105 protein-coding genes and 1 pseudogene (2 of these 106 only partly in view) are annotated in these 115,343 nt (G+C 44.5%); 48 read left to right on the top strand and 58 right to left on the bottom strand.

From position 1 onward, the window contains the following. Together fusA and tuf are read left to right on the top strand one after the other, a co-directional pair. Positions 1-1,098, top strand: the 3' portion of a protein-coding gene (gene fusA, locus CW735_RS17730) for an elongation factor G (RefSeq protein WP_100973044.1). The gene continues 1,005 nt to the left of window position 1, outside the view; only the last 1,098 of its 2,103 coding nucleotides appear in the window; its start codon lies off the left edge, out of view; the stop codon is at positions 1,096-1,098. 63 nt (positions 1,099-1,161) lie between these two features. Then, on the top strand, positions 1,162-2,346 hold the full coding sequence (gene tuf / locus CW735_RS17725; RefSeq protein ID WP_083595409.1) for an elongation factor Tu: 1,185 nt from the start codon (positions 1,162-1,164) through the stop codon (positions 2,344-2,346). 779 nt (positions 2,347-3,125) lie between these two features. Here tuf and CW735_RS17715 read toward each other — a convergent pair. Next, positions 3,126-4,058 carry a TraB/GumN family protein gene (locus CW735_RS17715; RefSeq protein ID WP_100973043.1) on the bottom strand — a complete coding sequence of 311 codons (933 nt, stop codon included), beginning with the start codon at positions 4,056-4,058 and terminating at the stop codon, positions 3,126-3,128. A 252-nt stretch (positions 4,059-4,310) separates the two neighbouring features. On the opposite strand from CW735_RS17715, the gene CW735_RS17710 reads away from it, so the two are divergent. Then, entirely contained in the window at positions 4,311-5,303 is a 993-nt protein-coding gene (locus CW735_RS17710; RefSeq protein ID WP_100973042.1) for an alpha/beta hydrolase fold domain-containing protein, read from the top strand. A 74-nt stretch (positions 5,304-5,377) separates the two neighbouring features. On the opposite strand, the gene CW735_RS17705 is transcribed toward CW735_RS17710, so the two are convergent. After that, positions 5,378-5,896 carry a hypothetical protein gene (locus CW735_RS17705; protein ID WP_071980807.1) on the bottom strand — a complete coding sequence of 173 codons (519 nt, stop codon included), beginning with the start codon at positions 5,894-5,896 and terminating at the stop codon, positions 5,378-5,380. A 307-nt stretch (positions 5,897-6,203) separates the two neighbouring features. Between CW735_RS17705 and CW735_RS17700 the strand changes: the two genes are divergently transcribed. From CW735_RS17700 to CW735_RS17690, 3 genes and pseudogenes are all read left to right on the top strand, one after another. Continuing rightward, positions 6,204-7,871, top strand: coding sequence for a carbon starvation CstA family protein (locus CW735_RS17700; RefSeq protein ID WP_100973041.1), 1,668 nt, complete (start codon positions 6,204-6,206; stop codon positions 7,869-7,871). Positions 7,872-8,137: 266 nt separating this feature from the next. Beyond that, positions 8,138-9,368: pseudogene (locus CW735_RS17695) on the top strand (SO_0444 family Cu/Zn efflux transporter). A 112-nt stretch (positions 9,369-9,480) separates the two neighbouring features. Further along, positions 9,481-10,563, top strand: coding sequence for a CNNM domain-containing protein (locus tag CW735_RS17690; RefSeq protein WP_071980805.1), 1,083 nt, complete (start codon positions 9,481-9,483; stop codon positions 10,561-10,563). 16 nt (positions 10,564-10,579) lie between these two features. Here CW735_RS17690 and CW735_RS17685 read toward each other — a convergent pair whose 3' ends face one another. The 5 genes from CW735_RS17685 to CW735_RS19655 form a co-directional block, all read right to left on the bottom strand. After that, positions 10,580-11,260: a Fe2+-dependent dioxygenase gene (locus tag CW735_RS17685; RefSeq protein WP_100973040.1), complete on the bottom strand. Its 681-nt coding sequence runs from the start codon at positions 11,258-11,260 to the stop codon at positions 10,580-10,582. Positions 11,261-11,283: 23 nt separating this feature from the next. Continuing rightward, the gene (locus CW735_RS17680) at positions 11,284-13,272 is read right to left on the bottom strand and encodes a TonB-dependent receptor (protein ID WP_232368319.1); all 1,989 of its coding nucleotides are present in this window, start codon (positions 13,270-13,272) and stop codon (positions 11,284-11,286) included. A 7-nt stretch (positions 13,273-13,279) separates the two neighbouring features. Beyond that, positions 13,280-14,041, bottom strand: a complete 762-nt coding sequence (locus CW735_RS17675) for an IS5 family transposase (protein ID WP_100970740.1) — start codon at positions 14,039-14,041, stop codon at positions 13,280-13,282. 124 nt (positions 14,042-14,165) lie between these two features. After that, positions 14,166-14,927, bottom strand: a complete 762-nt coding sequence (locus tag CW735_RS17670; protein WP_100970740.1) for an IS5 family transposase — start codon at positions 14,925-14,927, stop codon at positions 14,166-14,168. Between the two features lie 69 nt (positions 14,928-14,996). Then, positions 14,997-15,389, bottom strand: a complete 393-nt coding sequence (locus tag CW735_RS19655) for a TonB-dependent receptor plug domain-containing protein (RefSeq protein ID WP_157812722.1) — start codon at positions 15,387-15,389, stop codon at positions 14,997-14,999. Between the two features lie 364 nt (positions 15,390-15,753). Between CW735_RS19655 and CW735_RS17665 the strand changes: the two genes are divergently transcribed. Genes CW735_RS17665 through trmB form a run of 3 tightly spaced genes read left to right on the top strand, consistent with a single transcriptional unit; the run spans position 15,754 to position 18,174 of the window. Continuing rightward, positions 15,754-16,686, top strand: coding sequence for an ABC transporter ATP-binding protein (locus tag CW735_RS17665; protein WP_100973039.1), 933 nt, complete (start codon positions 15,754-15,756; stop codon positions 16,684-16,686). Between the two features lie 4 nt (positions 16,687-16,690). Next, entirely contained in the window at positions 16,691-17,506 is an 816-nt protein-coding gene (locus CW735_RS17660) for an ABC transporter permease (protein ID WP_198033575.1), read from the top strand. After that, positions 17,506-18,174 (top strand): tRNA (guanine(46)-N(7))-methyltransferase TrmB, encoded by a 669-nt coding sequence (gene trmB, locus CW735_RS17655; protein ID WP_071980801.1) that lies wholly within the window; start codon positions 17,506-17,508, stop codon positions 18,172-18,174. The genes CW735_RS17660 and trmB overlap by 1 nt, the downstream gene beginning before the upstream one ends. A 48-nt stretch (positions 18,175-18,222) precedes the next feature. Here the strand turns inward: trmB and CW735_RS17650 are convergent, their stop codons facing one another. Further along, positions 18,223-18,951 carry an EAL domain-containing protein gene (locus CW735_RS17650; protein ID WP_100973038.1) on the bottom strand — a complete coding sequence of 243 codons (729 nt, stop codon included), beginning with the start codon at positions 18,949-18,951 and terminating at the stop codon, positions 18,223-18,225. A 450-nt stretch (positions 18,952-19,401) separates the two neighbouring features. Here CW735_RS17650 and panP point away from each other — a divergent pair, with 450 nt between their 5' ends. Further along, positions 19,402-21,039, top strand: a complete 1,638-nt coding sequence (panP, locus tag CW735_RS17645; protein ID WP_071980799.1) for a pyridoxal-dependent aspartate 1-decarboxylase PanP — start codon at positions 19,402-19,404, stop codon at positions 21,037-21,039. 81 nt (positions 21,040-21,120) lie between these two features. Here the strand turns inward: panP and panC are convergent, their stop codons facing one another. The 7 genes from panC to sfsA all read right to left on the bottom strand — a co-directional run bounded on the left by panC (position 21,121) and on the right by sfsA (position 27,271). Next, positions 21,121-21,969 (bottom strand): pantoate--beta-alanine ligase, encoded by an 849-nt coding sequence (gene panC, locus CW735_RS17640; RefSeq protein ID WP_071980798.1) that lies wholly within the window; start codon positions 21,967-21,969, stop codon positions 21,121-21,123. A 62-nt stretch (positions 21,970-22,031) separates the two neighbouring features. Beyond that, on the bottom strand, positions 22,032-22,826 hold the full coding sequence (gene panB, locus CW735_RS17635) for a 3-methyl-2-oxobutanoate hydroxymethyltransferase (protein WP_100973037.1): 795 nt from the start codon (positions 22,824-22,826) through the stop codon (positions 22,032-22,034). Between the two features lie 50 nt (positions 22,827-22,876). Further along, the gene (folK, locus tag CW735_RS17630) at positions 22,877-23,374 is read right to left on the bottom strand and encodes a 2-amino-4-hydroxy-6-hydroxymethyldihydropteridine diphosphokinase (RefSeq protein ID WP_071980796.1); all 498 of its coding nucleotides are present in this window, start codon (positions 23,372-23,374) and stop codon (positions 22,877-22,879) included. Beyond that, positions 23,367-24,686 (bottom strand): polynucleotide adenylyltransferase PcnB, encoded by a 1,320-nt coding sequence (gene pcnB / locus CW735_RS17625; RefSeq protein WP_071980795.1) that lies wholly within the window; start codon positions 24,684-24,686, stop codon positions 23,367-23,369. Before pcnB ends, folK begins: the two co-directional genes overlap by 8 nt. A 101-nt stretch (positions 24,687-24,787) precedes the next feature. Beyond that, a complete protein-coding gene (gene gluQRS, locus CW735_RS17620; RefSeq protein WP_232230518.1) occupies positions 24,788-25,723 on the bottom strand; it encodes a tRNA glutamyl-Q(34) synthetase GluQRS in 936 nt (311 codons plus the stop codon). Positions 25,724-25,885: 162 nt separating this feature from the next. Next, positions 25,886-26,335 carry an RNA polymerase-binding protein DksA gene (dksA, locus tag CW735_RS17615; protein ID WP_032094966.1) on the bottom strand — a complete coding sequence of 150 codons (450 nt, stop codon included), beginning with the start codon at positions 26,333-26,335 and terminating at the stop codon, positions 25,886-25,888. Between the two features lie 219 nt (positions 26,336-26,554). Beyond that, positions 26,555-27,271 (bottom strand): DNA/RNA nuclease SfsA, encoded by a 717-nt coding sequence (sfsA, locus tag CW735_RS17610; RefSeq protein ID WP_071980793.1) that lies wholly within the window; start codon positions 27,269-27,271, stop codon positions 26,555-26,557. A gap of 123 nt (positions 27,272-27,394) precedes the next feature. Here sfsA and pepB point away from each other — a divergent pair, with 123 nt between their 5' ends. Then, the gene (pepB, locus tag CW735_RS17605; RefSeq protein WP_071980792.1) at positions 27,395-28,678 is read left to right on the top strand and encodes an aminopeptidase PepB; all 1,284 of its coding nucleotides are present in this window, start codon (positions 27,395-27,397) and stop codon (positions 28,676-28,678) included. Between the two features lie 84 nt (positions 28,679-28,762). Here the strand turns inward: pepB and CW735_RS17600 are convergent, their stop codons facing one another. Continuing rightward, entirely contained in the window at positions 28,763-28,945 is a 183-nt protein-coding gene (locus CW735_RS17600) for a helix-turn-helix domain-containing protein (RefSeq protein ID WP_071980791.1), read from the bottom strand. 353 nt (positions 28,946-29,298) lie between these two features. Here CW735_RS17600 and CW735_RS17595 point away from each other — a divergent pair, with 353 nt between their 5' ends. Continuing rightward, positions 29,299-29,901: a YhgN family NAAT transporter gene (locus CW735_RS17595; protein WP_071980790.1), complete on the top strand. Its 603-nt coding sequence runs from the start codon at positions 29,299-29,301 to the stop codon at positions 29,899-29,901. Then, complete coding sequence (locus tag CW735_RS17590) at positions 29,902-30,483, top strand: YjaG family protein (RefSeq protein WP_071980789.1); 582 nt, start codon at positions 29,902-29,904, stop codon at positions 30,481-30,483. 11 nt (positions 30,484-30,494) lie between these two features. On the opposite strand, the gene rsmD is transcribed toward CW735_RS17590, so the two are convergent. After that, on the bottom strand, positions 30,495-31,184 hold the full coding sequence (rsmD, locus tag CW735_RS17585; RefSeq protein ID WP_083595324.1) for a 16S rRNA (guanine(966)-N(2))-methyltransferase RsmD: 690 nt from the start codon (positions 31,182-31,184) through the stop codon (positions 30,495-30,497). A gap of 66 nt (positions 31,185-31,250) precedes the next feature. Here rsmD and ftsY point away from each other — a divergent pair, with 66 nt between their 5' ends. From ftsY to ftsX, 3 genes are read left to right on the top strand one after another with little or no spacing between them, the layout of a single operon-like run. Next, positions 31,251-32,804 carry a signal recognition particle-docking protein FtsY gene (ftsY, locus tag CW735_RS17580; RefSeq protein WP_100973036.1) on the top strand — a complete coding sequence of 518 codons (1,554 nt, stop codon included), beginning with the start codon at positions 31,251-31,253 and terminating at the stop codon, positions 32,802-32,804. Between the two features lie 25 nt (positions 32,805-32,829). Next, entirely contained in the window at positions 32,830-33,534 is a 705-nt protein-coding gene (gene ftsE, locus CW735_RS17575; protein ID WP_071980786.1) for a cell division ATP-binding protein FtsE, read from the top strand. Continuing rightward, complete coding sequence (gene ftsX / locus CW735_RS17570; RefSeq protein WP_071980785.1) at positions 33,531-34,511, top strand: permease-like cell division protein FtsX; 981 nt, start codon at positions 33,531-33,533, stop codon at positions 34,509-34,511. Before ftsE ends, ftsX begins: the two co-directional genes overlap by 4 nt. 21 nt (positions 34,512-34,532) lie before the next feature. On the opposite strand, the gene CW735_RS17565 is transcribed toward ftsX, so the two are convergent. Together CW735_RS17565 and CW735_RS17560 are read right to left on the bottom strand one after the other, a co-directional pair. Continuing rightward, positions 34,533-35,786: an EAL and HDOD domain-containing protein gene (locus CW735_RS17565; RefSeq protein WP_071980784.1), complete on the bottom strand. Its 1,254-nt coding sequence runs from the start codon at positions 35,784-35,786 to the stop codon at positions 34,533-34,535. Between the two features lie 237 nt (positions 35,787-36,023). Continuing rightward, positions 36,024-37,250: an EAL and HDOD domain-containing protein gene (locus CW735_RS17560; protein ID WP_100973035.1), complete on the bottom strand. Its 1,227-nt coding sequence runs from the start codon at positions 37,248-37,250 to the stop codon at positions 36,024-36,026. A 454-nt stretch (positions 37,251-37,704) separates the two neighbouring features. Between CW735_RS17560 and rpoH the strand changes: the two genes are divergently transcribed. Further along, a complete protein-coding gene (gene rpoH / locus CW735_RS17555; RefSeq protein WP_071980782.1) occupies positions 37,705-38,562 on the top strand; it encodes an RNA polymerase sigma factor RpoH in 858 nt (285 codons plus the stop codon). A 103-nt stretch (positions 38,563-38,665) separates the two neighbouring features. Here rpoH and CW735_RS17550 read toward each other — a convergent pair whose 3' ends face one another. From CW735_RS17550 to pip, 3 genes are all read right to left on the bottom strand, one after another. Continuing rightward, positions 38,666-39,577 carry a bifunctional GNAT family N-acetyltransferase/hotdog fold thioesterase gene (locus CW735_RS17550; RefSeq protein WP_071980781.1) on the bottom strand — a complete coding sequence of 304 codons (912 nt, stop codon included), beginning with the start codon at positions 39,575-39,577 and terminating at the stop codon, positions 38,666-38,668. 70 nt (positions 39,578-39,647) lie between these two features. Further along, positions 39,648-40,085, bottom strand: coding sequence for a D-aminoacyl-tRNA deacylase (gene dtd / locus CW735_RS17545; protein WP_100973034.1), 438 nt, complete (start codon positions 40,083-40,085; stop codon positions 39,648-39,650). Continuing rightward, positions 40,082-41,059, bottom strand: coding sequence for a prolyl aminopeptidase (gene pip / locus CW735_RS17540; RefSeq protein ID WP_100973033.1), 978 nt, complete (start codon positions 41,057-41,059; stop codon positions 40,082-40,084). The genes dtd and pip overlap by 4 nt, the downstream gene beginning before the upstream one ends. 187 nt (positions 41,060-41,246) lie before the next feature. Between pip and CW735_RS17535 the strand changes: the two genes are divergently transcribed. Further along, entirely contained in the window at positions 41,247-41,489 is a 243-nt protein-coding gene (locus tag CW735_RS17535) for a hypothetical protein (RefSeq protein WP_071980778.1), read from the top strand. Further along, complete coding sequence (locus tag CW735_RS17530) at positions 41,486-42,124, top strand: DUF2959 domain-containing protein (protein ID WP_071980777.1); 639 nt, start codon at positions 41,486-41,488, stop codon at positions 42,122-42,124. The genes CW735_RS17535 and CW735_RS17530 overlap by 4 nt, the downstream gene beginning before the upstream one ends. A gap of 62 nt (positions 42,125-42,186) precedes the next feature. On the opposite strand, the gene CW735_RS17525 is transcribed toward CW735_RS17530, so the two are convergent. Both CW735_RS17525 and metF read right to left on the bottom strand, forming a co-directional pair. Beyond that, the gene (locus CW735_RS17525) at positions 42,187-43,128 is read right to left on the bottom strand and encodes a virulence factor BrkB family protein (RefSeq protein WP_071980776.1); all 942 of its coding nucleotides are present in this window, start codon (positions 43,126-43,128) and stop codon (positions 42,187-42,189) included. 83 nt (positions 43,129-43,211) lie between these two features. Then, entirely contained in the window at positions 43,212-44,102 is an 891-nt protein-coding gene (gene metF, locus CW735_RS17520; RefSeq protein WP_071980775.1) for a methylenetetrahydrofolate reductase, read from the bottom strand. A 160-nt stretch (positions 44,103-44,262) separates the two neighbouring features. On the opposite strand from metF, the gene metJ reads away from it, so the two are divergent. After that, positions 44,263-44,592 carry a met regulon transcriptional regulator MetJ gene (gene metJ / locus CW735_RS17515; RefSeq protein WP_071980774.1) on the top strand — a complete coding sequence of 110 codons (330 nt, stop codon included), beginning with the start codon at positions 44,263-44,265 and terminating at the stop codon, positions 44,590-44,592. Positions 44,593-44,737: 145 nt separating this feature from the next. Here the strand turns inward: metJ and CW735_RS17510 are convergent, their stop codons facing one another. After that, positions 44,738-45,973, bottom strand: coding sequence for a malic enzyme-like NAD(P)-binding protein (locus CW735_RS17510; protein ID WP_071980773.1), 1,236 nt, complete (start codon positions 45,971-45,973; stop codon positions 44,738-44,740). Positions 45,974-46,488: 515 nt separating this feature from the next. On the opposite strand from CW735_RS17510, the gene CW735_RS17505 reads away from it, so the two are divergent. Beyond that, positions 46,489-46,803 carry a hypothetical protein gene (locus CW735_RS17505; RefSeq protein ID WP_071980772.1) on the top strand — a complete coding sequence of 105 codons (315 nt, stop codon included), beginning with the start codon at positions 46,489-46,491 and terminating at the stop codon, positions 46,801-46,803. Between the two features lie 205 nt (positions 46,804-47,008). Here the strand turns inward: CW735_RS17505 and rpmE are convergent, their stop codons facing one another. After that, positions 47,009-47,221, bottom strand: a complete 213-nt coding sequence (gene rpmE / locus CW735_RS17500; RefSeq protein WP_071980771.1) for a 50S ribosomal protein L31 — start codon at positions 47,219-47,221, stop codon at positions 47,009-47,011. A 285-nt stretch (positions 47,222-47,506) separates the two neighbouring features. On the opposite strand from rpmE, the gene priA reads away from it, so the two are divergent. The 4 genes from priA to hslU all read left to right on the top strand — a co-directional run bounded on the left by priA (position 47,507) and on the right by hslU (position 52,536). Further along, positions 47,507-49,699, top strand: a complete 2,193-nt coding sequence (priA, locus tag CW735_RS17495; protein WP_100973032.1) for a primosomal protein N' — start codon at positions 47,507-47,509, stop codon at positions 49,697-49,699. A gap of 142 nt (positions 49,700-49,841) precedes the next feature. Further along, entirely contained in the window at positions 49,842-50,420 is a 579-nt protein-coding gene (locus CW735_RS17490) for an SPOR domain-containing protein (RefSeq protein ID WP_100973031.1), read from the top strand. A gap of 146 nt (positions 50,421-50,566) precedes the next feature. Next, complete coding sequence (gene hslV / locus CW735_RS17485; protein WP_071980768.1) at positions 50,567-51,091, top strand: ATP-dependent protease subunit HslV; 525 nt, start codon at positions 50,567-50,569, stop codon at positions 51,089-51,091. A gap of 116 nt (positions 51,092-51,207) precedes the next feature. Beyond that, positions 51,208-52,536, top strand: coding sequence for an HslU--HslV peptidase ATPase subunit (gene hslU, locus CW735_RS17480; protein ID WP_071980767.1), 1,329 nt, complete (start codon positions 51,208-51,210; stop codon positions 52,534-52,536). Positions 52,537-52,655: 119 nt separating this feature from the next. Here the strand turns inward: hslU and CW735_RS17475 are convergent, their stop codons facing one another. The 5 genes from CW735_RS17475 to CW735_RS17455 form a co-directional block, all read right to left on the bottom strand. Continuing rightward, on the bottom strand, positions 52,656-53,624 hold the full coding sequence (locus tag CW735_RS17475) for an ATP-grasp domain-containing protein (protein ID WP_100973030.1): 969 nt from the start codon (positions 53,622-53,624) through the stop codon (positions 52,656-52,658). A 147-nt stretch (positions 53,625-53,771) separates the two neighbouring features. After that, positions 53,772-53,981, bottom strand: a complete 210-nt coding sequence (locus CW735_RS17470; protein ID WP_100973029.1) for a hypothetical protein — start codon at positions 53,979-53,981, stop codon at positions 53,772-53,774. 46 nt (positions 53,982-54,027) lie between these two features. Continuing rightward, on the bottom strand, positions 54,028-54,339 hold the full coding sequence (locus CW735_RS17465; protein ID WP_071980764.1) for a helix-turn-helix domain-containing protein: 312 nt from the start codon (positions 54,337-54,339) through the stop codon (positions 54,028-54,030). Further along, positions 54,336-56,606, bottom strand: a complete 2,271-nt coding sequence (locus CW735_RS17460) for a peptidase domain-containing ABC transporter (protein ID WP_232368318.1) — start codon at positions 56,604-56,606, stop codon at positions 54,336-54,338. Before CW735_RS17460 ends, CW735_RS17465 begins: the two co-directional genes overlap by 4 nt. Positions 56,607-56,608: 2 nt before the next feature. Further along, complete coding sequence (locus CW735_RS17455) at positions 56,609-57,862, bottom strand: HlyD family secretion protein (protein WP_071980762.1); 1,254 nt, start codon at positions 57,860-57,862, stop codon at positions 56,609-56,611. A gap of 469 nt (positions 57,863-58,331) precedes the next feature. Here CW735_RS17455 and CW735_RS17450 point away from each other — a divergent pair, with 469 nt between their 5' ends. Further along, positions 58,332-59,876 carry a hydroxymethylglutaryl-CoA reductase gene (locus tag CW735_RS17450; RefSeq protein WP_071980761.1) on the top strand — a complete coding sequence of 515 codons (1,545 nt, stop codon included), beginning with the start codon at positions 58,332-58,334 and terminating at the stop codon, positions 59,874-59,876. Positions 59,877-60,045: 169 nt separating this feature from the next. Here the strand turns inward: CW735_RS17450 and CW735_RS17445 are convergent, their stop codons facing one another. From CW735_RS17445 to CW735_RS20065, 10 genes are all read right to left on the bottom strand, one after another. Continuing rightward, positions 60,046-60,996, bottom strand: coding sequence for a VWA domain-containing protein (locus CW735_RS17445; RefSeq protein WP_071980760.1), 951 nt, complete (start codon positions 60,994-60,996; stop codon positions 60,046-60,048). Next, positions 60,996-62,054 carry a VWA domain-containing protein gene (locus CW735_RS17440; protein ID WP_071980759.1) on the bottom strand — a complete coding sequence of 353 codons (1,059 nt, stop codon included), beginning with the start codon at positions 62,052-62,054 and terminating at the stop codon, positions 60,996-60,998. The genes CW735_RS17445 and CW735_RS17440 overlap by 1 nt, the downstream gene beginning before the upstream one ends. A gap of 15 nt (positions 62,055-62,069) precedes the next feature. Next, positions 62,070-62,840 (bottom strand): MotA/TolQ/ExbB proton channel family protein, encoded by a 771-nt coding sequence (locus CW735_RS17435; protein ID WP_071980758.1) that lies wholly within the window; start codon positions 62,838-62,840, stop codon positions 62,070-62,072. Between the two features lie 124 nt (positions 62,841-62,964). Further along, on the bottom strand, positions 62,965-64,950 hold the full coding sequence (locus CW735_RS17430) for an SUMF1/EgtB/PvdO family nonheme iron enzyme (protein WP_071980757.1): 1,986 nt from the start codon (positions 64,948-64,950) through the stop codon (positions 62,965-62,967). A 10-nt stretch (positions 64,951-64,960) separates the two neighbouring features. Further along, complete coding sequence (locus CW735_RS17425) at positions 64,961-66,412, bottom strand: hypothetical protein (protein WP_071980756.1); 1,452 nt, start codon at positions 66,410-66,412, stop codon at positions 64,961-64,963. A 202-nt stretch (positions 66,413-66,614) separates the two neighbouring features. Further along, on the bottom strand, positions 66,615-67,868 hold the full coding sequence (locus tag CW735_RS17420; RefSeq protein ID WP_071980755.1) for a hypothetical protein: 1,254 nt from the start codon (positions 67,866-67,868) through the stop codon (positions 66,615-66,617). A 21-nt stretch (positions 67,869-67,889) separates the two neighbouring features. Further along, positions 67,890-68,435, bottom strand: coding sequence for a hypothetical protein (locus CW735_RS17415; protein WP_083595323.1), 546 nt, complete (start codon positions 68,433-68,435; stop codon positions 67,890-67,892). Positions 68,436-68,752: 317 nt separating this feature from the next. Then, on the bottom strand, positions 68,753-72,097 hold the full coding sequence (locus tag CW735_RS17410) for an amidohydrolase family protein (protein WP_100973027.1): 3,345 nt from the start codon (positions 72,095-72,097) through the stop codon (positions 68,753-68,755). Between the two features lie 164 nt (positions 72,098-72,261). Beyond that, a complete protein-coding gene (locus CW735_RS17405; RefSeq protein WP_100973026.1) occupies positions 72,262-72,531 on the bottom strand; it encodes a hypothetical protein in 270 nt (89 codons plus the stop codon). Continuing rightward, the gene (locus CW735_RS20065; protein ID WP_100973025.1) at positions 72,447-72,728 is read right to left on the bottom strand and encodes a chemotaxis protein CheB; all 282 of its coding nucleotides are present in this window, start codon (positions 72,726-72,728) and stop codon (positions 72,447-72,449) included. Before CW735_RS20065 ends, CW735_RS17405 begins: the two co-directional genes overlap by 85 nt. Here CW735_RS20065 and CW735_RS19780 point away from each other — a divergent pair. Next, on the top strand, positions 72,660-72,827 hold the full coding sequence (locus CW735_RS19780; protein WP_198521022.1) for a hypothetical protein: 168 nt from the start codon (positions 72,660-72,662) through the stop codon (positions 72,825-72,827). The genes CW735_RS20065 and CW735_RS19780 overlap by 69 nt on opposite strands. Before the next feature lie 93 nt (positions 72,828-72,920). On the opposite strand, the gene gorA is transcribed toward CW735_RS19780, so the two are convergent. The 5 genes from gorA to CW735_RS17375 form a co-directional block, all read right to left on the bottom strand. Beyond that, positions 72,921-74,267, bottom strand: a complete 1,347-nt coding sequence (gene gorA, locus CW735_RS17395) for a glutathione-disulfide reductase (RefSeq protein ID WP_071980753.1) — start codon at positions 74,265-74,267, stop codon at positions 72,921-72,923. Between the two features lie 202 nt (positions 74,268-74,469). Further along, positions 74,470-75,777, bottom strand: coding sequence for a response regulator (locus tag CW735_RS17390; RefSeq protein WP_071980752.1), 1,308 nt, complete (start codon positions 75,775-75,777; stop codon positions 74,470-74,472). Positions 75,778-75,806: 29 nt separating this feature from the next. Then, positions 75,807-77,486, bottom strand: coding sequence for a sensor histidine kinase (locus CW735_RS17385; protein ID WP_100973024.1), 1,680 nt, complete (start codon positions 77,484-77,486; stop codon positions 75,807-75,809). A gap of 10 nt (positions 77,487-77,496) precedes the next feature. Then, on the bottom strand, positions 77,497-78,312 hold the full coding sequence (locus tag CW735_RS17380) for a phosphate/phosphite/phosphonate ABC transporter substrate-binding protein (protein ID WP_100973023.1): 816 nt from the start codon (positions 78,310-78,312) through the stop codon (positions 77,497-77,499). 27 nt (positions 78,313-78,339) lie between these two features. Continuing rightward, entirely contained in the window at positions 78,340-78,900 is a 561-nt protein-coding gene (locus CW735_RS17375) for a response regulator (protein WP_071980749.1), read from the bottom strand. Positions 78,901-79,432: 532 nt separating this feature from the next. Between CW735_RS17375 and prlC the strand changes: the two genes are divergently transcribed. From prlC to CW735_RS17335, 8 genes are all read left to right on the top strand, one after another. After that, on the top strand, positions 79,433-81,469 hold the full coding sequence (prlC, locus tag CW735_RS17370) for an oligopeptidase A (protein WP_071980748.1): 2,037 nt from the start codon (positions 79,433-79,435) through the stop codon (positions 81,467-81,469). Between the two features lie 34 nt (positions 81,470-81,503). Continuing rightward, positions 81,504-82,193: a DNA-3-methyladenine glycosylase I gene (locus CW735_RS17365; protein ID WP_071980747.1), complete on the top strand. Its 690-nt coding sequence runs from the start codon at positions 81,504-81,506 to the stop codon at positions 82,191-82,193. A 68-nt stretch (positions 82,194-82,261) separates the two neighbouring features. Further along, the gene (ubiE, locus tag CW735_RS17360) at positions 82,262-83,062 is read left to right on the top strand and encodes a bifunctional demethylmenaquinone methyltransferase/2-methoxy-6-polyprenyl-1,4-benzoquinol methylase UbiE (RefSeq protein WP_071980746.1); all 801 of its coding nucleotides are present in this window, start codon (positions 82,262-82,264) and stop codon (positions 83,060-83,062) included. After that, positions 83,062-83,697 (top strand): ubiquinone biosynthesis accessory factor UbiJ, encoded by a 636-nt coding sequence (locus tag CW735_RS17355; protein ID WP_071980745.1) that lies wholly within the window; start codon positions 83,062-83,064, stop codon positions 83,695-83,697. The genes ubiE and CW735_RS17355 overlap by 1 nt, the downstream gene beginning before the upstream one ends. A gap of 9 nt (positions 83,698-83,706) precedes the next feature. Further along, entirely contained in the window at positions 83,707-85,338 is a 1,632-nt protein-coding gene (ubiB, locus tag CW735_RS17350) for a ubiquinone biosynthesis regulatory protein kinase UbiB (RefSeq protein WP_071980744.1), read from the top strand. A 310-nt stretch (positions 85,339-85,648) separates the two neighbouring features. Then, positions 85,649-85,858 carry a transcription antiterminator/RNA stability regulator CspE gene (cspE, locus tag CW735_RS17345; RefSeq protein ID WP_032094913.1) on the top strand — a complete coding sequence of 70 codons (210 nt, stop codon included), beginning with the start codon at positions 85,649-85,651 and terminating at the stop codon, positions 85,856-85,858. 257 nt (positions 85,859-86,115) lie between these two features. Further along, entirely contained in the window at positions 86,116-86,859 is a 744-nt protein-coding gene (locus CW735_RS17340) for a hypothetical protein (RefSeq protein ID WP_071980743.1), read from the top strand. 49 nt (positions 86,860-86,908) lie between these two features. Then, positions 86,909-87,382, top strand: a complete 474-nt coding sequence (locus CW735_RS17335; protein WP_198520983.1) for an Lrp/AsnC family transcriptional regulator — start codon at positions 86,909-86,911, stop codon at positions 87,380-87,382. Between the two features lie 98 nt (positions 87,383-87,480). On the opposite strand, the gene CW735_RS17330 is transcribed toward CW735_RS17335, so the two are convergent. From CW735_RS17330 to CW735_RS17320, 3 genes are read right to left on the bottom strand one after another with little or no spacing between them, the layout of a single operon-like run. Next, on the bottom strand, positions 87,481-88,488 hold the full coding sequence (locus CW735_RS17330) for a cytochrome d ubiquinol oxidase subunit II (RefSeq protein WP_071980742.1): 1,008 nt from the start codon (positions 88,486-88,488) through the stop codon (positions 87,481-87,483). A gap of 9 nt (positions 88,489-88,497) precedes the next feature. Beyond that, positions 88,498-89,871 carry a cytochrome ubiquinol oxidase subunit I gene (locus CW735_RS17325; protein ID WP_100973022.1) on the bottom strand — a complete coding sequence of 458 codons (1,374 nt, stop codon included), beginning with the start codon at positions 89,869-89,871 and terminating at the stop codon, positions 88,498-88,500. A gap of 11 nt (positions 89,872-89,882) precedes the next feature. Next, complete coding sequence (locus tag CW735_RS17320; protein WP_071980740.1) at positions 89,883-90,440, bottom strand: GbsR/MarR family transcriptional regulator; 558 nt, start codon at positions 90,438-90,440, stop codon at positions 89,883-89,885. Between the two features lie 195 nt (positions 90,441-90,635). Between CW735_RS17320 and CW735_RS17315 the strand changes: the two genes are divergently transcribed. Then, entirely contained in the window at positions 90,636-91,877 is a 1,242-nt protein-coding gene (locus CW735_RS17315) for an MFS transporter (RefSeq protein ID WP_232368317.1), read from the top strand. Positions 91,878-92,097: 220 nt separating this feature from the next. After that, positions 92,098-94,800, top strand: coding sequence for an ATP-binding protein (locus CW735_RS17310; protein ID WP_071980738.1), 2,703 nt, complete (start codon positions 92,098-92,100; stop codon positions 94,798-94,800). Positions 94,801-94,832: 32 nt separating this feature from the next. Here CW735_RS17310 and CW735_RS17305 read toward each other — a convergent pair whose 3' ends face one another. The 4 genes from CW735_RS17305 to ubiD all read right to left on the bottom strand — a co-directional run bounded on the left by CW735_RS17305 (position 94,833) and on the right by ubiD (position 100,087). Continuing rightward, a complete protein-coding gene (locus CW735_RS17305; protein ID WP_232230516.1) occupies positions 94,833-95,768 on the bottom strand; it encodes a substrate-binding periplasmic protein in 936 nt (311 codons plus the stop codon). A 345-nt stretch (positions 95,769-96,113) separates the two neighbouring features. Then, entirely contained in the window at positions 96,114-97,508 is a 1,395-nt protein-coding gene (locus CW735_RS17300) for a M28 family metallopeptidase (RefSeq protein ID WP_083595322.1), read from the bottom strand. Positions 97,509-97,850: 342 nt separating this feature from the next. Next, positions 97,851-98,546 carry an NAD(P)H-flavin reductase gene (gene fre, locus CW735_RS17295; protein WP_071980737.1) on the bottom strand — a complete coding sequence of 232 codons (696 nt, stop codon included), beginning with the start codon at positions 98,544-98,546 and terminating at the stop codon, positions 97,851-97,853. A 71-nt stretch (positions 98,547-98,617) separates the two neighbouring features. Next, entirely contained in the window at positions 98,618-100,087 is a 1,470-nt protein-coding gene (gene ubiD / locus CW735_RS17290) for a 4-hydroxy-3-polyprenylbenzoate decarboxylase (RefSeq protein WP_071980736.1), read from the bottom strand. Positions 100,088-100,303: 216 nt separating this feature from the next. Between ubiD and CW735_RS17285 the strand changes: the two genes are divergently transcribed. Together CW735_RS17285 and CW735_RS17280 are read left to right on the top strand one after the other, a co-directional pair. Next, complete coding sequence (locus CW735_RS17285; protein WP_071980735.1) at positions 100,304-100,555, top strand: TIGR02647 family protein; 252 nt, start codon at positions 100,304-100,306, stop codon at positions 100,553-100,555. 184 nt (positions 100,556-100,739) lie between these two features. Then, entirely contained in the window at positions 100,740-101,390 is a 651-nt protein-coding gene (locus tag CW735_RS17280; RefSeq protein ID WP_071980734.1) for a tetratricopeptide repeat protein, read from the top strand. Between the two features lie 71 nt (positions 101,391-101,461). Here the strand turns inward: CW735_RS17280 and tnpA are convergent, their stop codons facing one another. After that, positions 101,462-101,860 carry an IS200/IS605 family transposase gene (gene tnpA, locus CW735_RS17275; RefSeq protein WP_100971419.1) on the bottom strand — a complete coding sequence of 133 codons (399 nt, stop codon included), beginning with the start codon at positions 101,858-101,860 and terminating at the stop codon, positions 101,462-101,464. 38 nt (positions 101,861-101,898) lie between these two features. Here tnpA and CW735_RS17270 point away from each other — a divergent pair, with 38 nt between their 5' ends. Further along, on the top strand, positions 101,899-103,128 hold the full coding sequence (locus CW735_RS17270) for an RNA-guided endonuclease InsQ/TnpB family protein (protein ID WP_100971421.1): 1,230 nt from the start codon (positions 101,899-101,901) through the stop codon (positions 103,126-103,128). 114 nt (positions 103,129-103,242) lie between these two features. Here the strand turns inward: CW735_RS17270 and CW735_RS17265 are convergent, their stop codons facing one another. Next, positions 103,243-103,815: a cytochrome b/b6 domain-containing protein gene (locus CW735_RS17265; protein ID WP_083595321.1), complete on the bottom strand. Its 573-nt coding sequence runs from the start codon at positions 103,813-103,815 to the stop codon at positions 103,243-103,245. A gap of 78 nt (positions 103,816-103,893) precedes the next feature. Then, positions 103,894-104,178, bottom strand: a complete 285-nt coding sequence (locus CW735_RS17260) for a PepSY domain-containing protein (RefSeq protein ID WP_071980733.1) — start codon at positions 104,176-104,178, stop codon at positions 103,894-103,896. A gap of 436 nt (positions 104,179-104,614) precedes the next feature. On the opposite strand from CW735_RS17260, the gene rnr reads away from it, so the two are divergent. The 4 genes from rnr (at position 104,615) to CW735_RS17240 (ending at position 111,353) form a co-directional block, all read left to right on the top strand. Then, the gene (gene rnr / locus CW735_RS17255; protein ID WP_071980732.1) at positions 104,615-106,960 is read left to right on the top strand and encodes a ribonuclease R; all 2,346 of its coding nucleotides are present in this window, start codon (positions 104,615-104,617) and stop codon (positions 106,958-106,960) included. After that, entirely contained in the window at positions 106,961-107,701 is a 741-nt protein-coding gene (gene rlmB, locus CW735_RS17250) for a 23S rRNA (guanosine(2251)-2'-O)-methyltransferase RlmB (protein ID WP_100973021.1), read from the top strand. It abuts the gene before it with no gap. Between the two features lie 270 nt (positions 107,702-107,971). Further along, positions 107,972-108,949 carry a transposase gene (locus CW735_RS17245; protein ID WP_100973020.1) on the top strand — a complete coding sequence of 326 codons (978 nt, stop codon included), beginning with the start codon at positions 107,972-107,974 and terminating at the stop codon, positions 108,947-108,949. Positions 108,950-109,664: 715 nt separating this feature from the next. After that, positions 109,665-111,353 carry a S8 family serine peptidase gene (locus CW735_RS17240; RefSeq protein ID WP_100973019.1) on the top strand — a complete coding sequence of 563 codons (1,689 nt, stop codon included), beginning with the start codon at positions 109,665-109,667 and terminating at the stop codon, positions 111,351-111,353. A 55-nt stretch (positions 111,354-111,408) separates the two neighbouring features. On the opposite strand, the gene CW735_RS19650 is transcribed toward CW735_RS17240, so the two are convergent. After that, entirely contained in the window at positions 111,409-111,738 is a 330-nt protein-coding gene (locus tag CW735_RS19650) for a hypothetical protein (RefSeq protein ID WP_157812721.1), read from the bottom strand. Between CW735_RS19650 and CW735_RS17230 the strand changes: the two genes are divergently transcribed. Both CW735_RS17230 and CW735_RS17225 read left to right on the top strand, forming a co-directional pair. Next, positions 111,739-111,945: a hypothetical protein gene (locus tag CW735_RS17230; RefSeq protein ID WP_015068459.1), complete on the top strand. Its 207-nt coding sequence runs from the start codon at positions 111,739-111,741 to the stop codon at positions 111,943-111,945. It abuts the gene before it with no gap. A 382-nt stretch (positions 111,946-112,327) separates the two neighbouring features. Then, complete coding sequence (locus CW735_RS17225; RefSeq protein WP_100970721.1) at positions 112,328-113,365, top strand: IS110 family transposase; 1,038 nt, start codon at positions 112,328-112,330, stop codon at positions 113,363-113,365. Between the two features lie 195 nt (positions 113,366-113,560). On the opposite strand, the gene CW735_RS17220 is transcribed toward CW735_RS17225, so the two are convergent. Further along, on the bottom strand, positions 113,561-113,758 hold the full coding sequence (locus CW735_RS17220) for a hypothetical protein (protein ID WP_157812720.1): 198 nt from the start codon (positions 113,756-113,758) through the stop codon (positions 113,561-113,563). A 167-nt stretch (positions 113,759-113,925) separates the two neighbouring features. Between CW735_RS17220 and CW735_RS17215 the strand changes: the two genes are divergently transcribed. Further along, positions 113,926-114,132, top strand: a complete 207-nt coding sequence (locus tag CW735_RS17215) for a hypothetical protein (RefSeq protein ID WP_015068459.1) — start codon at positions 113,926-113,928, stop codon at positions 114,130-114,132. A 382-nt stretch (positions 114,133-114,514) separates the two neighbouring features. Beyond that, positions 114,515-115,343 carry the 5' portion of an IS110 family transposase gene (locus CW735_RS17210; RefSeq protein ID WP_100970721.1) on the top strand. The gene runs 209 nt beyond the window's last position, so the window shows 829 of its 1,038 coding nt (coding positions 1-829); its start codon is at positions 114,515-114,517; its stop codon lies beyond the right edge, outside the window.

Below are 115,343 nucleotides of genomic sequence, written 5' to 3'. Positions count from 1 at the left end.
TTCCGCTGTTACTCTGGTGTAGTGAATACAGGTGATACTGTATATAACCCTGTGAAAGGCAAGCGCGAGCGATTTGGTCGTATCGTGCAAATGCACGCGAAAGACAGAGAAGAAATTAAAGAGGTACGCGCGGGTGATATTGCAGCTGCAATAGGCCTTAAAGATGTCACTACTGGTGATACGCTGTGCGATCCGAATAACATCATTACGCTAGAGCGTATGGAATTTCCTGATCCGGTAATTTCAATTGCGGTAGAGCCGAAGTCACAAGCTGACCAAGAAAAAATGGGTATAGCGCTAAGTAAGCTTGCTGCAGAAGACCCGTCTTTCAAAGTAAAAACTGATGATGAGACGGGGCAAACGATCATTTCTGGTATGGGTGAATTACACCTAGATATCATCATTGATCGTATGAAGCGGGAATTTAAGGTTGAATGTAACGTAGGTAACCCTCAGGTTGCTTACCGTGAGACCCTTCGCAAAGCTGTTGAGGTGGAAGGGAAGTTCGTTCGTCAGTCTGGCGGCCGTGGTCAGTTTGGTCACGTATGGCTGCGCATAGAACCTCAGGAAGAGGACTTTGGCTACGAATTTGTGAACGAGATCGTCGGTGGTACTGTACCAAAAGAGTTCATTCCAGCGGTCGATAAAGGAATTCAGGAGCAGATGCGAAGTGGTGTTCTTGCAGGGTATCCGGTACTCGATGTAAAGGTTACTTTGTTTGATGGTTCTTACCACGATGTTGACTCTTCTGAAATGGCGTTTAAGATCGCCGGCTCAATGGGTTTCAAAAAAGGCGCCGCAGAAGCAAATCCGGTGTTGCTTGAACCCACTATGAAAGTTGAAGTGACTACTCCAGAAGACTGGATGGGTGATGTTGTTGGTGACTTAAATCGTCGCCGCGGCATGATCGAAGGTATGGAAGATGGCGTAGCAGGTGTTAAAATGATACGTGCTAAAGTGCCTCTTTCAGAAATGTTTGGGTATGCGACAGACTTGCGTTCACAAACGCAGGGTCGTGCTTCATACTCAATGGAGTTCTTCAATTATTCTGAGGCGCCTAACAATGTGGCGCGGGCTATTATTGAATCTAGAATCTAATCTAAATGAAGGTTCGGTCCGGTCTATTTGTGGGTCGGACTTTTAACTTAGGAAACGAGAAAAATGGCAAAAGAAAAGTTTGAACGTACGAAACCCCATGTAAACGTGGGTACAATCGGCCACGTTGACCACGGTAAAACCACGCTAACTGCAGCTATCACTACTGTTCTTTCAAAGACATACGGTGGTTCAGCTCAAGCATTCGATCAAATCGATAACGCGCCTGAAGAAAAAGCACGTGGTATCACTATCTCTACGTCACACGTAGAATACGATACTCCATCACGTCACTACGCGCACGTTGACTGCCCAGGACACGCTGATTACGTTAAAAACATGATCACTGGTGCTGCTCAGATGGACGGTGCAATCCTAGTAGTTGCTGCGACAGATGGCCCTATGCCTCAAACTCGTGAGCACATCCTACTTGGTCGTCAGGTTGGTATTCCTCACATCATCGTGTTCATGAACAAATGTGACATGGTTGATGACGAAGAGCTTCTTGAGCTAGTAGAAATGGAAGTTCGTGAACTTCTTAGCGAATATGAATTCCCAGGCGATGACCTTCCAGTTATCCAAGGTTCTGCACTAAAAGCGCTTGAAGGCGACGCAGAATGGGAAAAGAAAATCATCGAACTAGGTGAAGCTCTTGATTCATACATCCCAGAGCCAGAGCGTGCAATCGATAAGCCGTTCATTCTTCCAATCGAAGACGTATTCTCAATCTCAGGTCGTGGTACTGTTGTAACAGGCCGTGTTGAGCAAGGTATCGTTAAAGTAGGTGAAGAAGTAGAAATCGTTGGTATCAAAGATACAACTAAGACGACTTGTACTGGTGTTGAAATGTTCCGTAAGCTTCTAGACGAAGGTCGTGCTGGTGAGAACGTTGGTGTACTACTACGTGGTACTAAGCGTGATGACGTAGAGCGTGGACAAGTACTAGCGAAGCCTGGTTCAATCAACCCACACACTAAGTTCGAAGCAGAAGTATACGTATTGTCTAAAGACGAAGGTGGCCGTCATACTCCATTCTTCAAAGGCTATCGTCCACAGTTCTACTTCCGTACAACTGACGTAACTGGTGCTGTAGAGCTTCCAGAAGGCGTAGAAATGGTAATGCCTGGTGACAACCTTAAATTCAAAGTAGAGCTAATTGCTCCGATTGCGATGGACGAAGGTCTACGTTTCGCAATCCGTGAAGGTGGTCGTACAGTAGGTGCTGGTGTTGTAGCGAAGATCCTAGACTAATCTAGACTTTGCAAACACTGCACAAAAAAGCGCACTTAGGTGCGCTTTTTTTATGCTTTCTGAAAAGTCATGAAATCAATATGCCGTTTCAAACACGCGGTGAACCCATCCTTGGGCTCTCTGCCACAGCATCCATGCTGTGGAAGGTTTGAAACGGCATATTGATTTCATTCCCTTAGCACAAGGAATAAGCTTGCGGGAGAGGAGAAGACACGCCGTAAAGCCACCCCTGCTTTTATGTGAGAGCTTCGACACCGCATCCCTGCGGTGTAGGGTTTCAGAGGGCATACACTCAATCCCTTCGAGGCATAATAAAAGCTTTGGAGAAAGGAAGAAACCCGCGGTGAACTCATCCCTGGGCGCTCTGCCACAGCATCCATGCTGTGGAAGGTTTGAAACGGCATATTGATTTCATTCCCTTAGCACAAGGAATAAGCTTGCGGGAGAGGAGAAGACACGCCGTGATCCCGTCCCTTCTTTTTTATTATCGGCTTCACAGCTGCATCCATGCAGCTGAGAGTTCTAGATTGCACAAGCGCTCCCCTTTTGGCACCTATGAAGCCAATAAAGAGGAAGACGCTCGCCGTAAAGACATCCCCGCTTTTATGTGCAAGCTCCGACACCGCACCCCTGCGGTGTAGGGTTTCAGAGGGCGTACACTCACTCCCTTCTTGAGGCATAATAATGAGCTTGCGGGAGGGGAGGGAACACGCTGTTTCCTCGCCTCTTCTTTTATATTAGCGGGTTCCCAGCAGCGGCCCTGTTGAAGTGGGTTTTAACTAAAGCTGTTTAACAGAGTAGCCCTTTTGTTCGAGCAGTTTAAGAACGTTGTCTTCGCCAACGAGATGGCCTGCACCTACTAGTACAAACTCTTTGTCATCATCACCAAACATGGCTTCTATTTGAGGTATCCAGCTTATATTGCGCTTGGTAAATACATCGTCGTACGATTCTGGCGCTTCTTGTTTGAAGGTTTGAATAACCAGTTTGTTCAGGGCCTCTGTATCACCTGCACGCCACGCTTTTATCGTTTGTTCAAGTTCGCTTTTAAGATCGGGTAAAGTGGCCAGGGTTTCCGATATGAACTGTTCTTCTTCGCCTTCACCTAAACCTGCAAGCATGGAAATTTGAAAGTCTAACGACTCCAAATACTCTCTATCTTTGTTATCACGTTTTGCTAATTGAGTGAAATAAGCATCTACACCTTCGCCGGCCATTTGCGCTCGCTGGGCTTCCATTGTGACTAACATAGTAGTGACAAAACCCGGTTTGAAACTGGCTAATTGGTTTGCACTGCTGCCAAATGCAGAAAGGTATTGGTCTAGCGCAGTAAATGTTTCTTCACTCAAGGTGTCTTTTAGAGTTTGTCCGTTTTGATAAGATAAACCCATCATCATTTTTTGCTGCGCTGTAATATCGGTTGGTTCTGGTAGCTCCGCCTCTAAAACAATGGTGTCGCTTTGTTGGTAGATATCAGTAAACTGTCTGGGGAGGGGAAACTCGCTAACAGGAAGTATATGTATAGTTCCGCCAATATAAACGGTGTCGCCGTCTTTACTGACTTTCCAAATAGATGTTTCGCTTTCAGCTGTCATTGAGTTATCGCCAGCTTTTGCAGCGGTTGCTGATACTGCCGAGAACGAAAGGCTAAAGGTAGATAATAGCGTAAATCCTAGTCCAATGATGAGTTGGCGACGAGAACGTGTTTTCATTGCAATTTCCTTATTGGTCGCTACTGATATCAGAGGGTTACAAATACAAGGCGACGATGATTAATTGTTATTTCTGGTGATTGTGCGTAGTTATACCCCAACTACCAAGTAATTGACACTGTACTAAGCTCCACAAGATGCACCGTAAAATGTATCGTTATACGTACCTAACTGCATGTCACAAATAAATTAGCGACAAAAAAGTGCGATAAAAGCAAAGTACATCCAATTTAACAAAGGTGTTAAGCGACAATGTCTAAAGAAACAAACTCTAAGCCATTTTCACAACGTCGTTATGCTTCTATACCGAATGCTATAAGCAGTGAAATGCAATTGGTGATGGAGCAGTTTCCATCCTTATCGTTAGACACTGTGAAATCTGATGTGCCGGCTAACATTGAGGCGTGGAGAGACCGCATACATGCGGTAAACTCGCGGCAAAAAAAGAAAGTAAAAGCCATGCGAAAGCAGTTTAATGTATCTGTAGAGTTATTGAGTATTGTCGGGGTAACAGTACGTAAAATCACACCTGAAATAATAAATGAGCGTTTTCAAAATAAGGTTTATATCGATTTGCACGGCGGTGCGTATGTGTTTTTCTCAGGTCTTGTGAGTATTGAAGAAGGCATTTTGATAGCGGATAGACTGGGTATTGTGGTGTATAGCGTGGATTATCGTATGCCGCCTTCGTCACCTTTTCCTGCAGCACTGAATGATGCATGTGCAGTTTATGACGAATTACGTAACGAGTACGGAAGCAATCGTATATTTATTGGGGGAACGTCAGCGGGCGGCGGTTTAACTCTCGCGTTGTTGCAACAGTTAAAACAGCAAGACAAATCTTTACCCGTAGGCGTCTATTTGGGAACGCCCTGGGCCGATTTGTCTAACACTAGCGACTCCCTGCTTATCAATGAAGAAGCAGATAGAGTACTGGTTTCCTATGAGGGGAGTTTATCTGCCGCAGCGCAGTTATACGCAGGGTCACATTCACTCACCCACCCGAGCGTTTCTCCGCTGTATGGCAACTTTGATGGTCTACCACCAACCATATTAGTGTCAGGTACTCGGGATCTTTTTTTAAGCGATACGGTGAGGGTAAATAGAAAATTGCGAGAGCATGCTATTACTACCCAGTTAGAGGTTTTTGAAGGTATGTCTCACGCCATGTATCTTATAGGGCACAACACACCTGAGTCGCTTGCTGTGTATGCTGAGATAAAGCAGTTTTTCCTCAAGATATAAACAGGAAAAAGGGCGCAAAAGCGCCCTTCACAAACTGTAAGTTATGCTGTTAGTCTGACGGCTAACTCCAACAGCTAAGATCCGAACATAACGGTTAACACAGCCACCGCAGCGCCTATCCCCGCAATCTTAAGACCATTTTTGTACATAGGTAACTTGGGCATAAACATAAGAAATGCAGAAATAACAAAAAACAGTAGGCTCACACCAAACGCAATGTTTAGGTAAAAGAGCGGACTGTTATTCGTCGCCTTATGAAGTTTTACCATTTTGGCTAATACAACAGGGTAATCCTTGCGGGTTAACGTAGCCGTTCCTGTTGTCTTATCATACTCACCCATATTGAGCGTAATGCTGTCGCTATCTTCACTTACAACTTTCAGCCCGCGAATTTTAATAGCCGAAGTAATACTGTTGGCTGAAAGGTTAGTATCGAGCTGCCTTATTTGCACTTGGTCATATTTAAGGAAATCTGTGGGACGAAATATTAATAAGACGCCGCTCAATGCATAAATTGCCATAATTCCAGATAAGAAAAAGCCAAGCCAGCGATGGTACTTGCGAAATGCCATATGTAATTTGGGTGATGCCATTGTACTTTCGATAATTGTGATAGTTAAAGATGACCGCATTTATAAACGAGAATCGATATCATTTAAAGAAGAAAACTGTCAATTGCGTGTAAAGCGGGGTATTGAGTGATTTATCACCCAAGTTGTTTTGTAAATGTTAATTTTTTATTGGTATGACGTGTAGAAATAGACTTAACTATGGTTAGACTTTGGTCTAATATTGCCCCGCTTTATGCAGAATAAATGTTGTAATTGTGCAGGTTAGTTTTTGCAGACAATTAGAATCAGGCTTTCGCAGCTTACTTAATAAAGACAGTGGAATAACTATATGCAGTCTATTGCTATCGTAATACTTGGAATTATCGGCATGCTTTTTGGCTGGTTTGTGTATTCAAAATTTATCGCAAACCGCATTTTTAAATTGGATGATAATTTTGTTACCCCAGCCCACACGGAGCAGGATGGCAAAGACTTCGTGCCGACTAATAAAGTCGTGCTTTGGGGGCATCACTTTACGTCAGTTGCTGGGGCAGCTCCCATTGTAGGGCCTGCTATCGCAGTCTATTGGGGTTGGGTGCCCGCTGTACTTTGGGTGGTATTTGGTACTATTTTATTCGCTGGTGTGCACGACATGGGCGCATTATGGGCGAGTGCCCGACATAAGGGCAAATCAATGGGCGCATTGTCAGAAAGCGTTATTGGCAAGCGCTCCCGAGCGCTCTTTATGATAGTCATTTTCCTTGTTCTGTTAATGGTAAATGCGGTATTCGGGGTAGTGATAGCCAATTCTTTTGTATCTCAACCTACCGCGGTGTTCCCCGCATGGATGGCTATTGCGGTGGCATTGATTATTGGCCAACTGTTAAAACGAAACTTCTCTCTAATTCCTTTGTGTTTGGTAGGCATTGTAGTGCTTTATGCGTCTGTCTATGCAGGCAGCTATATTCCAATTAGTCTTCCAGAGACAATGTTTGGTCTAGCCGATAAGGCCAATTGGATCATCATCTTATTTGTTTATGCTGCTATAGCTTCTTTGCTACCAGTTTGGATGTTGCTTCAGCCGCGAGATTTTATTAATGGTATGCAATTGTTAGTGGGCTTATTTTTGCTCTACGGCGCAGTGTTCTTCGCCATGCCAGATATCACAGCGCCGGCCTTCAACATGCAAACTGCGGTAGATACCCCCAGCATTATTCCACTTCTGTTTGTTACTATTGCCTGCGGCGCGGTATCAGGTTTCCATGGCATAGTGGCCTCAGGTACTAGCTCTAAACAACTCGACAAAGAAACTGATGCTCGTTTTGTTGGCTACTTAGGCGCAATCGGTGAAGGCTCCCTTGCACTTATTACTATTGTGGCGGTAAGCGGCGTGGCCTTTGCTGCGTCACCTGAAGAGTGGCATGAGGTTTACAGCCATCTGGGCGCTGGTAGCGTAGGTGCATTCATAACTGGGGGAGCTAATTTAATACAACAAGGATGGGGGCTGCCTGTCGACTTCTCCTCAACCATTTTAGCTGTCATGGTGGTGTTATTTGCGGGCACAACTATGGATTCTGGCGTACGTCTTCAGCGCTATATTATCCAAGAATGGGGTGATATATACTCAATCGATGCGCTTAAAAATGGTTTGGTTGCCACCTTGCTTGCCGTTGGCTGCTGCTTGCTTCTTGCTTTTGGTGCAGGTGGTGCATCCGGTAGTGGCGGTATGATCATTTGGCCGCTGTTTGGGTCTACTAATCAAATACTGGCTAGCCTTACTTTATTGGTGATTTCGGTCATGCTTATCAAACTCGGTAGGCCTGCAAAGTACACGCTCATTCCAATGGTATTTGTATTAGTTATGGCGTTCTTTGCCGGCCTAATAAAACTGAAAGAATACTATCTGGCTGAGAACTACCTATTGGTTTTCCTCGATGCTGTTGTGCTAATAGTATCGGTGCTAGTTATGCTTGAAGCGTTCTCTGTGGTTTCTAAATTAAACAAAGACAGAGCATAAGGTAATTGCAAAAGGCCTACAGGTGCTGCACATAACGCAGGCTTGTTAAGGCCTTTTTGCTATCTACGTTTCTTAAAGTTTCTTACAAATGCTGCAGTTCGGCTACTTTATGTGCTATTTGGCGTTGCACGTTTTCTGAATGCCTTGGTTTCTGGTAGTATTATCAAATAAGAATTGACTGGGTGTGTGTATAAGGTAAATGCCTAAAGCTATTAGCGACAAGCCATCTATGTCAATTCACAAGTAATCAGTTACCCAGAGGAAGCATGTCAGACATTATTCTACTCGCCGAAAACTTTTTAGCATTATTTATAGAGCCAGCTCCATGGTTATTGCTAGGGTTAGTCGTGGCCGGCGTAATGCATGAGTTGGTTCCGGTGTCTTTTCTTGAACGTCACATGGGTAGTAATTCTTTAAGTTCAATTAGTAAGGCTGCCGTTATTGGCGCGCCATTACCATTGTGTTCCTGCGGTGTTATTCCAGCTGCACTAGGGTTAAGACGTAGCGGCGCTTCAAAGCCATCCACTATCTCTTTTTTAGTATCAACGCCAGAAACAGGTGTTGACAGTGTATCGGTATCTTACGCTCTGCTAGGACCACTGTTCGCCATCATTCGACCTATTGCTGCTGTAATTAGTGCTATCTATGCGGGTTTAATGGTTAAGCTATTTGATACAAACGATGTAACACGCGGCAAGCAGCACCTCTCATTCTCACACAGTTGCTGATGCCTGTTGTGACACTAAGCCATCTAGCGTTTCTATATCATGTTGCGGCAGTGAGTCTAAGCCAGTTAAAACTTCTTCTTGCTGCAGTAGTTCAGATGTTAGTTCGGATATTAGCTCCGATAGTATTTCTGAGGGGGCCAGTGGCGCCGATAATTCATCGTCTCAAAATTCAGGTTTTACAAATTCAAGAATAGCCCGTGTGGCAGGCTACGCCAGTGGCAAATTACTTGAAGATATAGTGGTGTGGTTATTGATTGGTTTAGCGCTTGCCGCAGCAATTAAAACGTGGGTGCCCACCGACTTTTTAACACAGTGGGGTGACGGCTTCGTTGCCATGCTTGTTATGGCGTTTATCGGCATTCCAATGTATATCTGTGCTACAGCATCAACACCGCTGGCAGTAGGCTTTTTGGCTGCTGGGTTATCGCCTGGCGCTATTTTAGTGTTTTTAATGGCAGGGCCAGCAACCAATGTATCCACTATGGGTATGATAAAGCAAGAAATGGGTTTGCGTACTCTTTGCCTGTACCTGTTCAGTGTTGTTAGCGCCAGTGTAGGCTTTGGTTATCTCCTCAACTATCTTGTTTCAGCAATGTCTTTACAAAGCCTCATTCAAACGCAAAGTGCGCTGCATGAGCATGGAAATGGTGTTCAGGCTGCCTACGCAATCAGTGCAATTGTGCTCGCTGCGTTAATGATTCGTATTGGAATAAACAAAGTGTTGCAATATCGACATGCTCACACTACCCCATCATCATGCTGTCATTAGTTACAAATAATCTATAAGTGCGCTTGTAACGCGCACTGTGTCCCTCATAATATAAAACTGCGAGATAAGAATAATAAATCGCAGTATTCTCTAATCCCTATGGAAACCATACATGTTTTTACTTGTTGTGTACGTGTTTATTGCACTTGGCTTTTCGTTTCTGTGTTCAATTGCAGAAGCGGTTATTTTAAGTGTCTCGTCGGCCTATATCTCAGTATTAGAGAAAGAGGAACGGCCTAGCGGAAAATTACTTCGCAAGCAAACTGATAATATCAATACGCCTTTATCGGCTATTCTTACGCTGAACACTATCGCTCACACTATGGGCGCTGCTGGTGCTGGTGCTCAAGCCGCATCTGTCTTTGGCGAAGCCTATCTAGGTGTCATTTCTGCTGTGTTAACCCTGCTTATTCTTGTGTTCTCCGAAATCATTCCAAAAACTGTGGGTGCTACCTATTGGCGTGCCCTCGCTCCAGCAACGGCCTACTTTTTAAAATATCTGGCAATTGCGTTGATGCCGTTTGTGAAAATGTCGGAGTTGCTTACACGAGGCTTCAAAGAAGACAGCCCGTTAAGAGGATTAAGTCGCAGTGAACTGCATGCAATGGCCGAACTTTCAGGCCAGGAAGGGCAGCTTGCTAATCATGAAGCTTCATTTCTACAAAGCTTATTAAGCTTACACGAGCTTCGTGTTAAAGACGCTATCACTCATAGAACTGCACTTTTCTCGGTGTCTGAATCAATGACAGTAGAAGCTTTTTTTCATAAGCACTCTAATATCGAATTCTCGCGTATTCCTGTGTATGAAGATAACGATTCTGAAAACATTACCGGTTATGTAATGCGTTCAGATTTGTTAGTTGCGCAAGCCCGCGGTAATACAGATAAACCACTCTCAGAGTATGCCAAAAACCTCGTTACTATTTTGAATATTATGCCGCTCTCGGTGACGTTTGAGCATTTTATAGATAAACATGTTCACATGCTGTTGGTCGTTGACGAATATGGTGGTCTAGAGGGAGTCATAACGCTTGAAGATCTCTTAGAGCGACTGCTCGGCGTTGACATTGTTGATGAGAAAGACACCACAGTGAGTATGCGACGTTTGGCGAAAATGATGACGCGCCGAAAAGAAAATATGATGATTAAAAATGTGCCAGATGCCTCCCTTGAAAAGCAGAATAGTAAGCGCTAGGTGTCAGGCCGTATGTCTATACGGCTGCAAACTGTCTAATTAAATTATGATAAACATGGTGAAGCTGATCAAGCTGCTCCCTATTGGCACTCTCGGTGGCAATGAGAGATTGTATTGCTTGGTCTAATTCAAAAAGCGTTTGGCGAATTTGTGGGTCGCTTATCATACTTTGTATCCAAGTGATCGCGGCAACACGCTCGCCTTTGGTAACAGGGGTAACCTTGTGCAGGCTAGAAGATGGATACAAAACAGCGCTCCCTGCATCGCATTTTATATGTTGTTCTCCAAACCCGGTTTGGATAACCAACTCTCCTCCATCGTAGGTATCTGCATCACTTAAAAATATTGTCATAGACATATCGCTTCGCAGCACATCAGGTGTATTAGGAATACGCATGATGGCGGCATCAACGTGATACCCGTAATTCTGTGACTCACTGTAACGATTAAAGCAGGGAGGGAATATTCGTTGAGGTAATGCTGCAGAAACCACTTTAGAATGGTTTCCTAACTTAGCAAGTAACAAGTTAGCTAGATGCTGCGTACGCTCATGTTGTGCGTCGGCCTGACCGTTATTTTTAACCCCTGCTGCCATGCCCATAGCCGTCTCTTTTCCATCGTTAAATGGAATTGACGCTAAAGCTGAGCGAAACTGTTTTACTTCATCAGAAGTGAGTAGGTTATCAATAACGATCATAGCTCGACACGTTCCTTGTTTAATTAAAATTGATAGTTGACGGTAGCGGCAACATTGCGGCCATCACCAAGATACATAAATGATCCAGAGCGATAAGCTGCTGTCCAATATTCCTCGTCAAGCGCATTGCCGACATTCAACCGAAAGGTGGTTGATTCTGAATAATAGTAGTTCGCAAACAAGTTGATAACTTGATAGCTCGGCACACGGATAGAATATTCGCCTGCATCAGCGTTAAAGCTTGCGGCTGTATCTGGTTGACCGCCGTACATTTCAGACTGATAGCTGTAATCACCGCCAAATGCAAACTTCTCATTGGGCTGGTAACGCATTTGAACGTAAGCACTTTTATCTGCAAAGTTGCTTAACGCAAGACCTACATTGTCTGCATCAAATGAAGCGAGAACTTCTGAGTCCATTATTGCTGCTGAAGCTTGTATGCTTAGCTTATCAGTAATATCGCCACTGAGCCCAAACTCTACCCCTTCAACTCTATTCTCACCAGTATTTAATGATCCCAGTGTTGAATAAGCATCGCCAACGCTTTCGTGTACATCGGTTTTAGTAATGCGGAAAACAGCCGCGTTTGCACTTAGCTTCTCGTCAAACAACAACCATTTTATCCCCAGCTCAATATTCTCAACTTGCTCTGGATCTGCTTGTGCAGCTTGTTCTGGTGTTCCGCAAAGCCCACCGTAGCCACAGTTTGCACCTAAATCTGACTCACCGCCGTTTATATTAGTTGCAGTACTGTAAGAGGCATAAACATTACCATTTTCTGAAACTTCATATACCAGCCCAAAGTGGCCATTATAAAGCTCGTCTGAAAACTCAAATATCTCGGTAGACGTCTGGTTTGTATAGTCGTAACTATCTAAGCGAACGCCGAAGAAAACGTTAAGCGCATCGGTTAGCTCAAAGGTATCCATGGCGTAAAGGGAATAGGTTTCAATATCAAAAAGAGCATCCGCTTCGCCACGCGTGATTTCCTTACCCATTATACTATTAATGTCATCGGCTAAGTTGCCATTGGCATCGGTAATACAAAAGCTGTTAGACACACCGCGTCGTCCATCAGTTAAGCAATTAGTGTCGTTAGCATAGTCAACGTCAAAAACACCATTGTCTACTGATTCATCAGTATACTCAAAACCGAGTACAAAACGGTGTTCTGTGCCAGCCAATGAGGTGTCCCAAAATAAGTTGAATTGCGTGGTGACATAATCAACATCTTGCCAACCCTGGTGATTACTTAAGGTGAGTGTGGATTCGCCTGGCGCAGTTGGGTCTGTATCAGCACGAGTAGCGCCACTTAATCCTGTAGTAATGTATTCATTCTTTGTTTTACCAAAGCGGGTGGCGTTGTAAAAACGAACGTTATCGCTGATATCGTATTCGGTGCGCAGAGTGAATGTTTTTACTTCAGAATTCATGAAGTCTTCGTCTTGTGCATACACCGGAATATCTGTAAGTGGCTCTCCCGCATCTCTATCGAAATAGCTGCCTAAGTCAGGCTTATCTTCAGCGTTTAAATAGTAAACATCACCGGTAAACGACAAGCTATCGGTAGGCTGATTAACATAAGAAAGCTGTACGCCGTCTCTGTTGCGTTCAATGCCCTCGCGACCCGGCATATCTTCTGAAGAGGTTAGGGCGTTTAGTCGAATGGCGCTATCTTCAGTCAGTGTTTTGTTTAAATCGGTGGTTAAGCGAACATGCTCATCGGTACCAATAGCTGCATCGACACGGCCAAAATTATAGCTGGTAGACGCTTTTTTAGTAATTGAGTTAACCGCACCGCCAGATGAACCGCGGCCTGCAAAGGTCGAGCTTGGACCCTTTGTTATTTCAACACGCTCAGTGGCAAAGCTTTCGCGAGTTGTCATGCCGGGATCGCGCAGTCCATCAACAAATACATCGCTTCGCGCTTCATGACCCCGAATAATATAACGATCGCCAAAGGCGTTACCATTTTCGCCAGTACCTAGGGTCTGTTGATCTTTGCTGTACATATTTCACTCAGCAGTACATGGGTAGCCACATCATTGAAAATGCCAGTGATACCATGCTGGCATAATTCCTTGCTAATTTTTCATACCTCGTTGATATTGAACGATAATGCTTTATTCGAGCAAAGGCGTTTTCAACAAGGTGACGATATTTATAGAGACACCAATCAACGCTGTCTTTATCTATATCCTGACCATAGTTTCGTTTGGGTATGACTGAAGCACCACCTTTAGCTTCAATATATTTCCTCAAAGTATCACTATCGTACCCTTTGTCGCCGACGAAAATGTTAACTTCTCTTAAGTGATCAACTAGACTTTGAGCGCGAGCGATATCATTTCTCTGGCCTTCTGACAGTTCAAAATATATGGGGAGCCCGCCACTATCCACGGCTAGATGAATTTTTGTTGAGTTACCACCTCGGCTCTTTCCAATGCATTCATTATCAGTAGTAGCAGCTCCGGTACTATGCTGATGAGCTTTAATAATTGAACCGTCAGCAAAGACCCAATCGTAATCAGCTAGTTTAGCTAACTCATTGAATAACATATTCAATAAACCTTTCTTTGACCATAAATTGAATCGGCGATAAACGGCGCTCCATCTGCCAAATTCTGCCGGTAAATCACGCCAAGGAATACCGGTTCTCAGCCGGAATAATATCCCTTCAAACGTCATTCTATGTTCTGGTTTGTTGTAAATGCGGCCAGTGCTCTTCATTACTTGAAGTAGCTTTTGCCACCGCTTATCAGTTAGCATTAGTCTTGGCATTGTAGTGAGTTGTTCTTTTACTTTTGGCGAAGCAAATTATAACTCTTTACCATGCTGTTCAAAAACTAATCACGAAAGATCAACACGCCTTAGGGTCTGTTGATCTTTGCTGTACATATTTCACTCAGCAGTACATGGGTAGCCACATCATTGAAAATGCCAGTGATACCATGCTGGCATAATTCCTTGCTAATTTTTCATACCTCGTTGATATTGAACGATAATGCTTTATTCGAGCAAAGGCGTTTTCAACAAGGTGACGATATTTATAGAGACACCAATCAACGCTGTCTTTATCTATATCCTGACCATAGTTTCGTTTGGGTATGACTGAAGCACCACCTTTAGCTTCAATATATTTCCTCAAAGTATCACTATCGTACCCTTTGTCGCCGACGAAAATGTTAACTTCTCTTAAGTGATCAACTAGACTTTGAGCGCGAGCGATATCATTTCTCTGGCCTTCTGACAGTTCAAAATATATGGGGAGCCCGCCACTATCCACGGCTAGATGAATTTTTGTTGAGTTACCACCTCGGCTCTTTCCAATGCATTCATTATCAGTAGTAGCAGCTCCGGTACTATGCTGATGAGCTTTAATAATTGAACCGTCAGCAAAGACCCAATCGTAATCAGCTAGTTTAGCTAACTCATTGAATAACATATTCAATAAACCTTTCTTTGACCATAAATTGAATCGGCGATAAACGGCGCTCCATCTGCCAAATTCTGCCGGTAAATCACGCCAAGGAATACCGGTTCTCAGCCGGAATAATATCCCTTCAAACGTCATTCTATGTTCTGGTTTGTTGTAAATGCGGCCAGTGCTCTTCATTACTTGAAGTAGCTTTTGCCACCGCTTATCAGTTAGCATTAGTCTTGGCATGGTAGTGAGTTGTTCTTTTACTTTTGGCGAAGCAAATTATAACTCTTTACCATGCTGTTCAAAAACTAATCACGAAAGATCAACACGCCTTAGCGTTACGCCAGCCTGAGCTGAGAGAATATCTTTCAGGTCAGTTTTACCACTTTCCTGAATTTGGTCTTGAGTAAGCACACTAATAGTTTGCGGAGTATCTACAAGGTCAGCAAGACGTCGAGGATCGCCAGATTTGGCGTAACGATAAATAGACTGTTGAACACCGTGAATACGAATAAGCTCAATGGCTTTATCGTCGGTCGTTTTGCAATCCTTATTATTGGTACTCTCGCATTGGTTTGTGCTTTGTTGGGTACCTTTCGAATCTCGTACTGGGGTTTCAACCTGAGCAAGTGTAGCAGTAGAGCCAAAGGTTAAAGCGGCAGCAATTGTTTGCGCACCCATCATGAGTGTTGTTGTGTGTTTCATTTTGCATCCCTGTGTGTGTGAGGAGGGCGGATTATAGGGAAGGAAAGATTATATGTAAATATTAATGCGAATAGTTATCATTTATATAGCTAATAGCTTATATGTTTTACCTCTGTTCAGTCAGGTGAGGTTTTCAGTAAATAAACGTAAAAAAACAAAGCTAAGTCGCGCACAGGTTAAAGTTTTACCGTGGATTGCGGTACACTAGAGGCCAATGTCAAAATATGTAAATGACACAAAAACAAATATAAGAATCAAAACAAGTAAAAGTGCAGATTTATGCAAACAAGCAAAATGCACTAACCGCATGTAACTCAATCTCACCTTTGCAGATTAGCTGTAACACTCACAACATGGGTATTTCATGAAAGCGTTGGACATAAAAGGATTAACAAAAACCTATAAAGGTGGCGTAAAAGCACTTAAAGGGGTAGATCTCAGTGTACAAGAAGGCGACTTTTTTGCGCTACTAGGGCCTAATGGGGCGGGTAAATCCACCACCATTGGTATTATCAGCTCGCTAGTTAATCAAACGGAAGGCTCTGTGTCGGTATTTGGTTATGACCTTACCACTCAAAAAGAGCAAGCGAAGGCGTGCATAGGCCTGGTGCCACAAGAGTTCAACTTCAATCAATTTGAAACCGTGCTCCAAATTGTGCTCAACCAAGCAGGCTACTACGGTGTACCGCGGGGTATTGCAAAAGAGCGGGCTGAAAAATACCTTTCGCAGCTAGATTTGTGGGAAAAGAGAGACGCTCGCGCAAGAGAACTCTCTGGCGGTATGAAGCGCAGACTGATGATAGCAAGAGCGTTAATGCACGAACCCAAATTGTTGATTCTCGACGAACCAACCGCCGGCGTAGATATAGAAATTCGTCGCGCAATGTGGGTATTTTTAGAAGAGATAAACCGTCAGGGAATTACCATAATTCTCACCACGCACTATCTTGAAGAAGCTGAGATGCTGTGCCGCAACATTGCCATCATCAATAAAGGCACTATTGTTGAGAACACCAGCATGAAGTCACTGCTGTCTAAACTCAATGTTGAAACCTTTGTACTTGATGTGAAGCTGCAAGAGCAGAGCAACATGGACGCCCTTAATCTGCATAGCGTCGACTATCGCTGGATAGATAGTCATACCTTAGAGGTAGACGTAGAGAAAGCCGAAGGGCTCAACCCTGTGTTTGCTCAGTTAAGCGAGCAGGGTATTCAAGTCATGAGTATGCGTAATAAATCCAACCGTTTAGAGGAATTGTTTGTTCGTTTGGTAGAGTCAGCGAAGCAGGCGGAGTGAAGTAATGAGTGATGAAACTACACATATGAATGAAGAGAAAAAAATCAGCTGGGTAAAACAGAATTACGTAGCATTAACTACCATCTGGATTAAAGAATGTACCCGCTTTTTAAGAATTTGGGTTCAAACACTCGTACCGCCAGCAATTACCATGAGCCTCTACTTTGTTATTTTCGGCAGCCTTATTGGAAATCGCATCGGCCAAATGGGCGGATTTAGCTACATGGAATTTATTGTTCCTGGGCTAATAATGATGTCGGTTATTACGAGTTCTTACTCAAACGTGTCGTCGTCCTTTTTTAGCGCTAAATTTCAGCGCAATATTGAAGAGTTGCTGGTATCGCCGGTTCCTACCTCGGTAATCATACTCGGTTATGTTGGCGGCGGAGTGGCTCGCGCTATCCTCATTGGTATTATGGTAACCATGGTGTCGCTGTTCTTCGTTGACGTTCAAATTTACAGCTTGGGCATTATTGCTCTTACCGTATTACTTACCTCGACACTCTTTGCGACAGCTGGCCTTATCAACGCCGTGTTTGCGAAAACCTTTGATGATATAAGTGTGGTGCCCACTTTCGTGCTTACCCCGTTAACTTACTTGGGCGGTGTATTTTATTCCCTTTCTTTGTTGCCAGAGTTTTGGCAAATAGTGAGTAAGGCTAACCCGGTTGTATACATGGTGAATGGCTTCCGGTATGGCTTCTTGGGTGTTTCAGATGTGAATATTACGCTGGCGCTGGGTTTGCTGGTGGGCTTTAATGTGCTGTTATTTAGCATTGCTTATTACTTACTTAAAACGGGGAAAGGAATTCGCAGTTAATGTCAGACGGTAACTCACGGTCTATCACGACAAATCAAGTAGGCATTCACGACAAGTTAGACGAGCTTGTTGTGAAATATCAGGCATCGACTAATAAGAGACCTATTGGAGAGCACACTAAGCACGCTTTTAGCGAGGTTTGTGAGTGGCTTGACGGTTTCGCTGGACCCATTATTCTTGACTCTTGCTGCGGAGTAGGTGAAAGCACAGCCAATATTGCAAAAGCTAACCCAGAAGCCCGGGTAATTGGTATTGATAAGTCAGCGCAGCGGGTGGAGAAGCACAGCCATTATTCCGTTGAGCAAGAAAACTACCGCGTAATCCGTGCAGATGTTATCGATTTTTGGCGCTTAGTTCGAAGTTCTAATTGGCAGGTGGTAAAGCACTACTTACTGTATCCCAATCCATACCCCAAAAAAACGCAAATACAAAAGCGCTGGCACGGCAGTGCAGCCATGGTGGATTTCATGGCAATAACCACCAATATTGAAGTGCGCAGTAACTGGCTTATTTACTTGATGGAATTTGCTCAAGCGGCTGCCCACTATGGCTGCCTTTCAGATCTCGCGGAAATAAAAAGCAGTCATGCAATGACACCTTTTGAGCGTAAATACACTGGCAGTGGACAAACTTGCTGGAAGCTTAATTGTCGAAGCGAAGAGAGTTAAGCTCCATTTTTTCATTGTTCGCCATCTTAAGCGCGAAGGGTTAACTGCTCAATGCTGGTACGCATTGGCCACGTGTGCAACTGGCGGGCTAAATACATAACCTTGAGCATATTTAATGGGTAAACGCTTTACGTCGTTAAGCAGTTCCTCGTTTTCAATATGCTCAGCAATCACCGCAATGCCTTGATGTTCACACAGCATAAGCAGATGGTCGACGTATTCCCTTACTGCGTCTTGCTGTTGATAGTGCTTAATTAGCCCGCCAGCAATTTTAATCCCTCTCACAGGAAGGTTCATCAGCGCTTTAATATTGCCAGGGCAGGAGCCAACATTATCAATAAACACCCCTAGGCCGCTATGCATACCTTTGTCAATAAAGGCTCTCAGTTGCTTCGGATTGTCCAAAGCAGTCGATGCGCTTACTTCGATACTTGCTCGTCTTGGGTTGGGATAATCTGCAAGTTCAGCAATAAGAGAGTGAATGAGGGATTCATTATGGAGATCTTGAGCAGAGATATTAATGTTCCACGGAATGTTGAGATCGTGAAAGTAACTCGCGCTTTGCAAGAACATGCTCGCCGCCAGTGTTTTAACGTGCTGCTCTCGCTCTATTAAATATAAAAATTCGCTGGGCAAAAATGTTTTGTCGTTGTGAGTAATTAATCGGGCCAAACACTCGTAACGCCACACGCCTTGACTGTTCAGGTCGACAATAGGCTGAAAATACGGAACGATGTCGTCAATCGAAAAATCTTCTGATATTTCACGTATTGGCATAAACAAGTTACCCCGTTTTTACGTATTTATTCATAATTAAAATATAGCAGTAAATCTGACATGTGCCGTGCTTTTGCCAGTAGCAGCGTGCGGCATCGCCAAAAGTACAATTAAATGCTGCTGGTAACCACTTGGCGAAAATTGTAATCTGATGTAAAGTGCGTTCCCCTAAAAGTCATGTGACCGCGGCATGAAAGTGAAATGAAAACTTTCAGGGCGGGTAACCAATGGGTTTAGTTAAAGCGTATTTGCTGCCTTAAAGTAGCCTGCGAAAAAACTTAAAGTAGCCTGCGAAAAAAGTAGTGCAGAACTACCTTAAAAGAAGATTAGAGTGGGGTTGGTCTGGCATAACACCGCCTACTATGTTCGTTGAGAGTCAGTTTTGTTGAAGATGAAATGGGTTCCCAGCGAATTAACCTTATATATGTTTGTTGAGAGAGGGTGTGTTTAGTGGGTGAAGCGCAAGTAAGTTTAGAGCACCTGTTTAGGGTCTTTACCAAGCCTGAACACAAAGACTCAAAGCTAGCTCAGATTGAGCAGCATTTATCAGACAATATTCTAGATTTTCTGTCTCAACACGTTGTGACGAAAAAAACGTCGTTGGAAGAAGTTGAAAAAGACTTCTCAAATTCCAAGGTGCCAGAATCACCGGAATTCGTATCAACCCATGCTGAAAGCTTACTTGATAAGCTGGTGGCTCATTCTGTAAATACTTATTCCCCTACCTTCATTGGGCACATGACATCTGCTTTGCCCTATTTTCACCTGCCACTTTCTAAACTTATGGTGGGGTTGAACCAAAACCTAGTAAAAATAGAAACATCAAAAGCCTTTACGCCTCTTGAGCGCCAGGTAATAGGCATGATGCACAATTTGGTGTACGACCAACCTGAGAGCTTCTATGACGAGCATCTTCACAGCGCGGCACATTCGTTAGGTGCGTTCTGTTCTGGTGGCACCATCGCCAACATTACAGCGTTATGGGTGGCGAGGAATAAGTTATTAGGGCCACAGAAAGGTTTTGCCGGCGTAGCTAGGGCTGGGTTAGCAGCTGCATACCGTTTTCACAACATCAATAATGTGGGCATTATGTGTAGTAAGCGCGGCCATTATTCTTTGTCCAAAGCCGTTGATGTGCTGGGCATTGGGCGCGAACAGTTACTCACATTACCTGCGCCGAATCAAACCTTAGACCCTGAAAAAGCGCTGCGTGCCGGCAAGCGCTATCAGGAAGAGGGCAATAAGCTGCTCGCTATCGTAGGCGTGGGCGGTACTACTGAGACTGGCCATGTCGACCCGCTGAACGAACTTGCCGATGTAGCAAAAGAATTGGGCTGTTGGTTCCATGTCGATGCTGCATGGGGAGGAGCAACTTTGTTCTCTTCTCGCTATCGCGATCGTCTCAAGGGTATTGAGCGCGCAGACTCGGTAACTATAGATGCACACAAACAAATGTATGTGCCTATGGGCGCAGGTATGGCGCTATTTAAAGACCCCGAAAATGCCAACACCGTAAGGCACCACGCGCAATATATATTGCGTGAAGGCTCGAAAGATCTCGGTGCAACTACCCTTGAGGGGTCGCGTAACGGTATGGCTATGATGGTTTACTCGGCGCTGCATATCTTTGGTCGCAAGGGCTACGAGTTGCTCATTGACAGCAGTATCGACAAAGCGCACGACTTTTCGGCCATGATCAATAAGGCGCAAGACTTTGAATTAACCACCACCCCTACGCTTTCTTTGCTCACCTATCGCGTTTGCCCCGCTGAAATTCAACAAATTTTAAAAACTGCATCGCCTAGCATGCAAAAAGCTATTAATGAGAAAATTGATGCTTTGGTGGTTGCGGTACAAAAACAACAGCGAGAGGCGGGTAAGTCGTTTGTTTCTCGAACGCGGCTAGAAGCGCCAGATTATCCGTCGCAATGTATAACCGTATTCAGAGTTGTGCTGGCGAACCCACTCACAAGCCACAACGACCTTGCGGCGATCCTAGCCGAGCAGCATATCATTGCGAAGAAAACGAAAGCATGGCGCTCGCTTATAGACTTTGTAAACAGCAACGACATGCAGAGTATTGCGTAAATGCACAGCTAGAGTAAAAGCCGGAAAATTCAAAACTGTTAGGTAGCAAGGTTAGGAAATAACGCTGAGAAATAACGCTACCTATCGTTCAACGTGCAAGTTATCTATCAAACGCGTGGAGCCCATGAATAGGGCGGCTACAATGGCGATATGTTTATCGGCTGAAGTTGCTGGCTGTAAGGTGGTGGCGTTTACAATGCGGACATAGTCGTTTTTAAACCCGCGGGTTTCAAGGTTTTCCACCATAGATTTCTCGATATCAGCAAACGATAACTGTCCCTCTTCAATCAAGGCTTTTGCCTGCTGCATTTCTTTATAAAGCGAGCGTGCGGTGTCTTTTTCTTTTTCACTGAGATATCCATTACGAGAGCTCATCGCAAGGCCTGAAGACTCTCTCTCAGTTGGCACACCATGTACATTTACGGCCATAGATAAATCTCGCACCATGGTGCGAATAACCTGCAGCTGCTGGAAGTCTTTTTCACCAAAAAACGCATCGTCAGGCTGGACCATATTAAAAAGCTTGCTCACCACTGTGGCTACGCCACGGAAGTGACCTGGTCGACTGGCGCCGCACAATACATCGGAAATGCCGGGCACTTCTACAAAGGTTTGCGCCTGAAGGCCTGAAGGGTACATATCGCTGACACTCGGTAAAAACAGAGCGTCCACACCGTTTTCAATTAGCTTGGCTTGGTCGGCTTCTATCGTTCGAGGGTAGGCATCAAGGTCTTCGTTAGCGCCAAATTGCATAGGGTTAACAAAGATGCTTACAATAACAATATCGTTGTGTGCTTTTGCCCGCTTGACCAGTTTTAGATGACCATCGTGAAGGTTGCCCATAGTAGGAACAAAGCCAATAGAGCTGCCGTCGCGTCTATAGCTTGCCACCAATTGACGCAATGATGAAATATCACTCACTATTTGCATAGAATCCTCTCGTTCAGCTTTGTTTTTTATTTATTTTGCTTCTCAGTAAGGGGCTATACGCCCTAGTCAAAGCTGTGCTGGGGCGAAGGGAATTCGCCACATTTTACTTCATCAATATATTGTGCAACGGCTTTGCGCATGTCGCCGGTTTCAACCAAGTAGTTCTTGGAGAACTTCGGCATATAATTGGCGCTGATACCAAACATATCGTGCATCACCAAAATTTGACCGTCGGTGTCTTTGCCCGCACCAATACCAATCACTGGAATGCTCAATGCTTCACTAATCATTTTTCCTAAAGCAGAGGGAACGCACTCTAGCACCAAAAGCTGAATACCGGCTTTCTCTAGTGCCTTGGCTTCTTCGAGCAGCTTTCGCGCCTGTTCACTATCTCTACCTTGCACCTTAAAGCCACCAAATACATGAACAGACTGAGGGGTGAGGCCTAAATGTCCGCATACGGGGACGCCTCTTAAATTTAGCCCTGAGATAGTGTCACACAGCCAGCTACCGCCTTCCATTTTAACCATGCTAGCACCCGCAGCCATGAGAACCGCAGCGTTTTGGTAAGTTTGTTCAGCTGTGGCATAAGACATAAACGGCATGTCAGCGATAACAAAAGCCCGCTGTGTGCCTTTTCTTACGCTTTTAGTATGGTAAGCAATGTCTTGTATAGTAACGGGTAAGGTGTCGTCTTCACCTTGTAAAACCATGCCCAACGAGTCGCCAATTAGCAAAGCATCTATGCCTTGTTCATCAAACATTTTCGCAAAGCTGGCGTCGTACGCAGTTAAAGAGGTAATCTTTTCACCCGCCTGCTTTTTCTTAAGCAGGCCAGAAACAGTAACTTTCTTCATGACATGGTCCAGATATTTATATCGTGTGGCGAACTATACGGATTTTGCCGTTAATTGGAAGTACGCAAGCGGCGTAAGCCATCGAGAGAGCAGTTAGCAACCCAGTTAGCAATTGGCTTTCCATCTTTCATCACCATGGTCGGGGCTATTTCAAATAAGGGCACCATGACGAACTCTCGCTCGGCCATGCCATAGTGAGGAATAATTAAATCTGCGGTATCAATCTGTTGACTTCCGTACAGCAAGATATCTAAATCTAATGTACGAGGACCCCATCTATCACCCTTTCGCTCTCTTCCACATTCCAGTTCAATACGCTGTAACTGCTTTAAGAGGCTGTGGGGCTTTAACGTTGTTTCTATCAAACATACAGCATTGATGTAGTCTGGCTGGTCCTGAGGTCCCATGGGCTTACTTGCATACAGTGAGGACCTCTTTAGAACGCGGGTATCTTCAAGGTTGCCAATAGCTTCAAAGGCATTATTTGCCTGGCTTTCGCTATCTCCAAGGTTACTTCCTATACCAATATAAACATGCTCTTTATGCATCAGTGTCTCTCTTAGCAGGGCGGCGCTTGCGCTTTTTGCGAGGGGCTCCGCCTGAGCCTTCTGAGCGTTTAAGAGCGTTTAACATGCTCTTTTGTTTTCCATTTTCAGCATGTTGAAAATGAGTCCACCATTGGGCAAGCTCTAATAGTTCGCCGCCTTCTGTTTGTCCTCTAGCGAGTAAGAAGTCGTAGCCTGCTCTAAACTTAGGGTGAGTAAGCAACTGAAATGCTCTGCGGCCAAAACGCTTGGGTAAACGCTGCTGCAAAATCCAAATATCTCTTACCACCGTTGAGAAACGCTTCGGGATCATAATGCGCTGAGTTTGCTTTGAAATAACTTCCCCAGAGGCGATATTAAACGCATCATGAGCGTTAAGCCCCGATTCTAACTGTAATCGCTGTGAATGCTCTTCAACTGGATACCACAATAAGGCCCCATATAAAAAGGCTGGGGTAACCCGCTGCTCGTTGTTAATCCGCTCATCTGTGTTGGCAAGTACACGACGCACAAACTGCATTTCCTTGCTGTTTTCGTCTTTTAGGAACGGCGCGAGCTGAGGGAACAGTTGGTCAATTAAACCAAACTCTCGCATCATCAAAAAGGTCTCTTCACCCTTGCCAGATAAGAACAGCTTGAGGCTTTCCTCAAATAGGCGCGCGGGTGGAATGTTTTGCAGCAAGCTCGCTAGCTTCTTAATGGGCTGCGCGGTAGATGGCTCGATACGCATAGATAGCTTAACAGCGAACCGCACAGCGCGAAGCATGCGTACAGGATCTTCTCGATATCGGGTTTCTGGATCGCCCATAAGGGCAACTTCGCGTTTCTCAATGGCGGCAAGGCCATTTGCAAAGTCTTTTACCGTAAAGTCTGCCACGCTGTAATACATGGCGTTGAAGGTGAAATCTCGGCGTTCAGCGTCTTCTTCAATAGAGCCAAACACATTGTCTCTTACCAGCTGGCCGTGTGCATCTTGAGAGCCCGTTGCTTTATTTTTCGGCGTTTCATCACTCTCATCGGTTTCTTGATGATGCCCCCGGAATGTAGCAACTTCGATGATTTCTCTACCAAAAACAATATGAGCAAGGCGAAATCGACGGCCAATAAGACGGCAGTTTCTAAATAGGCCTTTAATCTGTTCTGGGGTGGCATTGGTCACCACATCGAAGTCTTTAGGCTCGTAGCCCATCAATATATCGCGTACGCAACCTCCGACTAAATACGATTCGAAGCCTGCTCCGTTAAGGCGGTACATGACCTTTAACGCATTTGCACTAATATCTTCACGAGAGATTCCATGCTCACCCCGAGTCATAATTCGAGGTTTTAATGTGTTGTCAGACGAGGCATCTTTTGAGAATGCACGCTTAACAGATTTGAAAACACGATGAATGATGGCGATATCTCCGCAAAATATTAAGGATGGCTATAATAAGTGGATTCATGCTGAGGAACAATAATTTCGGGCGTTTTCACTACTTTTTTCCTATCCCATATCGAAATAGCGTAAGACAAAAGTGCGTCTACCGAATCGAAGTCTCGTGTTTTAACATCGCAGAACCCTAAAAATTGAAGTGCCGCTGCAATATTTTCTAACGCTCTGGCGTTATTAATAGGGTTAGCGTGATTCTGCTTGCTTAATTTTCTTCCTGGCGCGACTGCTGCTACGGGAACATGTCCATACTGAGGTGCAGTAAATCCTAACGCCTCATAAATACTTAAATGAAGAGGGGTAACCTCTATTAAGTCGCAGCCTCTAATAATATGCGTCACCCCTTGATAAGCGTCATCGAGTATAACCACTAAATTATAAGAGAAAAGCTGGTCTCTGCGTTTTATCACCACATCTTCTGAAGGACGAGGCGAGAGCGCAATGTCCTCCATAATTACATCGGTGGAAGGTAAAAGCTGACCATCAAGCTTTAAGCGCACTGCGAGTTCGTGCTCGACGGGAACAAGATTTTTGTCGCGACATTGCCCGTTATAAATACCGCCCATTGCCGTAATCATTTTCCGCGTGCAGCTGCAATAATAAGCTCGCTGGTCATCTAATAGTGAGTTGAGAACCTGCTGATAACGTTCGTGCTGCTGGCTCTGATACAGTACTGCACCGTCCCATTTCAATCCGTGGGCTTCTAAACTCATTAATATTTCGCGGTCGGTTCCAGCTATGCATCTAGGTTCGTCGATATCCTCCATTCTTACCAGCCATTCTCCGCAGTGATGCTTAGCATCCAGGTAGCTTGCTAGTGCGGTGACTAATGAGCCAAAATGAAGCTGACCCGATGGGGAGGGAGCAAAGCGACCTGTGTATTTTGCATCGGTAGGCGACATCGATTGCGGGTTAAGCATGCTTCGGGATTATAAATAAAGAAGCGCAAGAAGGTAAGCGACAACAGGGCTTATGGCGTGTGCATACACGTGGAATACTAAAAAGCCCCACCATACCGTGGCGAGGCTTTTTAATTGACAAGCAAATCGACATAAACATCGATAGATTCAAGGTGATAAAAATCAGCCTTGAAGCTGCTTTTCTTTAATTTCAGCCATTGTCTTACAGTCGATACATAAGTCGGCTGTAGGGCGAGCTTCAAGACGACGAATACCAATTTCGATACCGCATTGGTCGCAGAAACCAAAATCGTCTTCTTCAATACGCTTAAGCGTTTTTTCAATTTTCTTTATTAGCTTGCGCTCGCGGTCTCGCGTGCGTAGTTCCAAACTGAACTCTTCTTCTTGTGCTGCACGGTCGACGGGATCAGGGAAGTTCGCTGCCTCATCTTTCATGTGCGTTACGGTGCGGTCAACCTCTTCGCGAAGTTGGTTACGCCACGCTCTTAGCAAAAGACGAAAGTGTTCCATTTGGGGGTCGCCCATGTACTCTTCGTCTGCTTTAGGCTGATAAGGCTGTAGCCCCGCCAGCGCTAATAGTCCTAGGGATTTTGTTTCTTTTCCTGTTGGCATGTGCCACATCTCCTACACTACGACATCCAATTTGTCCCAATTGACCGATATCTATATCAGACTCGACAACCTCAGGCAATCAATTGTGTCTATGTAATTATTATGCTGGTATCTCTTTTTACGATTAGCCAGCTTGGCTACCAGCAAACGCATTAGTGCGTTCTCCCACCAAAACAAGGCGCAAATATGAAGCCGAAATGAAAAAAATCAACCTATTTTTTATAAAATAATAGGGAGTGATTGATTTATCTCGATTTTTTGTTCATTAATCACGCAGCCCATCGCCAGTATTTTTACACCTGCACGAGCGGCTATCTTTACGCTTTCAGCGTAGTGCGGATCAATATGCTTGGCAATACTGACAGACTCTATGGCGGTATGCTGTACACAAAACAGCAACGAGGTGCTAATTCCCTCATCGGCTAAGCGTGCCAGTTCCAAACAATGCTTGGCGCCTCTCTGGGTTACAGCATCAGGAAAATATCCTCGTGGGCCATCGGCCAGAGTGACAGATTTGACCTCTACATATTCCACTTCGCTGTTTCCGGTAGTGTCGTTTCGAGTTATCGCAAAATCAAATCGACTATTTGCTGTAGGGGGTGTTACTTCTGCTTTCCAGCCTGATAAGTCAGAAAATTCCTCAATCACCTTGTTATTCAGAGCTTCTGCCACCAACTTATTAGCATTGTGGGTATTAATTCCGATAAAGTGGTCGTCGAATGTTTTCGCCACTTCCCAAGTATATTTTAATTTACGTTTCGGGTTATCAGACTCACTTAGAAAAACGGTATAACCTGGCTCAGCGCATCCTGTCATTCCCCCAGTGTTAGGGCAGTGGGCGGTGACAAGCTGGCCGTCCGCAAGCTCGACGTCTGCAAGAAAACGTTTGTACCGTTTTATCAGCGTACCGCGTATAAGCGGTTGTGAAAAATTCATGATTCTCCTTACATTGAGAGAACAAAAGTGTTGTAAGCAATACCGGCTGGTAAGATTACTAACGAAAAAGCCGATTGCCCAGCATAATGAAAGCGAACAACAGTATATAAGGATTAAAACATAATGGCAGAATTTACCGTTAGTCTTTCTAAAACCTCAGCGAAAGCCGCATGGGGAGACAATGCAAAACTCTCTTTCGTAGAGTCGGGGGCAGTTATTCACCTTCCCGACGATGGCGTTAACGAGCGCACCATCCAACAAGCGGCAAGAAAATTAGATGGCTTGGGTTTACCTCATGTTGCGCTAACAGGCGAATGGAGCAAAGAGCAGCAGTGGGCATTTGCGCTAAGTTTCACACGAGCCAGAAACCCAGCCAGTATCTCTTGGGCAAACAACGACGATAAAGCGGCGTTAGAGCAAGAATATGCGGCACTATTGTTCACCAGACAATTGGTAAACGATACGCCTGAAGATTTGAGCCCGGAAACACTGGCCCAGCGCGCAGCCGACTGGCTTAAATCATTGGGTAAAGAAAACGTAAGCTACACCATGACAGTGGGAGAGGAACTCAAAGAGCAAGGCTGGGTAGGCATTTACAACGTCGGCCGCGGAAGCGAACGACCTCCTGCAATGTTAGTGCTTGACTATAACCCAACAGGTAACAGCGACGCCGCAGTCGATGCTGTTCTTGTTGGTAAAGGTATTACCTTTGACAGCGGCGGCTACAGCATAAAATCAAGTGAAGGCATGCTTGATATGAAATGTGATATGGGCGGTGCTGCCACGGTTACAGGGGCTTTAGGCCTAGCAATAACCCAAGGAATAGAAAAGCGAGTTCAGCTTATTCTGTGCTGCGCAGAGAACTTAATTAGCGGTCACGCATACAAGTTGGGGGATGTGCTTACTTATAAAAATGGCGTGACTGTTGAAGTGGTTAACACCGATGCAGAAGGACGCCTTGTGTTAGCCGATGGTCTTATGGCAGCGACAGACACCGGAGCACCACTGATTATCGATGCTGCAACACTGACAGGGGCGGCTATGGTAGCTTTAGGCTCAGATTATCACGCAGTTTTTTCAATGGACGACTCTGCCACACAGCAAATGATGGATGCTGCTAATGCAGAAAATGAGCGCTTCTGGCGCTTACCACTAGAACCATTCCACGCCGATCGCTGTCCGTCAGCATTTGCCGATACGGCCAACAGTCGCCCGATGAAAGGCGGCGGTGGTGGTGGGGCGTCTAATGCCGCAGGATTTTTGTCTCGCTTTGTGAAGCCAGAGGGGTGGATACACTTAGATTTGGCCGCGGCATACCACGGCGGTGCCACTGCTGAAATGCCAGTAGGTGCTACTGCGAAAGGAATACGCTCAATTGCACGGCTTTTACACAACTACAGTGCGTAGAGCATAGGTTTACCAAGTTAAAGACAAAGCAGTAAGGGAACGTGACAACTACGTTCCCTTTTCATTTGAAAAAGCTTGAATGTATCAGATGCCGCCTAATCGCTCTGCAAGAGTTTTGTAACGTTCAACATCGGCACTGTCAAAAAGCGGTTTACCATCGGTGTCCTTTTCTTTTGATATCAGAAGGCTCTCTCTTTCCAAACGTTCCACTCTTACATCTTGAACGCCGAGAAAAGCGGCAACTTCGTTCACTGTCATCAAGCTCATTGTTTCTATTCCGTATGCTGTTTTTATTGTGTATTTTCGCTGCTAGCTAAATTTTTAGCCATGGTTTATCTAGCATAGTCAGACTAGAAATAAATGCCTAATTTTTTATCTAAACTTGTTTCAGCATTTATCTGTTTATTGACAGGCCTTTCGCAATAACTTGTATGTAATACGATGTAAGGAGAGATAATTTTCATAAACAACTGCGGGGAGGCTAATTTTGCAGTTAAATCACATAAGCTATTTTTAAGCGCGCGCAGTTAGTTTACCATTGCAACGTTTAACCAAGGCTTGGCGCAATCTCAGCATCTTTAGAGCCTTTTTAGCTTCTTTAACTACCGGAGATAACTGGCATGGATACATGGTCTGCTGCTGTAATGCTTTTTCTGATCATGGATCCCTTGGGCAATTTGCCTGTGTTTATGTCGGTGTTGAAGTCTATAGAGCCTAAACGAAGACAGTTTATTTTGATCCGCGAGCTTCTATTCGCTCTGGGTATCTTATTCTTGTTTTTATTTAGTGGTCAGTCCGTTCTCAATTTCTTAAATGTGGAACAAGAAACCGTGAGCATTGCTGGTGGTATTATTCTGTTTCTCATTGCATTGAAAATGATTTTTCCTTCTTCGGGAAACCCAAGTGGTCTTGCGGTGGGCGAAGAACCGTTTCTCGTTCCTCTTGCCATTCCCATGATAGCTGGGCCCTCAACCCTTGCTGCGCTAATTCTGTTAGCAAATCAGTCGCCAGATCGCATGGTCGACTGGTCTATTGCGCTAGCAGCGTCTTGGTCTATTAGTGCTGTTATTCTGATGTTTTCGAACGTATTTCATAAAATATTGGGAGAGCGTGGTTTAGTTGCCATGGAGCGATTAATGGGTATGATCTTGGTTATGATTGCCATTCAGATGTTACTTGATGGTGTTACTAAATACTTTATTCATGCCGCTGGAGCACTTTAAATGGCAAAGCAAAAATTAAATACATTTGGTCGGGTGAGAGCATTAGAAGGCTTTAAAGCCATTGCTTTTGCTGCAGCGCTACTAGAGCGAATGCTACCAAACTATGCGCTATTTTGCGAGGTAACCGATTCTGGCGATGCCGCCGCGCTAAGAAATTGCCTTAACTTGGTTTGGGAAACGCTTAAGTCACCGAAAAGCAAATTCAATATTGCCGTTCAGCTTGAAAAGGTAGAGCTTGCTACACCAGACACGGAAGAGTTCGACAATTACGGTGTTTATCCTGCCATTGATGCAGCCATTGGGCTTGCCTCGTTATTAAACCTTGTTGCAGGTGACGACCCGCAAGGTGCGGTAGTGATTAGCAAACTATCTCAAGGTAGTGTTGAGGCATACTTACTTGCCACAGGGGAGGCCGATGACGACTCAGTGAAGGAGCACCCGTTAATGGCGTTTGAAGTAGAAGTGCAAAACGAAATGCTAGATTATATTGAGCAAGCAAAATCCTCAGCAAAAGCCGCCGATGAGATGCGAGCGCTCGCTCTTGAAGCTGGTATGTCCAATATTGGCCTTGATTTAAGCTAGGTCAGCACACGCTAGGCATTTTCTTGTTCTGGCGGGGTTGACTCGCCTACTTCAACAAGCATGTATACCAAAGAACCTGTTCGCTTCTCTTTAACCACATGCCAGTGGCCAGGAAGCGACAGTGACGTCAGTTCGGTTTCGTGCTCGATGTAAATCATGCTGCCTTTAGACACAATATTGGCGTTGATTATTTCACTGACTACAGGCTCTACCAAACCTTGATAAAACGGCGGGTCGATAAAAACAATATCGTACTGCGTGTCTGTAAGCTGTTTGATAACCTTCAAAGCATCGCCTTGATGGACCGATGCTACGTCTGAATTTGCTACGTTCAGTGTTTGTAGATTTTTACTCAACTGATCGCTGGCTTGCCTGTCGAGTTCTATGAAGTCACACCGTTTGGCATAGCGAGATAACGCTTCCAAACCTAAACCTCCCGACCCTGCAAAACAGTCTAAACACTGGGCATCGTTAACATAAGCCATCAACCAGTTGAACAAGGTTTCTTTGTTTCTGTCGGTAGTGGGCCTAAGTCCCTCGGCATCAAGTACCGGGAGTCGTTTTCCACGCCACTGGCCGCTAATAATGCGAATTAGCCCTCTCTTTTTCCTGTCAATTTTTGCAGGCTGACGTTTTTTTGTAGAAGATATGGCCCTAGATGGGCGAGAGGCTCGCTTCATAGTGACTGACAGTGGTATCATGCTGTTATAGATTAGACGGCAAGTGTAGCCGAATTTGTGCAGAATTTATAAGGATTTGTCCTAACAATGTCGAAACTTTTTGGCTGGTTCAGCAAGAACAAAAAAGCGGAAAAACAAAAAGAGCAGCAGGCGAAAGAGCACTCTGCAGAAGAAGCGGCAGTCTCGGCTGAAAAATCAGCTAGCGAAGAGACAGCCACAGCGCCGCAGCAAAAAGAGGAAGTACCCTCTTTATCGTCCGAGACGACAGATGGTAACGAAGCTATACGCGATACTATTGTCGACGCTGTTGAAAGCACTGTTGAAGACGCTAATAATAACGATAGTGCACTTACTGCCGCTCCAGAAAGTATCAGTGAATCTGATTTTGTCGAGGCAACCGCAGAGCCAACAGAAAACGATGACGCAGCAAAAAGTCAGGCACCGCTAGACTTTTCTTCTGCTGACGATGATGCGAGTGAAAGCATAAATCAAGCTGTAGATAGCGAGCAAAAACAAGCAGACAAGTCACAGGCGCAACCACTGTCCAGTAATCCCCGTCCTGTTGAAGAAGCTTCCACTGCCAGTGTTGAAGATGAGTTCACTGTTACAAATACCGGCGTTGAAAATACCGGCGCTGAAGATACCGTCGCCGAAGATACCGTCGCCGAAGAGCCACAGCCAGTAAAAGAAAAGAAATCTCTCTTTGCTCGACTAAAAGAAAGCCTATCGCGAACCAAAGAAAATATTGGTAGCGGTATTGTTAGTTTGTTTAAAGGCAAAGTCATTGATGATGAGCTGTATGAAGACTTAGAAACTCAACTGCTTGTTGCTGATGTAGGCATGGACACCACGCAAAAAATTATCAATCACCTTACCGAAAGTGCATCCCGAAAAGACTTGAAAGATGCCGAAGCACTGCTCGATATCCTAAAACAGCAAATGTCTGGAATGCTTGCTAACGTCAATGAGCCGTTAAATGACGTGTTACAGAAGCACAATGCCGAAGAGGGCCCATTTGTTATTTTGATGGTGGGCGTAAACGGTGTGGGTAAAACCACCACTATAGGCAAGTTAGCCAAGCAGTTTCAGCAACAGGGCAAGAAAGTCATGTTAGCAGCGGGCGACACCTTCCGTGCAGCTGCGGTAGAGCAATTGCAAGTATGGGGCGAGCGTAACAGTATTCCCGTTATTGCCCAGCATACAGGGGCAGATAGTGCGTCGGTTTTATACGATGCCCTTGAAGCCGCAAAATCCAGAGGCTCTGATATTCTGATTGCGGACACCGCAGGGCGTTTACAAAATAAAGATAACCTTATGGAAGAGCTGAAAAAAGTGGTTAGGGTAATGAAAAAGCTTAACCCTAACGCGCCACATGAAGTTATGTTAACGCTAGATGCCGGAACTGGCCAAAATGCAATCAGTCAGGCCAAGTTGTTCAACGAAGCTGTAGGCTTAACCGGCATAACGTTAACTAAGTTAGATGGCACAGCAAAAGGCGGCGTGATTTTCTCTGTAGCCGATCAATTCGGCATACCAATTCGATACATTGGTGTGGGCGAGGGAATTGACGACTTACGTCAGTTTGACGGTGAAGAGTTTATTGATGCCCTGTTTAGCGAGCTAGATACGCCAGCAAGTTAGGGTATTCAAGTTTTAGGATGTAAAAATGATAAAGTTTGAGCAGGTAAGCAAAACCTATCCCGGCGGCCAGCGGGCGCTCAGCAAAGTGAATTTTCACATTGCGCCTGGCGAAATGGCGTTTTTAACCGGTCATTCCGGGGCCGGTAAAAGTACCCTGCTTAAACTTATTAGTATTATGGAACGACCTACAGTGGGGCGTGTGCTCATTAATGGTCATGATCTCAACAAAATAAGCCGCCGGGATATCGCGTTTATACGCCGAGATATCGGGATGATATTTCAAAGCCATCAGCTGCTTATGGATAAAACCGTTGCCGACAATGTCGCTTTGCCACTGGTTATCGAAGGCTACACGCACAAAGAAATACGCAAGCGCGTAGATGCCGCTCTTGAAATGGTCGGGCTCAGAGACAAAAGCCGCAGTTTACCCATCACGCTATCGGGCGGCGAGCAGCAGCGAGTGGGCATAGCGAGAGCCGTTGTGAACAAGCCCCCTTTGCTACTCGCTGATGAACCTACAGGTAACCTCGATCCCAAACTGTCTATGGAAATAATCCGCTTGTTCGAAGACTTTAATCAGGCTGGGGTTTCCGTGCTTATTGCTACCCACGATCTGGGCTTAATTGCTCGTATGCGCTACCGCACGTTAACGTTGAAAAACGGACAAATGATCACTGATGGTCTTACTGACGGTGATAGCGGGTATACATCACAGGGTGAACGCTCATGAGTATATTGTTTAAAGGTCGGGCTAAAGGGGCTTCTTCCTCAAAAGTATCTGTTTTGCAGGGGTTTGTCATGTTCTTCGTGAGTCATGTCAGGCAAGCACTTTCGAGTTTAGGGGAGCTTTGGCGACAGCCAATAGCGTCACTAATGACTATTGGGGTTTTAGGGCTGAGTATTACTTTGCCGAGCACCCTTTATATCATGGTGAAAAATACAGAAAAAATTACCGCAGGCTGGGATCAGGCGTCTGAAATATCGCTTTTTTTAAAGCCAGATATCAGCGCTAACCGTTCACAGCAGTTAGTAGCGCGGCTTAACACATGGCAAGAGATTGAAAGTGTTGTCTATATTCCTGCCGATGATGCATTAAAAGAATTCCAGCACTTGTCGGGGCTCGGCGATGCTATTGCTTACTTAGAGAAGAACCCGCTGCCCGATGTGGTTTTGGTAACTCCCACTGAAAAGAATGGTTCGCCAAGTGCCGCAAGAGCTTTACTAGATAAATTAAGGCAGCAAAGGGAAGTCGATATTGGCAAGCTAGATATCGAGTGGCTTGAGCGCTTATATGCGGTGATAGCCATTGCGAGCGATTTAGTTATGCTTATTGGTGTATTACTGTTTATTGCAGTGGTACTGATTATAGGGAACACCATTCGACTTAATATCCTCAACAAATATGACGAAATCGTTGTCATGAAGCTCGTTGGAGCAACAGATGCATTTATCCATCGACCGTTTCTCTATACCGGCTTTTGGTATGGGTTGCTTGGCGGCTTAATGGCATGGTTTGCCGTTATTATCATTCTGTGGTGGATGGACAGCAGTATTGCAACCTTTGCAGCAATGTATCAAAAAGAGTTCAACATTACAGGCCTCACAGGAAGCGCACTATTTACCATGTTAGGGCTCTCGGTATTATTAGGACTGCTAGGTTCATTAATATCCGTACAGCGCCATGTTAGGCAGATAGAGCCTCAATAGCGAAGCGGTTCGAAGTAATAGTTAGCCCTGGGCACTGGCCGTTGGAAAATGAGTGGAAATGGTGCTTCGAATACCGTTCCCCCAAACAATTGCTTGGTTGTAAAGCATATGGAGTTGCTTCTGATCTATATCGAGCAGCTTGGCTTGTTTAATCACATTCATCCAAATTGCACTTTCAAATCCGCGCACTAGCGCAGAATAGTTATTGAGTTCAGCATTCTTACCTAACAATGCGTTGTTCACATCATCTGCTAAGGGCAGCTGTTTGACAATATCGCTCATAGATTGATCTAATAACCCCTCAAGTAGCGAAAACAGCCCGACTAAAAACGCGATGGGCGGATTATTCTTAAAGCCCCTTCGTTCGGCTAATAGGTCGAAGAACTTTGCTCGAACTAATGACATGTGGATGATTTCTAGCGGCTTGTCATCGGCAATATGCGTGAGGCTTAGCAGGGCAATAAATTTCTTTATTTCCACTTCGCCCATATAATTAAGTGCATGTTTTAGCGATGTAATTTTATAGCGCTTGTTAATAGTGGGATTATTGATAAATTTGAGTAGTAAAAAGCTTAACGTCGCATCCCGCTCAATAATTTGTGTCGTTCTATCGATATCAAAGTTAACTTTTCCACTTTCAGCCATTAGGTCCACAATATTCATTTTGGACGCGGGCAATTGCCTTAAGATTCGCGCTTCTGGCTGGCAGAAAAAATAGCCTTGGAAAAAGTCGAAGCCCAAGTCGATACATGTCGTGAAGTGATCTTGTGAGTCAACTTGTTCGGCAACTAACTTTTTATTCTCGTCATGATAACGAGGAATGTGTTTCTCTATGTTTTCAAGGCGGTTATCAAACCGAGCTTTTGAAACGTCTACCTTTACAATATCAATCAGTGGAAAAATATCGTGTTCGGCACCTATCATCATAGGATCGTCTATTGCCAGTTTGAAACCCATCTGCTTAATGTGCTGACAAGCTTCAAACAAGCCATTGCTTGTGTCAGCTGGGTTGGCAAGCTCCACGACAACAGAATCTGGATTGAGGTTGGTGGGAAATCGAGAAACAAGTGTATCGGTAGAAAATGTGATAAATGAGGTTTTCTCGCCGCTAATATCATCAAGACCAAGAGGGTGGAAGTTATCGGCTATAAACTTCGACTTTTCTTCTTGATGCTCGGGGTACGCCCCACCTTTTCCATCCCGGAAAAGTAACTCGTAGGCAAATACGCTTTTTTCTTTATCTAAGATAGGCTGACGAGCGATAAACGCGAACATATTTAATTCCTGATGATACACACAGCTTTTGTTGTGCTTTTTTTCGTGTATTGACTAATTGCTCTTTTGCTACACATCTTTTACTACACTAAGATATCGACGTGTAAAACAATACCTTTATTCAATGCTGTCTCACTGCCACCAATAATGGGCTTTGTCCGGTAGATTATGACATTGGCCTCACACAAACAATGATTACAGTACATTTTTAATACACATCTATATTTGCTTGAAGCGTTAGGTTTTTTCTAGCGCCGCGTTGTGCAAGTGCTTTGCCCATTTTATAGCTTCATTGTAATAGCTATGAAGTAACGATTGGCTTATCCCATGCTTTGCGGAAAACTGTTTTATACTCGCCCACCGTGCAATCTCAAACTGGGTAGACAGTACCAAGCACTCTCTGAGTACATTGTGTCGACCGCATAAGGCGTCTTTTACATCATCATCGAGAGGGACTTTGCTCACAACATCTTCTATTCGTTGTTCCATCATTGCGTCGAGTAGCGACAGCAAGCCGACTAAAAAGCCGGAATGTGCACTTTTTTGTTTATTCACCGCTAGGTAAACCAGTTCACAGAATTTTGCTCTCACCAAAGCCATTTGCATTAATTCTGAGGGCTGTCCGTCACTGAGGTTTGCTAAAGCAAGCAGTGCAATAAACTTTTTAACCTCTACTTCGCCCATAAAGTTGAGTGCGTGCTTCAGAGAATTTATTTTATGACGCTTATTAACCATTGGGTTGTTAATAAAACGCAGAAGCAAGTAGGTTAACGATGGATCGCGCTCAACAATGGCCTGAACTTTTTCTAAGTTAAGGTTTGCTTGGCTACTCAATGACAGCAACTCGAGCATAGTGAGTTTATTTGGCCCTATTTTTCTATGCCTAACTATTTCAGGCCGAGCAAGGAAGTAGCCTTGAAAATAATCAAACCCCATCTCCTTGAACGTATGAAATTCCTCATAGGTTTCAATTTTTTCCGCTACCAATTTGATTTTGTTTGATTTGAATCGTTTGACAAGAGCGGGGATTTCCTCGTGAGCAATTTCAGTGATATCAATCTTTACAATACTAGTGAAAGGAATGAAAGCCTCCCATTTTCCATCCATATCGTAATCATCAAGTGCAATAGGATAGCCCAGTCCGCGAATGTGCTTGCACGCTGCGATAAGAGCGTCATCAACATCAACGGTTTCAACAACCTCTATAACGACTTTGCTGGCGTCAAGGGAGGTTGGGAAGCGGAACATAAGAGTATCGCGATGAAAGTTAATAAAGGCTTTTTTATCGCCGGTTATTTCTTCAATTCCGAGACTTAGGTGAGTAGAGGTGAGTATTTTTGACGTTGCCTCGTCAGGCGGAATATCTGGGAAGCAATTATCTTCGCCTATACGAAAAAGTAACTCGTAGGCAAATACTTCTCTGTCTACGTCAAATATCGGCTGTCTGGCAACGTATGCAAACATGTTTATCCTTGAACTGTCTTTCTTGGCAACTTCTTACTTCCTACAGCAATTGGTACTGTTGCTCTTTCTCGGTGTAAAAACTCGAGGAAACTTCCAATTTGCCCACTTACACCTGTATGCTGATTAGACTACATGCTAGTTGAAAAGCGCACAATGTTTAATATCAACGTTGAGCAACAGATAGTTGAGACCAAAGTAAACGTTTTGCGCTAAATTACGGTATACTAAGCAGTACACACTTAAAAACGCCACATGAGTGTTGAAACCCCTTAAGGAAATATTTTATTATTAAGGGTGTTGTGGGGCGATAAGTTTTGAACTTTTTTTTGATCTACAGGTCTTGATATTGTAGCAGTCGTCCTTATACCAACATATCGTTCGGGCTTCTTTATATTATTTTGGTCTCGCGCAGCTCTGTAAGTAAAGTGCAGAGCCGCATTTGATGAGGTGAACAATGAGCAACAATTTGCAATCTATGGCCATGTCAGTGCCACACAGCGGTAGCATCGAAGGCTACATTCAAGCTGTAAGCCGCATTGATATGCTCAGTGCCGAAGAAGAGCGCGAGTTGGCAGTGCGTCTTCGTGATGATGAAGATCTACAAGCAGCGCGCAAGCTGGTAATGTCGCACCTTCGCTTTGTTGTGCATATTGCAAAATCATATTCAGGGTATGGCTTACCGCAGGCTGATCTCATTCAAGAAGGTAATATTGGTCTGATGAAGGCAGTGAAGCGTTTCGACCCTACTGTGGGTGTTCGCTTGGTTTCTTTTGCTGTTCATTGGATAAAAGCCGAAATTCACGAGTTCGTTCTGAAAAATTGGCGCATCGTGAAAGTGGCAACAACTAAGGCACAGCGTAAGCTTTTCTTTAACCTACGCAAGGCGAAAAAACGCTTGGGTTGGTTTACGCATGCGGAAGTACAAACAGTAGCAGACGAGCTTGGAGTGAGTACAAAAGAAGTTCTCCAAATGGAAGCTCGAATGAGCAGTCAAGACCAAGCATTCGATTTGTCTGCCGATGAAGACGAAACAGGTAACTTTGCTCCGGTTCAGTTTTTAGAAGATAAAACTGCCAACGTTGAAACCGACGTTATCAATAACGATTGGGACACTGCGGCAAGCAAGCGTTTGTATTCAGCGATAAAAACCCTTGATGAGCGCAGTCAGGATATTATCGAAACACGCTGGTTAGCAGATAACAAAATTACGCTGCAAGACTTAGCGAATAAATACGATGTATCTGCAGAGCGCGTTCGTCAAATTGAAAAGAACGCGATGAAAAAACTACAGGCGGCGATGGTTGCAGCTTAAAGTTTTTAACGCAGACAGATAAATAAAAAAAGCGCCAGTCGGCGCTTTTTTGTTGTCTAGAGTTCTAGTTAAGAGTGTCTTGCAGACTCTCTATTCGTTCTCTTTATTCGCTGTTCTCAGACACTGGGAGCACCCAGAATACCCCTTCAAATTCTGCCACCGCAGTATCGTTGTCCAAAATAGCCACGCTTAATTCAAAACGCGCTTTTTTCCCTTTTTGCAAGGGAGCAAACTTGCCTGACAATGTTTCTATGTTACAAATTGCTCTAGGCTTCATGGTGATAGGCTTGTGGTAATGAATATCGCCATCGCCAAGCACAATATCGCCGTTCAATCCACGCTCTTTCAACTGCAAATAAATAAGTCCCCAGCCGGTAAGTGTGGCCAAAGAGAAAATACTGCCTGCGAACATAGTGCCGTGAATATTAATATTCTTATTCAGTGATGCACGAGTCTCAAGGGTTCTTCCTGTGTATTGGTAAAGCTTAATACCCATATGTTCTGTGATGGGAATGGTTTCAGACCAAGTTTCTTGTAATGAACGACACCATTTTGGATGAAGCACTAGCGTATTGTTTTCAGTAAACTTCTTTACCATTTGCTGACGTTTCAGCATACCTAGTTCGTTGGGTGCTTCTCGCTCGATAACAAAACCACAGGAGGCAAAAAAGTCGATAGAAATTTCGCGACTATTAGTCACTGCTCGCACAGCGCCAAGATCTTTAGCAACGTTCTCAAGCGCAACCATCACCATTTTACCCAGCCCTTTTCGCATATGATCATTGCGAACGGCTATGTGGCGTATTTGCGCTTCTTCAGCGGTATTTAGATGCACACGGCCACAGGCTACAATTTCATTCTTTCTATTGGTGATAATGCGATGCTCAGCAACCTGTTCGTATTCGTCTTTTTCTGAGCCAGGAGGAAAATTCCAAGGTTGACGCAAATGCTCCCATCGAAAATGAAAGTAGGCTTCAAATTCTGCATCGCTTTTTGGTGTTACAACCTTATACACAATAAACAGCCCTTTTTAAAAATCGAGTTGTATTTAAACGTAACCGCGCAGTAGGCACAAGCTTAAAAACCTAAACTTGAAACTGAAATGTCACTGGTCCATCGTTTACCAATGCTACTTTCATATCTGCGCCAAACTCTCCCGTTTGTACCGACATCCCCTTTTTCTTGAGCGTGTTCACGAACCGCAAATACACGTTTTTTCCGTGGGAAGGGGATGCGCCGCGAGAAAAACCAGGGCGATTGCCTTTTTGCGTATCAGCAACCAAAGTGAATTGAGAGATAACAAGCATAGCTCCACCAACTTGCTCGATATTAAGGTTCATTTTTCCATCGCTGTCGCAAAACATTCTATAGCGACACAGTTTGTTCGCTAGCTTCTCTATTTCTGCGTCGCCGTCGTCTTTTTCTACGCCTAGCAGCACAACCATACCGTGGCCTATTTCACCGATGACTTTCTCGTCCACAGTTACGCTAGCCTCAGACACCCGTTGAATAAGTCCTATCACTGAGTTTGCTCCTTGAGAAAACGAGACATATCTCTGGTCGCGCGGCAAAGTGCATAGGCGATACTGGGCTCAGATGTGCTGTGGCCTGCATCGGGTACAATTTGTAACTCACTTTGTTCCCACGCCTTATGGAGTGTTTCAGCAGCTTCTGTTTTGCATATCATGTCGTAGCGACCGTGAACAATTGTTCCAGGGATATGATTTATCTTTTCGATATTATCAATAATGTAGTTTTCGGGAATAAAGCATTTATTTGATAAAAAGTGACACTCTAGCGTGGCTAGGCACGTTACCAAATTCATGGGGTAGTGACAGCTTGCCTCTCCAACACCCGGCGGTAAGCTTAACCGTGAAAGACGCTCTTCCCACTGATACCAGCGTCTTAATGCTGCGTGTTTGAGAACTTCGTTGCTAGAGCTTAATTGAGCACTGTAATACTCGCAAACTGCATTGGCGGTAACTGGTGGGGGGATATCTTTTGTGAACTTGCGATAATGTTCTGGAAATAGCTGCGCGGCGCACCCTTGGGGCGATAAGAACCATTCTCTGTCTTGCTGTCGAGCAAGAAAAACGCCGCGTAAAATGAGACCAGAGACATGTTCGGTATATTTCAACGCATAAAGTAGGGCAAGCGTAGAGCCCCAAGAGCCACCGAATAGTAGCATCTCAGGAACGCCAAGATGGCTTCGAAGCATTTCGATATCATCTACATTTAGCCAAGTATCATTATTACTTATTTCTGCAAGCGGCGTAGATCGCCCGCATCCACGTTGTTCATATCCAATAATACGGTATTTGTTACTGTCGAAGAAGCTTTTGTAATTAGGCGGCAAACCGGCGCCAGGTCCACCGTGAATAAAGAGTACTGGAATTCCGTCAGGGTTTCCGCTTTGCTCAAAATAGAGGGAATGCCCGCTTCCTACATCAATAAATCCGTCGTTGTAGCTGGTTACATCCGGATAAAGTCGTTTCATTATATTTCTACGCGTTGTGCGAGTGCCTGTTTTAGTTTAGTTTATTATTATGCATGCTGTCGCTTGTAAACACCTTGCGCCTTAATTTATACGTTGCGTTAAGCACAACGGTTGAAACTAATTTGGAAAAAGGTGTTACGCATGCGTTAGCTAATCACATTATAATCATAATTGCGAGGACGTTTGTATGGCAGGTCAAGGATCGGGTGGCAATGTTATTGCCGCTATATGTAACTTTTTTATCCCCGGTTTAGGACATTTGGTCCAAGGCCGAATTTTAGCAGCGCTATTTTACTTTGTTTCAGTGGGTGTTTGTTACGCACTGGCGGCAACCGTAGTGTTGGCAATTGTATTTTGGCCGCTAGGTGCAATTTTGCATCTTATAAGCATCATCAGCGCAGCGCGCTTTAGAGGTGGAGCAACAGTATGAGACTAATAACTACAGCGTTTGTTGCTGCACTCACTCTAACGGGGTGTCAGTCAGCTTATTATGCTGCGTGGGAAAAGGTCGGTGTAGAAAAGCGCGATATACTTGTTGATCGGGTAGATAACGCCAAAGATTCTCAGGAAGACGCGCAAGAACAATTTAGTTCTGCGTTAGAGGCGTTTAGCGCGGCGGTAGAGTTTGACGGCGGTGAGCTTGAGGATGTTTACGACAATCTAAACGGGCAGTATGAAGATAGCGTAGCTGCAGCTGAAGAGGTCACTGCGCGTATTGATAAAGTAGAAAGTGTGGCCGAAGCGCTGTTCGATGAGTGGCAAGAAGAGCTTGAAAAATACCAAAGCGGCTCATTGAAGCGAGACAGTGCGGCAAAACTTCGAGAAACTCAGCGACGCTACGCGTCTTTGATGAAGTCGATGCGTAAAGCAGAAAGTAAAATGCCTCCTGTTCTAAATGCACTGCAAGATAATGTGCTTTATTTGAAGCACAACCTCAACGCGAGTGCAATTGGTGCATTGCAAGGTGAGCTGTCAACGATAGAAGACAATGTTGCTCAGTTATTAAGCCAGATGAATTCAGCAATTGCAGAGTCTGATGCGTTTATTGCTTCTATGAAAAACTAGCTAAATAAAAGCGAAAGTAACCATTTAGGTTACCATTAGAAATAAGGGAGCAATTTGCTCCCTTATTTATTTGTGCCGTCATTATGAGATGGCGCAAGACTTTTTTGCTCGTCTTCTTCCTCCTCAGATGACACGTATTTTTCCTTATTGAGGTCTCTTTGATTTTCAAATGCCTCGCCCAGGCTACAGGTGAATTCAGCGCCAAAGAGAACAATAATCCAAGACAAATATACCCATAAAAATAAGATTGGCACCACAGCAAGTGCGCCGTAAATTAATTCGTAAGAGGGAAAGTTGGTGACGTAAAGTGCAAATCCTGACTTTGTAATTTCAAAAGCAATAGTAGCGGCCAAGGCCCCACAAGCTGCGTGGCGGGCATAAACCTGCTTATTAGGCACCATAGTGTATAAAATAGTGAATGCAAGCATGGCTGCGCCGCTAGGTACTAAGCTTAATACGAACGTACCTAATCCTGGCGTGTATTCTTCAGTAAACGCTGCAAGTCCAGTAAGGTAAGTGCTTACAATCACGCTGGAGCCAATTAAAATAGGCCCTAATGTGATTACCATCCAGTAAATAGCAAAGGTAAACACTATCGGCCTTTCGCTTTTCGTTCGCCAAATTCGGTTGAGTGTCTTATCCACATTTGAGATAAGCATTAGTGCCACAACCAGCAGAGACAAAATACCTATAGCGCTCATTTCAGAGGCATTACCGACAAAATCAGTCATGTACTGATGCACTACATCACTGGCGGTGGGAACAAAGTTGCTAAAAATAAAGTATTCAATTTTGCTTCGTACTGATGCAAAAGCAGGAAAGGCCGACATAATAGTGAAGGTAACCATTATGAAGGGCACTAGCGATAACAGCGTTACATAGGCCAAGTGCCCAGCAGAAATAGTGACATTGTCTTCTTTGCAGCGATTGATAAATATGGTGAAGAGATCTTTCGCTTGAGGCTTTATATTCTCATAAGTGGCTTTAACCCGCTCTAAATACACTCGTGCTCTCCTGACATTAACGTCACCGCTTCATTTTTATTGCTGAAGTAAATGGTAACTGCCAGCGCAGTTATGAGCAAAGGTTATTTATTGTCGCCTCGCACACCTAACATGTGACAAATAGCGTAGCTCAGTTCGCTTCGGTTAAGGGTATAAAAATGGAAATGCTTTACGCCTTCTTTGGCTAATACCTTAACTTGATCCATAGCGATATTGGCTCCAATGAGGTTGCGGGTGGCCTGGTCGTCGGCGTCTAGCCCGTCGAACATTTTGTGAAGCCATCCAGGCACGTGAACATTCGTAAAGCCTGCAAATTTAACCAGGGTTTGATAATTTGTCACAGGTAAAATGCCCGGTACTAAATCCAAATCAACACCTGCTGCGGCAGCGCGATCTCTAAAACGCAAAAATACACTGGTGTCGAAGAAGAACTGAGAAATAGCCTCTGTAGCTCCTGCTTCTGCTTTACGCTTCAAATTGAGAAGGTCAAATTGCGCATTTGGAGCTTCTGGGTGTTTTTCGGGATAGGCAGCAACAGAAATATCGAAGTCGGCTACATCTTTTAATAATGCCACTAGGTCAGAGGCATACATCTCTGTTGTGTCAACACCTGCAGGAAGGTCCCCACGTAACGCTACAATGCGACGAATACCTGAATCCCAGTAGTCTTGCGCAATTTGTTTAAGCTCTTCTCTGCTTGCATCAACGCAAGTTAAATGAGGAACCGCAGAAACCCCGGTTTGTTGTTGAATTCGCTTTACTACATCGTGGGTTCTATCGCGCTCGCCGCTGTTTGCACCATAGGTAACCGACATGTAACTCGGTTTGAGAGGCGCTAACCGCTCTACCGATTTCCATAATGTTTGCTCCATGGCTTCCGTTTTAGGAGGAAAAAACTCAAAAGAGACGTCAATGTCACGCAGCTCCGATAAGGACTGGTTGAGTGCATCAATGCCTTGTGCGTAAGAAACCATGTATAATTCTCTCTGATAAGCTTTTTATAGACGTTTAGACGGCTAAATTAAAGAATATATGTCTAGACGTCAAGAGGTTTACACTGCTCAATTGACCTTTTCGTGAACTTGTTTAGAATTTCACGTTATAACACAACTAAAATAAAACCGAGTTAGTACAATGGCAGAATGGAATGGTAAGTATATACACCCCTACGCAGAGCACGGTAAAAAAAGCGAACAGGTAAAAAAAGTCACTGTTTCTATACCCATTAATGTGTTGAAAGCGTTAACGGATGAACGTACCCGTCGTCAAATTAATAATTTGCGGCACGCCACTAACTCAGAATTACTCTGCGAAGCGTTTTTACACGCGTTTACAGGTCAACCGCTCCCCAACGATGATGACCTTCGAAAAGATAACGCTAATAGAGTACCTGCCGAAGCTAGAAGAATTATGGAAGAAATGGGCATTGATCCTAGCTTTGAAAATGAGCCCACCGAAGAGTAATTTTCAACACTTTTCACACGTAATAAAAAACGTCGCCCTGTTTTAAAGTAATACCTGTAAAGTAATATCCAGGGACACATCAAACGGTATAACTTCACAACGGGGCGGCGTTATCATCGAGAGTATTTAATAAATTTACTCTCGGTTATTCTTCTGATGGTTTCGAAATTCCCGCAACACCAGATTCAATAGCTGCTTTTGCTACTGCACTGGCTATGCGATCGCAAAGTCGAGGGTCCATAGGCTTAGGAATGATATAATCTTTGCCAAAGCTAAGGTTTTTGCTGTTGCTTGCTGCTAGTACTTCAGGCGGAACTTCTTCTTTTGTAATGGCGCGAATTGCTTCTACAGCAGCCACTTTCATTTCGTCGTTTATTGCGCTTGCTCTCACATCTAATGCTCCGCGAAAAATAAACGGAAAGCACAGTACGTTGTTAACTTGATTTGGGTAATCGGAACGGCCAGTTGCCATGATTAAATCATCACGTACTTCATGAGCAAGATCGGGTCTGATTTCTGGATCCGGGTTCGAGCAAGCGAACACAATAGGGTTATCAGCCATTAGCGCTAGAGTTTCCGGAGGTAAAAGATCAGGGCCAGACACGCCTACAAAAATATCTGCTCCGCGCATTACATCTTCTAAGGTACGTTTGTCTGTATTGTTGGCAAACAATGATTTGTGTTCGGTTAAGTCATCGCGGCGGGTATGAATTACCCCCTTTCTATCAAGCATGTAAATACGCTCACGCTGAGCACCGCACTTTATCAATAGTTCCATACATGCTACTGCTGCGGCGCCAGCGCCAAGGCACACAATTTTTGCATTTTCGATATTTTTTCCCTGAATCTCTAATGCGTTTAGCATACCCGCAGCCGTCACTATTGCTGTGCCGTGTTGGTCGTCATGAAACACGGGAATTTTGCATCGCTTAATAAGCTCTTGCTCTATTTCAAAGCATTCAGGGGCTTTTATATCTTCTAAGTTTATACCGCCGAATGTATCTGCAATATTGGCGACAGTATTAATGAACTCTTCAGTAGTGCGGTGCTTTACCTCTATATCAATAGCGTCAATACCGGCAAAGCGCTTGAACAGCAAAGCTTTACCTTCCATCACTGGCTTTGATGCTAATGGGCCAAGATTACCTAAACCCAATATGGCAGTACCGTTACTAATTACCGCTACCATGTTACCTTTTGCCGTATATTTATAGGCGTTATCTGGGTCTTCCGCTATCTCTCTTACCGGCTCTGCGACACCAGGACTGTAGGCAAGGGCTAAGTCATCAACACTATCTGCTGGCGTTGATAGTTCTACCCGTATTTTCCCTGGAGTTGGTTTAGCGTGATAATCGAGCGCGCGTTGTCTAAAATCTGACATGTGAAATGGTTTCCTTGAGTGTAGGGTTTTTGGTGTCGCAGCCTAGTTTGAGGTTAGCGACAATGTAACCATATTTTTAATTTACGTTAGCCAATGTCATCGCCGAACAGCTTTATGTTTTTAGTATTATCTGTTCGCCGGAATTAGGTCATGCCCTGGATAACAACTGCCCGTGTTGGTGTAAACGGAGCAAGTATCATTTACCCTAACACAGGCAATAACGGTGTACATATCTGATCAGAATTTCCACCGGTGATTTCATGTGTTTCTATATTATAAATGTAGGTGACTACAACTTGTTAGACCAGTAAGTAAACACTATATTTGTCATTCATAATTTTTATGCCGGACCTGATTTCCATATGATTTTACTATTTTAATTTTGCCGCTGTGCAAAAATCTAAATAACAGAAATCTAAATAACAGAAATCTCGTCAACAAACAGTTAAGGCAATTATCTATGCGGATTAATGGTATAAGCTAGGCACCAGGTGCGCAATAAGAGGAGAAGTAGAGTGACTGAGCGCAAATTAATCAACGAACTCACTAATGTTTGCGAAGCCTTCAAAACCCAGGGCAATGGGTTTATATGGCTCACTCACCAAGGACATTGGCGTTCGCCGGATGTTGTAGCTGTTTTCACCACTGAGCGTCAGCGCAATAATGCATTGTCGGATGGCTGGGATGAGGCGTTTATTACGCAAGTAACCATAGCCTTAGAGAGCATAAAATCTACACCCAATTCAATACGATTTGATAGTGAGGAAGCATGCGATAAACAAAGCCAAGGAGATTGGGAAAAGCACCTATCAAAACCCTTGTACCATTAGGACAAAACGACTCAGTATTTCTCTTTTTGTTTGATTGATACGTGCATATAGTTCTTGTGCTCAGCCTCAAATACTAGAAACGTTTGGGGTGAGTTCAGGTGTAAGTCGTTGAGAAGAAAGTATTAAGCGCTTTGAGATAAACAAAAGACAATAAAAAAGCGCCCAAAGGCGCTTTTCTTGTTCGTCACGTTCAAACGTGTTGAACTTACTTCTTGCTAAGTGCACCAAAACGCTTCTTGAAGCGATCAACACGGCCACCAGTATCAACGTTACGTTGCTTACCAGTGTAGAAAGGGTGACAAGAAGAACATACGTCTAGGTTAATATCTTTACCCATTGTAGAACGAACATTCATTACGTTACCGCAAGAACATGTTGCTTTAATTTCAGCGTATTCTGGGTGGATACCTTGTTTCATGGGATTACCTCATCATAAGGCCGTATCGCTATTCAGCCCGAAGCTAAACACCATACGTAACTTAATATTCAAATGACAGGCAGTAAATTTACAGCCCATCGCAAAAGAGCGCCGGATAATAAAGGAAGCCGAGGCTTGGATCAAGGTCTTTGTGCTGGATAAGTGAGCAAAAGCACAATGGCTTTATTATCAACGTGATTATTGTGTTTAAATACCAACACTTGGCACTTTCCTTTTTTGCTAATATTCAGCTTTTCACATTTGACGACGGAGACCTGCTCTAAAATGGCTTACCTATCTGTTGCAGTACCAGTACCGCTGCGACAATTATTTACCTATACCCATTCTACTCCACTAGAAGCAGGAGTAAGGGTGCAGGTGCCATTTGGTCCGCGAAAACTGGTGGGCGTGGTTATTGATGTAATAGATGAAGATAGCCACGAGATAGAAAACGTCAAAAAGTTAAAATCAGTAGAAGCGGTCATTGACGAGTATCCCATCGTCGATGCAGTTCTACTCAAAATGGCACAATGGTTGTGGCAATACTACCATCATGCGCCGGGCGAAGTGCTGCACGCTATGTTGCCGGTGCTATTAAGGAAGGGAGAAAAAGCTCAGCTAGTTCCTGAAGAAAGAGTAAGGCTCACGCCTGTTGGCGAGCAATCACAATCAAATACATTATCCAGAGCACCCAAGCAAAAAGCCTTTTTTGAGGCATTGCAAACATCGAGTTTGTCGGCCCAGCAAAGCAGAAAGTTATATGGCGCACCGGCAGTTAAGGCCGTTATCGATAAATCGCTGGCGGAAATAGTTGAAGTTGTACCTGAACTAATACCAAAGGGCTGGCTATCAACAATGAAGGTAGCGCAAAAGCCCACGCCAGATACAGAGCAATCTGTCGCCATAGCGGCGCTTAATCGCCAGCAAGGTAACTTTGCAATAAGTCTGCTAGAAGGCGTAACGGGCAGTGGAAAAACAGAAGTCTATTTACAAGCGATAGAGCCACTATTGGCCGCGGGTAAGCAAATTCTCATTTTGGTACCAGAAATTGGGCTCACTCCGCAAACTGTATCTCGATTTGAAAAGCGCTTTAATATTGATGTAGGCGTTCTACATTCCCAGCTTTCCGATAAGGCGCGCCTGCGAGTATGGCAACGCGCCAGAGCCGGAGAGCTGGGCATAATTATTGGCACGCGCTCTGCTATTTTTACGCCGCTCAAAACGCCCGGTATGATAATTGTTGATGAAGAGCATGATGAATCGTTCAAACAACAAGATGGTCTTCGTTATCACGCGAGAGATCTCGCGGCGATGCGGGCAAAACAGCACAGTATTCCTTTGCTGTTAGGCAGTGCTACTCCTGCGTTAGAGAGCTTGAATAATGCCCTTAGTGGGCGCTATGCGCACTTGCATTTAACGCGCAGAGCGGGTGGAGCCCAGCATACGCAGCTTCATGTACTTGATGCTAGAGAGCAGCCCCTACACTACGGTATATCGCAAGCGTTACTCACCATAATGCGACAGCATATTAATGCTGGAAATCAAGTGCTGGTATTTGTAAATAGAAGGGGGTACGCGCCTGCCTTACTGTGTCACCACTGCGGAGAGACAGTAATGTGTAAGCGGTGCGATAGACCTTACACAGTGCACAAGTCGCAAAATCGCCTGCAGTGTCATCACTGCGCAGGCACCCGAGTTATGCCGCGGCAGTGTGAGGCATGCCACAGCTCAACCCTTGTTACAGCAGGTACGGGTACTGAACAAGTAGAAGACGGGTTAATGTCTTTATTTCCCGACGCTAAACAAGTGCGTATAGACAGTGACACGGTGCGCGGTAAAGATAAGCTGCACAGCACGCTAGATGCAATTAATCGTCAAGAGTACCAGCTGCTTGTCGGCACTCAAATATTATCCAAAGGACACCATTTTCCTCACGTCACCTTAGTAGCAGTACTCGATTGCGACGGGGCATTATTTAGTGCCGACTTTAGAGCCCCAGAAAAACTCGCACAACTTGTTACACAGCTGGCAGGGCGGGCAGGGCGTGCGGCTAAACCAGGTGAAATGTGGTTACAAACTCACAATCCTCACCATCCCTTATTGCAGGATTTAGTGAATAATGGGTACGGACATTTTGCCCGACATGCATTAACAGAGAGAAAGGCAGCAAGGCTCCCTCCTTACATCAGTCAGTTTGTAGTGCGTTGCGAGTCGATAGACAGCGCGCAGGCTTTCTCGTTTTTGCAGGGGTGTCGTGGCGTCTTTACTTCGTACAGTAACGAGCTTGAAATGAATGGTCCTTTCCCTTCGTTAATAGAAAAACGACAGGGACGCTTCCGTTTTATGTTGATATGTAGTCATCAAAAACGCGCCCCATTACACGAGGCCCTGCGTCAATCACTTCCTTTTCTACAATCACTCAATCAGGCCTCGAAAGTAAGATGGTCGGTAGATATCGACCCCACAGATTTCAGTTAGCTTGTTGCTAAGCAATACGTTAAAATTCTAGCGGTCAAAGTTTAATAACAAAGTAGTGCACAAACAGTTCTGCTGCCTCTACTATTGCCTTACGAAATTATTTCCTAACAAACACCGATAACAAGCAGGAATATCGCCGACTATGGCTCAACGTGATTATGTGTCCCGCGGACGCTCTCAAAAAAAGAAAAAAGCCCCAAACAATGCTAATAAGCGAGCGAGTAGCAGACAAGTGAGTTCGCCAACCATGCACAAGCTCCCCATATTCAAAATAGCAATTATTGTTGCGCTGGTGGCAGGCTTCGGGGTGTTTTTGTGGTCGATCAAAGACAATGTTGAGGGGGATGTAGATGTGCAGTCTTCAAGGGCAGTAGCACCGACAGAAGAAGCATTGCCAGAGTTACCAGAGGAAGAGTGGGAATACATTAAAACGCTACCGGGTTACGAGGTAGAAGTTGACGTTCAAGCCCAAGAAAAATCTGACAAGCGTTATCTTATGCAATGTGCGTCTTTTAGAACCCGTGCCCAAGCGGAAGAAATGAAAGCGAAAATAGCCTTTCAAGGATTAGAAGCGTTAATTCGCCAGAGTTCGGGAAGTAACGGCGAATGGTTTCGCGTTATTCTTGGGCCTTTTGAGTCTAAGCGCGACGCGGAAAAAGCAAAGCATAGCCTGCGCAAAGTCAACATTGCTACATGTCAGATTTGGTATTGGAATTTGTAAGTTCTCCTTACGATAAACACAGCGCCGTAAGCGAAAGCCCTTGAAAATATAAACCGCTCCCCCACTTATGGTTTATAGACTAGATAAGTGACCGCCGTGAATTCATATGCTCACGGCGGATACACCCAGCTAAACGGGGAAAAAACGTGACAACGATTGTATCTGTACGACGTGGAAATCAGGTGGTGATGGCTGGTGACGGTCAAGTATCGCTGGGAAATACGGTAATGAAAGGCAATGCGCGCAAGGTGCGTCGTCTTTACCACGATAAAATACTCGCAGGCTTCGCAGGTGGCACAGCCGATGCGTTTACACTATTTGAACGCTTTGAGTCCAAGCTTGAAGCCCACCAAGGCCACTTAACCAAAGCTGCTGTTGAGCTTGCAAAAGACTGGCGTACCGACAGAGCGCTGAGAAAACTCGAAGCCCTTTTAGCGGTGGCTGACGAGACCGCTTCATTCATCATCACGGGGAATGGAGACGTAGTACAGCCAGAAAACGACCTTATCGCGATAGGTTCTGGTGGCAATTACGCACAAGCTGCGGCCACTGCTATGCTGGAAAATACTGAGCTAACGGCAAAAGAAATTGCTGAGAAATCACTCACTATTGCTGGCGATATTTGTGTATTTACGAACCATAGCCAAACGGTAGATGTATTAGATTACTAATGAATGAAGCGACGGGGCGGTAGCAAAAGGTTACTTACGCCCTTGTACTGCGCAGACCGGTAGTTCGGTGTATTCATTACGCGCAGTCCGAGTATCAAAGAAATAAGGGTTTATTCATGTCTGAAATGACACCAAGAGAAATTGTTCACGAGTTAGACCGCCATATTATTGGCCAGCAAGACGCAAAACGGGCTGTGTCTATCGCGCTTAGAAATCGCTGGCGCAGAATGCAGTTAGAGCCTGAATTGCGTCAAGAGGTAACGCCAAAAAACATTCTTATGATTGGTCCAACAGGCGTAGGTAAAACTGAAATTGCTCGACGTCTAGCCAAGCTTGCTAATGCGCCTTTTATCAAGGTAGAGGCGACAAAGTTTACCGAAGTTGGTTATGTGGGCAAAGAAGTAGAAACAATTATTCGTGATCTAGCGGACATCGCCGTTAAGATGACAAAAGAAAATGAAATGAAGAAAGTGAAGTTCCGTGCTGAAGAAGCAGCGGAAGATCGCATTCTTGACGCTTTACTTCCTCCGCCTGAAGATGCGTGGGGAAACAAGGAAGAAGTAGAGGATAGAGGAACCCGTCAGGCGTTTCGCAAAAAGCTTCGTCAGGGCGAATTAGACGATAAAGAGATTGAGATTGACGTTGCGCTCCCCCAAGTGGGTGTTGAGATTATGGCTCCTCCGGGTATGGAAGAGATGACAAACCAGCTGCAGGGAATGTTTCAAAATCTGTCTGGTTCGCAAAAGAAAAAGAAGAAGCTGAAAATTAAAGATGCTTTCAAAATGCTGATTGAGGAAGAAGCGGCCCGCCTTGTTAATCAAGAAGACTTAAAAGAAAAAGCCATTGAGTCAGTTGAGCAGCACGGCATTGTGTTTGTAGATGAGATTGACAAAATTTGTAAGCGCGAAGGCAATAACTCTGGCGATGTTTCCCGCGAGGGCGTACAGCGAGATTTACTTCCTTTGGTTGAGGGCTCTACGGTATCGACGAAACACGGTATGGTTAAAACAGACCATATTTTGTTTATTGCCTCAGGCGCTTTTCAAATGAGCAAGCCATCGGATCTCATTCCTGAGTTGCAGGGCCGTTTGCCTATTCGCGTTGAGCTATCGGCGCTCAAAGTCGGCGACTTTAAACGCATCCTTACCGAGCCTAATGCCTCTTTAACGCAACAATACATTGCGCTAATGCAGACTGAAGGAGTGAACGTGACCTTCGACGACTCTGGTATTCAGCGCATAGCTGAAGCGGCATGGCAGGTGAATGAGACCACAGAAAACATCGGCGCCCGTAGGCTTCATACTGTGCTCGAGCGTTTAATGGAAGATATTTCATTTGATGCCTCTGAAAAAAGCGGTGAATCATTTGTCATCGACGCTGATTATGTAAATAGTCACTTAGAAACATTGGTTGATAACGAAGATCTCTCGCGTTTTATTCTATAGTCGAGTTCACGCCATCAGCCATAAAAAGCCCAGCAAACCGCTGGGTTTTTTGTTCTCAGCACTGTTAAAACCAGAGGCCTTTCAAGTAAGAAGGGCTTTAAAGTAAGGAGAACTACCTCTTAATTTTGCAGTAGACTAATAAGTCTGCCGGTAATATCTAACCCCGTATCCCGTTCAACCTTTAGGAAAAAAGGGCTGGGGTTGGCTTCCAAGAAATAATATGTGTTTTTATCCGTTTTTCGCCAATCTATAGCGCACCAATGCATACCTAATGCGGCGCAGATTCGAATTGCCAGGCGTTTAACGTCTTGAGGGATAATGGTAATTACCGGCGTTGCATCTATATCATTTCTATAATCAAGTTCTACGCTGTTAATAAGTACGCTCACCACTTCCTTTCCAAGTACGTAACTGCGAATATTTGTGCCACTTATATACTTTTGAAATGTCACAGGGCGCTGTGAGAGTAACGTGGTGAGCAGGGGTCGTAAATGCTCCGTTTTATTGACATATTGCGCTACTTTTCCACCTCTAACCGGTTTATACACCACTTCAGGCATGTTGCTACAAAATTGCGCCGCCGCTTCAGGTGCATTTCCAACGAAAGAATAGGGAATATTTGCTCCCTGTTGAGACGCAACGCTTAGTTGCATGGGCTTGCACTGATGGGAGCGCACAGCATCAATAGAATTTACCCATTTAGTGGCGCCATAGGTGAACCAGCATAGCAGTGTGCTCGATAACTCTTGCTCTATCCACATGCGCTGAGATACGGACGTTTGACTGCTTGTTACCGACTCTGCTTTTGAAGATGGATTTACTTGCCGAGGAGCAGCCGTATTAGTGGGAATATATTGATGCCAGTACACAGACTTTATATCTGAAAACATTACCCTTGTGGGAAGCCTTTGTTGAGACGGCGGAAAATGCAAAAAGCCTTCATTAGAGTCTGGATCGAAACTTATAGTCCATCCACTGCCAAAATGAGCGGTATTGGCAACAAAAGCGGTAACATTGGTACTTTCCAATGCGCTGACCATGTGAACCATTTGTGGGTCGTATTCATTGCCTATCAGTCCTACATACATGCGGTATCCCTTTTACATGAGTGGGTTATATGGTTTGTGTCTAGGGTTTCGCACAAGTCGCTTTTTTAACACGCTTATTGCAAGCTACGACAAGATCGAAATAATTGAGCACTAGGGACATTATGCCCCTAGTGCTAGCGCACCCGCCTAAGCCAAAATATCTGGCAAGGTACCGCCACCTTCGCCTATTGCCATAGTGATATAAATCGGCTCTTTTGGTGTAGGACTTCCTGTAATGGGTGCTCCCGGTATGGGCCTAGAAGACAGGCTTTCTTTAATGGTTTGTAAGCTATTGCCGCCCGAGACTGCAAATAGCTGATTTTCGGCTAACGTTACTGCTTGTTGTTGGTCTTTCATTGATTACGCTCCTTGTATTAGCGTGGGTTAAAATGAGGTTATAGCGCTAATGCGATACATCCTCTCGGTAAAGCGTTCTAAAGCAGCCGGCGATTAATGCAGTCCGGCTGGTGATATTGAGTTTTCTGTAAATATTGGCACAGTGAAATTTCACCGTACGCTCGCTAATAAACAGTTCATCTGCGATGGATTTGTTGGAGCATCCACCCATTATTTTATGTACCACCTGCATCTCTCTTTTAGATAAGCACTTTATAGGTATCAAAGTTCCACTTGATGTAATTCCCTGAGCTTCCACTTGCATGCGCTCCGACTCTGTCATAAGTGCGTTATTTTCTCTCACTTCGTGTGTTTTCATTGGTCTTCTCCATAGGTTTTTTGGGTGGCTTCCTTTTCCATAATTGAGGGAGAGAAAACCTGTAAGGATTGATTTGATAGGTGGTAAACCGTATCCGCAATGGCAATAGTTTGCGGTCGATGTGCCACCATAATTCGAGTGATATTGAGTGTCTTAAGATGCTGGTTTATCTTTTCTTCGTTAGCCATATCGAGATGACTACTGGCTTCATCTAAAAATAAAATATCGGGGCTTTGGTACAGCGCTCGGGCGAGCAATAGCCGCTGTTTTTGACCGCCACTTAAACTACTGCCCATATCGCCAACCAGAGAATGGTATTGCATTGGCATAGCGACAATTTCGTCATGAAGACAGGCTAAATGAGCGGCGCGAACGACCTTCTCTAAGTTGGGAGTCTCTGAAAAACAACTAATATTGTCGGCAATGGTGCCGTTCAAGCAGGTGTCTTCTTGTAAAACAGAGGCCACTTTACAAGCATTACGACGGCTTGATGAGTTATGACGTTGAACCTTGCCCTCTTGAGGCATGTACAGCCCCATAAGGCATTTCAAAAGCGTGCTCTTTCCGCTGCCGCTTGCACCTGTAATAGCAATAATATCGCCATGGTTTACCTGTAAATCAATACCGCTGAATACAGGTTCACTGGCCTCGCTATATCGATAGCTTATGTTGTTTGCACACAGCGCTATGGCAACTGCTTTAGGAGACTTCACACCATCGAGTTCGTTTGCTTCACAAAGCCCGCTTTCAGGTTTTTGTGAGCCAGCGTTTGTGTCTGAAGATAGCGTATTTGCTAACCCAGCTTGTGAATTTAGAGCTGGATAGGCTTGAGGGTTTTCAGTGTCGAAGGTAGGCGAAGCCAGCACAATATCGCTTAGCCGAGTAAAATGAACGCTCAGCATTTTGTATTCAATAACGTTATTGACTACTCCGTCAATGGCGCTGGAAAAGCGGTTTTTGTATGCAATAAACGCTAATAACATGCCTATTGTCATGGTGCTGTCCATGACTAAGTTAGCGCCCACATAAATAACAGCTAAATTTTCTAAACCAAACATAGCTTTATTAACGGCGTCGTTACCTATATTGACTTTGCCTAAGCTAATGTCTTTATTCAAAACGGCAACCAGCTTATTTTGCCAATGGCTCTGACGCTGTACTTCTTGATGGTAAACCCGAATGGGCAACATACCGCGGATGCTCTCAATAAAGTGGCTCTGCTCAGAAGCAGCTAAACCAATTTTCTCGGTTGTTAGGCGTTTCATAAAAGACAGTACGCCTAAGCGCAGCGCTACATACAGCGTCATTACGGTGACAACAATCAAGGTAAGTTTTAGAGAGTACACTGTCATTACAAAAAGCGTGATAATGGCGAATAAACCATCGAGCAGTGCGGTCACCACTCCCGTCGTTAAAAACTCGCGAATATGGCTGAGCGAATTAAAGCGAGAGACAATATCGCCTACATGGCGTTTGGCGAAATAGTCTAGGGGCAGCGAAAGTAAGTGCTTAAATACCGAAGCAGAAAGTTGCAGCTGTAGCCGCGTAGAGACCGAAAGCACTAGCAGTTTACGCAAAACAGCGGTAAATATCTCAATAACCAATAAGAGTGCAAAGCCAAGCGCCAATACATCTAAAAGGGCATTGTTGTTGTAAATTAGTACATCATCTACCACAGTTTGCATGTAGTAGGGGCTTACTAATACAAAAAGTTGCAACACTATTGATAACGCAATGAGCACCAGAAGATTTCGTTTAAAGCCAACGGCATTGGAGAAAAAATCGTTTAGTGAAATAGTTGGCGTGCTCTTTTTAGGCGTAAATTCATTTGCAGGCAGTACCTCAAGTGCAATACCTGTTATGCAACGCGATGCCTCATCAAGAGTAAGGATACGTTCGCCCAGCGCAGGATCGTTTATGGTTACCTTTTTATGGGTTACTTGAGTTAACACCACAAAATGCTTCATGTCCCAATGTAAAATGGCTGGGCACGTTAGCTGGCGTAAATGAGCAAGTTCAATTTTTAATGCTCTACAGTGTAGGCCTACACGCTTGCCAATGTTCATAATATCCTGCAGCGTGCAGCCGCGAAGTGAGACTGAAAAGCTTTGTCTCATTGCGTTTAAGTCTCGCTTGTCACCGTAAAACTGCGCAATCATATTCACACACGCCAGACCACATTCCGCCGCTTCGCTCTGCAATATCAGGGGCACTCTGCGTTTTGGTAGAAAAGATAAGTTTAATGGTGTTGTAGTTTGGTCAAACACAGTTATAGCCTCCCTGACAAGCTATACAGGGGTTCTAAAAACCACTCTAACAAGGTGCGTTGGCTAAGCTGGATGTCAGCAGAAAACGTCATGCCAGATTTCAACTCAATCTGCTTGCCATATGCCATTAGCGTATTATTTATTACGTCCGCGGTAACGAGGTATGCCGGTTCCGAGCTGCCTACAGGTGCGCTGTGCAGTTCCCCAGGTAAAATCAACGTCTTCGAAATATTGCGTATCTGGCCTGGCTGCACGCCAAATTTCTGATAAGGAAAGGCATCGTATCGAATGTGCAGCCGTTGACCCTCATCAATAAATCCAGCTGAATGCACGGGCACAAGCATATGAGCTTGCATAGCTGAAGACTGAGGTACAAGGGTGGCCAGTAGATGGTTACTGTTGATATCGTAACCTGGCTTGATATGTAAACCAGATATTATTCCTGCTTTTGGGGCGTAAATAATTTGTTCGCTTTCGCTGGTATGAGCCAAAATTTGTTGGTTCAAATCGCTTAGGGTGTTCTGATATTTAGCCAGCTCGTTTTGCTGCCGGTTTGGCAATGAAGTGCGTTCACGAATGAGCGACGAGATTTTATTTTCAGCTGCGCTGAGATTTTGTTCGGAGAGTTTTAGGTTTTGCTCGCTACCAAGTACCTTTATTTGCTGCTCTTGAATAGTAACTTGGCTAACGTATCCCTTGCGATAAAGCGCATGTGCTTTTTCAAACTGGGCTTGCGTTACCTCGTGTTGATGAGTGGCTATGTCGACCAGTGCTTCTAATTCACGCAGTTCTTCTGATAGCTGTTCAATTGAGGTATTGAGGTCAGCTAGTCCAGCTTTATGCAGTGCCCCCAGCCTCTCCACAATACCCTGAGTGCGGTGTTGTTTTTCCTTGAGCTCGCGCAGTAAGATTTCACTCACCTGGTTTCCAGATGCATTTTTACCGCTGTAATTCACTTTAATTAACGCATCGCCGCGCTTTACATATTGTCCTTCAGCAACAAGCACCTGAGATACTCTGCCGTTTCTTGCGCCTGCGTAAAGCTTAAATACGCCACCCTGTGGCTCTATCCATCCATGGACCGAGGCTTTTCTGGCATAGCTTCCGTGCATTAAAAATAGACTAGCCGCGACTAACCAGCATACTAATATGGCAGTAATCATCATGTAGGCAGGTTTTGGAGTCATTAATAAGCGCCCACCAATAGAGGTAGATTGCTGATTGATGGCTTCCTGTCGGAATAATCCCTTTCTCATTACTTTTCCTTGTATACCTTTTGTTGCTTAATCTGCGTTTTTTAGCATCTCGGTTTATTCATAGCTGTTTATCTATAATGATATTGCTAATTAAAGGTATCTGGCTGTCTCTTCCCTGCAGACATATTCTCCGTGGCATCACAATCCTTAACGCCTCCCTTATTGCTGCCAGATACCTCAATGTCGTCCTGTTCTCGACGACATATTCACAATAGGTTAGCAATGGGAAAAATGGTCGTGAACTCAAGCCCGAGGCTTTGCAGGTCAGTAGAAATGGGGGGATGGCTCAAAATTAAAAACAATGGCTCAAAAATAGAAGATGAAATATTCACAAAGCGATAAAGATTGACCTACATTAAATAACAAGTAGTCATAGATCTGTATAAAGAATGTGCTATAAAAAACAATAAGTCGTTTGGCTTATCTCCTAAAAAGAAATAAAAAATGCATACGCTATTAAGGAAGTCTCATGTTTGTGCCCAGCATATTATTAAAACAACTCTACACCCGCGCTAGCCTTTCTAAGACCAATAAGGGTTTGTCGTTCTCGTTAAAAAACCGTTTGAAAGACGCCACAATTGAAAAGCTTCATTGGATATCTTTAGATGGTGAAAAAATTCCAGAAGACAAGATTACTGTGCAGCTTACTCATGACTCCTCGTTGTCCGCTGCAGAACTTAACGAATCAGACGGCAAGCCTTTTGCCCTTAGACAAACCATCACGTTGCATTTAGATATTGATAAAGACGCCTGCCCTGAAAAAAGAAAGCTAGGAATATGCTTTTCGGCGTCGCCATTTGGGAAGTTAAAATTTGAAGTAGAGGATAATATTACTCTGGCCGGCGAGCGAAGCGCACATATTCCTCGCGATGACTTAGATGATTATGGTGAGTCTATTATAAAAACTCGCCAAGAATATTTTGAAAGCGCCACCGGCAAAAAAGTCAATCACGTAGGCCAATACTCCATAAATCCTAATGACTTACAGGGAAATATTGAGCATTTTATTGGCGTAGCCCAAGTGCCTATTGGTATCGCAGGGCCGGTAAAAATCAACGGCGAGCATGCTAAAGGGGAGTTTGTTGTTCCGCTAGCTACAACAGAAGGCACTTTAGTGGCATCGTACAATCGTGGTATGAAGCTGCTTAATATGAGCGGTGGTGTAACAGCTACAGTAGTAGATGATGCTATGCAGCGAGCGCCAGTATTTATATTCGAAAACGCACGAGGCGCACGTGACTTCGTAAAGTGGGTACAAGAGAATATTGACAAAATACGCGAAGAGGCTGAGGCCACGTCTAGTATTGCCAAGCTCACCTATATCGATCATTTCCTATCAAATAAATTCGCATTCCTGCGTTTTAATTATAAAACAGGTGATGCGGCGGGTCAGAATATGGTTGGTAGAGCAACCTTTGCCGCTTGCGGGTGGATCTTAGATCACTACGAAGGCATAGAGAACTTCTACCTCGAATCTAACTTCGCGACGGATAAAAAAGCGTCACAAATTAATATTATGCGCACACGAGGCAAGCGAGTAACCGCTGAGGCGACGATAAAGCGTGAGCATTTGTTAGAGGTAATGCGCGTTGACCCTAAACAAATTGATTACCACGGCCGAGTGGCTGGTGTGGGCTCGTTCTTGTCTGGTGTGAACAACACTGGCTTGCATTCACCAAACGGTATTACCGCTATGTTTATCGCCACAGGTCAAGATGTGGCAAATGTCTCTGAATCATCAGCCGCTATTATGTACTCAGAACTAACAGAAGAGGGCGACCTGTATGTTTCTATCACCATACCGTCGTTGATTGTGGCAACCTATGGCGGTGGTACAGGTATTGGTACTCAAAGAGAATGTTTAGAATTGCTCGATTGCTACGGCCGAGACCGCGTATATAAGTTTGCAGAAATCGTAGCTTCAGTGGTACTGGCAGGTGAAATATCCTTGGCCTCAGCCATTAGCTCTTCAGATTGGGTGTCGTCTCACGAACAGTACGGGCGCAATCGCTAAGCATACATATTTTCGCTAGCCGCTCTTTCATTTCGGGGAAAGAGCGGTGAAAGTGAGCTGCCAAAAAATAGCGGCGAGTAAATGTTGTCAGAGCTATCAATGAAGTCTTTATGTAAAGTGCATAAATCGCCGTAGGGCTTGCCAGCGCTTTAAGCTTTAATCCCTTTTTTTAAAAATACTGACCTATAAACGCACCGCGGTTTCGCTTTGCTACTGCTTGCATAAATGCCCCGAAACGCTGAGCATTGCCATTACTGCGACTAAAACCTACGCCATGAATACGTATGATAGGTTTACCATCGGCTCCGCTATTTGCTTGTGTTATTTGCATAACAATTTGGTCTAGGTTTGCTCTTTGATAATCATCACCGAACACATAAAGGCTGACGGTTCCCTTAGTCTTTTTGTAGAACTGTATAGCTTTTAAAATGCCCGCTTCGGGTTGACTGGCACCACCTTTAAAACTTTGCATCTGATCCATCGCCGTCTTTCTCATCGAAGGTCTATCGTCTAACCATTGCCCCGCTTTGCTTGAGAACATAAAGCTTCCGTCAGCTGACATTATTTGGAAACCTTTCATTTTTGGGTGGTTTTTCAAAATATCGTTAACAATGGTAATCACTCGATTCCAGCTACTGCCATTAGACATTGAGCCCGAATTATCAATTGCGAAAATGACATATTCAGCATCGGTAGGTATACCGCCTACATCGTCATCCGGAGTGTCCGTTGAATTAGGCGTATTGAGCATTGCAGTCGTTTGGCGAATCTCTTTTCTCAGCGATGAGGCCTTGTCTTGTAACTGTGTTATGGTTTGTTGTGCACGAGGGATTGATGAATCTAAGTTCTGTTGTTCGTCTGTTACCGATGCAGTTTTACTCTTTGCTGCGCGCAATTCTTGTTGCTTATCTGAAAGCGCGCCTTTAAGCGACTCAACATTGACTTGCGCTTGTAAAACTTGGTCAATTAGCACGCTTACGTTACTAGGGCCTCGCTCGGTATCTTCAGTGCCATTTTTGGCCAGCAACACGAGCATTACCACGGCGCCAAAGGCGCAGGAAATAATGTCTAAAAAGGCAATATTAAAAACCTCTACTGGCGCGCGTTGAATTTTTCTCATTAGGGCCACTCCGGCGCGGGCGCAAGGAAAGTGCCGCTGGTTACCCGGGTCCATTCCCAATACATGGGAGAGGCATAGGGATCGCCTTCAATAGGCAGTAAAATCACGTTATAACTGACCCCTTTTTTGGCCCGTTTTACTGATTCGACAAATAATGTTCTTCTGCAGTCTGATGAGATAGATTTTTTGCTACTTATCAAGTTTCGGCAGCTTAGCGGTAAGCCTTCACCAAGGGTAGGCAATCCGTCGGTAACAATATATACATCGCTAATGTTAGGGTTTGCGTTGAATAACACTGCCAGGCCCTCTTGAAGGTTTGTACCTCCAGCGGGTACCACTGCGCCAAGATCTTTTACGATGGCGTTAATTGAGCCACTCACTTTTGCACTGTTGACGTTTCGTATGCCAAGTGGCTTAGCGGTATCAGAGAAGGTGACAACTGTAAGCCTTGATTCTTGCGGCACACGTGCGAGCATCCACTGCGCGACTCGCTTTGTGCGTACCCATTTGTCTGTAGAGACTTTTTGACTATCGCTAAGGGCGAGTTTACTCAACACATCTAGAAGAGTATCGCCCATCATAGAGGCACTTCTATCAATTAAGAAACCAATGTCGCGGCCTTCTATTTTCATGCCTGTAATGTAATTTTGTTCTCCGGTTCCCTGCATTTGAATATTGGCAGATTTTTCTACTTCTTTAGACAGCGCTGCAAGTTGGTTTTCAAGGTCTGCCACTACGGCCATCTCTGTAGACATATCTTGCAACAATTTAGACTGGTTTTGTGAACTATCTTCCTGCGCTTGTTCCGCATCATCTTGTTTAGCAGACTCAAGGGCTATTTTATCGTTAACTTCATCTATCGACTTTTTCAGCTTTTGTTGCTCAGATTCTGCCGCAGCGAGTTCTTGCTCTAATTTTTCTTTCTCATCGGTGGGCATAGGGGTAAACGCATTAAAATCAACGAGTATAAAGATCAGGATGACCGCGCCTAATCCGCATGCCATTACATCAAGAAATGCCAGGTTAAATCCGTCGGTTGCTTTACGCACTTTAGGCATGTTTACGTTGCTCGTTTAGTGATGCAGATGAGACAGTAAATGACGTTCACATGATGCTTGTGTACGAATAACCATAGTATCTTGCCGGCCATTTAATAAGTGCATAAACAGCATCAATACTAATGAGATAAACAAAGCGACTAATGTTGAATTAAATGCAACACCGAGCGACGCCGTCATTCCGGCGATATCGCCATCCAGTGCGGCGTCGGCCTGAGCAAGCGCAGCGCCTATACCGCGCACCGTTCCAACGAAGCCAATAGACGGAATGGCCCAAATGATGTACCTAATCACATTGTTGCCACTTTCTAGCTGTGCCGCAATGTTTTCAATCGACGAATGGATCGCGTCGGCGGCGTGCTGAACATTGTTTGTGTTTTTATACCGCCGAATACAATTTATCCATGTACTGTAAGCAGGTGTATCGCTATACGATGAAGAAGACAATTCATGTATTGCTTCGTCTACATTTAACGGCTGTTCTTTGTTGTGTTCGGGTAATAAATCGCGAGAGTAGATTTCTTCTTCGTCAAGAAGTTTCCACAGTTTGTATACCATCAAAAAAATACAAAATAGCATGAGGGAAATACACACCTGCTGCTCCACATCTTTTAAGATAACCCAAAAAGAAGACAAAGAGGCTGTACCCGCTGTGGCCATCACTTTTTCTGCTGCTGGACGTATAAATCCAGCAAAAAGAAAATGAACCACCGCAAAAATCAACAGAAAAACACCACCGCTAAACAAAAAGCTGGGGTTCATCGATAAGGCATTGTTTTTATTCATAGTAAACCCTTGGCGCTAAATGTTGGTTGGAAAGTCTTGTGGCGCATCTAGTGATACAAAGTATGCACTGGCCGAGCCTGCGATAACCACAAGAATGGCCGTCACTATTAGTTTCTTTTTCATTCTAGTTCTCATATCTTGCTATCCGAAAGCCAATATCGTCTTGTGCACTATTCTCACCTGTTCGTACGCTTGCTCGAATATTTTTTAACCGACCTGTTTTAAACGAGGCCCCTTTAACAACATGCTTGCTGCCTTTAGGTCCAAGATAATCAACGACAGTGCGGCTATTTTGTGGTGGTGTAACTGAATATCCATCGTGTACCCATTCTCGTACATTACCATCTAAGTCAAAAAAGCCGCCACGGTCAGCATCAAACGAGCCAACAGGAGCTGCGCCAGCGAATCCGTCATCATATTCTTTCAGAACAAACGTTTGTTGGCCGTTAAGCGATGCATCGGCAAAATTTCCCTGTTTATCTTTAAGCCGGTATTGGTTTCCCCAAACAAAAATAGTGGAAGAAGCCCGTCGGTTCATTTTTGCAATAAATTCCCACTCAGCTTCAGTGGGCAATCGATACCCCCTGGCCTTTGCATTTATCCCAACTACACGGTTTCCTTGCATAATGTAAAAAGGTGTTAACCCTTCTTTTTCACTTAACCAGTTAGTAAACGCAGCGGCTTGCTCCCAGCTGATATTAGTAATGGGTATCGATGCCCCCGTATTTGCGCTTTTTCCTGTAAATGCCGCGAACTGAGCTTGGGTAATCTCGTGTCGTGAAATCCACACCCTGCGAGAGAAGTCAACAGTAAGTTGGTGTTCGTTGCGCTTGCGATCTTTTTCATTTGGCGGCGAGCCCATGGTAAATTTTTTTGGCGTTATCAGGGTCATTTGAATCCCCAATGCAGCGGCAAATAGAGGTTTGCCCTCCCTGCGCCTTGCGTCAAACTCGGTTAGCATTTCAGCGTTAACGGTTAAGCTTTTTTGGCTATTAGGCGTTATCGTTTTCTCAACACTTCTGTAGCCTTCTCGGATAAACGACACTTTTGTCGGCAGTGTCTGAAGACTCAAGCTTAAAGGTGTTTGCCCTTTTCTAACGCCTTCCACAAAAACTTCAGCGGGGAGTGATGATGCTAATTTCACATCGCCATACGCTTTTTCCAACTCGAAGCGAATGGATTTTTGTTCGCCAGGCTGTAGCTGAACATTTTGCTGCTGAGAAACGAAACCTGGTTTTTCGTAGTTAATTGTATGTGTAGCATTGGCGTTTACGCTAGTTTGAGGCTTGGTGGGAGTGCCATTAATGCTTATCACACCACCTTCTGGAGAGGTGCTTATTGAAAGTTGTGCCTGCAGTAGTTGTAACTTATAGTTTCGAGAAGGTGATAAGCGTTGGTTCGTAACGTCAATGGTGTCATGCAAAGGCTCGAAGCCATCTTTTTCTACAGTTACGTCATAACGCCCGCCCCGTCTTGCGACGGTAATAGGGGTAGTGCCTACCGACTCGTTGTTAATACTTACGATGGCCCCTGCTGGCGAAGAGTTAATGCTTATTTGGCCATCGATGGGTGTGTGTTCCATCACCTCTTCAATTAATGCAGCTTTCTCCGCATCAATGGTTAAGATAGCAGTGTTGTAAAACGGGTGAGTCGCTGATATTTCATAGCTGCCTTCTGGTAACTCTGTCTGCAGAGTATGATTTACCGTTAGTTTCTCACCATTAACATACCAGCTTACATTTGCTAGGTTGGGGTGTGTGGTAACATTGATAGTCGCGGGAAGAGGAGAGAGTTCTACCTCAATCGTACTAGGCGTAGCGCTAACTATATCGAGGGTGGATGGCGCAAACTTGGGTGCAGACACGGTTATCTTTGCTGCGCTTCCAATAACATACAGCTTATCGCTGATGAAAAAAGCGTTGCCGCCTACCACTTGAAATGCTGGCGATTTGGCTGCTTCATCGGGGGTTACATTAAACGCGTAGCCTTTAGTTAAAAACAGCCAGATGAAGTAAATCGCGGCTACAGCAAAAAGCCCTATTAACGAAAAAATAGCTGCTGTTTTTCTACGTCGCTTTCCCTTTGCAATTGCTTCATCAATACTACTCACAATGTCTTCCTTATACTTTCTCTGTGCAAACCACGTGTACCGATAAATTAGTGGACGATGGCGTCACTTTGATATTTTTAATTGTCGAACGATATCCTTTGCGTTTGCCCTCAATGCGATAATCACCGGGCTTAAGCTGAATTGTTTTACGTTTCACTTCTCCAACGATGCCAACGCCAAGCACTTTAATGTAGGTATCATTATCAGAGGTAATAGTGACATCTTTTGGTGTATTCGCGTCGTTTATTGTTTGCTCTAGTACATCCGCCTTAGCACGCAGCTTTTCGCTCCTGTCAAAATAAGGTTCGGCATTCGCAAGTGTACTATTTGCCGCATTTCTTATATTGTCGTCGGCAAGTCTTTCAGGCTGGCTTAGAAACCTGTCTATCTGTTGATGACTAGCAACAATATGCTTTGCGCTCTTGCTCGATTCTAAAAGCAGAGGACTTGTAGGAAACTGCTTTAAGCCTTTGTTAGTAAGTAATGCTACGGTTTCCCATTCATCAGCGCTTATAAAAAGAGCGACCTGATTTTCAAGCTCAGTTAAATTGTTGTTAGCAATTTTTGCGTCTAATTGCTGAGATAAGAGTTTAAGCGCTTCACTATTTGCATCGATAGTCTTAGCTTCAGATAAAAACTGGCTAGCCGTTGTGAACTGCTCCTTTTCTATGGCGCGTTTGGCTTTTGCCAACAAATTATTGAATTGAATTGTTTTTTGCTGTTCGTTAATAGCGGCAAGGGCTTGAGATGCATCTTCTCGCAAGGGGTCGAGTTTTACAATTTCTGTATAGGCTGTCTGCTGTTTAACAATATCGTTTTCAATTTTACCTACTCGGGCCTGCTCGTAAGCATCTTGAACCTGTTCGAAAACATCTATGCGCTGCTGCAGTGTCTTTGCGGGTTTGTACTGTGGATTAATGTCTAAAGCCTGGCGATTTAAATTAAAGGCAGTGGCATTGTCATTTTCATTAAACGCGTTTAGCGCCTTTTCAAAGAGCTCGGTGTAAGCCAGTTCGAAAGCGCTAATCAGTGCAACTGTGTTGCTTTCCACCTCAGAGACAATTGATTCAGCATGACTGTAATTAGCGTCAGCATACGCGTTGAAGGCCTCGGCTAATTGGTTTTCAATCTTTTTTGCCGCTTTGGTAAAGCGCTTTGAATAGCTGACGCGAGCAGACATAGCCTCAACTTGCGCCTTTGTTTCGCTCAGCCTTTTTTGCAATGCCTTTCGCTGCGCTTCGCTGAACGCTTTTTCAGTACTAATGTTGTCGCTGCTCGCATTTGAGCTGCCGGTTCCCTGATGTTTGTTATCAGAGTTCGATGAAGGTGCTGGCAAAACTGCAATAAGCAAAATAACGATAGCCACTACCACCGCTAGCGTTAAAACCGCTAATAGTACCTTCTTTATTTGTGCTTTTTTTTTCGCTCGGCTTTCTTCTATTGCCCTATCAACGCTTTGCATGGGTACCTTGGACTTTTTACATTTTTAAAACGCTTCAACAGTAAAATATTCCTCTGCGTGGCGTTTGGGTTAACTCGCAAGAAGCCGATATTTAAAATTGAAAATCGGCTTCGTTGCAGAGTAAGCACACTTGTTTCATCAAAAGCGCTCTTAAATGCTTACGAGCACTTTTGCTTTAAAAAACGAAAGTAAGTTAGTGTACTTAAAGCGCCGTCATTGGCGTTGCTTCCATCTCATAGATGTCTTTGAGACGAGAACGGAGCTGATAATATTGCTCGCTGGCGGTACCTTGAAGTTCAATTTGCTGATCGTTTATTTCAACAATTTGATCAGCCACTTGAATATCTAAGTTTTGCCCCATTTCGTCAAACAAATTACGCTGAGCTTGAAGCTCTTTGTTCGTTTTAATGGCTTCATTTAACGTACCAATAGCTGCTATACCTGCGCCAGCAGCGGCTACCTGTCCTGCTGTTGAACCAGAGTTAGAACCAAGAAGTACAGAAGCGACTGCAAATAAGCCGGCAGTGACCTGCTTTGTAGTACGTTCAGCTTCTAGTTCACGAATTTTCTTCGCCTCGGGTAGAGTTTCTTTTTGGTACTGTCTATAGGGCGTCTCTGTGGTTACCCAAAATGCTTCGTAGGTTTCTTGAAGGCTGTCAATAAACTGTTCATCTTTTGCTTGAATAGCGCGGACTCGACGCAGCATGGCGTCGTTTTCTGCTGGAGCGCTTACAAGTTCAACTCTGCCCTTTTTATCCTGCTTTAAATATTGGCTAAAGGCTTCTGGGCTGTACATTTGTGCATAGCGAAGATCCGAAATAGTTTGTACTTCTTTTTTGTAAGCTTCTGATTTTTTCTTAAGTAAGTCGTATACAAACTTTGCGATATTCTCAAATACTGGGCCATTAGGGTTTTCACCACGCGACATTGCGTCTCTGTACCAGCCCTCGCTTACGCGATATTCAAATTCTTCTTCGCCCCAAACTGCGTTTTTTGCATCCATTACTTTCACGCCAATTTCGACTGTTTCGCTGTCTGAATAGTTAATGATGCCGAGAACGTAAACATCGGCCAGTGCGGAAGCGTCAGGAGTCACATTAATGCTGCCAAAAGACTTAGTTTTACCTAACGCCTCCTTGGTAGCGATAGCAAAACGGTTTGCCTCTAAGCGGCGTACCTGGGGCCAGATGCCTTCCTCTTCAATTTCGTCATAATCTATTGAACCGTCGCTCTTGGTGGGGAAGCCTGGGTCAAAAACCGGAATAGCGACATCCATATAAATGGAAGAATTGTAGCTGTAAGAGTTCGATGAAGAACCTAACGCCTGTCCCGCACCCGGACCAACCATTGATGGGCCTACGCTTGATACACTTGTTTGTGTTGAGCCACATCCACCTATTATCAGCAGCGAGGCAGTGGCTATCACAGTCAATAGCTTTTTATTTAACGAAGACATTTCCTTTCCTTCCTTTCATTGTTAATTACAACCATATTGTTTTTTTAATTCTTGAAAGTGCGCTTTTTCAGACTCTGTTGTTGCACTTTGTAAACCTGTGTTAACCGCATCGCATACCGCTGAGCTGCCGCCCTTCGCCTGACCGCCAATAGTTTTTTTAGACGTTGACGTTTGCGTTGATGTGGTTTGTGTATTTGTTGCCGCGGAATCTGTACTTGTCTTTGATTGTGAGGAAGATAACTCTGAAGTACTGCCCGACGTGCCAGCAGCGCCAGCCGCCCCTTGTCCGCCTGACGCACCCTGTCCAGCAGCATTTGCGACGCTTTCAGCGCTAGATTGAACGGCGCTATCCATACATTCTTCGGTTTGATCTAAAACACGAAAAAGAGATTGATCCATGGCCCTTATTTTTTCTGCTTCTGTCATAGAGGAGGTGTCTTGCTCGCCAAAATCTAGTACTGAGCAGTCTTCAAAATAAATAGGCGTGCCTTCGGCTAAGCCAAAGTGAGACAAACTCATTAATACTATAAAGGTCAGAAGACTCGGTACACGAGGGGTCACGTCCATAAAATCCTTTTCACGTTAAATGTAATCATATCGCTACTCCCACATTATCTTTCCAAGCAGTGGAACTGCCCTAGGAGGAAGCACACGGCCATTCGCAACGTTGCTTTTTATCGAATTTATATTGATTCGAATTTATGCTGGTTTAAAAACATTCGCGCTGCTGGCCAATCTTTTACTTTTATAGCACCTTTTATGACGCTAAAAAACCATCAGATAAACAAAAAAGCCAGTAAAGCGAGGTCTTACTCATCATTCACTGGCTTTCTAACTACTAGCAATTATGTCTTACTAGTTTGCATACATACGTTGTATCAGTATTAATGCTCCCAATGGAAATGATGGGCTTTTGCTTCAATAGCATCAGCAGTTTCCTGTGGCATAAAGGTGGCATTGTCTTGTTCAAAGAAAAACGGTTTGCGTTTCTTCTTACTGCCCACTTCATTCATGGTAGCCGACTCATAAACACGGCCATTTAGCACGGTATATTCAACGTATTCGCTTTTTCTGATATCGCTAAGTACATCGCCCTCTATAACCACTAAATCAGCTAGTTTGCCCTTTTCGATGCTGCCAATATCTTTCGACATACCTAGGTGTTTGGCACCATCGATAGTGCCACCGCGCAGTGCTTCCCACGGCGTAAACCCACCTTGTTGCATTATCCATAACTCCCAATGAGCAGCTAAACCTTCACGTTGACCGTGAGCACCAATATGCACGCTTACGCCCTCGTCTCGAAGCTCTTTAGCATAGCTCGCAACGTTTTGATGGTTGTACTGATTTTCAGGCGCAGTCGGTCTGCGAATAGCCCGTCTATCAAGTATGGTTGATGGCGTGTAGCGCAATAGGCGTGGGTTTTTCCATACCTCTGTTTTGTCATACCAGTACTCTTCACCCATCATGCCACCATAAGACACGACAAATGTAGGGGTATAACCAAACTCTGTGGCTTTCCAAAGTTGAGTGACATCACTGTAGCCTTTTTCTATTGGCAGGCTGTGTTCTAACCCCGTGTGCCCGTCTACCAGCATAGTGAGGTTTTGCTGAAACTTACCTCCGCCTTCTGGCACTACCATCATGTCTTGATTCTTAGACGCCCATAGCACTTGCTGGCGCTGATCTCGACGAGGCTGGTTATAGCTTTTCACCGATATCGCGCCGGCTTCTTTCAAGCGCTCAACATGGAAGTAGGCATCGTCGTAATCGTTAATGATGGCTTTGTAACCCAATCCTTCCGCGCCATATAAGATGGTTCCGGTTGAATAAATACGCGGTGCAACAATTTTACCTTTGCGCTGTAATTCAGACGCCGCAAAAATTTCTGTAGTGTCGTTCGATGGATCGTGAATGGTTGTTACACCAAAGGACACGTTAGAGTATTGACTCCAGTTCTGCTGCGGAATGATCTCGTTTCTTCCTTGCGAGCCATGGGCATGGGCATCAATAAGGCCAGGAATAATGGTTTTTCCACTGGTATCAATCTGCATGGCATCGGCAGGAATATCAATGTCGCCGCGTTTTCCAACAGCTTCTATGCGATTGTCTTTAATAAGTACAATACCGTCTTCAATAATTTCCTGCGTATTGTCGGCATCGCGCATGGTCACCACTTTTCCGCCAACAAGCGCTTTGTAACCAGTGGGTTTATCTGCTTTGGTGATAAAAGACAGGTCGATACCCTGTGCTACTGGTTCTGGTAGTGTTTCTGCTGCGCCATCAACGAACGCGAAGGCCTCATCAAGGCTACGTTTAAACAGAGTAGGGCCGTTAAACCAGCTCAACGTTTTATTATCTGGCGACCAGGTTAAGTATTCACCTGCGCGAGAAGAAAGCTGGGTAACAGGCAACGAAGTCATATCTGGGCCGATGGTGATTTTCTTACCATTCTCAACGAAAGGCGCTACATAGGTTTTAAATTGATAAACAAACGCAATCCATTTCTTATCATGCGAGAGTTTGTACTCACTTACTTTTGTGCCCCCGTATAGGTGAGTGCGCTTATCGTTACCCTGAAGATTTACACTTGAAAGTTGGGTTTCGTAGTATGCTTCACCGCCTGCAGATTCGGTAAAGTAAACGCGGTCGTCGCCACCAGCAAAGTGCGCGTTATAACCGCCGTCGGTTACTTTTGTAACTGTGTCTTCATCTAGGTCCGCAACGTAAATACCTGGCTCAACCGAATACTTAGGGTCAAGTAGGTATCCGCCGGTAAACTTACGGAACAATACCTTTTCGCCATTTGCAGAGAACGATGGTTCAATATAGTGACCAGGCATTTCACTAATGACTTTGCCTTTGCCGCCGCGCGCAGATACCACGCGAACAGTGCCAAGGTCTTGGTCGTTCCATGTGGTGTAGACAACTTTTTTGCCGTCGTTAGAAAAGCGTGGATAGAATTCGTCGTGATCGTCTTGTCTGGTGAAACGTTTAATTTTTCCCGACTCAACATCGCGAACATACAGTTTCCCGAGGGCTTGAAATAATACTGTCTCGCCATCTGGCGACAGCTGCGACCAGCGTATCATGTTCACATCAAACTCGTCTGGCGCCACGTCTACATCAAAGCGTAGCGCATCGGCATAATGCAATTTTGCGTCTACGCTAATATCAATAGTGGAAGTAGTTTTGTCATCAATGTCGATAGTGTGGAACTTACCACCTGTCCAGTACACAATTTTTGAACTGTCTGGCATCCAGTCGAAATAAGCAAAATAGCCTTCTGAACCGAAGCCTTCCTGCATATCGCGCTCTAGCTCAAGAGTAAGCGGTGTTTCTACCCCGGTTTTGATATCTTTTAAGAATAGAGCCGTTCTGTCTTTCACGCGACGAATGAAGGCAACGTATTTACCGTCTGGAGAAGGCGTGGGAACCACTGCACCACCGGTGCCGCTAATATAACGACTTTCTTCACCGGTTTCGCGGTCGAAGCGGGTAATAGCAAAAATGCCCTCTAGCGGATCGCGGTTATACTCGAAGCGGCTGCCCGGCACCGTGTTTTCAGTAAAGTAAATATATTTACCATCATGAGAAAATACCGGGTCGGCAATATTTTGTTGGTCTCGTTTTCCGCTGTTTCTCGCCTTTATTTGCAGTCCATCACCACCTGATTTGTGATACATCCAAATTTCACCGGCGGGTATACTGCGGCTCGACATTATGCCTTTTGTTACTACCAGGTATTCGCCGTCGGGACTCCATTTGGGTGAGTGAATGAGGTTGTTTTTCTCACTTGTTACTTGACGAAGGTTCCCACCGTCTATGTCCATCAACCATACGTTACTCAACCCATCGCGATCGGATATAAACGCCACATGTTTTCCATCAGGCGAGATAGAAGGCTGAATATTCCATGCAAAGTCTTGAGTGAGAGGAGTGGCGTCACCGCCGTCAATATCAACTTTATACAGATCCCCCAGCATGTCGAAGATCATAAACTTGCCGCTAGGTGCTACATCTAAACTAGACCAAGTGGTTTCAGTAGTTTTTATTGCCACTTCGTTAAGCTTGTAAGGAGGGTTGCTTACATCCCAACTTTCTACGTCATAGCCTTCAACAGCTGTTTCTTTATTTTTACCTTCAACGTCGGCATCCTGTGCTAGGGTAGGGCTGATGTTGGCAGCCATCAGCGCCGTGGCGATAAGGCTTAGTGATAATTTCTGCATTCTGTTTATTCCCAACTTTTTATATCGTTAGTTATTCTTGTTTGCGTGGTGTTTGTGCTCTGCAAGCTTATGTTATAAACCGCATATCTAAACATTACTTGTTATTTCTATCATACGTTACAACATAGTCGTAACTTAAACTTAACGCGACTAGTCGCTTTCGTTTAGTGATGAATGTCGGTTTGGACTTTAATTATGTTAAATTGCAGCTGCCTGTAGCCAAACTCGCCCACATCTACACTAACAATATTCATTGCGTGCTGAGCTGCTAAAGTTAAGGCAACGCGCGCATTGCGTTCGCCAATAGTGTCTTTATCTGCATCATCAATATTAATGTTAACCCGGTTGTCTAACATGTTTCCGCCACCAACAATGTGCGTGTGAAACTCAGACAGTGGAAGATGATATTTTTTCGCATTTTGGGCGAATAGTATGAAGCAGTCTTCAGCATAGCGCGGGTCGCTGTTGCGCCATCATCCCCAATACCTGTCAAAATGACTGCTGATGCGTTACTGGCAACTGTATTGGCGGCTGAGCGAAATAGCACATCTACAGAGGGGCGATGCCTAGATACCAGCGGCCCGTCTTTAATATCCACATAGTATTTCGCGCCACTGCGGCGAATGGTCATATGCTGACCCAGATTTCGATGAAGCTGAAAGCTAAAGTGGCTGAGTTGGTTGTTGAAGAAGCTGAAGAAGAAGAGTACTTGGATGTAGAGTTTTTCTAAGTTGAAATCGATGGCTCTTTTGGTGTAAAGCCATCGGTTTCAAGACTTGCGTATTTTTGGCTTAAGCTGAAGCGGTTACCGTCCTCAGTATAACTACATTGTCACGAATTCTTCGCCGCTGGTGGGGTGAATAGCCACACAGGCATCGAAGTCAGCTTTGGTGGCGCCCATTTTTATCGCTACCGCAAAGCCTTGTAGTATCTCGTCCATGCCATGGCCTATACCGTGCAAGCCAACTACTTTTTCATCTTTGCCTGCACAAATGAGCTTCATCTTTGTCATTTGGCGATGACGAGTAACTGCGGTGTACATAGATGCAAAACTTGAAGTGTAAGTTTTTACATTGTCTTCGCCATGCGCTTCAATGGCCTCCGGCTCGGTTAATCCAATGGTGCCAATTGGCGGGTGGCTAAACACAACCGTGGGAATAAGCGAGTAATCCATATGTGCGTCGTCTTGACCATTAAACAAACGCTCGCAAAGCAATCTGCCAGCTTTAATGGCTACAGGCGTCAGTTCTGCCTCGCCGGTGATGTCACCCACGGCATAAACATTCTTTGCTGTTGTATTCTGGTATTTATCTACCTTAACGGTTCCGTTGTCGTTTAACTCAACATCAGTGTTTTCAAGGCCAATTTTATCTGTAGATGGCTCGCGACCAATTGCCCAAATAAGGCAGTCGGCTTTTAATTCTTCGCCGTTAGATAAGAATACCGTCAGTTCTCCGTCGTCTGCTTTTTCAACTTTGTCTACGCTGGCAAAGGTGTGAAGTTTGCAGCCTTCAGTGTTGATCATGTCAACAAGCGTTTCGTGAATAATAGGGTCGAAATTGCGAAGTGGGGCGTGCTTTCTCACTACTAAATGAGATTCTGTGCCTAAGGCGTGAAGTACACCCGCAAGTTCAACGCCAATATAGCCCGCGCCTACTACTACAGCGCGTTTTGGCTGTTCTTTAAGGGCAAAGAATCCGTCTGAGTCGATGCCATACTGCGCACCTTCAATATCCGGAATAGATGGGCGACCGCCTACTGCTATAGTAATGTGATCGGCGGTGTAGGTTTCGCCATTGACCTCAATGGTATTGTTGTCTACAAATTTTGCAAAGCCGTGAATCAATTCAACATCGTTGGCCGTTAGTACCCTATCGTAAGACGCGTGGATACGCTCAATGTAAGCTTGGCGACTTGCAATAAGGCCATCCCAACTAAAATGATTTACCGAAACATCAAATCCATATTCTGGGGCATAACGGTGCACGGCTTCAGCGATTTGTGCGCCATACCACATCGCTTTTTTAGGAACACAGCCTACGTTTACGCAGGTGCCGCCTATATCTTTCGCTTCAATGATCGCTGCTTTTTTACCGTGCTTCGCTGCGCGGTTAGCTGAGGCTATACCACCACTTCCGCCACCAATAGAAATATAATCAAAATGTTTCATACAAAAGCCTTTTTAATATGTAGAGCAGATTTTTCCATTCTCACATGAATTTTACTCCAACAACACACGAAAACGCATCATGTGCCAGAAGTATGCGATAAACCACTATAATGAGAGAGCCCTTACGTTTTAAACTGTGTTGGGCAAATGTGGCATTGCAGTATGTAAGGCGTGCTTTCTGACACGCCTAAACATGTAACAACTAGTTACTTTTAGTATTAGGTTGGCTTTCTGGTTCTATTTGAATGCTAAATGGTTTGCCTCGTTCCTCTTCAAACTGCTGAAGCTTCTGTATTGTCGCTCGGCTGAATATATGCCCTTCAGGCAAAATTAAAATGTGGCTGTCGTTGTACAAGTTTTGCGCCAGCTGCATCCCTTCTTTTAATTGAGATGCTTTCATTGTGGTATCAAGTATCGTTGATGCACCAATATCATCTGCGCTCAATAGTAGGTCGAGAAACTCACCGTCGTAGCGCGTATTACGGTGCTTTTTCATTTCAGCTTTTGCATCTCTAGGCGCCATTTCTACCCCCGTCATACGGCCTGTTACTAAGCGCCAGTAGTCTCTTGAAATTGCCAAAATTCTCGCACCTACTGGAATTTCTTTAGCCACTTTATTGTTCAGGCCAGACCCATTGTAGTGTTCGAACTGAAATTCAATGATATCTGAAATGGGTTGCAGTTCTTCTGCCGGAGCAAGAATAAGAGCAGCCTGCTTAGTTTGTGACAAATAGTTTTGCTGCTGTTGGTATTTTAATTTGGAAAATGGCGCGACAAAGTCTTCCACCTGAAGACCCAGTTGGCCAAGTTCACATATTAGCCCTGCATACTTTACCTGCTTTATGTCGCTTTTTTCGAGTTGTGCGATGGTGGCTATTCTCGCCGCCAGTTCGCTCACCTCTATGGCAAACTTACCGTTTATATTTGGGTTTATACTGATCACGTTGAAAAGCACCTGCTCCATGGCTTGGTTGTGTTTTTCAATCTTATTGAGCGCGAACTTAATTTGCCGGGTCCTTTTTTGAACAACACTTTCAAGCGAAGCATTAACATCTTTCAGCTTTTTATTTTGTAAGCGAGTCAATCTCTGCAGGCGAGTGTTTTCCTCTTTCAGTTTAACTCGCTCTAACCCCTCATTGATGACAGAGATCAATTCTTGATTATCCCAAGGTTTTTGCAGGTAGCGATGAATTTTGCCCTGATTTACGGCTTTTATGGTCGATTCAATGTCAGCATAACCGGTTAGCACTACTCTAAAGGTTTCAGGATAGGTTTTTGCTACTTGTTCTAACAACTCAGCGCCAGACATTTGCGGCATTTTCATATCCGAAATAACCACATGAACAGTCTGTTTTTGCATTAACTCCAGCGCCTTCGCGCCGCTATCCGCTAATAGTAAATTAATATCCATAGTGAAGAGCGCGCGCTTTATGGCTCGCAGAATATTAGGTTCGTCATCGACGAATAAGACAGTGTATGTTACTGCTGTTTCTGTGTTAGATGCTGTCATAAAACGTAATCCTGTTAATCGCCTTTAGGCTAACTGCCCTTTGAATCAATGGTGCATGAGTCGTTGTCATCGTCCTTGGGAATGGGCAGGGTTAGCGTAAAGCAACTGCCTTCACCTTCTTTACTCGAAACGCTAAGCGAACCGCCGTGTTCTTGCGCGATACCAAACGAGATAGAAAGTCCTAAGCCAGTGCCTTCTCCTTCTGGCTTAGTTGTAAAAAACGGGTTGAAGAGCTTATCGAGATGACTTTGGGGAACACCGCATCCAGTGTCTTCTACTCGCAGTTCAACAAACTCATCTACTCGAATAGATGAGATAGTGACTTTGCCATGCTTGCCTGTACTTTCGACGGCCTGGCCTGCATTTATCAGTAAATTAGTAATTACCTGAGATATTTTACCAACATTCATAGCCACAGCAGGGACGTTGCCCAAGTTGGTCTCCACAGTACAGATATATTTAAGCTGGTTATTTACCATGGCCAGTGTGGTGCGAATACAGTCATTGATGTTATGAAGCTGCACGTCATCGCTATCAACTCTTGAGAAGAGTTTTAATCCTTTTACGATATCGGCAACGCGGTAGAGGCCTTCAGAAGAATCGTTTAAAAGGTCGCCAATATCCTCATTAATGAAGGCTAAATCTTTGGTTTTTATGCTTTGCTCCACCTCAGCAATGGCTTTGATTCTAGCGGCGTCGTCTTCGGCGTTAATCACACTGTTCATTTGCGCGAAAAGCATTTGGTAGGTTGCTACATAGTCGTTCAACGTAGAAATATTACTGCTCACAAAGCCAACGGGGTTATTTATTTCGTGAGCAACACCTGCCGCTAGCTGACCCACCGAGGCCATCTTTTCAGCTTGTAATAGCTGCACCTGTGCTTCTTTTAAATCCTTATTAGCTTCTTCAAGCTGGAAATTCTTTTGATTGAGCTTAGCGGTTCTGTCTTTTACTTTTTCTTCGAGTAATGCGTTAAGCTCTTTCAATTCATCTTCTACCCGCTGCCGCTGACCGCTTTCTTCTTTCAACCGCTCGACTAAGTGGTTAAAAGCGCCTGCCAACTCGCTTAACTCGTCTTTGCCCCTTACCTCAACAAAGATATCTCGATAGTTATTATCTTTAACCGCTTCGCCTAAATGCTTTGCGCCTTTCAATAGTGATTGAAGCTGTCCCATTAGGTAAGAACCAAGTAGATAGGATAACAGCCCCACTAAAACGAACTCTAACATAGCGAGTGTTAGCGTCCAGTTTTTAACCCGTGATACAGACTGAGTAACAGACGCAATATTTAAACCCATTTCAACGTAGCCGTATAAGGTGCCGTTTACCTGAATTGGCGCTTGGGTATCGTAAATACCATCGTCGGTGTGTGATGCTGATGTATCTTGTTTAAAGGTGGCATTAAGCGCTGCAGCATCGCCTTTTTCCACGAATACGCGGTCGTTTTTGTCCTTCACTCTTACATAGGCAATATTAGGGTTGGTCAGTATTTCTGACACATCTGCATCAAGAGATGACAAGTCGTAGCTTAAAAACGCGTTTTTTGTCGTTGAAACAAAAAGGGCAGCAGAAGTGTTAGCTGATTTTTTAACGCTGCTGTCTACTAGTTCATTAAGGAATTGAAATATAGTGACTATCAACACAAAAAGCAGTGCGGCGGTAATAGAGGCTACACCAGTTATTGTTTTTGTCCTTAACGATAAGCGCATACTAGCTCCTTTACGAATGCGGCCTTGATAGTGAAGAAATGCCCAACGCTCTAACGTCGTCCCAATGGGAGTCGTCAGCGCTAATAAAGCCATTTAGTCCTAAATTTTTAAGTATGTGGGCTTTGCTAGCATCGCTGGATATAGATAGCAGTGCATTGATAATAGCTTGTCGAGTGTCCTCACCTAATGTTGGGTGCGTGGCGATTGCATGGGGCGTGTAGTCTGGGCTTTCCCAAAGAACTCGCAATGATGTGTTTGCAGAAGAAGACCCCAAAGTACGATAGATACCGCCCCCAGCCTTAAAAAACTGCTTTTCTACGTTTAAATACACAGAGTCATGTGAGTTGACATAGCGAGGAATAAACGCAATGTTTTCTTTACGTAATTTGGCACTTGTTACGATAGTAGCGGCAAAAGCTGCCGGTGCAGGAAAGGCAATCTCAGCACCATTTAACGCATCAAGCGACGTTATCTCACTGTCTTTGTGCACCACTATGATGCCTTTCAAAAATTTGTTTTTTTGTTTTGCTAAGGCTTTATATCCAGCGGTGCTATTGAATACAACAAAGTGAAATGGGTTCATGTAGGCAATGTCGTATTTGCCCTTGGAAAGGTTTGCTTCGAAAGTGGGGATATCCTTAGCCGTTTGGAACTCGATACGCAGTCCCGTATAGCTATTAATGTAATCAACAAGCGGTTGCCACGACTTAACCATTTTTTTCGCTGATTGCTGAGGAACAACGCCGAAAATAAGAGACTGTGCGTGCAAAGTAGGTGTTACTAGCAAGCTTAAAAACACAAACAGTAAACAAAGCACGCGAAGCATAGAGACTCTCCTTATTTCTCGTTGTCCTTACATAGACATGAATTGCTCAAGTACCATGGTGAGGTCGTGATTAGAAAATGGCTTTTGAAGAGAGGCGTCGGCGCCAATTTCTAACGCTCGCTCAAGGCTAATATCGTCAAGAGCCGATATAACCACAATTTTGAGGTCTTTATACTTACTTTGTTCTCGGGTAAAGTCGATAACGCTGTAGCCATCCATGCCAGGCATACTTAAATCTAGCGTCATTACTTTTGGCTCATGCTGGCTAAGCATTATACCGGCTTGGAAGCCTCCGGTGGCGATATAGCTCTCGAAGCCTGCGCGACGCGCGACGCGCTGAATCGATTTCGCTACGGGCATTTCATCGTCAACAATTAAGATCGACGGGGTTGCGTCGCCTTTTAGAGCGTCTGGAATAGGCATGTCATGGCGCTCTAAGAACTCGATAAAGTCTTCAACGAGCACACGATTATTTCCGCGGCCAGGAAGTTTAAACCCTTTCAGTTTACCGTTTTCTATCCATCGGATAACTGTGCGTAGATTTACGTCACAGTATGATGCTATTTCGCCTGACGTGAGTGTCTTCATAATTCGGCTCCCTTCATTTCCCTATGCAGTATAGCTTTATATGTAATAGAAGACAAAGTAGACAAAAGGATTAGTTGTGACATTTGCGACAAATGCTTGTTGGTCAGAGTATGTTCTTCAGCCACAAACGTTCTTCAATCAACGGGTTTCTAAGCCGTCAGTAAAGGTTCTGCGTTTAACAAAAATGGTTAAATTAACACCAGTCCTCACCAATTTATCTCGCATCTCGTCAATAAAAGAGATTCAAGAATTCACTCTGTTGAGCTGAACTGCTGTTTGTATTGCGCTAGGAGAGCGCCATCCATTTTTTGAGCTAACATGCTATCGCTGTCGAATCTGATCTTCACCTCAAAAATAGAAGTACTTAAGCCATTAGTCAAATTGCGCTACAGGACCGCGGGCCTGCGTATTAAATGTATGAATGCCGATGCTATAGCGTAAAATGTATGAGCGTCATTGCCTCGCTTATGTATTGTGTTTTAATGATAAATCCCCACTTCAATAAGCAAATAAAATAAAGAGTAATTATATTATGACGACCCCAGCAATTGAACTAGTCGATGGTCTACCGTTATTTTCTGCCATTGAAGCCTCATCAATCAAACCCGCCGTTGAGCGCGCTATTAAGGCGTGTAAAACAGAAATCGATGAAGTAGTCGCCTCAAAAGACTATAGCTACAAAAACGTGGTGCTTCGACTAGAAGAAATAGATGATCGATTGAGTAAAATATTCTCTCCGGTTTCTCATATGAATAGCGTAGTTAGCAGTGACGAGTTGCGAGAAGCTCACGATGCGTGTCTGCCATTATTATCTGAGTATGGCACTTGGGTAGGGCAGCACGAGGGGTTGTACAATGCTTATGTGACGCTACAGAATTCAGCGGAATTTGGCGAATTAAATGACGAGCAAAAAAAGGTGGTCGATAACGCAGTGAGAGATTTTACCCTCTCAGGTGTTGCATTACCTGACGAGCAGAAAAAGCGCTTTGCCGAGATCCAAGCTAAATTGAGCGAATTGTCTTCAACATTTTCTAACAATGTTATGGATGCCACCATGGGGTGGACTAAACACATCACTGACAAGTCTGAGCTTGCCGGTATGCCTGAGTCTGCACTCGAAGCTGCTGCGCAAGCCGCTCATCAAAAAGACCTTCAAGGTTACTTGTTTACTTTAGATATTCCTTCTTACCTTCCTATCATGCTGTATGCCGATAATCGTGAGTTACGGGAAGAAATGTATCGCGCCTACTCGACTAAGGCCTCTGATCAGGGACCTAATGCAGGGAAGTGGGATAACACTGACATCATAAAAGAAATCTTGTCTTTACGTACTGAGCTTGCAGAACTCCTTGAGTTCTCAAGTTATGCTGAGCGTTCGCTTGCGACAAAAATGGCAGATTCCACAGAGCAGGTTATCGGCTTTCTACGCGACCTGGCAGCGAAATCTAAACCTCAAGCGGAGCGCGAGCTAGACGAAGTAAAAGCGTACGCTCGCAATACGCACAATGTTACCGAGCTTGCGTCTTGGGACTTGCCGTATTACAGCGAAAAGCTCAAACAGGAAAAGTACACCATTTCTGATGAAATGCTTCGCCCTTATTTCCCAGAAGATAAGGTGCTGTCTGGCCTGTTTGAAGTCGTGCATAGACTATATGGCTTATCTATTATTGAGCAGCCAGGCATTGATACATGGCATGAAGACGTACGCTATTTCACCATTACAGACGAAGCTGACGTGCTTCGCGGCAGTTTTTATCTCGACCTTTATGCCCGTGCAAAAAAACGCGGCGGTGCATGGATGGATGAATGCCGTGTACGTCGTGAAACGGTAAGCGGTGAACTACAGCTACCGGTCGCTTATTTAACATGTAACTTTAACGCGCCAGTGGGTGATAAGCCGGCATTGTTTACTCACGATGAGGTCGTCACGCTGTTCCACGAGTTTGGACATGGTATTCACCATATGCTGACCAAAATGAAAGTGGCTGGTGTGTCTGGTATCAATGGCGTGCCGTGGGATGCGGTTGAATTACCCAGTCAGTTTTTAGAAAACTGGTGTTGGGAAGAAGATGCACTGAACTTTATCTCTGGGCATTACGAAACCGGTGAACCACTACCAGCAGACCTGCTAGAGCGTATGCTTGCAGCGCGAGACTATCAGGCAGCTATGCAAATGGTAAGGCAATTAGAATTTAGCTTGTTCGATTTCTTGCTGCACAGTGAAAAAGGCAGCACGGTAGATGTCCAAGGTGTTCTCGACTCGGTAAGAGATGAAGTTGCTGTTTCTATACCGCCTTCTTTCAATCGTTTCCAAAATGGCTTTGGACATATTTTCGCAGGCGGCTACGCTGCGGGGTATTACAGCTACAAATGGGCGGAAGTACTCTCTGCCGATGCTTACAGCAAATTCGAGGAAGACGGTATTTTCAACCGCGAGACGGGTAAAGCTTTCCTATCGAATATTCTGGAAATGGGAGGGAGTAAGGCACCCATGGAATTATTTGTTGCCTTTAGAGGTCGTGAGCCTAAGGTTGATGCATTGCTGCGACATAGCGGTATAAAAGGCTAAGTAAGCTAAAGAGTAAAAAAGGAAAAAACGAGTAATGGCTGAGTCGTTTGATTCAATATATCGACGAGCGTGCGAAAGAAAAGGCGGGAAAATGGTGCTTGAAGCAATGCTTCAGGCACCGTTGCCATATTCAAAAGTGGCAAAAATTCCCGACGACCGTTTTCTAGCCGCAATGACGAAAAAAGTGTTCCAATCGGGTTTCGTTTGGCGCGTGATAGAGAACAAATGGGCCGACTTTGAAACGGTATTCTTTGACTTCGATATCGATAAAGTACTGTTGATGCCAGACGAAATGCTGGAGCAAAAAGCGTCAGATAAGCGCATTGTCAGAAACTATAAAAAAGTCATGACAGTGCGAGACAACGCTATAATGATAAAAGACGTGGCCCTTGAACACGGTAGTTTTGGGCGATTTGTCGCTTCCTTTAAGCCTGAGAATATTACTGAGTTATGGGCTTTTTTAAAAAAACGGGGTGCTAGACTAGGCGGAAATACTGGGCCATATATGCTTCGTTCTTTGGGCATTGATACCTTCTTATTTTCGCGCGATGTAGAAGACTACTTACGTAAAAACGATATTATCGATGGCGGTATTACATCTAAAAAAAGTTTAACAGCGGCGAATGCCGCATTCGCTCGTTGGCACGAAGAGAGCGGTCGTTCACTACAAGAGATAAGTGCTGTTGTGGCATTTAGTTGGGGCACGAATTCACGAGTGGTTTAAGGCTTTTGCTTGCCACCACAATCCTATACACTTCAGGTTTAAGAAATACAGTTAGCAATAGGAATGTCATGAGCGACAATCAGGCTTCATCTACGCCCGTAGAACCATCATCTGTGGAGTCATCAAACGAACAAACCACCCATTTCGGTTTTAAGCAGGTAGAGAAAGAACAAAAGGCGTCTTTAGTTGCCAATGTATTCGATTCTGTAGCCGCGAAATACGATGTGATGAACGATTTAATGTCTATGGGCGTGCATCGTTTGTGGAAAAGGTTCACGATTGATTGTTCAGGCGTACGCGCTGGAAATAAGGTGCTTGATATTGCAGGCGGCACGGGTGACCTTACCGCGAAGTTCAGTCGCTTAGTAGGTCCCACTGGCAGAGTTACCTTGGCCGATATTAATTTATCTATGCTGCAGGTTGGGCGAGATAAGCTGCGCGACCGCGGCCTCGTTGGCAACATCGATTACGTGCAGGCTGATGCCGAAGCGCTGCCTTTTCCAGATAATCACTTCGATGTAGTGACTATGGCATTTGGCCTTAGAAATGTTACTGAAAAGCAAAATGCGCTTAACTCAATTTTTCGCGTGTTAAAGCCTGGTGGACGGCTGCTTGTTTTAGAGTTTTCCAAGCCTACGTCTGAGCAGCTTAGCAAGTTATACGACATGTACTCTTTTCATTTGCTGCCAAAAATGGGGCAACTCGTAGCAAATGATGCAGAAAGCTATCAATACTTAGCCGAGAGTATTCGTATGCACCCAGACCAAGAAACCCTTAAAGGCATGTTTGAAGAAGCAGGGTTTGAACAGTGTGATTATCAAAATTTAACAGGTGGCATTGTTGCACTGCATCGTGGGTATAAATTTTAATGCCAGCATCAGCACTTTTTGCGGCCACGCTAGAACAATCTATCAACAAGGTATTGGCTCTAGATAGTGAAAGTGAGTCAAGGTTGGCAGAGCTCAACGGTTCGCGGTTAATCGCGTTCTTATCTCCCATGCCCTTTGGCATTACGTTGGTATTTTCAGACCGAGTTGATGTGCTAATTGAGCACGACGATTTTGAATCTGTGAAGGCGCAACTTGGCCCAAAAGACTGCTGTATCAAAACTTCTCTAGACACCTTACCTGAACTGCGAGAAACCAGTCAGCTAACTCGTCTTATTCAACAAAAAGCACTTTATTTAGAGGGTGAGCTTGGCGTGGCGCAACAGGTAAGCGGCGTGTTTCAAAACCTCGATATCGATGTGGAAGAATTGCTTGCCGTTAGAACCAGCGATGTATTCGCTCACCAAAGTGTAAAAAGCATTAAGGCGCTGCATCAAAAAGTGATGTCTATGCTAACGGATGCTGGCAGCGTAGTTGGCAATGCCATGGTGGAAGAGAAAAAAATCGCCGCTCATAAATTGGCGGTTATGCATTTCAGCGATGAAGTCAGTGCGCTGCGAGACAGCACCGAGCGCTTAGACGCTAGGTTACGCGATTTAGAAGAACGATTTAAATAAGAGACTCGCATGCGAATTGTTAGGCTATACAAGATTAACCGGGTGCTGCTTGAGCATGGTCTCGATGAGCTTATTCCGGCAAAGTGGCTGCCTTGGTATGCCAGACTATTGCGCCACAGTATTTTTTGGGTGCGCAATAAACACAAAGGTAAGTCGCAGGGAGAGCGCATTACGCTTGCGCTGCAGAGCTTAGGCCCGGTATTTATAAAATTCGGCCAAATGCTGTCTACCCGTCGAGATCTCCTTTCGCCGGCCATTGCGAATGAACTAGCACGTTTGCAAGATAAAGTGCCGCCGTTCCCGTCTGAAGATGCACAAGCCATTATTAAGTCATCGTTAGGGCTTACTTCGCTAAGTGAACTGTTCAGCGAATTTGAAGAGGAGCCACTAGCGTCTGCATCCATTGCTCAAGTACATGCTGCAAAATTAAAGGCGAATAATGAAGATGTAGTGGTTAAAGTGCTGCGCCCGGATATTCGCGACACCATTGTAGCGGATATGGAACTGCTGTTTAGTTTTGCAAATATTATTCAGCGTTGGCTTCCTGACGGGCGTCGCTTACGTCCTGTTGAGGTGGTCGTTGAATATCGTAAGACCATTGTTGATGAGCTCGATCTGTTGCGAGAGTCTGCCAACGGCATTCAATTAGGCAGAAATTTTGAGGGCTCGGAAGCGCTCTACGTTCCAACCATTTACAGCGATTACTGCCGGCACAATGTGCTTGTAATGGAGCGTATTTACGGCATACCTATTTCAAATTTAGATGCTTTGATATCGCAAAATACCAACCTTAAAAAGCTTGCCGAGCGAGGGGTAGAGGTCTTCTTTACGCAGGTTTTTCGCGATAGCTTTTTCCATGCAGACATGCATCCGGGGAACATTTTTGTTTCTCCCTCCCATCCAGATAACCCTAAGTATATTGCCATCGACTTTGGCATTGTTGGCACACTCAATAAAGAAGATAAGCGCTATCTCGCCGAAAACTTTATCGCTTTCTTTAATCGAGACTATCGCAAGGTAGCCCAACTACATGCAGACTCGGGTTGGGTGCCGCAAGACACAAATATCGATGAGTTTGAGATGGCTATCCGCACGGTATGCGAGCCTATTTTCCAAAAGCCACTGGCGGAAATCTCTTTTGGCAACGTGTTGCTGCAATTGTTTAACACCGCAAGACGTTTCGACATGGTTGTACAGCCACAGCTTGTACTGCTGCAAAAAACGTTGCTTTATGTTGAAGGGCTAGGAAGGCAGCTATATCCTCAGCTTGATTTGTGGAAAACCGCGAAACCATTTTTAGAAAACTGGATGAAAGAACAAATCGGGTTTTCTGCCATGATGGGTAAGGTAAAAGCTAACTTACCTTTTTGGTCGGAAAAACTGCCTGAAATGCCAGACTTGTTGTATGACAGCTTGCAGCATATAAAACGCATGCCGTTACAGCAGCAAAAAGCCAGTGCTTTAATGCTAGAAGAGCAAAAACGAACTACTCAGACCACTCACTTTTCGGTGGTTGGTGGTACCTTTATTCTGCTCTCTGCAATATTACCAATCTATGATATATCGTGGTATTTCCCTGCAATAAGTGGATTGATCGGAACTATTTTCTGGTTTTTTTCATGGAGAAACAGCCGTAAATAAACGCGAAAAACGGCTTTTAAATAATGAAGTTTTTATGAAAGTCGTTAATAAGCAATTAATTAGTATGTTAATTGTTCCCAACAGTGTTATAGTGGCTTTGGCTGTTTGCCAAAGTCTTTAAATAGACGAGATTTGTGTTATTTGCTATATGTTGCTACCTGTTATAACGCTCGAGTTACCTTGTAATTTGTGTTTGTTGTTAGTCCATTCGTAAGTAAGCCTCAATGCTCCGCCAATTTAAAGACCAACAGAAACACAGTTACACGCGCTTTTTTGCGCAATTTATTACGATATTTGAGGTCTATACGACATGTCTAAAGTTACAGGCACCGTTAAGTGGTTTAACGCTGATAAAGGTTATGGTTTTCTTACTCAAGATAATGGCGGCAAGGACGTTTTCGTTCATTTCCGTGCAATTATCTCTGAAGGTTACAAAACTCTTCCAGAAGGTCAGCGCGTAGAATTTGAAGTTGAAGAAGGTCAAAAAGGTCTTCAAGCTGCTAACGTGCAAGCTATCTAAGAAATTCAAAAACGGCGGTCATTATGACCGCCGTTTTTCTTTCATTTCCCGCACTATCCCTTTTAATTTCCTGCTTTATAAAACCACGGTCTATTTGCCCCTCCACCAGTTAGCGTGGAAATTAGAATCACTCGCTGAATCGCACTTTCAATATATCGCTATTAACGAGTATGTGTTGCTATGTTGTGGCGTAAAGTGTTTTACTAATCACTCATTTACAGAGTTATTCTTTACTCTCGGTCATTAGGGTATTCACTATGTTTATTCGTGTAGCAAGTGCGCTTACTTTATCAATATTGGTTGTATTTAGCATTCAAGGTATTGCGCAGACGACTTCAACAGAAAGTGCTGGAAGCGTATCAAGCGCAGAAAAAGACACCACAGTGGTGGCAACACTGTTCGGTAAACCAATAATTATGGACGACATTACGCCAAGCGAAGACGTACTGGCCACCATGCAAAAGCAGGCAAGTAGTCGCGGCGAATTTAACGGCATGCTGGCGTTAGCAAGCCTTACTGAATTGTCTGAGCAAATTATCGAAGGTGTTTTGGATGATTATGCTACACAGCACAACATCACCGTTGACCAGGCTTTGGTAGAAAAATTTAAAGAGAAATTCGCAAGCTCGACAGTCAAGCCAGAGCAGGCTACTGCTAATAGTGATAGCGCAAACACTAGCTCGAATAGCAGCCCAAGTAATTCGGGCGGAGCCTCGGGTAGCAAGACGTCTAGCGATGAAATAGCACAGCGCCAGGTTATGATCTACCTAACAGAAAAGCACATGTATAACGCACTCGGTGGCAAAGTAGTTTTTCGACAATCGAACCCGCAGATGCCGGTAGAGGCATACTTTAATGTGCTCAAAGAATATGAGCAGTCAGGAAAGTTTGAAATAGTTGATAAATCATTGCAAGAGGGCTTTTGGTCGCCTTTTACTCCGCCTTATCAGTATGAACTGGCCAAAGAAAATATCGATTTTTCCAAGCCTTGGTGGTTATAAGCGGGCGGCGATAAGCGGTAAATACGCAGTAGGATTGTAAGTAAAAGCCATGAAAGATATCTCTATAGACGCAGTCGACCGCACTATTTTAAGTATTTTACAGCAAGACGCAGAAACGCCAGTAGCGCAAATAGCGGAGCAGGTTGGGCTAACCTCAACCCCGTGCTGGCGCAGAATACAAAAGTTAGAAACAAGCGGAATCATTTCTCGTCGCGTTGCATTGTTACAGGCGCAAACTTTAGGCCTTACCATGACCGTGTTTGTGCAGGTAAAAGCAGGGAGTCACGATGGCAAATGGCTGTCAAATTTTGCTAACCACGCGTCGTCTTTTGACGAAGTCGTTGAGTGTTACCGAATGTCAGGCGAGTATGATTACCTGTTAAAAGTGCTGGTAACCGACATGGCGAGCTTCGATCATTTTTATAAGCGATTGGTAAACGGTATTGGTTTTTCAGATGTAACATCGAGTTTCGCAATGGAGCAGATTAAATATACAACTGCCGTTCCGCTTACTCACTTGTAACAGCCCGATTTATAACACCCTCATATAAAGAGAGCGTGTTACAGCAGCAAAAAAAAATGGGGAGCTAATAGCTCCCCGTTTTGCACTTTTCACACGCCCTAGTAATACGATAATTTCTGCGATTTCCCAGAAAAGATCTTATACACCATAAGGGTGTAGGCCAAAATTACAGGCACTACAATTACCACGCCAACCAGTAAAAACCGCAGCGAACTTGCATCACTTAATGCATCCGATATGGTCATTTGCCCCGGAATAATAAACGGATAATAGCTTATAGCGAAAGCCGCAAAGCTCAGCAGAAAGACTAATAGCGCGATAAAGAACGGTAGCCACTCGCCTTTTCCGTTGCCCTCAGGCAGTTTTTTTAGTAACACGCCGCACAGCGCAAGCAGAGCAAAGCAGGTAGCGGGTATGGCAAATAGCATAATGCCCCAAGGTGCCGACAGCCACAGCTCTCTTATTTCTGTATGAAGCGTAAGATTGGCTATGCTTACCGCAATTATGCCGGCCGCCAGTATGCCCAAACCACGTTTAGCCCAGTAATACGCTTTTTCCTGCAGCGCTCCTTCAGATTTAAGAATAAGCCAGCAAGAGCCAATAAAGGCGTAAGCAGCAGTTACACCTAGTGCAGCCAGCAGCGCGAATGCCTGTGCCCATATATCTGTGCGTAATCCAGTCACATAAATACCCAGCATATAGCCTTGTGCAAGAGTGGTAAGTAAAGAGCCGTACTTAAAGACTAAATCCCACTTACGCTTTTGTACCTGCACTACCTTCGCCCTAAAATCAAAGGCAACACCTCGTAAAATTAGACCAAGCAGCATAAATGTTGCCGGAAGATACAGTGCTTGCAGCACTTTGCTGTGCGCCTCGGGAAAAGCAATCAGCAACAGACCTACTGCCAATACCAGCCAGGTTTCGTTTGCGTCCCAGTAGGGCCCAATAGACGCGATCATATCGTCTCTAAATGCTTCAGTACGTGGCGGAATTAATACACCTACACCTAAATCATACCCATCTAATATGGCGTAAAGCAGAATAGATAGCCCCAGCAGGCCCACGTATATGTTGCCGAGCATTTGTGGAGATACATTTTCAAACATCATAGCTCCTTACACCGCTACCGGGTTGGTATTGTTGGGTTTGATTTTAGCCTTTGCGACTTCTCGTTCCTCTGTGGTGATTTCTTCAATCTCCACGGCGCGACGACACATCAGCATTAACGTACTGATATAGGCAATAAGCAACCCTGTATAGATGACCGCATAAAGTGTGAACGACATTGCCACATTGCTTGGTGGTAGCTGAGTGACAGCATCCGCTGTTTTTAGCACACCACTTACCAAATAAGGCTGGCGACCAATTTCTGTGACATACCAGCCCGCAAGGGTGGCTACCCAACCGCTGAACGCCATACCCACAAACGTGCGCTTGAGCCATAACGGAAACGCGCGGTTTCGCATTAAATAAATACTGCCTAGCCAAGACACTGCAAGCATGAGCATTCCCATTCCTACCATTACCCTAAAGCCGTAAAATACAGGTGCTACAGGCGGGTGTTCCCCCTCAAACTCGTTAAGACCTTTCAGCTCACCCTTCAAGTCGTGAGTAAGAATAAGGCTTGCTGCATACGGAATAGGTATTTCGAAGTGATTCTCCTTATTATCCTCATCGGGAATGGCGAATAGCAGTAGCGGAGCGCCTTCAGTGGTTTCCCACAATCCTTCCATAGCAGCTACTTTTTGCGGCTGATGTTCAAGTGTGTTCAATCCATGCATATCACCTGCAAATATTTGCAGCGGGATAAGCACTGCCGCAGTGTATGTGGCGGTTTTAAGTGCTAGTTTTGGCGCTAGTTTGTCATCGCCTTTTAGCATTCTGTAAGCAGAGAGCCCTGCAATCAGAAAACTGGCTGTCAATCCAGACGCTAGCATCATATGAACAAAACGGTAGGGGAAAGACGGATTAAAGATAATCTCCTTCCAGTTTATGGCGTATACCACCCCATCGACAACCTCAAAACCTTGCGGTGTTTGCATCCAGCTATTGAGCGCTAAAATCCAAAAGGCAGACGTAGTGGTGCCAAGAGCCACAATAAGTGTTGAGGTAGTATGTAGCCAGTTAGGCACACGGCGAATGCCAAATAGCATTATGCCCAAAAACGTGGCTTCTAAGAAAAAGGCCGTAAGCACTTCGTAGCCCAGTAACGGGCCCGCCACGTTCCCCACTTTTTCCATAAATCCGGGCCAGTTAGTCCCGAACTGAAAAGACATGGTAACGCCGCTGACTACGCCTAATGCAAAGCTCAGGGCAAAAACCCGCACCCAAAATCGGTACATACGCATCCACACTGGATGGCCTGAGGTGTTCGAACGTAGTTTAAAGTAGAAAAGAAACCAACCCATAGCCATGGTGATGGTTGGAAATAAAATATGAAAACTAATATTTAGAGCAAATTGTAAACGAGACAGCAAGAATACATCCACGGAGGGTCTCCCTAATTAACACTGTTTTTACCCGGTAAAATCTTGTCCTTAAGCTCTAGCATACGGCCAACGCCTGAACCGAGTTTCATCAGCGTGTTTAATTTTTCAGGGCCAAGGTTTTGTAATTCCTCAGACCATGCCGTAATGGATTCCAATAAATCGTGTATTTCACTTAGTTTTTCTTGCGCACCAACTTCTGTGCCGTTGGCAGGCTCATCGAGTAAAAGATCGCGCAGTAAGCTTAATGTGGGGTCTATTTCGCGCTTACGCCTTTCTTCAAACACCCTATTTGCCAAAGTCCAAATATCGCCAGCAGGAATGAAAAATTCTTTACGCTCACCTGGCACAAGGTGCTGTTTGATCAACCGCCAAGATTGAAGCTCTTTTAGCCCCATACTGGTGTTTCCTCGAGAGATATTTAGTGCATCAGCAATTTCCTGTGCTGAAATGGGCTCATCGTTTAGCACAATAAGCGCCAAAATTTGACCAACTGTTCTGTTAAAGCCCCAGCGGCTTCCCATCTCACCAAAGTGCATAACAGCTGATGTAATAAGAGGTGTCATCTTCATTTTTTTGCGCCTATTGAAGTTTCAGAAATTACTGAAAGTTTAATACTCCATTTGATGCAGATCAATCTTTTTCAACATTAAATATGATTTCATAAAGACACTTAGGTCTTGGCTTTGGAGGAATGCATTTAAACTGTAATATGAAAGCGGTAGCGTAGGATATATTACGTTTTCAGCACTTTGGATAGCTTCGGTATGAGATTGGCAACGTCACAAAAAAACGCCAAGCAAATGTCCCCGCGAGCCTTTTATTTAGTAACAGCAACCTTCACAATACTCTCGGTACTAGGGCAAGTTTCTACCAGTATCTACACACCTTTTTTCCACGATCTAGCTAATGTGTACAACAGCAGCGTAGGACTTATTGAAAAAAGCGTCGCTATTTTTCTCATTGCGTTTTCAGTGTCGCAATTGTTGTCTGGCATTCTTTGCGACTACATAAACAAGCAACTTTTTTTGCTGTTCGGCATACTCGTATTTATGGTGGGTACTGTCTGGATTGCGCTGGCCGATTCAGAATCTGCCTTTCTTATAGGTCGAATAGTTCAGGGGCTTGGTGGCGGTGTTGGTGTTTCAGTTTCACGGGGCTTATCGAGACAGATTTTCAATGAAACGCAGCTCAATGTATCACTGTCAATCACGAACATCGCGTTTGCTGTTGCGCCCGCGATAGCCCCTCTTTTGGGCACTATTATTGGTGAGCAACTAGGAATTCCTTCGATTTTTTACTTCGTTTTGTTAATAGGAATGGCCGCGCTGGCAATGCTTTTGTCTACTGCTTCAACAATCTCACGCCACACAACCTCGATTTCTGCCAATGTTCTAGGCGAAACCCTTAGATTGTTGAAAACATGTTTTGCGCACATTTTCTTGGTAGGAGTAGCAAGTGGATTATTGTATGGCATTGTTTTCTGCTTTATCACCATCGCGCCGTCTATGGTGATGGAGAGGCATGAACTTAGCAAAACTCTTTTTTCGGTTTATTCGTTGTTCGCAACGCTGGCCTTTGTGGCTGGTAGCATAGTCAATATAAAGTTGCCTAATCAGACTAGCCTACAAAAATTTAGACTGTCTGGCTTGACCATATTGTGCTTGTCGATCCTCATCTCTATGCTGGTATTTTTATTTGGGAAAAATGGACTAGACATAATACTTTTCTTCAGCTACTTCACATTCTTCTTTGTTGGTATAGCCATGCCTTGCAGTGTAACCATTATGCTGGGTTTTTCAGGCACTTCAGCAGGCTTTTTAGCCGCATTAGTAGGCTTTTTCCATTTGTCTGGTGCTGCTGCCGGCGCGTATTTAGTGACCTTTTTCGGCCATATACTATCGATGGACGCTGTTCAGGCATTTGTTCTTATAACACTGGGATTAAGTTTTGGTAGCGTTATTGCCTGCCTATTTCTAAAGCCGTCAACTATAGTAGATACTATGTAAAAGGCTCTTATAAATGCACCGAACCGTTTGAACAGTCAGTTCATCCAATTATTTTGTGCTTTCATGGTATTCCATAGTAAATGCGGCGCAAAAAAGTGATTATTGGCGGCATAACCTTTAACATGTCCGATTAGTTATTCTTTCAGGGGCTTACTCATTGCGCCTGAATGACACCTCATCTCTTGCTAGGTAGTGGTGTATCAGAAAAAAGGTTTCCACTATGAGTCAAGCTTCACCACAATTAATGAAGAATTGTGAAGACGAACCCATCCACCTTATCGAAAGTGTTCAAAGTTTCGGTTATGTGATTGCCCTCAATCCTGCAGATAAAACCATTCAAGTGGTAAGCAGTAATATTCGAGAACTATTCAAAGTAGACATTGTTCCCGGGGAAACGCTTATTACTGAGCTTTTTACTATCCCCAATCCGGAAGCTCACACTTTTAAAACCATCTTTGAAGCGGTACAAGGCGGCAAGGTGCGTCATGCTTACCAGTGGCAGTTCGCAGAAAATGCGCTGTGGCTTGAGGACTGGGAAAAAGAGGGAAGTGGCGTAGCGTACGAATCAAATGGTTTACTGGTTATCGAATTAGAGCCCACTCCGCAATTAAGTTACGAAGCAGCGCAGCAGTGGGTGCCCATGGATATGGACTTACGCGCTTTGTTGCCCGACGTGGATGACAGTGACTCTATAGGCGATGTGGCAGATGCCATAGCGCGATATTTTCAAGACTATGTTGGTTTTGATGCCGTTATGGTTTACCAATTCGACGAAGACCATTGCGGTGAAGTTATCGGTGAGGCAACGGAATCTGAGGGTAAATCTTTTAAGGGGCTTAAATTTCCAGCCTCCGATATTCCACAGCAGGCCAGAGAGCTTTATTTGCTGAATCGCGTTCGCTGCGTGTTCGATGTTGATGAGCCAGTAATTCCACTTTTGCCCCGTATTGAAGACTCTGAACGGCCGCCCCTCGACCTTTCAATGTCAATGGTGCGCTCAGTTTCACCCACCCACATTACGTATCTTAAAAATATGGGAGTACGCTCATCTTTTTCTGTAAGTCTAGTGTTTGAAGGCAAACTGTGGGGCTTGTTAGCGTGCCATAGTAAAAAGCCTATATACGTAGATCAGAAAAAGCGCTTAGTGTGTGAATCATTAGGACATCTATACGCATGGCAGTTACATACTAAAACGCTTCACGAAAAAAAGGAGCATTTTCAAAATCGCCAGCGTTCATTAAATAACATTGTTCATCAGCTAACGTCTTACTCCAACCCGCTTGAAGCGATTAAGCAAAAGGAAAAAGACCTACTGCAGGTGGCTGATGCATGCGGCATGGCGGTTGTTACACCATCGAGTAATTACTTTGTGGGAAAAACGCCATCAGAATCCACATTAATGAAGCTCCTAGACAAGTTTGCTATTCCAAACTCAGAACAGTCGGTTACGTTAAATCGCTTAGCAGAACAGGTGACAGATTCTTGCAACCTCAACGGTATTCGCGGGATGTACATATCTTGCGTGTCGGCAAAGTTAGGTTACTACACGGTATGGTTTAGAGAGCAGCGAGATAAAACGATTCGCTGGGCCGGACGTGACGCGGCTAAGCAGGATCAGCTTAAATCATTAACGCCTCGAAATTCTTTCGAGTTGTATTTACAAAGTGTGGCAGATGAATCTGTAGATTGGACTGAAGATGATAAGTTAATTATTGAAGGCTTCGATCACCTCTTTATTCCTTATGCCTTGAGTTTAAAAGCGTCTCTTGATAAACAAATCAACAAGCTCGAAGAGCTTGATAAGGCCAAAGATCAGTTTCTGGCCAGCATTTCTCACGAACTGCGTTCACCACTCAATTCTATTGTGGGTTGGACAGATTTAGCGCTAATGGATTTAGACAACGTAGATAGAATGAAAGATGCGTTAGGGGTTATCAAGCGGGCTGCATCTACTCAGGCGGCATTAATAAACGACATCCTTGATTTATCTCGCATTATCTCGGGTACGATGAAGCTCAGTACTCATTCTTTAAAGATAACTCATTCTATTTCCGAAGTAGCCAAGTCGTTTGAAGCTGGGTTCGCAAGTAAGAATATTCAGCTATCGATTAACTGCGAAGACGAACATACGCAGATTTTAGGCGATAATTTACGTATTAAGCAGGTTATCAACAACCTATTGAGTAATGCCCTTAAGTTTACCTCTAAGGGCGGAACAGTGCATATTCGAGGAAAGCGTGAACATTCAAACTACCTGTTTAAGGTAAAAGATAATGGCAAAGGCATGACGCAAGAACAGATCTCCCATGTCTTTGAACGCTTTTATCAAGGCAAGAACGAGCACAACAAAAATGGCTTAGGTCTTGGGCTTTCTATTGTAAAGAGCTTGGTAGAAATGCACGGCGGAGAAATTCGTGCAGAGAGCAATGGCCCTAATACGGGCACAACTTTCTTTGTATCTTTGCCTATTGCGCCGTTAAATGTGTTTGATGAAATTATTGAAACTAAAAACACCGAAATAAGTGACTTAACACCGTCTTACCGTTTAAACGGCCTGCGTATTTTAGTGGCCGAAGATGAGAAAGATGCCCGCGATTTTATTAAGCTTTTCCTCGAATCAAACGGGGCTAGGGTGAATGTAGTCAAAAACGGCCTGCTGGCATGGAAAGAAATAAACGAAATGCCAGAGGCGTTCGATTTACTGCTTTCTGATATTGGCATGCCGGAGTTGGACGGTTTAGGGTTAATGCTCAAAATTCGCTCTAGCGAGTTTAGTCAGATATCTTCACTTAATGCGGTGGCGTTAACGGCATATGCCTACACGTCGGATAGGGTAAAAGCGCTTAAGGCCGGGTTTAATAATTATGTATCTAAGCCTGTAGACGGCGAAGAGTTGCTTACCATTTTGGAAATGTATATGTAGGTTGGCTCTGTTTGCCGAGAGCCCTTTTGGCACTACCAGCGCTGCAGTAAGGTTTCGTAGGTTGTGGCGTCGAGTAGAGATATTCGCTCTTCTACCTCAGCGCTTGCACTAGAAAGCTTTTCATCTGCTAGCGCTTTTGAAGAAAAGGTCTCTCCGTTAATGACAAACAGGCTTTTGTCAGACGTGGGTGTGTTATCAAGGCGATAGGCTGTTTTAAGTAAGCTGGTTTCGCGGGTAATGTCGGTGTGACCAATATAGTCTGCAATTCCATCGTTATTGATGTCTTTGCGTAGCCAACTAATGCCCAACAGTGTGTTGTATTCTCCGCTTTTTTGCATAGCAGAGATAGCAGCATTAAATTTAGCAATAATCTCTTTTGCGTTAGCAACATCGTCTCGTATTGCCAGTTGAAACCCGCTTTTAATGAGCGGTTGAGAAGAAAAGTGCAGTGTTTCTTCGCTATCGTTGGCAAGTAGCGTATTAAATTCTCGTATTAATAACTCTGAGGTCACCAGGTATGGGGCTCTGTCGTCGGCGAGTTGGCGAAAAGCATCAAATGTCGACGGATTTCTAGACCACTTTATATCTTTCAGCAGTCTAAAGTTAGGCGTGTTGGCAAAACGATTTTCAACCGCTACACGGTTACGCTTTAGATGCTGAAAAATCTTTATGTTTTCAACATCGGCATCCTTACTCGCGGCATAGAGGTAAAGAGGTAAAAACACTTCTGATGTTAATACGTTGCCCAAGCTCTGGCCCATATCGACATAGGCGTATTCACCGTCTACTTTTCCTGAACGAACAGAACTGCCTAAAAAGGCTTGGCGCATAACTTTTACTTTTACATCTGTTTCGGTTTGAGAAAAGGCAGCTAAAACCAGCTCGTTAATTCTGGCAGGCTCACCATCGTCGTTAACATAGGTTTCAAAAGGAGTTGCAGCAAGCGTGAGCGAATTTGTTTGAGACACTACTGACACGCTAAAAAGAGCGGTGCTAAAAAAGCAAACAAGGGCGGTGAACGTAAAACGACTAACACGCTTTATAAGCAAGTTAATTCTCTCCTCACAGTGACACATTTAGTGAAGCTTATGCTTCACGCATTATTTATAGTTCTTTATACACTTTAGGGTAGTTATATGGTTTATTCCACACAGGATATATTAATGACAATTAACACCCCTGGTAATGTGTGCGCCAGAACTGTCTTGTGTAGAGCGTATAGAGCCATTTACCTTTTAATAAGTAGCAGAAAAAACGCCGAGTACAGCACATGCTCGGCGTAATACATGCTCGGCGTAATAGATGCAGGGCAATTATTCGCCGAAGCTACCTGCAGGGCCAGGGTAAACCACAACGCTTTCTACGCCATCGTTGTTGACACTGGCAACACCGAAGAAGTAGTTATCAATAACAATGTTATCTAGTGTGGCTTGGTTCACATTCCCAACAAACTTGCTGTACTCCCACTGCGGAGCATCGGTATGACGCCAATATACCTTATAGCCTTTCAACTGCGGGTTTTGTTGTTCGTCTAGGGCATCCCACATTAACGTTGTTGAAGGTTGAACCGCACCCTTAATTGAAACATTAGCCGGTGGGTTTGGTGCCCATGCCATAGAGGCAAGTGAAACCGCGTTTAAACCCGTAAGCTTAGCGGCATAATCAAAGTTCACCCCATCTAGCGTGTCGCCATATTTAATGCCATCTTCTTCACGTAAGTCTTGATGCTGGCGGGTATAATTTTCGTTGGTTTCCATAATTCGAATGCCTGGGTAGCCCAAGTCATTAAACGGGCGATGATGACCGCCACGGCCGAACCTGTCTAATCTATACACTACCATGGTGTCGAGGTTTTCAATGTATTGGTCGGCTATTTTGTCGATATAGCGAGCTAGATTTCTACTTGGTGAATCTACCTCTCCGCCCGTGAAGCGGCGGCGCCTTGCTTCAGCGTCGGTCTCGGTCACTCTTGTGCCCTCGGCAAATATACGGGCGGTAGTATTGTTAATTACACCGTTAATGCCTTCAATATTGCCAATCATATCGTTGTTCAGTACCGCTTTAATGCGCCAGCCATCTTCTTTGGCTTGGTTGGCCATGATGCGTCCGCCGAACAGCCCTTGCTCTTCGCCTGCTAACGCCGCATACACAATGGTGCCGTTGAACTTGTAATTAGATAGAACACGGGCCGCCTCTAATGTGCCCGCTACGCCAGATGCATTATCATTGGCGCCAGGAGAATCTGAGGTGAAATCCATTACGTCAGATACGCGAGAATCGATATCGCCAGACATAATGACGTAACGGTCTGGGTCGGTAGTACCGCGCTGCACAGCAATTACACTTACTACGTCTACGGGATCAGGAATGCGCTTTTCACCGCTAATGGTTTTCGATTGAAAGTACACCTCTAGACAACCGCCGCATTCTGCCGAAATTTTTTCAAACTCAGACTTTATCCAGCGGCGGGCCGCACCGATACCGCGAGTATCAGACTCTGTTTCAGATAAGGTATGGCGGGTTCCAAAATTTACCAGCGTAGTAATGTCATTTTCAATATTGGTGGCAGAAATGCTATTTGCAATATCGTGAAGCGCCTGCTTTTGTTCGCTTTGCGCTATAGCAGAGATGGGAAAGAGGCTGCTGATCGCTAGTGCCGAGGTAAATACGGTGAGGTTTTTTATTTTACTGGGGTAGTTTTTTATCATTATTTTCTCCAATGTTTATTTCTTAACCATAACGAATACGGTGGTGGGTCACAATTGGAGTAAACCTACTATGCGGTCGCTTATCGCAAAAGTTCACATCTGAGCAATGTTAAAACTAAAACAGTTAAAACTAAAACAGGTTTAAAAGGTGGGTGGGGAAAACAAAAAACGCCAATAAGTAATTATCGGCGCAAATTATTTGCGTTATGTAGATTTGCAAGCTGATTACTGCTTACTGTGACGAAGCGACTCTCAGAATGAATTTTCGGATATTAACCCTAAAGTTCAGATACAACGGCAAAGTTCAGATCCAACGGCATGGTATTCGCCTATCAGGTCAGCCTAAATAAACGCGAATGCATCGCCAAATAAATTCTCTTTCTTTAAACCGCGCTGCGTAAAATCGTCACGAACTACTTTTGCCATTTCGAATCGGCCTGCAACGTAAACTTGAACGCCAGAGAAGTCGGCATGATCAGCCATGGCTGCATGGTGAACCCATCCCGTTCTGCCAGTCCAGTCGTCGTTAGCAAACTCTACCACGGGCACAAACGTAAAATGTTCGTTAGCCGCCGCCAATTCACTCAATTCGTCGGCTAAGTAAAGGTCTTCCGCATGTTTACCACCCCAGTAAAGAGTGAGTGGCGTGGTGTCTCCGCTTTTTAGGTGCTCTTTTAAAATTGAGTAGGTGTACGAGAAACCGGTACCGCCTGCAATAAGTACCATTGGAAGCCCATTGCTTTGTAAGTACGCATCTCCATGGCCAAGGCTGAGCGTAATTTCACCATCGCTTTGCATACGGGCTAATACGTCACCTGCATAGCTATTGCCTGGCTCGGCGCCGATGTGCAACTCTATACGGTTATTGTCGTAAGCGGCATTGGCGATGGAAAACGGTCGCATGTCTTTTTCGCCCATGACAACCATGGCGTACTGGCCTGCTTTAAACGCTACTGCTTCTGGCAACGTGAGTTCAATTTTTTGTACTACATCGGTTAAAGGCGTAATGCTTGCAACCTTGCATTTAATTTGTGGCATGTAATTTTTCTTACCCTTTTTGGTTTAGCGTGTCGCCTCTGAAGCGTTATCTTTAATAACGCTCTATTTGGTTACTTCATAATACCAAGTTCATCCCAAATATCATCAATTCGCTTTTTAACGGCTTCGTCCATAACAATGGGTTCGCCCCATTCACGGTCGGTCTCGCCGGGCATTTTATTGGTCGCATCCATACCCATTTTTGAACCTAGACCAGATACCGGCGAGGCAAAATCCAAGTAATCGATAGGCGTGTTTTCTATCATTACGGTATCGCGGGCAGGGTCCATTCGCGTGGTAATAGCCCATATCACATCATTCCAGTCGCGAGCATTTACATCGTCGTCGCAAACAATAACGAACTTGGTGTACATGAATTGACGTAAAAATGACCATACTCCCATCATAACGCGCTTGGCGTGACCTGGGTATTGCTTCTTCATAGTAACAACTGCCATCCGGTAGGAACACCCTTCAGGCGGCAGATAGAAATCGACAATTTCCGGAAATTGCTTCTGCAAGATAGGTACAAACACTTCGTTAAGTGCTACGCCTAGTATGGCTGGTTCATCGGGTGGGCGACCAGTGTAGGTTGAATGGTAAATAGGATCTTTTCTATGAGTGATATGCGTTACGGTAAATACTGGAAATTCGTCAACTTCGTTATAGTAACCAGTATGATCGCCATAGGGGCCTTCCGGGGCCGTTTCGTCTTGCGCGATATAGCCTTCTAACACTATTTCGGCGCTTGCAGGCACTTGCAAATCGTTACTTATTGAGGAAACGACCTCAGTTTTGTCGCCGCGTAACAAGCCTGCAAAGGCATATTCCGACAATGTATCGGGAACAGGCGTTACTGCGCCTAATATCGTAGCCGGATCTGCGCCTAGCGCCACCGACACTGGATAAGGTTCGCCGGGGTGTGTCTGACACCATTCACGAAAATCCAGTGCTCCGCCGCGATGTGAAAGCCAGCGCATAATAAGCTTGTTTTTAGCAATAACCTGCTGACGGTAAATACCTAGGTTTTGACGCTTTTTGTGTGGTCCACGGGTAACGCTAAGTCCCCAAGTAACTAGCGGTGCTGCATCACCGGGCCAGCATCGCTGTACCGGAATTTTTGACAAGTCTACGTCATCGCCGGTTAACACTACTTCCTGACAGGGAGCCTTTTTGACAACTTTGGCCGGCATGTTCAAAACCTGCTTAAACACCGGTAGCTTTTGCCATAAATCTTTTAAGCCCTTTGGTGGTTCTGGCTCTTTCAAATAGGCTAAAAGCTTACCCACTTCTCTTAATGCTTCTACTGAGTCTTGCCCCATACCCATGGCCACACGCTGAGGCGTGCCAAATAAATTTGCTAACACTGGCATGGAGTGATTTTTAGGGTTCTCGAACAGTAGCGCCGGGCCGCCAGCACGTAATGTGCGATCGGCAATTTCGGTCATTTCAAGGTCGGTATCAATTGGCTGACTAATGCGAACCAATTCACCTTTACTCTCTAGCTGGCGAATAAAGTCGCGTAAATCTTTATACTTCATTAGGGCTGGTGCATCCACGAACTTATGTTATGGCAAGAGTATACTATTTCGAGATAAAGTCCGATCAGTTCACGGCATGAATTCGAAGATTAAAGGTTTAATTTCGAGAAAATGATCTGGACAGCGCAATTAATTGTGTGTGATATAGGAAATAGCGCTATAACTACTAAAGCGATAAAGCGCTATGACTTTCAATCCTTTGCCTAAGGTGGCTTCATGACAACATTCGATCAGGACATGCTCGACGAGTTAAATCTGTTACTTAAATTCCCAGACAATAGCCTGCTACAAGGTCTAAAAATTCACCACGACGCAAGTCAATCTATGGTTAACGCCGCTTCCAGATTATATTCAAAAGGTCTCATTACATTGCCAGACGGCGGGTATCTTACCGATTTAGGCATTGATGTAGCCGATCACGCTCGTCATATTCAGTCGGCCCTGTGTGCGCAGAAGGGCGGTCATTAGTTCTATCTCTAATGCGCAATTAAGGCGCACCTATGCAACTGCTTGTGGGTGTGCTCGTTGAACGACGTATTGCTCTTATCAAGATATTGTTAGTGAGATATTGTTAGTGAGATATTGTTAAGATATTTGGCCCACGGACGATAACGTAAATACGCTTGGTTTTGCATTGTTAGAATCTGTCACTATGAAACAACGTCTTTTTACTGCACTTATTTTCACCCTGTCTCTTCTAGGGTTATCTACTCACGCCTTCGCTTTAGAAGGCGAGACAATTGAGGAAATTCGCGCTGTTCAGCTTTACAGTCAAGATGCGCTGATAGACATGATAAATGCGAATACGCACCTAGATAAAGTTGTAGCCGACCGCTGCCAGCTAGTTCAAGATATCGAAGCTCGTGCTGATGTGCTAAAAGTGCCTGCTTATCAGTTTTTATGGGGTGACATGCTAGCGTGGGGAGTGTGTGTTGACGAGGCGCCTGTACGTGGCATTGGCTACATGGAAGATGCCGCCAATCAAGGCTTACCTGCTGCTTTAGAGCAACTTGGCCGATACTATAAAAATGGCACCCTTGTGCAAGAGGACAAAGAGCGCGCTGTTGTGTATTTGCGCGAAGCGGCAGCCCTTAAAAGTTTAAAAGCTCAAATTCAGCTGGTTGAGTTATTTTTGGCCGGATACGGTAGCCCGTATGACTATGAAGAGGCCTATCATTGGCTGCACAATGCGGTGACTAACGATAAAGCACAGCATCAGAAAATTGCTGCGTACCTCGATGAATTGGAAACATTGATGCATCCTAAAGCCGTGAGAGCGGCGAAACGTCCGTCAGACAGTTAAAGAGCTTTATCGAAGCTCACCGAGAAAACCCCGTGATCAGAACGAAGTGATGTCGCGGGGATGAATCGGTGTCACAACCCCTGCTCTTGAATATATTTTCGTATTGTCTCTGCACTTGCATTTCCTACAGAACACACAAAGTATCCATCAGACCAAAATGTTTTCTCTTTCCAAAATTGGTTTTTGAGATAAGGAAATGATTTCCAGATTTTAATTGTTGTAACTTGTTTAATCCTCCTTGCGTGCTGACCTACTGAATATCGAGTGCCGATTGTAATCACCATATGAATGTGATCCTTGTCTATCTCAACCTCTTCGATCCTAAAGTCAGAAGATAGAGAAACATCGAAAACTGTTTTCTTGACAAACTCACCTAGTCTTCCATTTAGTAAAGGTTTTCTGTATTTAACTACCAGAATTAAATGAAGTGCTATTAGATATTTACAGTGAGATTTAGTCTCATATTCCATCTTGACAATCCGTTCTTATACAGTAGTCTGTACAGTATATGAAAAAGACGCTCAGATACAATTACAGGCTAAATCCTACGCCAGTTCAAGAAGCTAAACTCATTGAGTTTGGCGCTACAGCGCGTGGCATTTGGAATCTGTTGTTGTCTGAAAATAGGCGTCGATATGAATACGATAAAACATTCCTGTTTTACAAAGACATGGCTTCTCTCCTTAAGGAAATAAAGCCATTCGAGGAATTTGAGTGGATTAAAGCGTTTGATTCAGCGGCAGGCCAGCAAGTCGCTCGTGACTTAGAAACGGCGATGAAGAATGCGTTTTCAAAAGGTCGTTTGCAGCGGTTTCCAAAGCATAAAATATCCTACAAGAAAAAGAAGCTTCACAATGACTCGTTCCGAGCTGTCAATAACTCCAATTGCATTCGAATCGAAGATGGTGCTATTAGCATCCCAAAAGTTGGCAAAGTGCCAATCGTTTTGCATCGTGAGTTGGTCAGTAATATTAAAACAGTGACTGTCCAGTATCGTCACGGAAAATGGGAGTGCAGTATCACTCAGGAAGTTGAGTGTAAAACCGCTAAACAAGTATTGGAAACGCTCACTGGCTTTGACATCAACTCAAAACAAACGGTGGTAGGTTCTAACGGTTTTGTGGCCGACAACCCTAAATTTTTAAAACACTCAAAAGAGAAATTAAATCAATTGCAACGCCAGCTTGCTCGCCGAACCAAAGGTTCAAATCGCTGGCAAAAAACAAAACAACGCATCAATAAATTGCACGGCAAAATCTCAAGGCAAAGACTCGACTTTGCGCACAAAGTATCACGACAGATAATCAATGAAACTGATATAGCGTGTTTTGAAGATCTGAATGTAGCAGCGATGCAAAAGTTCAATGGCAGCATGGTTGTTGATAATGTGATGGGGTTAATCACTCAGCTTTCAAAATATAAGGCCGAGCTTGAGGGTAAGCTCTATCACGAAATTGGTCGCTTTGAAAAATCCACTGGGATTTGCTCAGAATGCGGTCAGCGTCATGTATTATCATTGAACGATAGATATTTCACCTGCTTGTCTTGCGGAACATATCAAAACCGCGACCTCTCAGCAGCTAAAAGTATAGCTCGAACAGGTGAATTAGATTTAATTACGGCGGGAATCGTCGCAAAGGTTTTAAAGCCTACATCTCAGCAGAAATATTCCATTAAAATGAAAGTCTTCGAGCTATCGAAGTTGGATTGTGGATCTGAGAAAAGAGAAGCAGCTTAGCTCAAAGCTAGACTGTAGAAGCCCAGTGATCAGAAGCGATGTCGCTGGGTAGTTCACTGTTTTAAGATTCTCTCGTATCAAGGTTGGTTTTGGTGTCTCTTGTTCACTACTTTATTAGCTATTCTTTTTAGCTACTTTGCGTTTTCCAACGAGCATGGGACGAAGTAATTGAACGCGGCCTTTGTACTGCACAAAAAATACTGCTGCTACATGAATTAGCACACAGGCGTATAACACATCAGCAAATGTGCCGTGGATCCACTCCAACGTACTGTTTCCGAAAAACGCGTCTACTTCCTCCATAGTAAAGCCTGTCACGCCCAACCCTAAAAACAAAATAATGACCGCAAAAATCATTAACCACCCAAAGGGATTATGACCGTGTTGCGCTGGCACATCACGTTGCTTTAAATGCTGAATATGTTGTTTGAATTCACGAATATGAAGGTTAACCGTGCGAAAGCTCGCATAGTTAGTTATTGGGCGAGTGAAGCCCCAAATAAGGCGCAGAAAAATAAACGACACAGCAGTATAACCCGCTATTTCGTGATAAAGGCGACCAGGCTCGACAATAAAGTAGTTGGTTACGAAACAGGCCACTAACATCCAGTGGCATAGCCGTACAATACGATCCCAGATGGTGATATCGTTGCTCTTGGTGTTGGGATGTTCGTTTTGGTCTGTCATGATCTGTTCTTTAAAACGTAAAAAGCGCCGCAATGCATCATTGTGGCGCTTTTGAAGGTGTCGTACAACGTATTTACGTTAGTGACTTTCTTCTTTCACAATGCTGCCATCGACTGGGTTAAAGTAAATTTCTACTTTGCTTTCGTCTTTGTTGAAACCATAAATTTCGTAGCAGTTGCCATCGGTAACTTTAAACTCATTAATTTTATAACCCTGGGCAACCAGCTGTGCTTGAAATGCCTCTTGATTTTGCCATTCAGACTGCGGTGCTGTGGTACACATAGTAGTGCCGTGCTCTGCACTACAAGCACTTAATAGGGTAGCCGCTCCAACGGCGGTAAGTAGCATAATTGCTTTTTTCATTGTCGTCTCCTTGAACATGGGTAAGGGTAAACTTGCTAACTACATATTTTCTATAGGAATGGCTGTTACGGCCAATCATTGAGAATAGTTCTTATTGCCAGACTAGCACGGTTTCTAGCACAGTAAAATAAATGGGGTCAGAACCACATTAAATTGACAGAGGGCACATGCACTCCAATATACTGAGCTCTGCGACTTAAAATGCCTTGCTATACGTTTACTGTACGTTTACTGAGCCATGCCGCTGTCTTCTAACTTGCGTTACAAGCGTAGTTATAATTCGAACGTCTTTTTATACACAGGCTGTATGACCCAAGCGTGTCACTAGTGTGCAATGTTTTTGTGGTAAATACTGTTATACTGTGCACCAAACGACCAAATGGTAAAGCAATTAGGCTAAGCCGTTTAATACAAATAAAAGGTAAATTACAAATACATGAGTGACGACCCGCATTATCAGCGCGAGAAAGAAAAGTACGAAAATCCGGTAGCAAGCCGGGAACATCTGATGAGCATTTTGAAGGAAGAAGACAAACCTATGTCATTCCTTGATATTTGCGCACAGGTAAACGCCGAAAGCGAAGATGCCCGAATTGGAATTCAGCGACGATTGCGCGCTATGGAGCGCGAGGGCCAAGTGCAGTTTACCCGTCAGAAAAAGTACATTCTTCAAAACCGTGATGAAATAATTAAAGGCCGGATTATAGGCCACCGCGACGGTTTTGGATTCTTGCGCCCAGAAGATAAGAGTGGCGACTTGTTCATTAGTGCAGGGCAAATGAATATGTTCTTGCACGACGACGTTGTAGAAGCTCGAATAAGCGGTACCGATCGCCGCGGTCGGAAAGAGGCGTTCATTACCCAAGTGATTGAGCCGAGAAGCGAGCCAATTGTGGGCCGCTATTTTCTTGAGCAAGGCTTTGGCATGGTGGTTCCAGACGATAGTCGTCTGCAACAAGAAATAGTTATACCTCCAGAGAGTACTAACGGCGCTCGAATGGGACAGGTAGTTGTAGTAGAACTATCGCAACGACCACGTCGAAAAATGAGCCCGGTCGGGAAAGTGGTAGAAGTACTTGGCGAGCATATGGCGCCGGGAATGGAAATTGAGATGGCGTTACGCACGTTCGATATTCCTCACCAATGGCCGAAAGGGGTAACTAAACAGGTTTCAAACCTTACCGACCAAGTGCCGGATGAAGCCAAAGCCGGTCGAGTCGATCTGCGACAATTGCCGTTAGTCACTATTGATGGTGAAGACGCTCGAGACTTTGACGATGCTGTATATTGCGAACCATTGGACGACGGTGGATGGCAGCTTTGGGTGGCTATTGCCGATGTTAGTCATTACGTTCGCACGGGCACAGCGCTAGACGATGAAGCCCAGCAGCGCGGAAACTCGGTCTATTTTCCTGACCAAGTTATTCCTATGTTGCCGGAAGTGCTTTCAAACGGACTGTGCTCACTTAACCCTGAGGTAGATCGCTTGTGCATGGTGTGCGAAATGACCATTAGCGCACAGGGCAAACTAGAAGAGTTTCAGTTTTACGAAGCAGTAATGAACTCCCATGCGCGACTGACCTACAATAAAGTGTGGAATATTCTTCAGGGTGATAAAGAGTTACACCAGCGCTACGAAGCTCATGTTCCGCATTTGCGTAATTTGCACGATTTGTACCGCAGCCTGAAAAAGTCTCGCGCCAAGCGCGGTGCCATAGAGTTTGAAACGCAAGAAGTGAAGTTTGTGTTTAACGCTCAGCGAAAAATTGAAGACATTGTTCCACTGGTTCGCAACGATGCACATAAGCTTATTGAAGAATGCATGATAATGGCCAACGTGAGTGCTGCGCTTATGCTTGAAAAGCACGAAGCGCCGGCTTTATTCCGAGTTCACGACAAGCCAGATGCCGACAGGCTTACAGCATTCACAAGTTACCTCAGCGAGATTGGTATTCCACACCGCATTGTTGATGATGCAGAGCCTTCTGCATTTACCGACGTGGTGTTAAAAACCAAAGGCCGCGTAGATGAAGAGTTGATTCAGACCATGCTTCTTCGCTCTATGAAACAAGCGGTGTACGACGGAGAGAATGTCGGTCACTTTGGTTTAGCATTAGAGGCCTACGCGCACTTTACCTCGCCCATACGTCGTTACCCTGATTTGGTTGTTCACAGAGCACTAAAAAGCATTATTGCAAAACAGCAGGGCAAAAAGTCGGTTAGCGGAAGCAAAACCTATACGGTTGACGAAATAGAGCAATTAGGCGAGCAGTGCTCAATGACCGAGCGCAGAGCAGACGATGCAACTCGCGATGTCGCTGATTGGCTGAAATGTGAGTTTATGCTCGACCACGTAGGCGATAAGTTTGAAGGTGTTGTAAGCTCGGTAACCAATTTTGGTTTATTCGTTCGCCTTACTGAATACCATATTGATGGTCTGGTGCATATTACGTCGCTAGATGATGACTACTATCATTTCGACGAAGTGAAAATGGCATTAGTTGGTGAGTCTGGTCACAATCAATTTAGATTGGGCGATACTGTAGAAGTGCAAGTTGCTGCTGTAAATTTAGATGAGAGAAAGATTGATTTATTACTCGATAAGTCTATGCTGCGCAGCCCCGGTGGTAAGAAGGTTAAGGTAAAAACTGCCAAAAAAGCCACTACCAGAGGGAAGCGCGGACCTAAACCTGCAGCCGGTAAAGGCGGCGCTAAACGCGGTGGAAAAGGGCCTGCACAAGCAGCTAAATCAGACAATACTAGTAAAAAAGGAAAGCGTTAAATGGCGCAGCAAGAGTGGTTATACGGCTTACACGCTATGCAATCGGTGTTAGAAAATGAACCCGAACGCGTTGTTGAAGTGATGGTGCTTAAGGGAAGAACCGATGAGCGTCTCGTCAATATTGTGAACCAGGCCCGCCGTTTTGGCATTTCCGTGCAGTTTTGTCAGCGCAAAGCATTAGATGACAAGGTAAACGGCGAGCAACACCAAGGTGTGGTGGCAAGAGCCAAGCCAGCTCGTGTTCTCGACGAGGCTGACCTCGATCGTATTTTAGAACGCGAGCCTCAACCTTTGTTACTTGTGTTAGACGGTATTACCGACCCACATAATCTTGGTGCCTGCCTGCGAACCGCTGACGGCGCAGGCGTTCACGCGGTTGTTGTACCTAAAGATAAATCTGCAAGTTTAAACGGTACTGTGCGCAAAGTAGCGTGTGGTGCAGCCGAGGTCATCCCGCTTATTCAAGTTACCAATCTTGCGAGGAGCTTAAAGCACCTTCAAGACAAAGGGCTTTGGATTGTGGGGACAGCCGGCGAAACTGATAAAACATTGTTTGATGTGAATCTTAAAGGCCCTACCGCTTTGGTGATGGGCGCTGAAGGAAAAGGCATGCGCAGGCTGACTAAAGAGACCTGCGATGAACTTGTTAAGCTTCCCATGGCTGGCAGTGTTTCAAGTTTAAACGTATCGGTTGCCACCGGCGTATGTTTATATGAGATTGTAAGGCAGCGCCTAAGTTAGAGATGTGAAAACTGATGAGGGCTGAACTCTGTGCACCACCAAAAGGGCAACTATATTGCCCTTTTTTTGTACCCGCAAAAGTAACCACTAATGAGACAGGCATAAAAGAGCATTAAAATTAACCACTAATAAGACACACATAAAAGAATAGCAACAAAAAGCAAATGAGACAGGCATAAAACAATTTTAAAACTGTACCTCAATACACTTTCTTTAGGTGATGTAGCACTCCAAACTGGTAGCAGCATAATTAAACGTTAGAATAGCTCGATGCCTAAAGCCCGAAAGTCTCAAATTAGCTTATCAGATACACCGTATTATCACTGCGTATCTCGTTGTGTTCGCCGCGCATTCTTGTGTGGAACAGAGCACGGAAAAAGCTTCGAACACCGCCGCAAGTGGGTTGAAGACCGCATTCATGTATTAAGTGATGTATTTGCGATAGAAGTTTGTGCCTACGCGGTAATGAGTAACCATACCCATATCGTTCTGCATGTGAATAAAGAGAAAGCGATAGCGCTCTCTACAGAAGAGGTTATTGAGCGTTGGCACTCGCTGTACAGAGGAACCTTGTTAACGCAGCAGTATGCCTCGCCCATGACACGAAAAGGCCTCAGCGAGGCACAGATAGACACCGTGGAAAATACGGCAGGCGTGTGGCGAGCACGACTTTATGATATCAGTTGGTTTATGCGCGCACTCAATGAGTACATAGCTCGCGCGGCCAATAAAGAGGATGAATGTACAGGACATTTTTGGGAGGGAAGATTTAAATCCCAGGCGCTACTGGATGAGTCTGCACTAGCTGCCTGTATGGCCTACGTCGATTTAAACCCGATACGCGCTAATGTGGCGAAAACGCCTGAAACCTCTAACCATACCAGCATTCAATACCGAATTCGTGCTGCAAGGGTGGGTAAAACACCGAAACGACTCATGCCTTTTGCTGGCAACTCACAGCGAGATAGGCCCCATGGCTTACCTTTCACTCTTAGCGATTACCTTCAGCTTGTGGATACAACAAGTCGGTGTATTCTTCCAACTAAACACGGCAAAGTAGAAAGCAATATGCCACACATTCTAGTGCGTCTTGGCATCGACGATGAAAAATGGCTGACGTTAACTACCCAGTTTGAAAACTGTTTCAAGCACGCTGCGGGAAAAGTGGTTCACCTCGAGCAGTACGCCCACAACCAACATCAACAGCGAGTTCATGGACGAAAAAGCGCTATGCGCTTACTTGGATAATTTCACCCCAAATCAATCGATGACATCCTGGCACAGCCAACCTGACTCTACATATCTTTTCCACAAAGAAATCTAATTCCTCGACTGCGTCTAATTAACTCAACAATGTTTTGCTGACCTTAATTTACTGTATCATTAATCAAGTTAAGAGAAATAACGACCTGTTTTCTAAAATGCCTGTCTTAATAAGTAAACTGCCTGTCTAAATTTAATAAATCTACTCATTCCACCTAGCTAACTCACCAAACCAAGTGCTCACTTATCTCCTCAGCTATCTCTAGTTAATGCCAATAATTCTCAAAAAGGTATAGGTCACATTTTGTTACATTTGCATTTGTAAAATAATTGTTAATTATTAAATTCTATTCCTAATATGAATTTGTCCAAAAGCTAGGGTTTACGTGGTTTGTCCTTTTAAATTGCATTTTGATTATTTTTAAAAGGTATGAAAAAAGCTCATCAAGTTTTGAGTAATATACTTAACATGTTGATTCTCTGGCTAATATGGGCTTTGTAGATGAAGTGCAACGCACGCTTATTTACGACAACTGACACGCGGGTAGGTCGTTACAACGCAGTTGCGTTGAAAGTCATGGATAGGCGTTTCGTATGAGGTAATGGTTGAACCTGTATGTCAAAACATAACTAAAGGTTTCAAAAGTACGAGATTAAAAGTGCTGAAACTAAAAAAAGACAGATAAACAGGAAATAAATTTTGAATTTAAAAAATAAGAAACACACATGTATGACGGCGGCTGCCATCGCAGTGTCCTTAGCCTTTGCTGGTCAAAGTGCAGTAGCTGAAGAAAATGCTCCGGTAAAAGTAGAAGCAAAGAAACAGTCTTTCTCATCAAAATTAAACAAGGGCCTAAACAAACGTTTCACAAAAATCGGTTTTGGCTCACTTGAAGAACCTGGCGATCGTTACATCGTAAAATTTAGAGACGAAATGACATCTGACGTCCTGATGGGCACTAACGATGAGTCTTTAAAAGGCAAAGGGGCGTTAAAATTCGGTCAGCAGAAAAAAGCGTTTAACGTTCAAGCTGCAAAAAATGATGTTGTGCGAGCAGGGGGATTAGTTAAAAAGACCTTGAAAAAGCAACGTTTAATGGCAGCGAAGTTAGATCGTAAAGCCTTGAATGAATTACGTAAAAACCCAAATGTTGAAAGCATTGAAATAGATGCAAAACGCAAACTTATGGCGCAAACCACGCCATACGGCTATACCATGGTTCAGGCTAATCAATTCGGCCAAGCCGATACCACTGCACGTAAAGTGTGTGTTATCGACACAGGTTACAACTTAGGCCATCCCGACTTACCGGATACCAATAACGGTGTTACAGGTAATGCGAATAACGTTGCGGTGGGCAATTGGTACAATGACGGAAACGGACATGGAACGCACGTTGCTGGCACTATCGCTGCTTATGATAATAACGAAGGTGTTGTAGGTGTATATCCTGGCGTCGATCTTCATATCGTAAAAATATTCAACGACAACGGCCAATGGACTTACGCATCAGATCTAATCGACGCTATTTCTCAATGTCAGAATGCAGGCTCTAACGTGGTTAACATGAGCCTAGGTGGCGGCAGTGCATCGGCAACAGAGCGCGATGCCATGCAAAGCTTCACTGATGCGGGTATGCTGTTAGTGGCAGCAGCGGGTAACGATGGCAATAGTGGCAAGTCTTATCCTGCCTCTTACGATGCGGTAATGTCTGTAGCTGCGGTAGATTCAAACGAAAACCGCGCCAGCTACAGCCAGTATAACGACCAAGTAGAAATTGCGGCACCTGGTAGCGCTGTACAGTCTACTTATCCAACAAACACCTACGCTGCGTTAAGCGGTACGTCAATGGCGACACCTCACGTAGCTGGTGGTGCAGCATTGATATGGAGTTACTTCCCGCAATGTACAAATAACCAAATTAGAAATGCGCTTAATGTAAGTGCTGAAGATAAAGGCAGTGCAGGTCGCGATAACTTTTACGGTTTCGGTCTCATGCAACTAGCCAATGCTTACAACCAACTAAATACCAACGGTTGTGACGGTAACGGCGGCGGTACAGACAACGGCGGTAGTCCAACGGTTGAGCCGGTATCTGGTCAGGTTCCGGGCCTATCTGCTTCACGTAACGACTGGAATCGCTATACCTGGACTATTCCTGAAGGCGTTAGCCAAATGTCGGTGAGTATTGCTGGTGGTTCGGGTGATGCAGACTTGTACATGAAGTTTGGCTCACAACCTGAGACCGGTGATTTCGATTGTCGTCCGTATCGTAACGGTAACAACGAAGTGTGTACGTTTGACGCACCAGCTGCGGGTACTTGGCATATCGGCGTACGTGCTTACTCTAGATACAGCAACGTTACGCTGTCTTACTCTTACGAGTAATTCTCTTGGGAGTAACTATTCGCGATTATCGTTAAACAAGCCTGATCGGCAATTATCAATCTAAGCCTGCAGATTTTGCAGGCTTTTTTGTTTGCCCAGCGAAGCTGGCAAACCCGTCAGGTTGAAAGAAACCTGAATCACCCTGACTGAGGGGAAGATAATCCGAATGGCAAGGGCGTTGTTGGCCAACGGCAGGGTCTGAAGGAAGCCATAGGAAGTTAGAGGTACACAACGCAAGTGAACCTGATTCGGCAAGACAGGAGGGTAAGCGTGCAAAATAGCGCGAAGCCCGATACTCAGTCAGTCCTGTTTTGTGTTTGAGGGTGGAATTTCTAACAGGGAGCCAGTGCAGTAACTGGGGAAGCCTGGCATTAGATCCAATCAAATGGTTGGACGTATCGTTCAAGGAGTGATCCAAGAATGTTGCGAGTGTGAGGTGGCAGATGAACCCGTAGTAGTGAGTAAGGCTAGGCCGATGAAAGCCAGTAATGGTGTGGAGGGTAAAACCAAGCCGACTATCAGCATTGTGTTTGATAGGATCTATTTTAGCCAAAAGCTTAAATGGATTGCGAAGGGGGGAAGCAGACTTTAAGACTCTGATGAGTTGTGAGTTTTTTTATCATTGATACACAAGCCGCCAGATCAGCGGGACAAGTCGAATCGGTGCGCTAGGAATAGTGATGTCTGGTGAGACAGGCCGTATATGGGAAGTAATTGTAGTCAAATTTGGTAGATTGCCTCAGTGCTAGAACGCCAAACCCTGCAATGAAAGTTACCACAATGTTAGAAAATGAACGATGTCCATAGGGCGCACGATACTAGATTGCAAATTAGCATTGTGTCACTTAGCAAGTGATATGAAGTATGCAGGAGCCGTATACGAGGCCCGTACGTACGGTTCTGTGAGATGTATGGACTCCCTTCCCTGAAAGGGGTACGGTCTTAATTGTCAAATTAGCCAAAGGGGTCCATACATGATTAAGAATACAATTATTGCAATTGACCTTGCAAAGCATTCCTTTCAGGTTTGCAAGTTCAACAGTGACGGAAAAATTGATTATAACAAAGCAATGAGTCGTAAAGCATTGATAGCACTTCTGGGAAACCATGTGTCAGCGTTAGTGGCAATGGAAGCCTGTGGTGGCTCGAATTACTGGGCGCGTTTAGCGAGGCGGCATGGTCATCAAGTAAAAATCATTCATCCTCGCGCAGTAAAAGGGCTGCAATTAAAGCAAAAAACAGATAAAAATGACGCCTACGCTATCGGTATTGCGGCTCAATTACCTCATATAAACTCTTGTGGCATCATGGAGGAAGATGAACAGGGTCTTCAGGCCCTGGAGCGGGTGCGAATGCTGCAGTTGGAGCAAAGGACGGCGTTGGCAAACCAGATACGAGGACTGTTGACGGAATTCGGGATTGTGATAGCAAAGGGGTTAAATCATTTAGTCACTGCGCTGCCTGACATTTTAGAAGATGCAGAAAACGGCTTGCCGATGAATTATCGTCAGGCTTTGGCTGCGCAGTCACAAATGTTACAACTCTATACGACTCAAATAGAAAGTTATGACAGGCTCATAGCAGAACACACGCGGCATAATCCTGTTTGCCAGAAATTAAGTAAACTCGAAGGCGTAGGCCCTTTGATTGCTTTGGGGTTAACCGTTCGATTGGGAAATGCGACAGAGTTCAATACAGGCCGGGATGCATCAGCATGCATAGGTTTGACACCGAAGCAGCATTCGACCGGCGGTAAAGAGCGATTGGGACATATTTCTAAAAACTGTGCAGATAAAAGATTGCGAAGTTTGCTCTATCAGGGAGCAATGTCGGTAGTGAATAAAGCAGTATCCAGAGAGCCTAAGACTGTGAAAGAGCAGTGGCTGAAGGCGTTAGTTGACCGAAGGGGAAAGAAGGTTGCTGCCATCGCGTTAGCAAATAAAACGGTGAGAACCGCTGTTGCTCTAATAAAGAATAATGACGATTACAATCCGATACTGTTAGCAGCCTAAGAGTTAGTAAATCAACAAATTGCGAAAATAAATGGTAAGACCAACCAGCAGAATTCAGCCAGTCCTCTCAAGTGACTAAACACTGTGTGTGAGAATTGAACTGTTGGTGCGTATACATCGAAGGGCAGGAGTAGCTCTCCATTTAAAGCCCGTATATAAGAGCGCATCTACTACTAATTTTTCAAAAGATGTTGATTACTTCAGGGAGTCCATATAAGAGGGATGAGGCGCAAGCCTCACCCTACTCGATGTTTGCCCAGCGAAGCTGGCAAACCCGTCAGGTTGAAAGAAACCTGAATCACCCTGACTGAGGGGAAGATAATCCGAATGGCAAGGGCGCTGTTGGCCAACGATAGGGTCTGAAGGAAGCCATAGGAAGTTAGAGGTACACAACGAAAGTGAACCTGATTCGGCAAGGCAGGTGGGTAAGCGTGCAAAATAGCGCGAAGCCCGATACTCAGTCAGACCTGTTTTGTGTTTGAGGGTGGAATTTCTAACAGGGAGCCATAACGTGGTTACCAGAACAGTAACTGGGGAAGCCTGGCATTGGATCCAATCAAATGGTTGGACGTATCGTTCAAGGAGTGATCCAAGAATGTTGCGAGTGTGAGGTGGCAGATGAACCCGTAGTAGTGAGTAAGGCTAGGCCGATGAAAGCCAGTAATGGTGTGGAGGGTAAAACCAAGCCGACTATCAGCATTGTGTTTGATAGGATCTATTTTAGCCAAAAGCTTAAATGGATTGCGAAGGGGGGAAGCAGACTTTAAGACTCTGATGAGTTGTGAGTTTTTTTATCATTGATACACAAGCCGCCAGATCAGCGGGACAAGTCGAATCGGTGCGCTAGGAATAGTGATGTCTGGTGAGACAGGCCGTATATGGGAAGTAATTGTAGTCAAATTTGGTAGATTGCCTCAGTGCTAGAACGCCAAACCCTGCAATGAAAGTTACCACAATGTTAGAAAATGAACGATGTCCATAGGGCGCACGATACTAGATTGCAAATTAGCATTGTGTCACTTAGCAAGTGATATGAAGTATGCAGGAGCCGTATACGAGGCCCGTACGTACGGTTCTGTGAGATGTATGGACTCCCTTCCCTGAAAGGGGTACGGTCTTAATTGTCAAATTAGCCAAAGGGGTCCATACATGATTAAGAATACAATTATTGCAATTGACCTTGCAAAGCATTCCTTTCAGGTTTGCAAGTTCAACAGTGACGGAAAAATTGATTATAACAAAGCAATGAGTCGTAAAGCATTGATAGCACTTCTGGGAAACCATGTGTCAGCGTTAGTGGCAATGGAAGCCTGTGGTGGCTCGAATTACTGGGCGCGTTTAGCGAGGCGGCATGGTCATCAAGTAAAAATCATTCATCCTCGCGCAGTAAAAGGGCTGCAATTAAAGCAAAAAACAGATAAAAATGACGCCTACGCTATCGGTATTGCGGCTCAATTACCTCATATAAACTCTTGTGGCATCATGGAGGAAGATGAACAGGGTCTTCAGGCCCTGGAGCGGGTGCGAATGCTGCAGTTGGAGCAAAGGACGGCGTTGGCAAACCAGATACGAGGACTGTTGACGGAATTCGGGATTGTGATAGCAAAGGGGTTAAATCATTTAGTCACTGCGCTGCCTGACATTTTAGAAGATGCAGAAAACGGCTTGCCGATGAATTATCGTCAGGCTTTGGCTGCGCAGTCACAAATGTTACAACTCTATACGACTCAAATAGAAAGTTATGACAGGCTCATAGCAGAACACACGCGGCATAATCCTGTTTGCCAGAAATTAAGTAAACTCGAAGGCGTAGGCCCTTTGATTGCTTTGGGGTTAACCGTTCGATTGGGAAATGCGACAGAGTTCAATACAGGCCGGGATGCATCAGCATGCATAGGTTTGACACCGAAGCAGCATTCGACCGGCGGTAAAGAGCGATTGGGACATATTTCTAAAAACTGTGCAGATAAAAGATTGC

Source organism: Alteromonas sp. MB-3u-76 (assembly GCF_002831605.1).
In the GTDB taxonomy this organism is placed as follows: domain Bacteria; phylum Pseudomonadota; class Gammaproteobacteria; order Enterobacterales; family Alteromonadaceae; genus Alteromonas; species Alteromonas hispanica.
This window is presented reverse-complemented; position numbering and strand designations above follow the sequence as displayed.

Bases quoted from the DNA above. Each gene is read 5' to 3' on its own strand.
- tuf (WP_083595409.1), top strand. From the start codon at position 1,162: ATGGCAAAAGAAAAGTTTGAACGTACGAAACCCCATGTAAACGTGGGT.
- CW735_RS17715 (WP_100973043.1), bottom strand. From the start codon at position 4,058: ATGAAAACACGTTCTCGTCGCCAACTCATCATTGGACTAGGATTTACG.
- CW735_RS17710 (WP_100973042.1), top strand. From the start codon at position 4,311: ATGTCTAAAGAAACAAACTCTAAGCCATTTTCACAACGTCGTTATGCT.
- CW735_RS17705 (WP_071980807.1), bottom strand. From the start codon at position 5,896: ATGGCATCACCCAAATTACATATGGCATTTCGCAAGTACCATCGCTGG.
- CW735_RS17700 (WP_100973041.1), top strand. From the start codon at position 6,204: ATGCAGTCTATTGCTATCGTAATACTTGGAATTATCGGCATGCTTTTT.
- CW735_RS17690 (WP_071980805.1), top strand. From the start codon at position 9,481: ATGTTTTTACTTGTTGTGTACGTGTTTATTGCACTTGGCTTTTCGTTT.
- CW735_RS17685 (WP_100973040.1), bottom strand. From the start codon at position 11,260: ATGATCGTTATTGATAACCTACTCACTTCTGATGAAGTAAAACAGTTT.
- CW735_RS17680 (WP_232368319.1), bottom strand. From the start codon at position 13,272: ATGTACAGCAAAGATCAACAGACCCTAGGTACTGGCGAAAATGGTAAC.
- CW735_RS17675 (WP_100970740.1), bottom strand. From the start codon at position 14,041: ATGCCAAGACTAATGCTAACTGATAAGCGGTGGCAAAAGCTACTTCAA.
- CW735_RS17670 (WP_100970740.1), bottom strand. From the start codon at position 14,927: ATGCCAAGACTAATGCTAACTGATAAGCGGTGGCAAAAGCTACTTCAA.
- CW735_RS19655 (WP_157812722.1), bottom strand. From the start codon at position 15,389: ATGAAACACACAACAACACTCATGATGGGTGCGCAAACAATTGCTGCC.
- CW735_RS17665 (WP_100973039.1), top strand. From the start codon at position 15,754: ATGAAAGCGTTGGACATAAAAGGATTAACAAAAACCTATAAAGGTGGC.
- CW735_RS17660 (WP_198033575.1), top strand. From the start codon at position 16,691: ATGAGTGATGAAACTACACATATGAATGAAGAGAAAAAAATCAGCTGG.
- trmB (WP_071980801.1), top strand. From the start codon at position 17,506: ATGTCAGACGGTAACTCACGGTCTATCACGACAAATCAAGTAGGCATT.
- CW735_RS17650 (WP_100973038.1), bottom strand. From the start codon at position 18,951: ATGCCAATACGTGAAATATCAGAAGATTTTTCGATTGACGACATCGTT.
- panC (WP_071980798.1), bottom strand. From the start codon at position 21,969: ATGCAAATAGTGAGTGATATTTCATCATTGCGTCAATTGGTGGCAAGC.
- panB (WP_100973037.1), bottom strand. From the start codon at position 22,826: ATGAAGAAAGTTACTGTTTCTGGCCTGCTTAAGAAAAAGCAGGCGGGT.
- folK (WP_071980796.1), bottom strand. From the start codon at position 23,374: ATGCATAAAGAGCATGTTTATATTGGTATAGGAAGTAACCTTGGAGAT.
- pcnB (WP_071980795.1), bottom strand. From the start codon at position 24,686: ATGACTCGGGGTGAGCATGGAATCTCTCGTGAAGATATTAGTGCAAAT.
- gluQRS (WP_232230518.1), bottom strand. From the start codon at position 25,723: ATGCTTAACCCGCAATCGATGTCGCCTACCGATGCAAAATACACAGGT.
- dksA (WP_032094966.1), bottom strand. From the start codon at position 26,335: ATGCCAACAGGAAAAGAAACAAAATCCCTAGGACTATTAGCGCTGGCG.
- sfsA (WP_071980793.1), bottom strand. From the start codon at position 27,271: ATGAATTTTTCACAACCGCTTATACGCGGTACGCTGATAAAACGGTAC.
- pepB (WP_071980792.1), top strand. From the start codon at position 27,395: ATGGCAGAATTTACCGTTAGTCTTTCTAAAACCTCAGCGAAAGCCGCA.
- CW735_RS17600 (WP_071980791.1), bottom strand. From the start codon at position 28,945: ATGAGCTTGATGACAGTGAACGAAGTTGCCGCTTTTCTCGGCGTTCAA.
- CW735_RS17595 (WP_071980790.1), top strand. From the start codon at position 29,299: ATGGATACATGGTCTGCTGCTGTAATGCTTTTTCTGATCATGGATCCC.
- CW735_RS17590 (WP_071980789.1), top strand. From the start codon at position 29,902: ATGGCAAAGCAAAAATTAAATACATTTGGTCGGGTGAGAGCATTAGAA.
- rsmD (WP_083595324.1), bottom strand. From the start codon at position 31,184: ATGATACCACTGTCAGTCACTATGAAGCGAGCCTCTCGCCCATCTAGG.
- ftsY (WP_100973036.1), top strand. From the start codon at position 31,251: ATGTCGAAACTTTTTGGCTGGTTCAGCAAGAACAAAAAAGCGGAAAAA.
- ftsE (WP_071980786.1), top strand. From the start codon at position 32,830: ATGATAAAGTTTGAGCAGGTAAGCAAAACCTATCCCGGCGGCCAGCGG.
- ftsX (WP_071980785.1), top strand. From the start codon at position 33,531: ATGAGTATATTGTTTAAAGGTCGGGCTAAAGGGGCTTCTTCCTCAAAA.
- CW735_RS17565 (WP_071980784.1), bottom strand. From the start codon at position 35,786: ATGTTCGCGTTTATCGCTCGTCAGCCTATCTTAGATAAAGAAAAAAGC.
- CW735_RS17560 (WP_100973035.1), bottom strand. From the start codon at position 37,250: ATGTTTGCATACGTTGCCAGACAGCCGATATTTGACGTAGACAGAGAA.
- rpoH (WP_071980782.1), top strand. From the start codon at position 37,705: ATGAGCAACAATTTGCAATCTATGGCCATGTCAGTGCCACACAGCGGT.
- pip (WP_100973033.1), bottom strand. From the start codon at position 41,059: ATGAAACGACTTTATCCGGATGTAACCAGCTACAACGACGGATTTATT.
- CW735_RS17535 (WP_071980778.1), top strand. From the start codon at position 41,247: ATGGCAGGTCAAGGATCGGGTGGCAATGTTATTGCCGCTATATGTAAC.
- CW735_RS17530 (WP_071980777.1), top strand. From the start codon at position 41,486: ATGAGACTAATAACTACAGCGTTTGTTGCTGCACTCACTCTAACGGGG.
- metF (WP_071980775.1), bottom strand. From the start codon at position 44,102: ATGGTTTCTTACGCACAAGGCATTGATGCACTCAACCAGTCCTTATCG.
- metJ (WP_071980774.1), top strand. From the start codon at position 44,263: ATGGCAGAATGGAATGGTAAGTATATACACCCCTACGCAGAGCACGGT.
- CW735_RS17510 (WP_071980773.1), bottom strand. From the start codon at position 45,973: ATGTCAGATTTTAGACAACGCGCGCTCGATTATCACGCTAAACCAACT.
- rpmE (WP_071980771.1), bottom strand. From the start codon at position 47,221: ATGAAACAAGGTATCCACCCAGAATACGCTGAAATTAAAGCAACATGT.
- priA (WP_100973032.1), top strand. From the start codon at position 47,507: ATGGCTTACCTATCTGTTGCAGTACCAGTACCGCTGCGACAATTATTT.
- CW735_RS17490 (WP_100973031.1), top strand. From the start codon at position 49,842: ATGGCTCAACGTGATTATGTGTCCCGCGGACGCTCTCAAAAAAAGAAA.
- hslU (WP_071980767.1), top strand. From the start codon at position 51,208: ATGTCTGAAATGACACCAAGAGAAATTGTTCACGAGTTAGACCGCCAT.
- CW735_RS17475 (WP_100973030.1), bottom strand. From the start codon at position 53,624: ATGTATGTAGGACTGATAGGCAATGAATACGACCCACAAATGGTTCAC.
- CW735_RS17470 (WP_100973029.1), bottom strand. From the start codon at position 53,981: ATGAAAGACCAACAACAAGCAGTAACGTTAGCCGAAAATCAGCTATTT.
- CW735_RS17465 (WP_071980764.1), bottom strand. From the start codon at position 54,339: ATGAAAACACACGAAGTGAGAGAAAATAACGCACTTATGACAGAGTCG.
- CW735_RS17455 (WP_071980762.1), bottom strand. From the start codon at position 57,862: ATGAGAAAGGGATTATTCCGACAGGAAGCCATCAATCAGCAATCTACC.
- CW735_RS17450 (WP_071980761.1), top strand. From the start codon at position 58,332: ATGTTTGTGCCCAGCATATTATTAAAACAACTCTACACCCGCGCTAGC.
- CW735_RS17445 (WP_071980760.1), bottom strand. From the start codon at position 60,996: ATGAGAAAAATTCAACGCGCGCCAGTAGAGGTTTTTAATATTGCCTTT.
- CW735_RS17440 (WP_071980759.1), bottom strand. From the start codon at position 62,054: ATGCCTAAAGTGCGTAAAGCAACCGACGGATTTAACCTGGCATTTCTT.
- CW735_RS17435 (WP_071980758.1), bottom strand. From the start codon at position 62,840: ATGAATAAAAACAATGCCTTATCGATGAACCCCAGCTTTTTGTTTAGC.
- CW735_RS17425 (WP_071980756.1), bottom strand. From the start codon at position 66,412: ATGCAAAGCGTTGATAGGGCAATAGAAGAAAGCCGAGCGAAAAAAAAA.
- CW735_RS17420 (WP_071980755.1), bottom strand. From the start codon at position 67,868: ATGTCTTCGTTAAATAAAAAGCTATTGACTGTGATAGCCACTGCCTCG.
- CW735_RS17415 (WP_083595323.1), bottom strand. From the start codon at position 68,435: ATGGACGTGACCCCTCGTGTACCGAGTCTTCTGACCTTTATAGTATTA.
- CW735_RS17410 (WP_100973027.1), bottom strand. From the start codon at position 72,097: ATGCAGAAATTATCACTAAGCCTTATCGCCACGGCGCTGATGGCTGCC.
- CW735_RS19780 (WP_198521022.1), top strand. From the start codon at position 72,660: ATGCCTAGATACCAGCGGCCCGTCTTTAATATCCACATAGTATTTCGC.
- CW735_RS20065 (WP_100973025.1), bottom strand. From the start codon at position 72,728: ATGACCATTCGCCGCAGTGGCGCGAAATACTATGTGGATATTAAAGAC.
- gorA (WP_071980753.1), bottom strand. From the start codon at position 74,267: ATGAAACATTTTGATTATATTTCTATTGGTGGCGGAAGTGGTGGTATA.
- CW735_RS17390 (WP_071980752.1), bottom strand. From the start codon at position 75,777: ATGACAGCATCTAACACAGAAACAGCAGTAACATACACTGTCTTATTC.
- CW735_RS17385 (WP_100973024.1), bottom strand. From the start codon at position 77,486: ATGCGCTTATCGTTAAGGACAAAAACAATAACTGGTGTAGCCTCTATT.
- CW735_RS17380 (WP_100973023.1), bottom strand. From the start codon at position 78,312: ATGCTTCGCGTGCTTTGTTTACTGTTTGTGTTTTTAAGCTTGCTAGTA.
- CW735_RS17375 (WP_071980749.1), bottom strand. From the start codon at position 78,900: ATGAAGACACTCACGTCAGGCGAAATAGCATCATACTGTGACGTAAAT.
- prlC (WP_071980748.1), top strand. From the start codon at position 79,433: ATGACGACCCCAGCAATTGAACTAGTCGATGGTCTACCGTTATTTTCT.
- CW735_RS17365 (WP_071980747.1), top strand. From the start codon at position 81,504: ATGGCTGAGTCGTTTGATTCAATATATCGACGAGCGTGCGAAAGAAAA.
- ubiE (WP_071980746.1), top strand. From the start codon at position 82,262: ATGAGCGACAATCAGGCTTCATCTACGCCCGTAGAACCATCATCTGTG.
- CW735_RS17355 (WP_071980745.1), top strand. From the start codon at position 83,062: ATGCCAGCATCAGCACTTTTTGCGGCCACGCTAGAACAATCTATCAAC.
- ubiB (WP_071980744.1), top strand. From the start codon at position 83,707: ATGCGAATTGTTAGGCTATACAAGATTAACCGGGTGCTGCTTGAGCAT.
- cspE (WP_032094913.1), top strand. From the start codon at position 85,649: ATGTCTAAAGTTACAGGCACCGTTAAGTGGTTTAACGCTGATAAAGGT.
- CW735_RS17340 (WP_071980743.1), top strand. From the start codon at position 86,116: ATGTTTATTCGTGTAGCAAGTGCGCTTACTTTATCAATATTGGTTGTA.
- CW735_RS17335 (WP_198520983.1), top strand. From the start codon at position 86,909: ATGAAAGATATCTCTATAGACGCAGTCGACCGCACTATTTTAAGTATT.
- CW735_RS17330 (WP_071980742.1), bottom strand. From the start codon at position 88,488: ATGTTTGAAAATGTATCTCCACAAATGCTCGGCAACATATACGTGGGC.
- CW735_RS17320 (WP_071980740.1), bottom strand. From the start codon at position 90,440: ATGAAGATGACACCTCTTATTACATCAGCTGTTATGCACTTTGGTGAG.
- CW735_RS17315 (WP_232368317.1), top strand. From the start codon at position 90,636: ATGAGATTGGCAACGTCACAAAAAAACGCCAAGCAAATGTCCCCGCGA.
- CW735_RS17310 (WP_071980738.1), top strand. From the start codon at position 92,098: ATGAGTCAAGCTTCACCACAATTAATGAAGAATTGTGAAGACGAACCC.
- CW735_RS17300 (WP_083595322.1), bottom strand. From the start codon at position 97,508: ATGATAAAAAACTACCCCAGTAAAATAAAAAACCTCACCGTATTTACC.
- fre (WP_071980737.1), bottom strand. From the start codon at position 98,546: ATGCCACAAATTAAATGCAAGGTTGCAAGCATTACGCCTTTAACCGAT.
- ubiD (WP_071980736.1), bottom strand. From the start codon at position 100,087: ATGAAGTATAAAGATTTACGCGACTTTATTCGCCAGCTAGAGAGTAAA.
- CW735_RS17285 (WP_071980735.1), top strand. From the start codon at position 100,304: ATGACAACATTCGATCAGGACATGCTCGACGAGTTAAATCTGTTACTT.
- CW735_RS17280 (WP_071980734.1), top strand. From the start codon at position 100,740: ATGAAACAACGTCTTTTTACTGCACTTATTTTCACCCTGTCTCTTCTA.
- tnpA (WP_100971419.1), bottom strand. From the start codon at position 101,860: ATGGAATATGAGACTAAATCTCACTGTAAATATCTAATAGCACTTCAT.
- CW735_RS17270 (WP_100971421.1), top strand. From the start codon at position 101,899: ATGAAAAAGACGCTCAGATACAATTACAGGCTAAATCCTACGCCAGTT.
- CW735_RS17265 (WP_083595321.1), bottom strand. From the start codon at position 103,815: ATGACAGACCAAAACGAACATCCCAACACCAAGAGCAACGATATCACC.
- CW735_RS17260 (WP_071980733.1), bottom strand. From the start codon at position 104,178: ATGAAAAAAGCAATTATGCTACTTACCGCCGTTGGAGCGGCTACCCTA.
- rnr (WP_071980732.1), top strand. From the start codon at position 104,615: ATGAGTGACGACCCGCATTATCAGCGCGAGAAAGAAAAGTACGAAAAT.
- rlmB (WP_100973021.1), top strand. From the start codon at position 106,961: ATGGCGCAGCAAGAGTGGTTATACGGCTTACACGCTATGCAATCGGTG.
- CW735_RS17245 (WP_100973020.1), top strand. From the start codon at position 107,972: ATGCCTAAAGCCCGAAAGTCTCAAATTAGCTTATCAGATACACCGTAT.
- CW735_RS17230 (WP_015068459.1), top strand. From the start codon at position 111,739: ATGGTTGGACGTATCGTTCAAGGAGTGATCCAAGAATGTTGCGAGTGT.
- CW735_RS17225 (WP_100970721.1), top strand. From the start codon at position 112,328: ATGATTAAGAATACAATTATTGCAATTGACCTTGCAAAGCATTCCTTT.
- CW735_RS17215 (WP_015068459.1), top strand. From the start codon at position 113,926: ATGGTTGGACGTATCGTTCAAGGAGTGATCCAAGAATGTTGCGAGTGT.